The organism is Sphingomonas sp. LM7, from assembly GCF_002002925.1.
In the GTDB taxonomy this organism is placed as follows: Bacteria; Pseudomonadota; Alphaproteobacteria; order Sphingomonadales; family Sphingomonadaceae; genus Sphingomonas.
In genome coordinates this window covers 3882501-3993754 of the sequence record NZ_CP019511.1, presented here as the reverse complement: position 1 = coordinate 3993754, position 111254 = coordinate 3882501, and the positions used below count along the sequence as shown (strand labels likewise).

General features: G+C 66.1%; 114 protein-coding genes, 2 tRNA genes, 2 rRNA genes and 1 riboswitch (2 of these 119 cut by a window edge). Of the genes, 47 read left to right on the top strand and 71 right to left on the bottom strand.

All coding sequences use genetic code 11. The features are described from left to right. The 42 genes from BXU08_RS18595 to rpsL form a co-directional block, all read right to left on the bottom strand. Positions 1 to 118, bottom strand: partial view of an ArsC family reductase gene (locus BXU08_RS18595; protein WP_077511548.1) — the 5' portion only. 230 nt of this gene lie to the left of the window's left edge; only the first 118 of its 348 coding nucleotides appear in the window; the start codon lies at positions 116 to 118; its stop codon lies off the left edge, out of view. After that, the gene (locus BXU08_RS20410) at positions 115 to 543 is read right to left on the bottom strand and encodes a GNAT family acetyltransferase (protein WP_376787764.1); all 429 of its coding nucleotides are present in this window, start codon (positions 541 to 543) and stop codon (positions 115 to 117) included. Before BXU08_RS20410 ends, BXU08_RS18595 begins: the two co-directional genes overlap by 4 nt. Next, positions 528 to 1112, bottom strand: a complete 585-nt coding sequence (locus BXU08_RS20405) for a hypothetical protein (protein WP_253190440.1) — start codon at positions 1110 to 1112, stop codon at positions 528 to 530. Before BXU08_RS20405 ends, BXU08_RS20410 begins: the two co-directional genes overlap by 16 nt. A gap of 65 nt (positions 1113 to 1177) precedes the next feature. Further along, on the bottom strand, positions 1178 to 2734 hold the full coding sequence (gene guaA / locus BXU08_RS18585) for a glutamine-hydrolyzing GMP synthase (RefSeq protein WP_077511544.1): 1557 nt from the start codon (positions 2732 to 2734) through the stop codon (positions 1178 to 1180). Positions 2735 to 2857: 123 nt separating this feature from the next. Further along, positions 2858 to 3454: a hypothetical protein gene (locus BXU08_RS18580; RefSeq protein ID WP_077511542.1), complete on the bottom strand. Its 597-nt coding sequence runs from the start codon at positions 3452 to 3454 to the stop codon at positions 2858 to 2860. Further along, a complete protein-coding gene (locus tag BXU08_RS18575) occupies positions 3451 to 4656 on the bottom strand; it encodes a M48 family metallopeptidase (protein WP_077511540.1) in 1206 nt (401 codons plus the stop codon). The genes BXU08_RS18580 and BXU08_RS18575 overlap by 4 nt, the downstream gene beginning before the upstream one ends. Beyond that, positions 4653 to 5396 carry a hypothetical protein gene (locus BXU08_RS18570; RefSeq protein WP_077512622.1) on the bottom strand — a complete coding sequence of 248 codons (744 nt, stop codon included), beginning with the start codon at positions 5394 to 5396 and terminating at the stop codon, positions 4653 to 4655. The genes BXU08_RS18575 and BXU08_RS18570 overlap by 4 nt, the downstream gene beginning before the upstream one ends. Before the next feature lie 150 nt (positions 5397 to 5546). Then, positions 5547 to 7688, bottom strand: a complete 2142-nt coding sequence (locus tag BXU08_RS18565) for a prolyl oligopeptidase family protein (protein ID WP_077511538.1) — start codon at positions 7686 to 7688, stop codon at positions 5547 to 5549. Between the two features lie 79 nt (positions 7689 to 7767). Further along, positions 7768 to 8190, bottom strand: coding sequence for a 50S ribosomal protein L17 (gene rplQ, locus BXU08_RS18560; RefSeq protein ID WP_077511536.1), 423 nt, complete (start codon positions 8188 to 8190; stop codon positions 7768 to 7770). A 115-nt stretch (positions 8191 to 8305) separates the two neighbouring features. Next, the gene (locus BXU08_RS18555) at positions 8306 to 9376 is read right to left on the bottom strand and encodes a DNA-directed RNA polymerase subunit alpha (RefSeq protein ID WP_077511534.1); all 1071 of its coding nucleotides are present in this window, start codon (positions 9374 to 9376) and stop codon (positions 8306 to 8308) included. Between the two features lie 102 nt (positions 9377 to 9478). Continuing rightward, on the bottom strand, positions 9479 to 9868 hold the full coding sequence (rpsK, locus tag BXU08_RS18550; protein ID WP_077511532.1) for a 30S ribosomal protein S11: 390 nt from the start codon (positions 9866 to 9868) through the stop codon (positions 9479 to 9481). A gap of 14 nt (positions 9869 to 9882) precedes the next feature. After that, a complete protein-coding gene (rpsM, locus tag BXU08_RS18545; protein ID WP_077511530.1) occupies positions 9883 to 10251 on the bottom strand; it encodes a 30S ribosomal protein S13 in 369 nt (122 codons plus the stop codon). Between the two features lie 236 nt (positions 10252 to 10487). Continuing rightward, positions 10488 to 10709: a hypothetical protein gene (locus tag BXU08_RS18540; RefSeq protein ID WP_077511528.1), complete on the bottom strand. Its 222-nt coding sequence runs from the start codon at positions 10707 to 10709 to the stop codon at positions 10488 to 10490. A 61-nt stretch (positions 10710 to 10770) separates the two neighbouring features. Further along, positions 10771 to 11790: a polysaccharide deacetylase family protein gene (locus BXU08_RS18535; RefSeq protein WP_077511526.1), complete on the bottom strand. Its 1020-nt coding sequence runs from the start codon at positions 11788 to 11790 to the stop codon at positions 10771 to 10773. Between the two features lie 77 nt (positions 11791 to 11867). Next, a complete protein-coding gene (locus BXU08_RS18530; protein WP_077511524.1) occupies positions 11868 to 12521 on the bottom strand; it encodes an adenylate kinase in 654 nt (217 codons plus the stop codon). Between the two features lie 28 nt (positions 12522 to 12549). After that, the gene (secY, locus tag BXU08_RS18525) at positions 12550 to 13911 is read right to left on the bottom strand and encodes a preprotein translocase subunit SecY (RefSeq protein ID WP_077511522.1); all 1362 of its coding nucleotides are present in this window, start codon (positions 13909 to 13911) and stop codon (positions 12550 to 12552) included. A gap of 169 nt (positions 13912 to 14080) precedes the next feature. Further along, the gene (gene rplO, locus BXU08_RS18520; protein WP_077511520.1) at positions 14081 to 14623 is read right to left on the bottom strand and encodes a 50S ribosomal protein L15; all 543 of its coding nucleotides are present in this window, start codon (positions 14621 to 14623) and stop codon (positions 14081 to 14083) included. Positions 14624 to 14966: 343 nt separating this feature from the next. Next, positions 14967 to 15974, bottom strand: a complete 1008-nt coding sequence (locus tag BXU08_RS18515) for a PHB depolymerase family esterase (RefSeq protein ID WP_366926569.1) — start codon at positions 15972 to 15974, stop codon at positions 14967 to 14969. 376 nt (positions 15975 to 16350) lie between these two features. After that, complete coding sequence (gene rpmD, locus BXU08_RS18510) at positions 16351 to 16530, bottom strand: 50S ribosomal protein L30 (RefSeq protein WP_077511516.1); 180 nt, start codon at positions 16528 to 16530, stop codon at positions 16351 to 16353. 6 nt (positions 16531 to 16536) lie between these two features. Then, on the bottom strand, positions 16537 to 17310 hold the full coding sequence (gene rpsE / locus BXU08_RS18505; protein WP_077511515.1) for a 30S ribosomal protein S5: 774 nt from the start codon (positions 17308 to 17310) through the stop codon (positions 16537 to 16539). 2 nt (positions 17311 to 17312) lie between these two features. Next, on the bottom strand, positions 17313 to 17672 hold the full coding sequence (rplR, locus tag BXU08_RS18500) for a 50S ribosomal protein L18 (protein ID WP_171982622.1): 360 nt from the start codon (positions 17670 to 17672) through the stop codon (positions 17313 to 17315). Continuing rightward, the gene (gene rplF, locus BXU08_RS18495) at positions 17672 to 18205 is read right to left on the bottom strand and encodes a 50S ribosomal protein L6 (protein WP_077511511.1); all 534 of its coding nucleotides are present in this window, start codon (positions 18203 to 18205) and stop codon (positions 17672 to 17674) included. Before rplF ends, rplR begins: the two co-directional genes overlap by 1 nt. A gap of 1 nt (position 18206) precedes the next feature. Beyond that, entirely contained in the window at positions 18207 to 18602 is a 396-nt protein-coding gene (rpsH, locus tag BXU08_RS18490) for a 30S ribosomal protein S8 (RefSeq protein WP_077511509.1), read from the bottom strand. A 10-nt stretch (positions 18603 to 18612) separates the two neighbouring features. Beyond that, a complete protein-coding gene (rpsN, locus tag BXU08_RS18485; RefSeq protein ID WP_077511507.1) occupies positions 18613 to 18918 on the bottom strand; it encodes a 30S ribosomal protein S14 in 306 nt (101 codons plus the stop codon). A gap of 19 nt (positions 18919 to 18937) precedes the next feature. Beyond that, positions 18938 to 19522: a 50S ribosomal protein L5 gene (gene rplE, locus BXU08_RS18480; protein ID WP_077511505.1), complete on the bottom strand. Its 585-nt coding sequence runs from the start codon at positions 19520 to 19522 to the stop codon at positions 18938 to 18940. Next, positions 19515 to 19832, bottom strand: a complete 318-nt coding sequence (rplX, locus tag BXU08_RS18475) for a 50S ribosomal protein L24 (protein ID WP_077511503.1) — start codon at positions 19830 to 19832, stop codon at positions 19515 to 19517. The genes rplE and rplX overlap by 8 nt, the downstream gene beginning before the upstream one ends. Further along, positions 19832 to 20200 (bottom strand): 50S ribosomal protein L14, encoded by a 369-nt coding sequence (rplN, locus tag BXU08_RS18470; protein ID WP_077511501.1) that lies wholly within the window; start codon positions 20198 to 20200, stop codon positions 19832 to 19834. The genes rplX and rplN overlap by 1 nt, the downstream gene beginning before the upstream one ends. A 78-nt stretch (positions 20201 to 20278) precedes the next feature. Continuing rightward, on the bottom strand, positions 20279 to 20548 hold the full coding sequence (gene rpsQ / locus BXU08_RS18465; RefSeq protein ID WP_077511499.1) for a 30S ribosomal protein S17: 270 nt from the start codon (positions 20546 to 20548) through the stop codon (positions 20279 to 20281). 12 nt (positions 20549 to 20560) lie between these two features. Beyond that, the gene (gene rpmC, locus BXU08_RS18460) at positions 20561 to 20764 is read right to left on the bottom strand and encodes a 50S ribosomal protein L29 (RefSeq protein ID WP_077511497.1); all 204 of its coding nucleotides are present in this window, start codon (positions 20762 to 20764) and stop codon (positions 20561 to 20563) included. A gap of 4 nt (positions 20765 to 20768) precedes the next feature. After that, positions 20769 to 21200: a 50S ribosomal protein L16 gene (gene rplP / locus BXU08_RS18455; protein ID WP_029936455.1), complete on the bottom strand. Its 432-nt coding sequence runs from the start codon at positions 21198 to 21200 to the stop codon at positions 20769 to 20771. Between the two features lie 12 nt (positions 21201 to 21212). Continuing rightward, entirely contained in the window at positions 21213 to 21920 is a 708-nt protein-coding gene (gene rpsC, locus BXU08_RS18450; protein WP_077511495.1) for a 30S ribosomal protein S3, read from the bottom strand. After that, positions 21920 to 22297 carry a 50S ribosomal protein L22 gene (gene rplV, locus BXU08_RS18445; protein ID WP_077511493.1) on the bottom strand — a complete coding sequence of 126 codons (378 nt, stop codon included), beginning with the start codon at positions 22295 to 22297 and terminating at the stop codon, positions 21920 to 21922. The genes rpsC and rplV overlap by 1 nt, the downstream gene beginning before the upstream one ends. Next, a complete protein-coding gene (gene rpsS, locus BXU08_RS18440; protein ID WP_077511491.1) occupies positions 22297 to 22572 on the bottom strand; it encodes a 30S ribosomal protein S19 in 276 nt (91 codons plus the stop codon). Before rpsS ends, rplV begins: the two co-directional genes overlap by 1 nt. Positions 22573 to 22578: 6 nt before the next feature. Next, positions 22579 to 23430 carry a 50S ribosomal protein L2 gene (gene rplB / locus BXU08_RS18435; RefSeq protein WP_077511489.1) on the bottom strand — a complete coding sequence of 284 codons (852 nt, stop codon included), beginning with the start codon at positions 23428 to 23430 and terminating at the stop codon, positions 22579 to 22581. Next, positions 23430 to 23750 carry a 50S ribosomal protein L23 gene (locus tag BXU08_RS18430; protein WP_077511488.1) on the bottom strand — a complete coding sequence of 107 codons (321 nt, stop codon included), beginning with the start codon at positions 23748 to 23750 and terminating at the stop codon, positions 23430 to 23432. The genes rplB and BXU08_RS18430 overlap by 1 nt, the downstream gene beginning before the upstream one ends. Next, complete coding sequence (rplD, locus tag BXU08_RS18425) at positions 23743 to 24372, bottom strand: 50S ribosomal protein L4 (RefSeq protein ID WP_077511486.1); 630 nt, start codon at positions 24370 to 24372, stop codon at positions 23743 to 23745. The genes BXU08_RS18430 and rplD overlap by 8 nt, the downstream gene beginning before the upstream one ends. Positions 24373 to 24374: 2 nt before the next feature. Then, complete coding sequence (gene rplC, locus BXU08_RS18420; protein ID WP_077511484.1) at positions 24375 to 25235, bottom strand: 50S ribosomal protein L3; 861 nt, start codon at positions 25233 to 25235, stop codon at positions 24375 to 24377. A gap of 273 nt (positions 25236 to 25508) precedes the next feature. After that, positions 25509 to 25820, bottom strand: a complete 312-nt coding sequence (gene rpsJ, locus BXU08_RS18415) for a 30S ribosomal protein S10 (RefSeq protein ID WP_029936463.1) — start codon at positions 25818 to 25820, stop codon at positions 25509 to 25511. 156 nt (positions 25821 to 25976) lie between these two features. Continuing rightward, positions 25977 to 27170 carry an elongation factor Tu gene (tuf, locus tag BXU08_RS18410; protein WP_077511482.1) on the bottom strand — a complete coding sequence of 398 codons (1194 nt, stop codon included), beginning with the start codon at positions 27168 to 27170 and terminating at the stop codon, positions 25977 to 25979. 80 nt (positions 27171 to 27250) lie between these two features. Continuing rightward, positions 27251 to 29347, bottom strand: a complete 2097-nt coding sequence (gene fusA, locus BXU08_RS18405) for an elongation factor G (protein WP_077512620.1) — start codon at positions 29345 to 29347, stop codon at positions 27251 to 27253. Between the two features lie 189 nt (positions 29348 to 29536). After that, positions 29537 to 30007 (bottom strand): 30S ribosomal protein S7, encoded by a 471-nt coding sequence (rpsG, locus tag BXU08_RS18400; RefSeq protein WP_077511480.1) that lies wholly within the window; start codon positions 30005 to 30007, stop codon positions 29537 to 29539. A 52-nt stretch (positions 30008 to 30059) separates the two neighbouring features. Next, positions 30060 to 30431: a 30S ribosomal protein S12 gene (rpsL, locus tag BXU08_RS18395; protein ID WP_029936467.1), complete on the bottom strand. Its 372-nt coding sequence runs from the start codon at positions 30429 to 30431 to the stop codon at positions 30060 to 30062. A 257-nt stretch (positions 30432 to 30688) separates the two neighbouring features. Between rpsL and BXU08_RS18390 the strand changes: the two genes are divergently transcribed. After that, the gene (locus tag BXU08_RS18390; RefSeq protein ID WP_077511478.1) at positions 30689 to 31306 is read left to right on the top strand and encodes a hypothetical protein; all 618 of its coding nucleotides are present in this window, start codon (positions 30689 to 30691) and stop codon (positions 31304 to 31306) included. Positions 31307 to 31310: 4 nt separating this feature from the next. Beyond that, positions 31311 to 31742: a polymer-forming cytoskeletal protein gene (locus tag BXU08_RS18385; RefSeq protein WP_253190439.1), complete on the top strand. Its 432-nt coding sequence runs from the start codon at positions 31311 to 31313 to the stop codon at positions 31740 to 31742. Positions 31743 to 31805: 63 nt separating this feature from the next. Here BXU08_RS18385 and BXU08_RS18380 read toward each other — a convergent pair whose 3' ends face one another. Together BXU08_RS18380 and BXU08_RS18375 are read right to left on the bottom strand one after the other, a co-directional pair. After that, positions 31806 to 32396, bottom strand: coding sequence for a DUF4142 domain-containing protein (locus BXU08_RS18380; protein ID WP_077511476.1), 591 nt, complete (start codon positions 32394 to 32396; stop codon positions 31806 to 31808). 83 nt (positions 32397 to 32479) lie between these two features. Further along, on the bottom strand, positions 32480 to 33793 hold the full coding sequence (locus BXU08_RS18375; protein WP_077511474.1) for a methyl-accepting chemotaxis protein: 1314 nt from the start codon (positions 33791 to 33793) through the stop codon (positions 32480 to 32482). A gap of 105 nt (positions 33794 to 33898) precedes the next feature. Continuing rightward, a riboswitch (cobalamin riboswitch) is annotated at positions 33899 to 34087 on the top strand. Between the two features lie 116 nt (positions 34088 to 34203). On the opposite strand from BXU08_RS18375, the gene BXU08_RS18370 reads away from it, so the two are divergent. From BXU08_RS18370 to BXU08_RS18310, 13 genes are all read left to right on the top strand, one after another. Continuing rightward, complete coding sequence (locus tag BXU08_RS18370; protein WP_077511472.1) at positions 34204 to 36045, top strand: TonB-dependent siderophore receptor; 1842 nt, start codon at positions 34204 to 34206, stop codon at positions 36043 to 36045. 74 nt (positions 36046 to 36119) lie between these two features. Then, on the top strand, positions 36120 to 36869 hold the full coding sequence (locus BXU08_RS18365) for an ABC transporter substrate-binding protein (RefSeq protein ID WP_253190438.1): 750 nt from the start codon (positions 36120 to 36122) through the stop codon (positions 36867 to 36869). A gap of 106 nt (positions 36870 to 36975) precedes the next feature. Then, entirely contained in the window at positions 36976 to 37947 is a 972-nt protein-coding gene (locus tag BXU08_RS18360) for an iron ABC transporter permease (protein WP_077511468.1), read from the top strand. Then, positions 37938 to 38717, top strand: a complete 780-nt coding sequence (locus tag BXU08_RS18355; protein ID WP_077511466.1) for an ABC transporter ATP-binding protein — start codon at positions 37938 to 37940, stop codon at positions 38715 to 38717. Before BXU08_RS18360 ends, BXU08_RS18355 begins: the two co-directional genes overlap by 10 nt. A 266-nt stretch (positions 38718 to 38983) precedes the next feature. Then, positions 38984 to 40513 (top strand): CoA-acylating methylmalonate-semialdehyde dehydrogenase, encoded by a 1530-nt coding sequence (locus tag BXU08_RS18350; protein ID WP_077511464.1) that lies wholly within the window; start codon positions 38984 to 38986, stop codon positions 40511 to 40513. 62 nt (positions 40514 to 40575) lie between these two features. Next, positions 40576 to 41115, top strand: coding sequence for a hypothetical protein (locus BXU08_RS18345; protein WP_171982574.1), 540 nt, complete (start codon positions 40576 to 40578; stop codon positions 41113 to 41115). Then, a complete protein-coding gene (locus BXU08_RS18340; RefSeq protein ID WP_077511462.1) occupies positions 41112 to 42041 on the top strand; it encodes a polysaccharide deacetylase family protein in 930 nt (309 codons plus the stop codon). The genes BXU08_RS18345 and BXU08_RS18340 overlap by 4 nt, the downstream gene beginning before the upstream one ends. Further along, the gene (locus BXU08_RS18335; protein WP_077511460.1) at positions 42038 to 43183 is read left to right on the top strand and encodes an acyl-CoA dehydrogenase family protein; all 1146 of its coding nucleotides are present in this window, start codon (positions 42038 to 42040) and stop codon (positions 43181 to 43183) included. Before BXU08_RS18340 ends, BXU08_RS18335 begins: the two co-directional genes overlap by 4 nt. After that, positions 43180 to 44223 carry an enoyl-CoA hydratase/isomerase family protein gene (locus BXU08_RS18330; protein ID WP_077511458.1) on the top strand — a complete coding sequence of 348 codons (1044 nt, stop codon included), beginning with the start codon at positions 43180 to 43182 and terminating at the stop codon, positions 44221 to 44223. The genes BXU08_RS18335 and BXU08_RS18330 overlap by 4 nt, the downstream gene beginning before the upstream one ends. Before the next feature lie 10 nt (positions 44224 to 44233). Beyond that, positions 44234 to 45007, top strand: coding sequence for an enoyl-CoA hydratase (locus BXU08_RS18325; protein WP_077511455.1), 774 nt, complete (start codon positions 44234 to 44236; stop codon positions 45005 to 45007). Positions 45008 to 45226: 219 nt separating this feature from the next. Then, the gene (gene mmsB, locus BXU08_RS18320) at positions 45227 to 46105 is read left to right on the top strand and encodes a 3-hydroxyisobutyrate dehydrogenase (protein WP_077511454.1); all 879 of its coding nucleotides are present in this window, start codon (positions 45227 to 45229) and stop codon (positions 46103 to 46105) included. A gap of 270 nt (positions 46106 to 46375) precedes the next feature. Further along, positions 46376 to 46966: an outer membrane protein gene (locus BXU08_RS18315; protein WP_171982573.1), complete on the top strand. Its 591-nt coding sequence runs from the start codon at positions 46376 to 46378 to the stop codon at positions 46964 to 46966. 83 nt (positions 46967 to 47049) lie between these two features. Next, positions 47050 to 47973: a right-handed parallel beta-helix repeat-containing protein gene (locus BXU08_RS18310; protein ID WP_077511450.1), complete on the top strand. Its 924-nt coding sequence runs from the start codon at positions 47050 to 47052 to the stop codon at positions 47971 to 47973. A gap of 354 nt (positions 47974 to 48327) precedes the next feature. Here the strand turns inward: BXU08_RS18310 and BXU08_RS18305 are convergent, their stop codons facing one another. Then, the gene (locus BXU08_RS18305; RefSeq protein ID WP_077511448.1) at positions 48328 to 49959 is read right to left on the bottom strand and encodes an alkaline phosphatase family protein; all 1632 of its coding nucleotides are present in this window, start codon (positions 49957 to 49959) and stop codon (positions 48328 to 48330) included. A gap of 74 nt (positions 49960 to 50033) precedes the next feature. Between BXU08_RS18305 and BXU08_RS18300 the strand changes: the two genes are divergently transcribed. The 5 genes from BXU08_RS18300 (at position 50034) to BXU08_RS18280 (ending at position 56066) form a co-directional block, all read left to right on the top strand. Further along, positions 50034 to 52085 (top strand): protein-disulfide reductase DsbD, encoded by a 2052-nt coding sequence (locus BXU08_RS18300; RefSeq protein ID WP_077511446.1) that lies wholly within the window; start codon positions 50034 to 50036, stop codon positions 52083 to 52085. Positions 52086 to 52098: 13 nt separating this feature from the next. After that, complete coding sequence (locus BXU08_RS18295; protein ID WP_150125574.1) at positions 52099 to 52713, top strand: redoxin domain-containing protein; 615 nt, start codon at positions 52099 to 52101, stop codon at positions 52711 to 52713. A 146-nt stretch (positions 52714 to 52859) separates the two neighbouring features. Continuing rightward, positions 52860 to 54323: a circularly permuted type 2 ATP-grasp protein gene (locus tag BXU08_RS18290; RefSeq protein WP_171982572.1), complete on the top strand. Its 1464-nt coding sequence runs from the start codon at positions 52860 to 52862 to the stop codon at positions 54321 to 54323. A 10-nt stretch (positions 54324 to 54333) separates the two neighbouring features. Continuing rightward, positions 54334 to 55269 (top strand): alpha-E domain-containing protein, encoded by a 936-nt coding sequence (locus tag BXU08_RS18285; protein WP_171982621.1) that lies wholly within the window; start codon positions 54334 to 54336, stop codon positions 55267 to 55269. Then, entirely contained in the window at positions 55266 to 56066 is an 801-nt protein-coding gene (locus BXU08_RS18280; protein WP_077511440.1) for a transglutaminase family protein, read from the top strand. The genes BXU08_RS18285 and BXU08_RS18280 overlap by 4 nt, the downstream gene beginning before the upstream one ends. 19 nt (positions 56067 to 56085) lie before the next feature. Here BXU08_RS18280 and BXU08_RS18275 read toward each other — a convergent pair whose 3' ends face one another. Continuing rightward, the gene (locus BXU08_RS18275) at positions 56086 to 56871 is read right to left on the bottom strand and encodes an arginyltransferase (protein WP_077511438.1); all 786 of its coding nucleotides are present in this window, start codon (positions 56869 to 56871) and stop codon (positions 56086 to 56088) included. 324 nt (positions 56872 to 57195) lie between these two features. Then, complete coding sequence (locus tag BXU08_RS18270; RefSeq protein WP_077511436.1) at positions 57196 to 58440, bottom strand: threonine ammonia-lyase; 1245 nt, start codon at positions 58438 to 58440, stop codon at positions 57196 to 57198. A 60-nt stretch (positions 58441 to 58500) separates the two neighbouring features. On the opposite strand from BXU08_RS18270, the gene BXU08_RS18265 reads away from it, so the two are divergent. Further along, positions 58501 to 60162 carry an amidohydrolase gene (locus BXU08_RS18265; RefSeq protein WP_077511434.1) on the top strand — a complete coding sequence of 554 codons (1662 nt, stop codon included), beginning with the start codon at positions 58501 to 58503 and terminating at the stop codon, positions 60160 to 60162. 2 nt (positions 60163 to 60164) lie between these two features. Next, positions 60165 to 60848: an HPP family protein gene (locus tag BXU08_RS18260; protein ID WP_077511432.1), complete on the top strand. Its 684-nt coding sequence runs from the start codon at positions 60165 to 60167 to the stop codon at positions 60846 to 60848. A 21-nt stretch (positions 60849 to 60869) separates the two neighbouring features. Here BXU08_RS18260 and BXU08_RS18255 read toward each other — a convergent pair whose 3' ends face one another. The 6 genes from BXU08_RS18255 to BXU08_RS18230 form a co-directional block, all read right to left on the bottom strand. Further along, positions 60870 to 63350 carry a hypothetical protein gene (locus tag BXU08_RS18255; RefSeq protein ID WP_077511430.1) on the bottom strand — a complete coding sequence of 827 codons (2481 nt, stop codon included), beginning with the start codon at positions 63348 to 63350 and terminating at the stop codon, positions 60870 to 60872. Between the two features lie 193 nt (positions 63351 to 63543). Continuing rightward, positions 63544 to 64347 carry a hypothetical protein gene (locus tag BXU08_RS18250; protein WP_077511428.1) on the bottom strand — a complete coding sequence of 268 codons (804 nt, stop codon included), beginning with the start codon at positions 64345 to 64347 and terminating at the stop codon, positions 63544 to 63546. A gap of 69 nt (positions 64348 to 64416) precedes the next feature. Then, on the bottom strand, positions 64417 to 66828 hold the full coding sequence (locus BXU08_RS18245) for a TonB-dependent receptor (protein ID WP_253190437.1): 2412 nt from the start codon (positions 66826 to 66828) through the stop codon (positions 64417 to 64419). After that, positions 66812 to 67756, bottom strand: a complete 945-nt coding sequence (locus BXU08_RS18240; RefSeq protein WP_150125573.1) for a FecR family protein — start codon at positions 67754 to 67756, stop codon at positions 66812 to 66814. The genes BXU08_RS18245 and BXU08_RS18240 overlap by 17 nt, the downstream gene beginning before the upstream one ends. A 30-nt stretch (positions 67757 to 67786) precedes the next feature. Further along, entirely contained in the window at positions 67787 to 68299 is a 513-nt protein-coding gene (locus BXU08_RS18235) for an RNA polymerase sigma factor (RefSeq protein WP_077512610.1), read from the bottom strand. Between the two features lie 101 nt (positions 68300 to 68400). Then, complete coding sequence (locus tag BXU08_RS18230) at positions 68401 to 69000, bottom strand: M23 family metallopeptidase (RefSeq protein ID WP_253190436.1); 600 nt, start codon at positions 68998 to 69000, stop codon at positions 68401 to 68403. Positions 69001 to 69206: 206 nt separating this feature from the next. Between BXU08_RS18230 and BXU08_RS18225 the strand changes: the two genes are divergently transcribed. The 10 genes from BXU08_RS18225 (at position 69207) to BXU08_RS18180 (ending at position 80385) form a co-directional block, all read left to right on the top strand. Continuing rightward, positions 69207 to 70019, top strand: a complete 813-nt coding sequence (locus BXU08_RS18225; RefSeq protein ID WP_171982571.1) for an aldolase/citrate lyase family protein — start codon at positions 69207 to 69209, stop codon at positions 70017 to 70019. A gap of 6 nt (positions 70020 to 70025) precedes the next feature. Continuing rightward, a complete protein-coding gene (locus BXU08_RS18220) occupies positions 70026 to 70856 on the top strand; it encodes an inositol monophosphatase family protein (protein WP_077511422.1) in 831 nt (276 codons plus the stop codon). Beyond that, complete coding sequence (locus tag BXU08_RS18215; RefSeq protein WP_253190435.1) at positions 70853 to 72715, top strand: SLBB domain-containing protein; 1863 nt, start codon at positions 70853 to 70855, stop codon at positions 72713 to 72715. Before BXU08_RS18220 ends, BXU08_RS18215 begins: the two co-directional genes overlap by 4 nt. After that, on the top strand, positions 72712 to 73797 hold the full coding sequence (locus BXU08_RS18210; RefSeq protein ID WP_077511418.1) for a capsule biosynthesis protein: 1086 nt from the start codon (positions 72712 to 72714) through the stop codon (positions 73795 to 73797). Before BXU08_RS18215 ends, BXU08_RS18210 begins: the two co-directional genes overlap by 4 nt. After that, positions 73794 to 74774, top strand: a complete 981-nt coding sequence (locus BXU08_RS18205; protein ID WP_077511416.1) for a glycosyltransferase family 2 protein — start codon at positions 73794 to 73796, stop codon at positions 74772 to 74774. Before BXU08_RS18210 ends, BXU08_RS18205 begins: the two co-directional genes overlap by 4 nt. 218 nt (positions 74775 to 74992) lie before the next feature. Next, a complete protein-coding gene (locus tag BXU08_RS18200; protein WP_253190434.1) occupies positions 74993 to 76219 on the top strand; it encodes a hypothetical protein in 1227 nt (408 codons plus the stop codon). Beyond that, a complete protein-coding gene (locus tag BXU08_RS18195) occupies positions 76216 to 77226 on the top strand; it encodes an NAD(P)-dependent oxidoreductase (RefSeq protein WP_077511414.1) in 1011 nt (336 codons plus the stop codon). The genes BXU08_RS18200 and BXU08_RS18195 overlap by 4 nt, the downstream gene beginning before the upstream one ends. Then, entirely contained in the window at positions 77223 to 79043 is a 1821-nt protein-coding gene (locus BXU08_RS18190; protein ID WP_253190433.1) for a thiamine pyrophosphate-binding protein, read from the top strand. The genes BXU08_RS18195 and BXU08_RS18190 overlap by 4 nt, the downstream gene beginning before the upstream one ends. After that, positions 79040 to 79441: a GtrA family protein gene (locus BXU08_RS18185; protein WP_077511410.1), complete on the top strand. Its 402-nt coding sequence runs from the start codon at positions 79040 to 79042 to the stop codon at positions 79439 to 79441. Before BXU08_RS18190 ends, BXU08_RS18185 begins: the two co-directional genes overlap by 4 nt. Then, complete coding sequence (locus tag BXU08_RS18180) at positions 79438 to 80385, top strand: class I SAM-dependent methyltransferase (RefSeq protein ID WP_077511408.1); 948 nt, start codon at positions 79438 to 79440, stop codon at positions 80383 to 80385. Before BXU08_RS18185 ends, BXU08_RS18180 begins: the two co-directional genes overlap by 4 nt. On the opposite strand, the gene rfbG is transcribed toward BXU08_RS18180, so the two are convergent. Continuing rightward, positions 80340 to 81413 (bottom strand): CDP-glucose 4,6-dehydratase, encoded by a 1074-nt coding sequence (gene rfbG, locus BXU08_RS18175; RefSeq protein WP_077512604.1) that lies wholly within the window; start codon positions 81411 to 81413, stop codon positions 80340 to 80342. The genes BXU08_RS18180 and rfbG overlap by 46 nt on opposite strands. After that, a complete protein-coding gene (gene rfbF / locus BXU08_RS18170) occupies positions 81410 to 82183 on the bottom strand; it encodes a glucose-1-phosphate cytidylyltransferase (protein ID WP_077511406.1) in 774 nt (257 codons plus the stop codon). Before rfbF ends, rfbG begins: the two co-directional genes overlap by 4 nt. 91 nt (positions 82184 to 82274) lie before the next feature. On the opposite strand from rfbF, the gene BXU08_RS18165 reads away from it, so the two are divergent. Continuing rightward, positions 82275 to 83864, top strand: coding sequence for a glycosyltransferase family 39 protein (locus BXU08_RS18165; protein WP_171982570.1), 1590 nt, complete (start codon positions 82275 to 82277; stop codon positions 83862 to 83864). Here the strand turns inward: BXU08_RS18165 and BXU08_RS18160 are convergent. Together BXU08_RS18160 and BXU08_RS18155 are read right to left on the bottom strand one after the other, a co-directional pair. After that, entirely contained in the window at positions 83814 to 84914 is a 1101-nt protein-coding gene (locus BXU08_RS18160) for a phosphatase PAP2 family protein (RefSeq protein ID WP_077511402.1), read from the bottom strand. The genes BXU08_RS18165 and BXU08_RS18160 overlap by 51 nt on opposite strands. A 110-nt stretch (positions 84915 to 85024) precedes the next feature. After that, positions 85025 to 85732: a hypothetical protein gene (locus tag BXU08_RS18155; protein ID WP_216352885.1), complete on the bottom strand. Its 708-nt coding sequence runs from the start codon at positions 85730 to 85732 to the stop codon at positions 85025 to 85027. A 926-nt stretch (positions 85733 to 86658) separates the two neighbouring features. Here BXU08_RS18155 and BXU08_RS18150 point away from each other — a divergent pair. The 7 genes from BXU08_RS18150 to BXU08_RS18120 all read left to right on the top strand — a co-directional run bounded on the left by BXU08_RS18150 (position 86659) and on the right by BXU08_RS18120 (position 91395). Then, complete coding sequence (locus BXU08_RS18150) at positions 86659 to 87351, top strand: response regulator transcription factor (protein WP_253190432.1); 693 nt, start codon at positions 86659 to 86661, stop codon at positions 87349 to 87351. 82 nt (positions 87352 to 87433) lie between these two features. Next, a complete protein-coding gene (locus tag BXU08_RS18145) occupies positions 87434 to 87814 on the top strand; it encodes a response regulator transcription factor (RefSeq protein ID WP_253190431.1) in 381 nt (126 codons plus the stop codon). A gap of 479 nt (positions 87815 to 88293) precedes the next feature. After that, positions 88294 to 89058 carry an SDR family oxidoreductase gene (locus tag BXU08_RS18140; RefSeq protein ID WP_077511396.1) on the top strand — a complete coding sequence of 255 codons (765 nt, stop codon included), beginning with the start codon at positions 88294 to 88296 and terminating at the stop codon, positions 89056 to 89058. Between the two features lie 32 nt (positions 89059 to 89090). Further along, the gene (locus tag BXU08_RS18135) at positions 89091 to 89513 is read left to right on the top strand and encodes a hypothetical protein (RefSeq protein WP_171982569.1); all 423 of its coding nucleotides are present in this window, start codon (positions 89091 to 89093) and stop codon (positions 89511 to 89513) included. Next, entirely contained in the window at positions 89510 to 89974 is a 465-nt protein-coding gene (locus tag BXU08_RS18130; RefSeq protein WP_077511394.1) for a carboxymuconolactone decarboxylase family protein, read from the top strand. Before BXU08_RS18135 ends, BXU08_RS18130 begins: the two co-directional genes overlap by 4 nt. Before the next feature lie 65 nt (positions 89975 to 90039). Then, positions 90040 to 90627 (top strand): glutathione S-transferase N-terminal domain-containing protein, encoded by a 588-nt coding sequence (locus tag BXU08_RS18125; RefSeq protein ID WP_216352884.1) that lies wholly within the window; start codon positions 90040 to 90042, stop codon positions 90625 to 90627. A 156-nt stretch (positions 90628 to 90783) separates the two neighbouring features. After that, entirely contained in the window at positions 90784 to 91395 is a 612-nt protein-coding gene (locus BXU08_RS18120) for an SDR family oxidoreductase (RefSeq protein WP_216352883.1), read from the top strand. Between the two features lie 230 nt (positions 91396 to 91625). Here the strand turns inward: BXU08_RS18120 and BXU08_RS18115 are convergent. After that, positions 91626 to 91700 (bottom strand) — tRNA-Gln (locus BXU08_RS18115). A gap of 23 nt (positions 91701 to 91723) precedes the next feature. Beyond that, a complete protein-coding gene (locus tag BXU08_RS18110) occupies positions 91724 to 92821 on the bottom strand; it encodes a branched-chain amino acid aminotransferase (protein ID WP_077511392.1) in 1098 nt (365 codons plus the stop codon). 78 nt (positions 92822 to 92899) lie between these two features. Here BXU08_RS18110 and BXU08_RS18105 point away from each other — a divergent pair, with 78 nt between their 5' ends. Beyond that, positions 92900 to 93379, top strand: a complete 480-nt coding sequence (locus BXU08_RS18105; protein ID WP_077512598.1) for a helix-turn-helix domain-containing protein — start codon at positions 92900 to 92902, stop codon at positions 93377 to 93379. A gap of 45 nt (positions 93380 to 93424) precedes the next feature. Here the strand turns inward: BXU08_RS18105 and BXU08_RS18100 are convergent, their stop codons facing one another. From BXU08_RS18100 to BXU08_RS18075, 6 genes are all read right to left on the bottom strand, one after another. After that, positions 93425 to 94030, bottom strand: coding sequence for a hemerythrin domain-containing protein (locus tag BXU08_RS18100; protein WP_077512596.1), 606 nt, complete (start codon positions 94028 to 94030; stop codon positions 93425 to 93427). A 147-nt stretch (positions 94031 to 94177) separates the two neighbouring features. Beyond that, complete coding sequence (locus BXU08_RS18095; RefSeq protein ID WP_077511390.1) at positions 94178 to 94957, bottom strand: pyrroline-5-carboxylate reductase; 780 nt, start codon at positions 94955 to 94957, stop codon at positions 94178 to 94180. Then, complete coding sequence (locus BXU08_RS18090) at positions 94954 to 95457, bottom strand: YbjN domain-containing protein (RefSeq protein ID WP_077511388.1); 504 nt, start codon at positions 95455 to 95457, stop codon at positions 94954 to 94956. The genes BXU08_RS18095 and BXU08_RS18090 overlap by 4 nt, the downstream gene beginning before the upstream one ends. 121 nt (positions 95458 to 95578) lie before the next feature. Next, positions 95579 to 95878 carry an accessory factor UbiK family protein gene (locus tag BXU08_RS18085; RefSeq protein WP_077511386.1) on the bottom strand — a complete coding sequence of 100 codons (300 nt, stop codon included), beginning with the start codon at positions 95876 to 95878 and terminating at the stop codon, positions 95579 to 95581. A 24-nt stretch (positions 95879 to 95902) separates the two neighbouring features. Then, on the bottom strand, positions 95903 to 96460 hold the full coding sequence (locus BXU08_RS18080) for a TspO/MBR family protein (RefSeq protein WP_077511384.1): 558 nt from the start codon (positions 96458 to 96460) through the stop codon (positions 95903 to 95905). Between the two features lie 297 nt (positions 96461 to 96757). Beyond that, the gene (locus tag BXU08_RS18075; RefSeq protein ID WP_077511382.1) at positions 96758 to 97495 is read right to left on the bottom strand and encodes a TlyA family RNA methyltransferase; all 738 of its coding nucleotides are present in this window, start codon (positions 97493 to 97495) and stop codon (positions 96758 to 96760) included. A 135-nt stretch (positions 97496 to 97630) separates the two neighbouring features. Between BXU08_RS18075 and BXU08_RS18070 the strand changes: the two genes are divergently transcribed. The 6 genes from BXU08_RS18070 to BXU08_RS18045 all read left to right on the top strand — a co-directional run bounded on the left by BXU08_RS18070 (position 97631) and on the right by BXU08_RS18045 (position 100599). Beyond that, the gene (locus tag BXU08_RS18070; RefSeq protein ID WP_253190430.1) at positions 97631 to 98095 is read left to right on the top strand and encodes a lysozyme; all 465 of its coding nucleotides are present in this window, start codon (positions 97631 to 97633) and stop codon (positions 98093 to 98095) included. Positions 98096 to 98133: 38 nt separating this feature from the next. Continuing rightward, entirely contained in the window at positions 98134 to 98478 is a 345-nt protein-coding gene (locus BXU08_RS18065) for a DUF3140 domain-containing protein (protein ID WP_077511380.1), read from the top strand. Between the two features lie 54 nt (positions 98479 to 98532). After that, positions 98533 to 98922 (top strand): hypothetical protein, encoded by a 390-nt coding sequence (locus tag BXU08_RS18060; RefSeq protein WP_150125570.1) that lies wholly within the window; start codon positions 98533 to 98535, stop codon positions 98920 to 98922. Between the two features lie 73 nt (positions 98923 to 98995). Further along, positions 98996 to 99412: a glycine zipper 2TM domain-containing protein gene (locus BXU08_RS18055; RefSeq protein WP_077511378.1), complete on the top strand. Its 417-nt coding sequence runs from the start codon at positions 98996 to 98998 to the stop codon at positions 99410 to 99412. Between the two features lie 54 nt (positions 99413 to 99466). Continuing rightward, on the top strand, positions 99467 to 99892 hold the full coding sequence (locus BXU08_RS18050) for an OsmC family protein (protein WP_077511376.1): 426 nt from the start codon (positions 99467 to 99469) through the stop codon (positions 99890 to 99892). 113 nt (positions 99893 to 100005) lie between these two features. Further along, a complete protein-coding gene (locus BXU08_RS18045; RefSeq protein WP_077511374.1) occupies positions 100006 to 100599 on the top strand; it encodes an alpha/beta hydrolase in 594 nt (197 codons plus the stop codon). Between the two features lie 14 nt (positions 100600 to 100613). Here BXU08_RS18045 and BXU08_RS18040 read toward each other — a convergent pair whose 3' ends face one another. The 6 genes from BXU08_RS18040 to BXU08_RS18015 all read right to left on the bottom strand — a co-directional run. After that, on the bottom strand, positions 100614 to 101975 hold the full coding sequence (locus tag BXU08_RS18040) for an HlyD family type I secretion periplasmic adaptor subunit (protein ID WP_077511372.1): 1362 nt from the start codon (positions 101973 to 101975) through the stop codon (positions 100614 to 100616). Continuing rightward, a complete protein-coding gene (locus BXU08_RS18035) occupies positions 101972 to 103705 on the bottom strand; it encodes a type I secretion system permease/ATPase (RefSeq protein WP_077511370.1) in 1734 nt (577 codons plus the stop codon). Before BXU08_RS18035 ends, BXU08_RS18040 begins: the two co-directional genes overlap by 4 nt. A gap of 86 nt (positions 103706 to 103791) precedes the next feature. Continuing rightward, positions 103792 to 108420, bottom strand: coding sequence for an Ig-like domain-containing protein (locus BXU08_RS18030; RefSeq protein WP_077511368.1), 4629 nt, complete (start codon positions 108418 to 108420; stop codon positions 103792 to 103794). Positions 108421 to 108768: 348 nt separating this feature from the next. Next, positions 108769 to 108845 (bottom strand) — tRNA-Met (locus BXU08_RS18025). Between the two features lie 98 nt (positions 108846 to 108943). Next, positions 108944 to 109058, bottom strand: a 5S ribosomal RNA gene (gene rrf, locus BXU08_RS18020). A gap of 154 nt (positions 109059 to 109212) precedes the next feature. Continuing rightward, positions 109213 to 111254, bottom strand: a 23S ribosomal RNA gene (locus BXU08_RS18015) (it continues 753 nt past the right edge of the window).

The window sequence follows — 111254 nt, the reverse complement described above, 5'->3', positions numbered from 1 at the left end:
CGTCCGCGCCGGCGATCTTGTAGTCGTGAAAATCAAAGGTGACAGCGTTGGCGTCGAGCCACGCACGCGCCTTCTTGATCGTGTCGCAATTCTTGATGCCGTACATGGTGACGGTCATGCATCGTCCTTCAGGAAGCGGCCCAGCGTAACGACCTTTTGCCGCTCGAGCCCGAGTGCCCGGTAGAAGCCGAGCGCGGCGTGGTTGTCCTCGCGGACCATGAGCTGGATCTTGGGGGCGCCGCGGGCACGGAGCCAGTCCTCGGCGGCGGCCATGAGCGCGCGGCCGAGCCCCTCGCCGCGGCGGTCCGGCGCGACTGCGAGATAATAGACCCAGCCGCGATGACCGTCGAAGCCGACCATGATGCTGCCGCCAATACCGTCGGAACCCTGCGCGACCAGCACCGCCGAGCTTTCGCTATCGAGGGCCAGGGCGAAATCGGCGGCGGGGTCGTTCCACGGGCGCGTGAGTTCGCACATCCGCCATAGCGCGACCACCGCGGTCGCGTCGTCGGACGTTGCAGCCTCGATCAGCGGGCGATGCACGTCACGCCGGCCCAGAGATTGGTGACCTCGCCGCTGGGATCGCGCGCGCTGAGAAGGCCGGAGAGTCCGCCAGCGCGGAATTCGATGCCGATGGTGGAATCCTCGATCTCGACCTTGCTCGCGGATTCCAGCTGCGTGCGAGCCGAGCCGATGCCGAGCCCGGCCGCAGTGGCAAAGCGGCCGCCTTCGCGTCCGTCGAGATCCCAGCCGGCGAACTTGCCGCCCTGGAAATAGAGGCCGAGCCCTTCGCGAAAGCTGGCAAAGCCCAACGCGCCGGCGCCGCATTCCTGATTGTCGCCCTGCTCGATCGGATTGCCGATCACGCCCGCGATCATCTGTGTCGCCGCTTCGCGCGGCATGCCGAAGGGGACAAGGCGCGTCGCGCCGCCGGTGAGCGCCACGCTCAGGCCGTCGGGCGCGAGGTTGACCGCAGGTGCCGCCGCCGCGACCGCATTGGCGATATTCGCTTCGGGCGCCGGCTTGGGCACGATCAGCTCTTCGGCGTTGCCGTGGAGCACGATCGATTCGGCTGCGTTGGGTTCAGGCTCGGCGCCGCAGCCTGCCAGCATCACGGAAAGTACTAGCGCGGCCTGTATCGCACGGGGCCTTGCAGCGCAGAATGACGCGGAGCGCGTCATTCCCATTCGATCGTGCCGGGCGGCTTCGACGTATAGTCGTAGGTCACGCGGTTGATCCCGCGGACTTCGTTGACGATCCGCGTTGCGACGCGTGGCAGGAAATCGCCGGGGAACTGGAAGGCGACCGCAGTCATCCCGTCGGTCGATGTCACCGCGCGCAACGCCAGCACGTAATCATAGGTGCGATGGTCGCCCATCACGCCGACGGTACGCACCGGCAGCAGCACCGCGAACGCCTGCCAGATCGCGTCGTAGAGCCCCGCGTTGCGGATTTCCTCGAGATAGATCGCGTCGGCCTTGCGCAGGATGTCGCAGCGTTCCTTCGTGACTTCGCCGGGAATGCGGATCGCAAGGCCGGGTCCCGGGAACGGGTGACGGCCGACGAAGATGTCCGGCAGGCCCAGTTCGCGACCGAGCGCGCGAACCTCGTCCTTGAACAATTCGCGCAGCGGCTCGACAAGCTTCATGTTCATCCGCTCGGGCAGGCCACCGACATTGTGGTGGCTCTTGATCGTCACCGACGGCCCACCGGTGAAGCTGACGCTTTCGATCACGTCCGGATAGAGCGTGCCCTGCGCGAGGAAATCGGCGCCGCCGATCTTCTTCGCTTCCTCCTCGAACACTTCGATGAACGTCTTGCCGATGAACTTGCGCTTGGCCTCTGGATCGCTGACGCCGGCGAGGCCATTGAGGAACAGCGTCTCGGCGTTCACATGGACCAGCGGGATGTTGTAATGGCCGCGGAACAGGCTGACGACCTGATCGGCCTCCCCTGCGCGCAACAATCCGTGATCGACGAACACGCAAGTGAGCTGCTCGCCGATCGCCTCGTGGATCAGCACCGCGGCGACCGCCGAATCGACTCCGCCCGAAAGCCCGCAGATCACCCGGCCGGTGCCGACCTGTTCGCGGATCTCGGCGATCTTGGCGGCGCGGAACTCGGCCATCGTCCAATGGCCTTGGAGGCCGCAGACATGACGAACGAAATTGGCGAGCAACTTCGCGCCGTCGGGGGTGTGGACCACCTCCATGTGGAACTGGGTGGCGTAATAGCGGCGCGCATCGTCGGCGACGACGGCGAAGGGCGAGCCGGGGCTCACCGCAACGGGACGGAAGCCCGGGGCCAGATCGGTGACCTTGTCGCCGTGGCTCATCCACACCTGGTGGCTCTCGCCTTCGGCCCATAGCCCGTCGAACAGCACGCAGCTGTCCTGGATGTCGATGAAGGCGAGCCCGAACTCGCCCGAATCGCCAAGCTGCACGGTGCCGCCCAGCTGGTGCATCATCACTTGCTGGCCATAGCAGATGCCGAGGATCGGCAGCCCCGAATCGAAGATAACCTGCGGCACGCGCGGGCTGCCTTCGTCGAGCACCGAGGCGGGTGAGCCAGAGAGGATGATCCCCTTTGGCTGCATCCGCTCGAAAGCCTCGGCGGCGGAATTGAAGGGAGCGATCTCGCTATAGACTCCGGCTTCGCGCACGCGGCGCGCGATAAGCTGGGTCACCTGGCTCCCGAAATCGATGATCAGGATTGAATCGGCATGATGGTCCATGCCCAGCGCGCATAGCAGATGCGGCCGCCATGGGAAGGGCGTCGCGGCCGGTTATTGCGCGGGCGGCGCGGACGGCTCCGTAACGCCCCAACGGAGTGCGACGGCTGCGAAGACGAGGCGCGCCTACAGCGTTGCCGTGGCCACCAGCGCCCGAACATCGGCTATCGCCTTGTCGAAATAGTGCAGGCGCGGCGCATCGAAGCTGACCATGTAGAGCTTGCCGTCGACGATCGCGGCCGTCGCTTCGCCTTTCCGGGTGATCTGGTCCGCGTCAGTATAATCGTAGGTGAAGATCACCCCATCCTGGCCCAGGAACCTTGCCGGCGCCGTTGATGTGAGCTGGAAGGCACCGATCTTCTTGTACGTCCGGTACGTGCCCTCCAGCAGTTCGGGCAGCTCGACGAGCAGCGTCGACTTGCCGAATTTGGGCAGCGGGTCCTTCTTCTTGTGCCGCTCCTTGACGAGTGGCTTGCCCGCTTCGATCCCGGCATAGAAAGTGAGATCGTTGAGCTGCCCGCCGTCGAGCGTCCATGTCTCGGCATTCTTGCCGGGCTTGCCGCTCAGCCGGTTCCAGTCACACTGCGGCGTCACCGTCAGTCGGGAATCGGCGACGGTGACCGCCTCCCCCTTCTGGCGCAATTTGTGCGCACTTGCTGACGGGACCTGAAAGGTCACCGAGAGCAGCGCCATCAGCGCCGCCGCGACAATGGCATTCTTCATTGCATACTTCCCCCCGGAATCATCAGCCTGATCATCTTCGCGTCGGATGCATCCGGGCTGAGCTGCAGATATCGTTGGAGCGCGGCCTGTCCGTCGACTTGTCGTCCGCTCTTGATGAGCGCCAGGCCGAGCCCGCGATGCGCGGCAGGCAAGCCGTCCCGCATCGCGATCGCATTGGCATAGAATTGGATCGCATTGACGAAGTCGCGCTGGTTGCCTCGCGCGCGGTACAGTTCCGCACGCGCAAACCAGAGATCCGCCGTCCACCCGTCGCTCGCCAGGTTCTGAATCAGATAGTCGCTCGCGCCGAAGTCATTGAGCTTGATCTGGTCATCGAGAAGCAGCGGAAGCCAGGCGGCGAGCGCTTCGCGATACCGCGCCGTGCCGTCGTTACGGCTTGCGGCTTCGGGTGCAGCCAGCGCCGCCAGATAGTCCGCCCGCTCTCCCTGCGGCGGATGCGACGCAGTGAACGCCACCGCATTGAAGTTCGGTTTTCGGACGCCGCGCGCGGTAGCGGATGCCGCCAGCTCGCCCATGAGGTTCTGCCAGACGGCGGTTGCCGCCTGCGGCGGCAGGCTGCTCTGGTTCAGATAGCTGACACCGAGCAGGTCGGCCTCGCGCTCCTGATCGCGACCGTATCGGAACAGGCTTCCATAAACCGACCATCTCAGGTCTCGATAGGCGCGCAGGACGGTGTAGTTCCGCACCATGCTGGTCAGCAGCCCGCTCCAGGCAAGCAGATCCGACCCGCTTCGTCCGGCTTTGAACTTGGCCAATGAATGCCGCCGCTCGAAATGACCGAATTCATGGCCAAGCACCGCTCCCAATTCGGCTTCACTGCGCACGCGCAGCAGCAGTCCGCTAAAGATGCGCATCGTCCCGTTAGGTGACATGGTGGCGTTGAAGACGGGCTCGCGGATTACATACACCCGCACCGAGCCGCAGCGATCCAGGCCGACGGTCGCGCAGAGCACATCCCGAATATAGCCCGTCAGCTTCTCGTCGCGGATGACCAGAGGCGAGGCGGCAAGCGCGCGCTCGCTCTCGTCATCCTCTCTCCACATGCCGACCTCGTCGATGCCCTGCGGCTGATAGACCCCGGCATAGGGCGATAGGACGGCCGCCTTTTGCGCGGACGCCGGGACACCGCTCAGCGCGAGGACGGCGCTGGCAAGCAAACGGCTGGCGCCGCAGAGAGTCATTGCTCTTGCTTGATGGCGCTGCCGGGGAAATCCTCGAGAAGCTGGCGGACGCGCTTCTCGGAGCCCTCTTCCTCCCGGACGTCGCCACCCATCGCCCCATCGGCGTTGAGCCACAGCAAGTCGCCGGTCTTGAGATCGACCAGGCCGGCATAACCCGCATGCTCGCCCGACTTCACGGCGATGCCCGGCCCCAGCAGGGCAAGAACCTGGAGGATCTTGCGGCCGGTCGAGCCATAGGCGTCCCGATTGTAAATGAAGAGCGCATAGTCCGCATCCTGCGCGCCCGGCAGCGACGCTACCCCGGCGCCCAGCGACCAATCGAACACGTCGTTCTTGTTGTCGCGCTTCTTGGTGGGCAGCCGATTGCCGACGAAGAATTGGTATTCGATCACTGCTTGCGACACCGCGGCGAACAGCGACATATGCTCCTGCAGCCGCTGCGCTTCCTCGCCATAGGCTTCCGGAGCGACGATGACGGTGTTGCCGAGCCGGCTTTGCAAGCGCTCAAGCGAGACCTGGATATTTTTCGACGCCCGCTCGGTCCAATCGCCGTTGGGCTCGAACATGCCGCCCGTCGACTGCGCCCCGACGCTGACCGACGGCCGGAAGACGAGAATGCGCTTGCCGCTATTGGCGCTAAGTTCGAAGCCCTTCTTGAGCGCCGAACGCTCCTGGGCAGTCGCCGGCAGTGCAAGCAGCATCATGCCGATCGTAAAGACGATCCCCGATATAATCCTCATTTCCCATGCCCCCATTTTGGAGGCATCTTGCGGCACCTCCAACGGAGCAAGGATATCTATGGACTCGCAAGTATCGCAACCGGGTCATTCGCCGAATCCAGAACAACATGTTCCATATTGGACTAGATTCGGCGACCAAGACCTGGTGCGCTACTGCTTCTTTACCTGAAGCCCCGTCCATTTCGCCGCGAACGCATAGAGGTCCGCCGCTTCCTCGATGATCTTGTCGGTCGGCTTGCCCGAGCCGTGGCCGGCGCGAGTCTCGATCCGGGCGAGGTGCGGCTTGTCGCCGATATCGGCCGCCTGCAGCGCGGCGGTGTATTTGAAGCTGTGCCCCGGCACGACGCGATCGTCGGTGTCGGCGGTGGTCACCAGGATCGCCGGATAGGGCTTGCCGCCCTTCACATTGTGATACGGCGAATAGGCGTAGAGGCGCTTGAAGTCCTCGGCCTTGGACGGATAGCCATAGTCATCGACCCAGTAGCGTCCGGCGGTCCAGCGATCGAAGCGCAGCATGTCCATCACGCCCACTGCAGGGAGCGCTGCGGCGAACAGGTCCGGACGCTGGTTGACCACTGCGCCGACGAGCAGCCCGCCGTTCGATCCGCCCTGAATCGTCAGCTGGTCCTTGCCGGTGATGCCTTCCTTGATCAGGTATTCGCCCGCGCCGATGAAATCGTCGAACACGTTCTGCTTGTTGGCGAGGCGGCCGCCGTCGTGCCACGCCTTGCCGTACTCACCGCCGCCGCGGATGTTGGCGAGGACGAATACCCCTCCCTGCTCCATCCATGCGACGCGCGCTGCGGAGAAGCTGGGGGTGTAGGGCACGTTGAAGCCGCCATAGCCCCAAAGCAGGGTCGGCGCCGGGCCGGTGGTGGTCGCCTTGCGCACGACGAACATCGGCACCTTGGTCCCGTCCTTCGAAGCGAAGAAGCGCTGCTCGACCTTGTACTGCGACGGATCGAAGGCGACCTTGGGCTGCGCCCAGGGCGTCGCCTTTCCGGTTGCCACATCGTAGCGGAAGATCGTCGTCGGATAGTTGAAGCTGGTGAAGGCGAAGAAGGTCTCGGGATCGCCCAGCTCGCCGCCGAAGCCGCTTGCCGTGCCGATGCCCGGAAGCGCCACCTTGCCGTCGGCCTTGCCGTCCAGCGTGTAGCGGCGGACCTCGGTCTTGGCGTCGACCATATAGTTGAGGATCAGCCGGTCGCCGACGATCGAAGCGCCTGCCAGCGTCTCCTTCTGCTCGCCGACGATTTCTCGGGGCGTCAGCTTGGGATCGGCGATGTCGATCGAGACAATGCGGTCTCGCGGGGCGCCGGCATTGGTCGAGAAATAGAAGACGCTGCCCTTGTTGCCGATCGCCGACCAGTCGTTCTCGAGCTTGCCGATGATCTCTCGCGCCTGCCACTTGGGATCGGCGAGATCGACGATGTGGACGAGGTTCTTGTTGTCGGTGCCTTCGGACGTGCCGATGACGAGGTAGCGACCATCGTCGGTGATCCCGGCATAATGGCTCTGGCTCGGATGGGTCGGGGTTTCATAGACCAGTCGATCCGCGGACTGCGGCGTACCGAGCTTGTGGAAATAGACCTTGTGGTTCTCGTTCAATGCCTGGAACTTGGCGTCGGCGGGCGGCTCGGGGTAGCGCGAGTAGAAGAAGCCGCTGCCGTCCTTGGCCCAGGACAGCCCCATGGTGAACTTCGCCCAGCTGACTTCGTCGCCGGTTTCCTTGCCGGTGGCGGTGTCGATCACCTTGATCGTGCGCCAGTCGGTTCCGCCGTCCTGGATCGAGTATGCGAGCAGCCTGCCGTCCTCGGAAGGCAGCCATTCGGCGAGCGCAGTGGCGCCGTCCTTCGACCAGCCATTGGGATCGATCAGCACACGGCCCTCGCCCTGCAGCGTATCACGCACCCAAAGTACCGCCTGGTTCTGCAGGCCGGCGTTGTGCGCGTAGAAATAGCGGCCGCCCTTCTTCTGCGGCGCGCCGAAGCGCTCATAGTTGAACAGCGTTTTGATCCGGTCGGCGAAGAGCTGGCGCCCGGGGAGCGTGGCGAGATAGGCGTCGGTCACCTTGTTCTGCGCGGCGACCCAGTCGGCGACTTCCTTGTCATTGCGGACGTCGTTCTCGAGCCAGCGATAGGGATCGGCGACCTTCACTCCGAACTGTTCCTCAACGACATCGACGCGGCGCGTTTCAGGATAAGCGGGCTTGGTCACTTGGGTCTCCGGCGAAGTCTGGGCGAGAGCGGGGCTGGCGAAAAGCAAGGGAAGTGCAAGGAGTGCGCGGCGCATCAACGGCTCCGAAAATGAGAAGAGGCCGGACCCTAGGTAGGGCCGGCCTCGTTCTCAAGCTTCGAAATGTTGCTGCTTATCAGGCGGCGTCTTCGAAATCCTCGTCGCTCAGCACCGGGCCCGAATCCTGGCCCTTTGCCGAGACGTCGCGATCGACGAACTCGATGATCGCCATCGGCGAGGCGTCCGATGCGCGGATGCCGGCCTTGATGACGCGGGTGTAGCCGCCGTTGCGATCAGCGTAGCGCGCGGCCAGCACGTCGAACAGCTTGACCAGCTGCGCATCGTCGAGGAGCCGCGAATGCGCGAGACGGCGGTTCGAAAGACCACCCTTCTTGGCGAGCGTGATCAGCTTCTCGATGTACGGACGAAGCTCCTTCGCCTTGGCGACGGTCGTCGTGATCTGCTCGTGCTTGATGAGCGCGGCGCTCATGTTGCGGAAAAGAGCGAGACGATGGGCCGAGGTGCGCTGAAGCTTACGGCCGCCTACACGATGGCGCATGATATTTTCCTTCGTTCGTTAAGGGGCCGTTCGAGGTACCCCGTACCAGGCGGTGCTAAAAACGGGCCACCGCCCAAAACCCGTCAAGGTCACATTAGGGTCACACCATCCGGCGTTAGCCCATGATCTCCTGCTCGAGCTTCTTGGCCATCTCTTCGATGTTTTCGGGCGGCCAGCCGGGGATTTCCATGCCCAGGCGGAGACCCATGCTCGAAAGGACTTCCTTGATCTCGTTGAGCGACTTGCGGCCGAAGTTCGGCGTGCGCAGCATCTCGGCTTCGGTCTTCTGAACCAGATCGCCGATATAGATGATGTTGTCGTTCTTGAGGCAGTTGGCCGAGCGCACCGACAGTTCGAGCTCGTCGACCTTCTTGAGAAGGTAACGGTTGATCTGCGCGGTATCGCCCGAAGCGACGCCACCTTCTGCGGCCGCCGGAGCAGCCATGCCGATCGGCGCCGAGCGGGTAACCGCCGAATCGTCGAAGTGCACGAACAGCGAGAGCTGATCCTGGAGGATGCGCGCCGCATAAGCGAGGCCGTCTTCCGGGGTGATCGTGCCGTCGGTCTCAACGGTCAGCGTGAGCTTGTCATAATCGAGCTCCTGACCGACGCGGGTGTTCTCGACCTTGTACGAAACCTGGCGGACCGGGCTGTACAGCGCGTCGACCGGGATCAGGCCGATCGGCGCATCCGCCGGACGGTTCGACTGGGCGGGGACATAGCCCTTACCCGTGTCGGCAGTCAGCTCCATGTTGAGCGTCGCACCGTCGTCGAGATGGCAGATCACCAGCTCGGGGTTCATCACTTCGATGTCGCCCGAAACGGCGATGTCGCCGGCCTTCACTTCTGCGGGGCCGGTAGCCGAAAGCTGGAGCCGCTTCGGGCCTTCGCCCTGCATGCGGATAGCGATCTGCTTCACGTTGAGCACGATGTCCGTCACGTCCTCACGGACGCCGGCGAGGCTCGAGAATTCGTGAAGGACGTTCTCGATCTTGATCGACGTGACCGCGGCGCCCTGGAGCGACGAGAGCAAAACACGACGCAGCGCATTACCGAGCGTAAGGCCGAAACCGCGCTCGAGCGGCTCGGCCACGAAGGTCGACTTGCGCTTGGGATCGCCACCGGCCTTCTTTTCGAGGCCGTTGGGCTTCTTGAGTTCCTGCCAGTTCTTAGGGTTCACCGACACGGGCTTTCCTCATATTTGGGCAGGACGGGGCCATCCTGCCGGGTAACTGCTGCCCGGTCCGGACCCCGCCCTCGGGGCCCGTGAACCGGACAGGATTGCAAATCAGACGCGACGGCGCTTCGACGGGCGAACGCCGTTGTGCGGGATCGACGTCACGTCGCGGATCGACGTGATCTGGAAACCGACCGCCTGCAGCGCGCGAAGCGCCGACTCGCGGCCCGAACCCGGACCCTTGACTTCGACCTCAAGGGTGCGAACGCCGTGCTCGGCAGCCTTGCGGCCTGCGTCTTCGGCGGCGACCTGGGCAGCATAAGGCGTCGACTTGCGCGACCCCTTGAAGCCCATCATGCCGGCCGACGACCACGAGATCGCGTTGCCCTGGGCATCGGTGATCGTGATCATGGTGTTGTTGAAGGAAGCATTCACATGGGCGACGCCCGATGTGATGTTCTTGCGCTCACGACGCTTAATGCGCTGCGGTTCACGTGCCATTGCTCAGCGCTCCCTTACTTCTTCTTGCCGGCGATCGGCTTGGCCTTGCCCTTGCGGGTGCGCGCATTGGTATGCGTGCGCTGGCCACGGACCGGGAGGCCCTTGCGATGACGGAGGCCGCGATAGCAGGCCAGATCCATCAGGCGCTTGATGTTCATCGCCACCTGGCGACGGAGATCGCCTTCGACGGTATAGCTGGCGTCGATCGCTTCGCGAATCTGCAGCACTTCCTGGTCCGACAGGTCCTGCACGCGGCGCTCAGGCGCGATGCCCAGCTTTTCGGTGAGTTCCTTGGCCTTGGTAGCGCCAATGCCGTGAATATACTGCAACGCGATAACGACGCGCTTGTTGGTCGGGATGTTTACACCCGCAATACGTGCCATGGATTTATTCTCCCAGCTCCACGGAGTGCCGCATGGCAGCCTGCACCCCATCTCGTAGCGTTGATCCGAAAATGCAGTGGCGCAGCGTGCGCAAAGGAGCGCCGCCGTGCAACCGGTGTTTCGGAAGATGGGCGACATATGCAGCCGCACGGGCGCTGTCAAGCGCTGCGGGCCGGTTTCGCCGGAACCGGACGCATACACGAACGTTGCGCGCGCGCCAAGTCAGAGGTGACCTGTCAGCGCCTCGCGGCGCGTACCACGACTGCGGCGCCAAGCAGGATCGCCCCGACCATCCCGCCGATCGCCAGCAGGCCCGCCGGCGTCACCTCCACTTCGGCGGTAGTGGAGAAGCGTTCGCCGAACTGGAGGCGAGTCGCGGCGCGCTGGGGCGTGGTCAGCGGCCCCTGCCCTGCGGCGGCGATGGGTCCGGACGAGATGATGTCGGTGCGCGTGCTCATGCGGACTGCAATAGTCCAGGTCTCGCCGATATTCACCAATGCTGATTCGAGCCGGCGGCGCTCAGATCGCGCAGAGCAGCATGCTCGACGCAGCGGCGGCGCGGCGCGGAGCCTCGACTCGGAGGCCGCCGGCGAAGTCGCGCAGCGCCGAGAGATAATGCAGTGTGCCGTCCAGATAGGCGTCGAAGCCGTCCTGGCTTACCGATGGTCCGTCAACGAAGCGGCGCAGCGCATAGGGATCGCTGGCGGGGGCATTGAGCCCCTCGGTGACGACGGTTGCCGATCGCACGCCGCTGGCGGCGAGCACTGCCGGCGCGGCGGGATGCCAAGTGCCGCTGGGGTAGCAGAAGTGAGTCGCCGGCGGCGCGCCGGTCGCACGGGCGATGAAGGCGCGGTTCTCTTCCACTTCTTCGGCAAGCCGGCCGAGCGTGGCGGCGACGTCGATATGGCGATGGGTGTGGAGCTGGACGTCGAGGCCGCGGCGCTGGACATCGGCGAGTTCGTCGGGGCGCAGCAAATGGAACTGGCGGTGATCGAGCCACGCCTCGTCCACGCCGAGCGCGCGGCCGAGACTGCGTAGCGCATCGAGGCGGTCCTCGACTGGCAGCGCTTCGATCGAGCGGATCGTGGCTGCGCGAGGGATGTCGGTTCGGCACGAGGCGGCCAGCAGATAATCGACTGCGACGTTGATTACCGGCAAGTCGCGGCCCGAATACCAGGTTGTGGCATAGAGCGTCGCGGGCATCCGGTAGCGCTCGAGGATCGGCAGCATGTGGCTGTGCGTCGAGGCCCAGCCATCGTCGATGGTGATCGCGACCGATGCCCGCGGGAGATTCCCCGCGGCGAGCCGTTCGATTGCCTCGCCCAGCGGCAGCACCGGCTGGCCCGAACGATGCAGCCGGTCCATCCGCGCTTCGAACTGCCCAGGGGTCATGAACAGGCAATTGCCGAAGGGCGCGCCCGGGGTCAGCCACAGGCCGTGATAGCAGAGGATGCGCAGCTGCGGCGCGGTGGTCTCGCGGGCGAGCGCCGACAATCCGGTCAGCGATGCCAGCTTGAGCAGGGCCTGTTTGGGCGGCATGCGCACGCAAATCCAACGACGCCGGCACGCGCGCCGGCGGGTTGTTCTTGCAGATCAGGGGTTAAGCGAGGGTTTCTTCAGTCCTGGCCGTCGAGGATCGCGGCGATCTGGGCGCCGACCTGATCCATGTCGGCCATGCCGTCCACCCGGCGGACGAGGCCGCGGGCTTCGTAGAACGGCAGGATCGGCGCAGTCTTGGCGCGATATTCGGCCATGCGGGTGCGCACCGTCTCGGCATTGTCGTCGGGACGGCGCTTGAACGCGTGGCTACCGCAGACGTCGCAGGTCTCGGCGACCTTGGGCTGCTTGAAGCTGTCGTGATAGCCAGTGCCGCATTGGGCACAGGTGAAGCGCCCGGTGATGCGATCGACCAACGCCTCCTCATCGACCTGGAGCTCGATGACGTAATCGAGCTTGCGGCCGCGCGAGTCGAGCAGGCCATCGAGCGATTCGGCCTGCGCCGCGGTGCGCGGATAGCCGTCGAAGATCGCGCCATTCTCGGTATCGGCCATGTCGAGCCGCTCGCCGATGATGCCCGAGACGATTTCGTCGGAGACGAGCTCGCCCGCCTCCATCACGGCCTTGGCCTTCACGCCCGTGGGCGTACCGGCCTTGACCGCGGCGCGCAGCATGTCGCCCGTCGACAGCTGGACCATGCCGCGTTCCGCCTCGAGGCGGCTCGCCTGGGTGCCCTTGCCCGCACCCGGAGGGCCCAACAGGATGATGTTCACTCGGTTATCCCCGTCCCAAGCTGCGCGTTCAGCGCATGCGGCCCTTCAGCTTCGCCTTCTTGATCAGATCGCCATACTGGTGCGCCAGCAAATGCGACTGGATCTGCGTAACCGTGTCCATCGTTACGTTGACCACGATCAGAAGGCTAGTGCCGCCCATCAGGAACGTGGCGCCCAGCGACGACATCGCGAATTCGGGCACCAGGCAGATGAAGGTCAGATACGCCGCACCGAGCACGGTGATGCGCGTCAGCACATAATCGAAATAGGTCTCGGTGTTCTTGCCCGGGCGGATGCCGGGGATGAACCCGCCATGGCGCTTCAGGTTGTCGGCGGTCTCCTCGGGATTGAACACCACGGCGGTGTAGAAGAACGAGAAGAAGATGATGCCGGCGCCGTAGAGCCCCATGTAGAGCGGCGAGCCGTGGCGCAACCAGGTGTTGAGGTTGATCACGAAATCGCCCCACGCGCTCTCGCCCGCAGTCGCGGTGCCGGCGAACTGGGTGATCGTCAGCGGCAGCAGCAGCAGCGACGAGGCGAAGATCGGAGGGATCACGCCGGCGGTGTTGAGCTTGAGCGGCAGATGGCTGCGCTCCGCCTGCACCCCGCGCGCGGTCTGGCGCTTGGGATATTGGATCAGGATGCGGCGCTGGGCGCGCTCCATGAAGCAGATCAGCAGGACGAGCCCGACCACCGCGAGGAGGATCAGGATCAGGCGCAGCGGATCGATCGAGCCGGTGCGGCCCGATTCGAACAGCTGGACCAGCGTGCCGGGAAGCCCGGCGACGATGCCCGCCATGATGATCAGCGAAATGCCGTTGCCGACGCCGCGGCTGGTGATCTGCTCACCCAGCCACATCAGGAACAGCGTACCGCCGACGAGCGAGATCACTGCGCCGACGCGGAACAGCAGGCCCGGCTCGATCACGGCCTGCAGGCCCTGGCTCGCGCCGAAATTCTCGAGCCCGGTGGCGATGAACCAGCCCTGGATCGCTGTGAGGCCGACGGTGCCGTAGCGGGTATACTGGTTGAGGCGCTTGCGGCCGCTCTCGCCTTCCTTCTTGATCGCGGCGAGCTGCGGCGACAGCGACGTCGCGAGCTGAACGACGATCGAGGCAGTGATATAGGGCATCACGCCGAGCGCCACGACGCTCATGCGGTGCAGCGCGCCGCCGGTGAAGCTGTTGAAGAAATCAAGCACGCCGCCGCTGGTCTGCTGCGCGAGCAGATTGAGCTGAGTCGGGTCGACGCCGGGCAGCGGCACATAGCTGAGCAGCCGGAAGACGATCAGCGCGCCCAAGGTAAACCACAGGCGCTTCTTGAGTTCGGTCGCCTTGCCGAACTTCGACAGATTGATGCTGGAGGCGAGTTGATCGGCTGCGGATGCCATGTTCGTTTATCGTCCCGGAAACAAAAGCGGCGGATGAGCGTTCGCCGCCCCCCGCCGCTCATATAGGTTGTCCAGTCGTGAGGACAATCTTGTTCCCCGGCGCAGGCCGGGGCCCAGTTGCGAGCGGCCCGATACTGGACCCCGGCCTTCACCGGGGAACAGCATGGAATCAGCCCTGCTTGCCGCCGGCCTTCTTGGCGGCAATGACCTTCTGCACCGAGCGGTGCTTGGCCTTGTGCTTGTCGGCGGCGGGAACGATCTCGGGGATGCTCACCGAACCACCGGCCTTCTCGACGGCTTCCTTGGCGGTCTTCGACGCGCCGGCGACCGTGAAGTTGAGCTTCGCGGTCAGCTCACCCTTGGCGAGGAGGCGGACGCCGTCCTTGCCGCCACGAGTCAGGCCGGCGGCGTTGAGCTCGGCCTGCGTGATGTCGGTCGCAGTCAGCTTGCCCGAATCGATCGCCTTCTGGATCGCGCCGAGATTCACTTCGGCATAGTCCTTGGCGAAGATGTTGTTGAAGCCACGCTTCGGGATACGCATGTGGAGCGGCATCTGACCGCCCTCGAAGCCGTTGATCGAGACGCCTTCGCGGCTCTTCTGGCCCTTCTGGCCGCGGCCGGCGGTCTTGCCCTTGCCCGAACCGATGCCGCGTCCGACGCGGATCTTGGAGGGACGGGCGCCTGCGTTATCGCGGAGATCGTTCAGTTTCATGGTCGTGCACTCGCTTTCGCTTTTGTCGCGCTGATGGAAAGGAAGCGGGGCGCATAGCGGCGGGATGGGGATTTGTCACCCCTTATGTTGGCCCGACGAGCAGGAGCGTTCAGGCGTGACGCCGGGAATATCGTCAGCTCCCGACTGCAGGAGGGCGGCGCAGCACGCGCAGCCAGCCTCGTCCGGACGCTTAGTCTGCGCGGCCAGGCGACGCCGCTCCTTCCGGTTTGGGCGGACCGGCTCGGTTGCGATCTCTTCCATCTCTCTGGCCTCCGATGCGAAGGTGAAGTGCCCCTCGTATGGCTTGGCTCCAGTCAAACGACAGCTCTGCTTCGCTGTCGGTTCAGCGCATGAGTCCGGCTGCGCGCAGTGCGTCTTCGATAACGCGGCCCACGCCGCCGTCAGGAAGCCGCGGTGGTGCGTCTTTGCCACCGGTCGGAAGGCGTTCGGCACGCGCAGCGGCAGGCGGGCCGGCGGCCATTGCGAGATCGCTAGCCGCCCGAGAGGGCGCTGCCCTGATCAGCCCCCAGAAGCCGGCGATACGTCTCGTGGAGGAAACTCCCGCCTCGAGCATGTACGGCCCCGGGATGCCGCAGGCGTCGGGCCCCGAACTCGCCAACGGAGTGCCATGCCCCAGGCCGGCGATGCGATATTCCTCGATGACCTCGCGACCATCGGCGTCGCGCCAGGCGCGGCGCGTATATCCGGCACCGAGTTCGCTTTCGACGACGCCCTCCGGGGCCACGCCGTGCAGGCCGCGCCATTGCTCCACCACCAGATCGGCGTTGAGCGGGGCCACGGTCGCATCGCTGCTGCCGTGCCACACCGAGATAGTCGGCCATGGTCCCCGATGGTCCGAGGCGGCAGCGACCAGTTCTCCAAGCGCAGCAGCGCGCGGCCCCCCATGTGCGCGCATCCGATCGAACGCCTCCGGTACGGAAGCAGCGGTCCCGAACGGAAGTCCGGCAATGATCGCCCCACCCGCGAACACTTCGGGATAGGTGGCGAGCATCACCGAGGTCATCGCGCCTCCAGCGGACAATCCGGTCACATAGATGCGGGCGGCGTCGAGCCGATGCGCGTCGGCCATGGCCGCAATCATTTGCCGGATCGATAACGCCTCGCCCGAATTGCGCCGGGTGTCTTCGCGATTGAACCAATTGAAGCAAAGATTCGCGTTGTTGGCGCGCTGCTGCTCGGGGAACAGCACCGCAAAACCATATTCGTCGGAAAGCCGCGACCAACCCGAGCCGTGATCATAGCCGGCCGCATCCTGCGTGCAGCCATGCAGTACGACGACGAGCGGGGCGCCCGGTTCGAGGCGGGGAGGCACGTAGAAGCGCGCGCGCAAGGCGCCGGGGTTCGATCCGAAATCCCGAAGATCACTCAGGCGATCGAGCCGAGCCGTGTGCTGCACGGCATCGGGCCGGCCCTGCAGGGCTGCCAGTCGCTGGAGCGTGTCGCTGAGAGATCGCATTTAGCCTTGCTCCTGACCGGATACCCGCAAACAGACCCCAATTCAGAATTTGCTGCACTGCACAATGTCATGCGTGACCAGGCGCGGCGCAAGGCGCACGGTATAAAATCGTGCGTTACTCGAGTTCGAAAAGCGGTCGGCGTCGGGCCGGGCTTCGGGTGCCGGAGCAAAAAGGGCGCCCTGCCCCGCGCAAACGAAAAGGGGCGGTAGTCGCCTACCGCCCCCTGTTTCGTTCGAAATGCGTGAAGGCTCAGCCTTCGAGCACCTCGACCATGTGCTGCACCTTGCGGATCATCCCGCGGACTTCGGGGCTGTCCTGCAGCTCCGAAACCCGGTGCATCTTGTTGAGGCCCAGGCCGACCAGCGTCGCGCGCTGATCGCTGGTGCGGCGGATCGGCGAGCCGGTCTGCTTGATCTTGATGGTTGCCATGATCGATTACTCCGCGATCGCAGCTGCATCCGCCTCGGCGGTCTGCGAACCACCGCGGCCGATCAGGTCGGCGATCTTCTTGCCGCGACGCTGCGCAACGCTCTTGGGCGAGGTCTGCTCGCCGAGCGCTTCGAAGGTGGCGCGGATCATGTTGTAGGGGTTCGACGTGCCGACCGACTTGGTCACGACGTCTGCGACGCCCAGCGATTCGAAGATGGCGCGCATCGGGCCACCTGCGATGATGCCGGTGCCGGCCGGAGCCGTACGAACCGTCACGCGGCCTGCGCCGAAGTGACCGTTGCCGTCATGATGCAGCGTGCGGCCTTCCTTGAGCGGAACGCGGACCATTGCCTTCTTCGCAGCTGCCGTCGCCTTAGAAATGGCTTCGGGCACTTCGCGTGCCTTGCCATGACCGAAGCCGACCCGGCCCTTGCCGTCGCCGACGACGACCAGTGCCGCGAAGCCGAAGCGCTTGCCGCCCTTGACCGTCTTCGAGACGCGGTTGATGTGAACCAGCTTCTCGATCAGCTCTTCGCCACCGTCATCGGTAGCGCCGCGCGGACCGCCGCGATTGTCACGACCGCCACGGCCGCCGTCACGGCCGCCGCGATTGCCACCGCCGCCGCCGCCGCCCGGGCCGCCGCGACCACGGCCACCGCCGCCGCCGGGACCACCGCGACCGCGACCACCGCCGCCGCCCTGATAGCCGGTGCTCTCCTGCGCCGGGGCGCTGGCCTCGGCAGGAGCGCCGGTTGCTGGCGTGTTGTTCTCGTCAGCCATCTTTAGAACTCCAATCCGCTCTCACGAGCGGCATCCGCCAGCGCCTTGACGCGGCCATGATAGAGGAAGCCGCCGCGATCGAAGACGACCTGCGTCACGCCGGCGGCCTTGGCCGCCTCGGCAACGCGCTTGCCGACTTCCTGCGCCGCTGCGACGGTCGCGCCGGTCGTGCCGCGCACGTCCTTCTCGAGCGTCGAAGCCGAGGCGATCGTCTTGCCCTGGGCATCGTCGATCACCTGGGCATAGATGTGCTTGCCCGAACGATGGACCGAAAGCCGGGGACGGCCAGCGCCACGCGCACGAAGCGCGGTGCGATTGCGGCGGCGACGCTTTGCGAAAAGCGAGAGACCCTTGGTGCTGATCACTTCTTCTTCCCTTCCTTACGGAAGATGAACTCGCCGTCGTACTTGATGCCCTTGCCCTTATAGGGCTCGGGCTTCCGCCAACGGCGAATCTCGGCCGCAATCTGGCCGACCTTCTGCTTGTCGATTCCCGAGATCTCGACCGTGGTCTGGTCCGGGGTCTTGATCTCGATGCCTTCCGGCACGTCGATGTTCACGTCGTGCGAATAGCCGAGCTGGAGCTTGAGCACCTTGCCCTGCGAATTCGCGCGATAGCCGACGCCGGTGATCAGGAGCTTCTTGGTGAAGCCCTCGGTGACGCCGGTGACGAGGTTCTGCACGAGCGTGCGCTGCATGCCCCAAAAGGCACGCGCCGCCTTGGTCTCGTTCGCCGGCTTCACGAGGATGCCGTCGTTCTCGAGCGTGTAGCTGATCTCGTCGCGCAGGGTAAGCGAGAGAGTGCCCTTGGGGCCCTTCACGCTCAGAATGCGGTCGTCGATCGAGGCGGTGACGCCTGCCGGTACGCTGACCGGCTTCTTGCCGATGCGGCTCATATCAGAAGACCTCCGCGAGCACTTCGCCGCCGACATTCTGCTCGCGCGCTTCCGCGTCGGACAGAACGCCGCGAGGCGTCGAGACGATCGTGATGCCGAGGCCGTTGCGGATCCGGGGCAGTTCCTGCGAACCGGAATAGACGCGGCGGCCGGGCCTCGAGACGCGCGCGACGTGCTTGATCGCCGGCTGGCCTTCGAAATATTTCAGCTCGATGCGGATGCCGGCGGCAGGGCCCATCTGCTCCTCGCTATAGCCACGGATGTAGCCTTCGCGCTGGAGGACATCGAGAACGCGCGCACGCAGCTTCGACGCCGGGGTCAGGACAGAGTCCTTCTTGGCGCGCTGGCCGTTGCGGATGCGGGTGAGCATATCACCCAGGGGATCGGTCAAAGCCATCTCGTGGTCCTTACCAGCTCGACTTCGTGAGGCCGGGGATCAGGCCCTTGTTGGCCAGATCACGCAGCATGACGCGTGCGAGACGGAACTTGCGGTAATAGGCGCGCGGGCGGCCGGTGAGCTCGCAACGATTGCGAATGCGGGTGGGGTTACCATTCCGCGGCAGCTCGGCCATCTTCAGCCGCGCGATGAGGCGCTCGGTATCATCCAAGCTCTCGTCGTTCGCGGTCGCCTTCAGCTTCGCATACTTGCCGGCGTACTTTTTCACCAGCAGCTTGCGACGCTCATTCTTGTTGATGGAACTCAGTTTCGCCATGACTTAAGTTCTCTTTCCCTTACGCTGCCTGCTTCGCTTCGCCGTCCGCCTCGAGCGGGAACGGGAAGCCGAAGAGACGAAGAAGCTCGCGAGCCTCGTCGTCGGTCTTGGCGGTGGTGGTTACGATCACGTCCATGCCACGCACCTTGTCGATACGGTCATAGTTGATCTCGGGGAACACGAGCTGCTCCTTCAGGCCGCAGGCATAGTTGCCGCGTCCATCGAAGCTCTTCGGGTTCAGCCCACGGAAATCGCGAACGCGGGGAAGTGCGATCGTGATGAAACGGTCGAGGAACTCGTACATCCGCTCGCGGCGCAGAGTGACCTTGCAGCCGATCGGCATGCCTTCGCGCAGCTTGAACTGTGCAATCGACTTCTTCGCCTTGGCGACGACAGGCTTCTGGCCGGCGATGAGCTCCATCTCCGAAGCAGCCTGCTCGACCTTCTTCTTGTCCTGGGTGGCCTCGCCAACGCCCATGTTCAGCACGATCTTGTCGATCCGCGGAACTTCCATGACGTTCTTGTAGCCGAACTTCTCGGTCATCGCCTTGGCGATGCTCTCGTCGTACAGCTTGCGCAGGCGCGGGGTATATGACTCAGCCATTGATGACCTCCCCGGTCTTTACGGCGACGCGGACCTTCTTGCCGTCGCGGTCCTCGAAACGGACGCGGGTCGGCTTGCCGTCGGCGGTCACATGCGCGACCTTCGAGACATGCATCGGTGCTTCCGAACGCTTCAGGCCGCCCTGGGGATCGCCCTGGCTCGGCTTGACGTGGCGCACGGCGACATTGACGCCCGAAACGACGACCTTGCCGTCCTTGGGCAGCGACTTGACGACCTCACCGGTCCGTCCCTTGTCCTTGCCGGACAGGACGATGACCTGGTCGCCCTTCTTGATCTTGGCAGTGGCCATCACAGCACCTCGGGCGCGAGCGAAATGATCTTCATGAAGCCCTTCGAGCGCAGCTCGCGGACCACCGGCCCGAAGATACGAGTGCCGATCGGCTCCTCGTTCTTGTTGACCAGCACCGCGGCATTGCCGTCGAAGCGGATCACCGAGCCGTCGGCACGACGGACATCCTTTGCGGTGCGAACGATGACCGCGCGATGCACGTCACCCTTCTTCACCTTGCCGCGCGGTGCAGCTTCCTTGATGCTGACGACGATGACGTCGCCCACGCCGGCGAAGCGACGCTTCGACCCGCCCAGCACCTTGATGCACTGCACCCGCTTCGCGCCGCTGTTGTCAGCGACGTCGAGATTGGACTGCATCTGGATCATCGATCCGGTTCCTTCTCGTTTGGCCTGCCGGGACCAGAGGCCCGGTGGTTCCGATTAAAGACTTAGGCCCGAAGACCTTTAGGCTGCGTCGGCCTTGGCGGGAGTCGCGTGGGTGTTCACCCGCTCGACGACCTTCCAGGTCTTCAGCTTGGAGATCGGCGCAGTCTCTTCGATGCGCACGGTCTCGCCGGCCTTGTATTCGTTGCCCTCGTCATGGGCATGATACTTCTTCGAACGACGGATGATCTTGCCGTAGAGCGGGTGCTTGACCTTACGCTCCACGAGCACGACGACCGTCTTGTCGCCCTTGTCCGAGACAATGTTCCCGGTCAGCACGCGCTTCGGCATGGTCTCGTTTCCTTACTTCGCATCCGAGCGCGTACGCTCGGTCTGCAGCGTCTTGATGCGGGCGATGTCGCGACGGACTTCCTTGACCCGGCTCGGCTTTTCCAGCTGGCTGGTCGCGGCCTGGAAGCGCAGGTTGAATGCCTCGCGCTTCAGGTTGCCCAGCTCTTCGCCGAGCTGGTCGTCGGTCTTCGCACGAAGATCGGTAGGCTTGGTCATCTTATCAACCCTCCAGGTGCGAGGTGTCGCCGAGACGGGCAACGACCTTGACCTTGATCGGCAGTTTCATCGCAGCGCGGCTGAATGCCTCTGCCGCGAGCGGGCCGGGAACGCCGTCGAGCTCGAACAGGATGCGGCCGGGCTTGACGCGGGCTGCCCAATATTCCGGTGCGCCCTTGCCCGAGCCCATGCGGACTTCGGCCGGCTTCGACGAGACGGGAACGTCCGGGAAAATGCGGATCCACAAACGCCCCTGGCGCTTGATGTGACGCGTGATCGCGCGGCGAGCCGCCTCGATCTGGCGCGCGGTGATCCGCTCGGGCTCCATCGCCTTCAGGCCATAGGAACCGAAGTTCAGCGAAGTGCCACCCTTGGCATCGCCATGGATGCGGCCCTTGAACTGCTTGCGGTGCGCAAATTTCTTTGGTTGCAGCATGGTCTAATGTCCTTAGCGGCGATCGTCGCGCGCAGGGCGCACGCCGGTCGTCTGGGCTTCCATGTTGAGCCGGTCCTGCGCCATCGGATCATGGCCGAGGATCTCGCCCTTGAAGATCCACACCTTGACGCCGCACACGCCATAGGCGGTGTGCGCAGTGGCATCGGCATAGTCCATGTTGGCGCGCAGCGTGTGCAGCGGCACCCGGCCCTCGCGATAGCTCTCGTTGCGCGCGATCTCGGCACCGCCGAGACGGCCGCCGCAGGCGACGCGGATGCCGTCGGCACCCAGACGCATCGCCGACTGAACGGCGCGCTTCATGGCGCGGCGGAACGCGATGCGGCGCTCCAGCTGATCGGCGATGCCCTGGGCGACGAGCTTGGCGTCGACTTCAGGCTTGCGGATCTCGACGATGTTCAGCGACACGTCCGAGCTGGTCATCGCGCCGAGCGTCTTGCGCAGCTTCTCGATATCGGTGCCCTTCTTGCCGATGATCACGCCGGGGCGTGCGGCATAGATCGAGATGCGGCACAGCTTGGCCGGACGCTCGATCACCACCTTCGAGATCGCGGCCTGGGGCAGCGTCTTAATGATGTACTGGCGCATCTTGAGATCTTCGAGAAGCAGGCGGCCGTAATCGGCGCCCTCCGCGAACCAGCGGCTGTCCCAGGTACGGTTGATCTGCAGACGCAGGCCGATGGGGTTGCTCTTGTGACCCATTATGCTTCTTCCTGCTCGCGGACGACGATGCGAAGACGGCTGAACGGCTTCAGGATGCGGGTGGACTTGCCACGGCCGCGGGTCGCGAAGCGCTTCATCGTGATCGACTTGCCGACCGAAGCCTCGGCGACGACGAGCGCGTCGACATCGAGGTTGTGGTTGTTCTCGGCATTGGCGATCGCGGACGCGAGAACCTTGCGTGCGTCGACGGCCATCGCCTTGGTGGAGAACTGAAGGATGTTCAGCGCATCACCGACCTTGCGGCCGCGGATGAGACCAGCGACGAGGTTCAGCTTCTGGGCCGAACCGCGGATCTGCGTCGCAACTGCCAGCGCTTCCTTGTCGCCAACCTTGCGGGGTGCCTGAGGCTTGGACATTAGCGCTTACCCTTCTTGTCGGCGGCGTGGCCGGGGAAGAAGCGGGTCGGCGCGAACTCGCCGAGCTTCATGCCCACCATGTCCTCGTTGACCGACACCGGCACGAACTTGCGGCCGTTGTAGACGCTGAAGGTCAGGCCGACGAAGTCGGGCAGGATCGTCGAGCGGCGCGACCAGGTCTTGATCGGCGAACGCGCGTTGGTCTCCTGCGCGGTCTGCGCCTTCTTCAGGAGGTGGAGGTCCACGAACGGACCCTTCCAGACGGAACGAGCCATGAGCGGTTAGCCCTTCTTCTTGGCGTGACGCGAACGGATGATCATCTTGTCCGTCGCCTTGTTGTGGCGGGTGCGCGCACCCTTGGTCGGCTTGCCCCACGGGGTGACCGGGTGACGGCCGCCCGAGGTCCGGCCTTCACCACCGCCGTGCGGATGGTCGACCGGGTTCTTCGCGACACCGCGGGTCAGCGGGCGGATGCCCTTCCAACGGTTGCGGCCGGCCTTGCCGAGATTCTGGTTCTGGTTGTCGGGGTTCGAGACCGCGCCCACCGTCGCCATGCAATTGCCGTGGATGTAGCGCTGCTCGCCCGAGTTGAGGCGAACGATCACCATCCCGCGATCACGGCCGACGACCTGCACATAGGTGCCTGCCGAACGTGCGATCTGGCCGCCCTTGCCTGGCTTCATCTCCACGTTGTGGACGATGGTGCCGACCGGCATCGACGCGAGTTCCATGGCATTGCCCGGCTTCACGTCGGTCTTCTTGCCGGCGATCACCTTGTCGCCAACGGCGAGGCGCTGCGGCGCGATGATGTACGCTACGTTCGACTTGCCCTCGGGCGTGTCGCCATAGTTGACCAGCGCGATGAAGGCGGTGCGGTTGGGATCGTACTCGATCCGCTCGACGGTGCCCTCGATGTCCCACAGGCGACGCTTGAAATCGACGATGCGATAGCGCTGCTTGTGGCCGCCGGCGATGCCGCGCGAGGTCACGTGCCCCTTGTTGTTGCGACCGCCGGTCTTGGTCTTGCCCTCGGTGAGCGCCTTGACCGGACGACCCTTGTACAGAGCCGAACGGTCGATCAGGATCAGGCCGCGGACGCCAGGCGACGTCGGATTGTAATTCTTGAGTGCCATTACGAGTTGACCCCCGAGGTCACGTCGATCTGCTCACCGTCGGCGAGCGTCACGATTGCCTTCTTGATGTCGGAGCGCTTGTAGGGTGCACCCTTCCAGCGCTTGGTCTTGCCCTTCTGGACGATCGTGTTGACGCCGGTCACCTTGACATTCCAGAGCGCCTCGACGGCGGCCTTGATCTCAGGCTTGGTGGCGTCGCCGGCGACCTTGAACACAACCGCGTTGTGCTCAGAGACGAGCGTCGACTTCTCGGTGATGTGCGGCGCGACGATCACGTCATAATGACGGTTGTCGATCGCATCCTTCTGCTTCTTAGCCATTGAAGCGCGCCTCCAGCTTTTCCACGGCAGCGCGGGTCAGGACCAGCGTGTCGCTCTTCAGGATGTCGTAGACGTTGGCGCCCTGGGCCGGCAGCACGTTGACCGTGTGCAGGTTGCCGGCGGCCAGCGCGAAGCTGTTCTCGACGGCGTCGCCATCGATCACCAGCGTCTTCTTGCCGAAGTTCAGCGTCTCAAGGCTGCCGAGCAGCGTCTTGGTCTTGCTGTCGGCAACGCTCAGGCTGTCCATGACGATCAGCGAGCCGGCCTTGGCATGGCTGCTGAGAGCCATCTTCAGGCCGAGTGCGCGAATCTTCTTGTTCAGCGACGGGTTGAAGTCGCGGACGCGGGCGCCATGCGCCTTACCACCACCGATGAACACCGGCGCGCGGCGATCGCCGTGACGGGCGGTGCCGCCGCCCTTCTGGCGGCCAAACTTCTTGCCGGTACGGGCAACATCGGCGCGCTCACGCGTGCCACGAGCCGTCTCGCGACGCTTCTCGAGCTGCCAGGTGACGACGCGATGCAGGATGTCGGCGCGCGGATCGAGGCCGAAGACCTCGTCGTTGAGTTCGATATCCGCAGCCTTCGCCTTGGCGTCGAAGGATTGAACTTTGATCTTCACGCTCAGCCCTCCTGGCCGGTGGTGTCGCCGTCGGCGGCACCGCTGATCTCGGCATCGCTCTGACCGGCGCCCTGGGCGTCGGCAGCGGCAACGCCAGCTGCGACTTCATCGGCGCCCGGCAGCGGAGCGATCTCGTGGACCGCACCCTCTTCGACGGCAGCGATATGATGCTCTTCACCGGCATGCTGGGGATCACGGATCCCGGCCGGGAACGGCGCATCGGCATGACGGTCGACCTTGACGGCGTCCTTGACGAACAGCCAGCCGCCCTTTGAGCCAGGGACCGAGCCCTTGACGAAGATCAGGCCACGCTCGACGTCGGTGCCGACGATCTCGAGATTCTGCTGGGTGCGATACTTATCACCCATGTGACCGGCCATCTTCTTGTTCTTGAAGACCTTGCCCGGATCCTGGCGCTGACCGGTCGAACCGAGCGAACGGTGCGAAACCGAGACGCCGTGGGTGGCGCGCAGACCGCCGAAGCCCCAACGCTTCATGCCGCCCTGGAAGCCCTTACCCTGGGTCTTGCCCTGGATATCGACGAACTGGCCGGCGACATAATGCGCAGCCGAAATCTCGGCGCCCACTTCGAGCAGGCCGTCGGTATCAACGCGGAATTCATGAACCACCGCCTTGGGCTCGACTTCGGCCTTGCCGAAGTGGCCGCGCTGCGGCTTGGCGACATTCTTGCTCTTCGCCGTGCCGGCGCCGAGCTGGACGGCAGTGTAACCGTCACGACCTTCTTCGCGGATGGAGACGACCTGCAAGCCTTCGAGTGACAGGACGGTGACCGGCACGTGGCGGCCGTCGTCCTGGAACAGGCGGGTCATCCCCAATTTCTTCGCGATCACGCCAGTGCGCATGACCTGTTGCTCCTATACAGAGGCACCCTCGGGACCATTCCCTCGGGTGCGTGCCTCAACCCAAAATTCGATGCGAGCCCCCGTCTGGGCTGACCCCCGCCGGAGCGGGAGGACGGGGGACGCAGACCCGGGCAAGCCCGGCGGTATCCCTATCTCGTAGTTGAGTGCACCTTGGCGCTCTCGTGTTCCCTGCGTTGGATCGGGATCGATCCGGTCGAGGAACCAGCGAATCTCCTTAGGGAAGACTCGCGAATCTCGTCTGGAAGCGGCGCATTACGCCAGCTTGATCTCCACGTCAACGCCAGCGGCGAGGTCGAGCTTCATCAGTGCGTCGACCGTCTGCGGGGTCGGCTGCACGATGTCGAGCATGCGCTTGTAGGTGCGAACTTCGAACTGCTCGCGCGACTTCTTGTCGATGTGGGGACCACGGTTGACCGTGAACTTCTCGATCTTCGTCGGAAGCGGGATAGGACCACGGATCAGGGCGCCGGTGCGGCGCGCAGTGTCGGCGATGTCGCCGGTCGCCTGGTCGAGCACTCGGTGATCGAACGCCTTCAGGCGAATACGGATATTCTGCGTTTCCATGGTACCTGCCAATGCGAAAGAGCGGGCCTCGTACTCGAGGCTCTTGCTGTTAAACCCAAAACTGGAGGGCGGCCCTTACAGGGGCCCTCATAAAAAGGCAACCGCCCGGCGCTCTCTTTTTGGAGAGAGCGCCGGGCGGCTGTTTATCCTTAAGTCTTACTTGTCGATCTGCGCGACGACGCCTGCACCGACGGTGCGGCCGCCTTCACGGATCGTGAAGCGCTGACCAACGTCCATGGCGATCGGCGCGATGAGCTTGATGCCCAGTGCGACTTCGTCGCCCGGCATGACCATCTCGGTGCCTTCCGGCAGCTCGATCGTGCCGGTCACGTCCGTGGTACGGAAGTAGAACTGCGGACGATAGTTGGCGAAGAACGGCGTGTGACGGCCACCCTCGTCCTTCGACAGCACGTAGACCGACGACTGGAAGTCGGTGTGCGGCTTGATCGAACCCGGCTTGGCCAGAACCTGGCCACGCTCGACTTCTTCACGGCCCACGCCGCGGATCAGCGCGCCGATGTTGTCGCCTGCCTGGCCCTGATCGAGCAGCTTGCGGAACATCTCGACACCGGTGACGGTGGTCTTGCGCACGGTCTCCTGGATGCCGACGATCTCGACTTCCTCGCCAACCTTGACGATGCCGGTCTCGACGCGGCCGGTGACCACGGTGCCGCGGCCCGAGATCGAGAACACGTCCTCGATCGGCATCATGAACGGCTTGTCGAGCGGACGCTCCGGCTGCGGGATCGACTCGTCGACTGCTGCCATGAGAGCCAGGATCGCTTCCTTGCCGAGCTTGTCGTCCGAACCCGAAAGGGCTGCGGTCGCCGAACCACGGATGATCGGAATGTTGTCGCCGTCGAACTCGCGCTTGCTGAGCTCTTCGCGGATTTCCATCTCGACCAGCTCGAGGATTTCCTCGTCGTCGACCAGGTCGACCTTGTTGAGGAAGACGACCATCGTCGGCACGCCGACCTGACGCGCGAGCAGGATGTGCTCCTTGGTCTGCGGCATCGGGCCGTCGGTCGCGGCGACCACGAGGATCGCACCGTCCATCTGCGCAGCGCCGGTGATCATGTTCTTCACATAATCGGCGTGGCCCGGGCAATCGACGTGCGCGTAGTGGCGGGCGGCGGTCTCATACTCGACGTGTGCGGTCGAGATGGTGATGCCGCGCTCGCGCTCTTCCGGCGCCTTGTCGATGTTGGCGAAGTCGACTGCGACGCCGCCCGAGGTCTCGGCCAGCACCTTGGTAATCGCTGCGGTCAGCGAGGTCTTGCCATGGTCGACGTGACCGATGGTGCCGATGTTGAGGTGCGGCTTGTTCCGCTCGAATTTTGCCTTGGCCATTGCTTTCCTACCTTCTGGATTCTGATTCGCGGCCGGTAAGGGCGCCACGCGAACGCGGCCCCTTAACGACTCATTTTGGATTACGCCAGCTTCGCCTTCACTTCGTCGGCCACATTCGCGGGCACTTCGTCGTAATGCGAGAACTGCATGCTGTACTGCGCGCGGCCCTGGGTGAACGAGCGGAGCGCGTTCACATAGCCGAACATGTTCGCCAGCGGGACCATCGCGTCCACCGTCTGCGCGTTACCGCGCGTATCGGTGCCCTGGATCTGGCCACGGCGGCTGTTCATGTCGCCGATGACGTCGCCGAGATAATCCTCCGGCGTGACGACTTCGACCTTCATGATCGGCTCGAGCAGCTTGATGCCCGACTTCTGGGCCGCTTCGCGCATTGCGCCGCGGGCACAGATTTCGAACGCCAGTGCCGACGAGTCGACGTCATGGTAGGCGCCGTCATACAGCAGGATCTCGAAGTCGATGATCGGGAAGCCGACCAGCGAACCCGTGGCAGCCGTCTCGCGGAAGCCCTTTTCGATCGCGGGGATATATTCCTTGGGAATATTACCGCCCTTGATCTCGTCCTTGAAGATGATGCCCGAACCGCGCTCGCCCGGCGTGAGCTTGACCTTCACGCGGCCGAACTGACCGGTGCCGCCCGACTGCTTCTTGTGCGTGTAGTCGATATCGACCGGCTTGCCGAGATATTCGCGATACGCAACCTGCGGCGCGCCGACATTGGCCTCGACCTTGAATTCGCGCTTCATGCGATCGACCAGGATCTCGAGATGGAGCTCGCCCATGCCCTTGATGATGGTCTGGCCGCTCTCCGCGTCCGAAGTCACGCGGAACGACGGGTCCTCGCGCGCCAGGCGATTGAGGGCGACGCCCATCTTCTCCTGGTCGGCCTTGGTCTTGGGCTCCACCGACAGCTCGATCACCGGCTCGGGGAATTCCATCCGCTCGAGAATGATCGGCGCATTGATGGCGCACAGCGTGTCGCCGGTCGTGGTGTCCTTGAGGCCGGCCAGCGCGACGATGTCGCCGGCATAGGCCACCTGGATGTCCTCACGCTCGTTCGCATGCATCAGCAGCATGCGGCCGACCTTTTCCTTCTTGTCCTTGACCGAGTTGGTCACCTGCGACGCAGTCTCGAGCTTGCCCGAATAGATGCGCGCGAAGGTCAGCGTGCCGACGAACGGATCGTTCATGATCTTGAACGCCAGTGCCGAGAACGGAACGTCGTCCGACGACGGACGCTCGTCCGGGGTCTCACCGTCGAGCTTGAGGCCCTGGATGGCGGGAACGTCGAGCGGCGAAGGCAGATAGTCGACCACGGCGTCGAGCAGGGGCTGCACGCCCTTGTTCTTGAACGCCGAGCCGCACACCACCGGCACGAATGCCATGCTGAGCGTACCCTTGCGGATCAGCTTCTTGAGGTCGGCGACCGAGGGCTCATTGCCTTCGAGATACGCTTCCATCAGGTCGTCGTCCTGCTCGACGGCCATCTCGATCAGTTCGCTGCGATACTTGGCGGCCTTCTCGGCCATGTCCTCGGGAATGTCCTGATAGACGAACTTCGCGCCGAGGCTCTCTTCGAGCCAGATGATCGCGCGGTTCTCGACCAGGTCGACCAGGCCCTTGAAGCCGCCCTCGATGCCGATCGGCAGATACAGCACGGCCGGACGCGCGCCGAGGCGCTCGATGATCGAGTTCACGCAGAAATAGAAGTCGGCGCCGGTGCGGTCGAGCTTGTTGACGAAGCACATGCGCGGCACGCCGTACTTGTCGGCCTGACGCCACACGGTCTCGGACTGCGGCTCAACGCCGGCAACGCCGTCGAAGCATGCGACTGCACCGTCGAGCACGCGCAGCGAACGCTCGACTTCGATCGTGAAGTCGACGTGCCCGGGGGTGTCGATGATGTTGATCAGGTGCTCTTCGCCCTTGCCCTCTTCGGCGCGCCACTTGCACGTCGTAGCGGCGGACGTGATCGTGATCCCGCGCTCCTGCTCCTGCTCCATCCAGTCCATCGTCGCAGTGCCTTCGTGCACTTCGCCGATCTTGTAGGACTTGCCGGTGTAATAGAGGATGCGCTCGGTCGTCGTCGTCTTGCCGGCGTCGATGTGCGCCATGATGCCGATATTGCGATAACGCTCGAGCGGATGGCTGCGGGCCATGATGTTCACTCCTGTGCCGGACGCGCCGACGGGCTAGAAACTTTTGAGGGGTTTCCACCCTCACCCCGTTCGGGTCGAGCCTGTCGAGGCCCTGCCCTTGCTTCTCGCGAAGGTCAGCCCGTCGACTAGCTCAGGGCGAACGGTGATGGGTGGAGGCGCCGAAACGCTCCACCCATATAGTTACGAAATTTACCAGCGGTAGTGGCTGAAGGCGCGGTTCGCTTCGGCCATACGATGGGTATCTTCGCGCTTCTTCACCGCGTTGCCGCGGTTGTTGGCGGCATCCATCAGCTCGCCCGAAAGGCGTGCCGACATGGTGTGCTCGCTGCGATTGCGCGCCGAGGTGATCAGCCAGCGGATAGCAAGTGCCTGGGCACGCTCCGGACGGACCTCGACGGGAACCTGGTAGGTCGCACCGCCGACGCGGCGCGAACGGACCTCGATGCCCGGCTTGATGTTGTTGAGTGCTTCATGGAACACGCCGATCGGCTCGCGCTTGGCGCGCTGCTCGACGGTTTCGAGCGCCGTGTAGACGATGCCCTCGGCCACGGACTTCTTGCCGTCCAGCATGACCGAATTCATGAACTTGGTGAGAACCTCATCCCCGTACACGGGATCAGGCAGGATTTCCCGCTTTTCGGGACGACGACGACGAGCCATCTGATATCTTCCTTCTAAACTTCAGCCGTAAATGATCGCAAAAGCGACCGGCTTACTTCGGACGCTTGGCGCCGTACTTGGAACGCGACTGGCGGCGATCCTTCACACCCTGCGTATCGAGCACGCCGCGAAGGACGTGATAGCGAACGCCGGGAAGGTCGCGCACGCGGCCGCCGCGGATCAGGACCACCGAGTGCTCCTGAAGATTGTGGCCCTCGCCCGGAATGTAGCTGATGACTTCGCGCTGGTTGGTCAGGCGGACCTTCGCAACCTTGCGGAGTGCCGAGTTCGGCTTCTTCGGGGTCGTGGTGTAGACACGGGTGCAGACGCCGCGCTTCTGCGGGTTCTGCTCCATCGCAGGGACCTTGGACTTGGCCTTCTGCGGTTCGCGGCCCTTGCGGACCAGCTGGTTGATCGTTGGCATGAAGCCCTTCACCTTTGCGTTACCGGATGATCCGGCGGTTACTTTGCTGGAGCCCAGACTCTACAGAATACGAAAAGGCCCCGGGTGTCTTTGACCCCCCGGGCCATTGCGTCTCCAGCAACGTTCAGCTCTTTGTTCCCCGAGTCTTGCGCCCCATGGGGCCCTCGCGGAACGGTGGCGCCTATAGCTGCGCAGGCATAGGCGGTCAATGGGGCGCCCCGGGGATAACAGAGCGTCAACGCATCGGGCGCTAAGGCATGTCCAACATGCTGCACCCACCCGGACACGGCGCCGTCATCCGGCCGATTCCCGCTAGGCTAGCGCCTGCGCTTCTCGCCGTCGCGACGACGCTGCTGCTCGGCGCAGTCGGCACGCCGCACCCCGGCGCGTGGCAGCTGCTCGAATCGCTTGGCCGCGAGTCGCTGACCGGCCTGTTCTTCGCCGCCGGCGCCGGGCTGCTCGCCTGCCATCTCGCCCAGACCAGCGTCACGCCCTCCCCCACTTCCGCCGCCGCGTTTCCCGCCGCGCTGATTGCCGCGTCGCTACCCGGCCCGGGATCGCTGGCGCTGCTGATCCCGCTCGCGCTCGCGGCGCACCAAATTCACCAGACGCGCAGACTCCAACTGCTCGCCGCACTCGGGCTTGCCGGCGTGGTCGCCGGGATCGTTGCGGCAGCGCTGCACAGCCCCGCGATCGGCACCGTCGGCGCGCTGGCGATGCTGGCCGCCGCGACACTGATGATTCGCCACGCCACACGGCCCGCGGCCAACGACAATCTCCGCGACGAGCCGTTCGTCGCATTCTGGGGTCTGCCGGATGCCCCCACTCATGCTACGCATCCGGAACGGACTTCGAGTCCCGTATTGGGGGAGTGAGCCTGTGTTCAGCAGCAAGGGCCGCGAGGAGCGTTCGGCATCGGGCCAGGGCAATGGCCGGGGACGCGGCATGTTCTCGGTGATCGGTCCCGACATGGCAGTGACCGGCAACGTCCGGGCGACCGCCGACCTGCATATCGACGGCAGCATCGAAGGCGATGTCGAGTGCGGCAACCTCGTCCAGGGCCCGGAAAGCCGAATCGTCGGCGGCGTCACGGCGGACACGGCGCGGATCGCCGGCACGGTCGAAGGCAGCGTGCGCGTGCGGCACCTGACTGTCGAGCGCTCGGCCCGGATCCTCGGCGATGTCGAATATGAGGACATCACGATCGAGAATGGCGGCCATGTCGACGGCCGGCTCAAGCGCGTCGGCAACGACGCCGCTGCGACCGGGCCGCGTGCGGTGCCCGATGTCGCGCAGGAACAGGCGGCTTGAACTCCAAAGAAAAGAGGCGCCGCCCGATCGGACGACGCCTCTCTCGAGAGCCTGGAACGGGGGTTACAGGCTCTTGATCTTGGTCAGGTGCGCCTGGACCACTTTCTCGGCTTCCTTGGCGAATGCCTTGAGCTCGGCGACTTCGCCGCCCGCGGCATAGGCCTTGACTGCCGCCAGCGCCTTTTCGTGCGCCGCGACCTGCTGGGTCTTGTAGAGCGCGTCGAATGCCGCGTCGTCAGCTTGGCGCAGCGCTTCGAGATTGGCTTCCTGCTCGGTGTTGAGCGCCGGGTTGGGCGCGATCACCGGGCTCGCCTTGCCGGCGGCGGTTTTGAGCTTCTCGGTCGAAGCATTGTGGTGCTCGACCATCAGCTTGCCGAAATCCTTCAGCGTCTGGGCCTTGGCCTTGTCCTGCGCGATCTTGCCGGCCTCGACTTCGAAATAGTCGCTCGCGCCGACTTCATTGACGAATTTCTGCGCCGGCGACAGCGGCTCGCCGGTGGTCAGCGCATTGTCGGCCAGATTGGCGTCCGCCGGCACGACGACGCCGTTATCGGTAGTGACCGTGTTGGTTGTGGTCGTGGTGGTCTCGTTGCCGCCGCACGCCGAAAGCGCGAGCGCAGACGTGAATCCCAAGATCAAGTGAAGCTTTTTCATTCAGGGGTCCTCCTCGCGTGCCACAACGCCGCCCCGCGCCGCCCGTTCCACCTTCTCAATGAGATAGCGGAAGCGCCGGCAGGTCAGGCGCGGCGTAGCTCGGCGAGGAAGGCCTCCAGCTCCGTCGAGAGCGCACCCGCATCATGATGCAGCCGCGCGGCGAGCGCATGCATGTCCCCGGCGCTGTCCGAAGCCACGCGCGACGTGCCGCCGATCGCCTCGACATCGTTGCGGATCGCCGTGCTGGCACCCACTGCTTCCTCGACATTGCGCGCGATCGTGCGCGTGGCGCCTTCCTGCGCGACGATCGCCGCCTGGACGCCCGCGGCAAGGTCGACCATCGATGCGATCGCGTCCTCGACCTGGACATGGCCCAGCGTGACATCGTCGATGCCCCGGCGGATCTCGTCGACATGCGCGGCGATTCTGCCCGCGGCGACTCCGGTCTGGTTGGACAGCTGCTTCACTTCGTTGGCGACCACGGTGAAGCCCCGCCCCGCCTCGCCCGCGCGCGCTGCCTCGATCGTCGCGTTGAGCGCCAGCAGGTTCACTTGCCCGGCAATGTCGCTGATCAGCGCGATCACCGAATCGATCGTCTGCGCCGCGCGGTGCAGCTCGCGGGTGCGGGCACTGCCGGCGCGGACCAGCGCCGATACCTTGCCCGCCGCGGCTTCGGCGGCCTGGGTGCTGCTTTCGATATGCTCCAGCGAGCCCGCCAGCTCGCGCCCGCGCGCGGCGATCTCGCGCATATTGTCGCTGGTCTGCGACGCGGCCGAAGCAACTGCGACGGCGCGGTTGCCCACTTCGGCGGCGCGATCCGCGCTCGATGCGGCGCTGCGCTGCAGCTCCGCCGACAGCCCACCCAGTGCCTGCGCCAGCGTCGCGACTTCGCCTTCGAACCGCTCGCTGGCGCGCTCGATCCGCTCGGCGCGCGCGACGCGGGTGGCAGCACTGCTGCGCTCATATTCTGCCGCGAGATGGAGCAGGCGGCGATTGCCGATCACTGCCGCCAGCCGGCCGCCCCGCGTCAGGATCATCCCTTCGCTGCCGCTTGCCGCGCGATAGGCGTGGAGCAGCGCGCCGATATCGGTCGCGGCTTCGGCGACCGGGCAGGCGCGGACATGTCGCACGACGCCATGCCCGAAATAGGGATTGCGCAGCAGCGCGTGGCCGAACGGATTGAGCAGCAGGCGCCGCACGTCCTTCTCGAAGATCGCGCCGACCGGGCGGTGCGACGCATCGACCACCGGCATCAGCCGCAGGTCGGTGTCCGAGTTGAACAGATCGACTGCCTTGAACAGCGAATCCTCCAGCGTCAGCCAGGGCGGATCGGCTTCGGCATCGGTGAGCCAGCCCGGATTCGGGTCTGGCTGCGGAGCAAGTTGGGCGACCTTCATGGCCCCTGCCCTACGCCGTGCTGGTAAACGCGGACTTCACCGTTGGTTACACAACCGTGACAATTGGAATTTTTTCGCAGTTGCAGCGAGCGCACGCCCCGCGTAGAGGCCGCGGCCGTGACGGGTGTCCCCTGCGAGGGGGATGAAAAGGGAACTCGGTTCAAACCCGAGGCTGCCCCCGCAACTGTAACCGGCGAGCGTTAGCGTCATCATGCCACTGGAGTTTTTCCGGGAAGGCGGCGCGAATGCAGTGACCCGGGAGCCAGGAGACCTGCCAGTCACAGTCGATTCCTTTGCGCGGGCGGGGTGCACCGGGCGAACGAGGGCTATGCCCTTGCGTGAGCGACACCGTTTAACCGGGTCGCCGCGCCAGCTTTCGGCGAGACGACCCCTGACGAAGGTGTCTTACCGTGACCAAGTTCAAGCTGTTTCTCTATGCCTCGGCCGCATTGCTGCCGGCCGTGGCGCATGCCCAATCGGACGATGACCAGATCGTCGTCGTCGCATCGGGCGTCGAGCAGGAAGCCGAGACTACCGGCCGTTCGATCACCGTGCTCGACCGCGCGACGATCGAGACGCGCCAGACCGTCTCGCTGTCCGATCTGCTCGCCACCACCCCGGGCGTCACTTCGACGCGCAACGGCGGCCCCGGCGCGCTCACCGCAGTGCGCATTCGCGGCGCCGAGGATGCGCAAACGCTGGTGCTGATCGACGGCGTCCGCGCCAACGATCCCTCCTCGCCCAGCGCGGCGTTCGACTTCGGCAACTTGCTCACCAGCGCAGTCGAGCGTGTCGAGATCCTGCGCGGGCCCAACTCGGTGATCTGGGGCAGCCAGGCGCTGGGCGGCGTGGTGAATGTCGTGACGCAGGCGCCGGTGGACGGCATCGCGGCGCGCGCCAATGCCGAATATGGCTATGCCGATCAGATCTCTGCCAACGCCGCGATCGCAGCGGGCAATGATACGGTCCAGGGCGCGCTGACCGGCGGCTATTTCCGCACCGACGGCGTCTCGCAGGCCGCCTCGGGCACCGAAGCCGACGGCTATCGTCAATATAATGCCAGCGGCCGCCTTCGCGTCGAGTTCGCACCGGGCTTCGGCGCCGACCTGCGCGGCTATTACGCCAATTCGCGTCTCGAGATCGACGGCTTCCCTGCCCCGGCGTACAGCTTCGCCGACACCGACGAATATACCACCGGGCAGGAGCTGTATGGCTATGCCGGGCTGTTCGCTGATTTCGGTCCACTTTCGAACCGCGTCGCCTTCACCATCGCCGACATCAACCGCGACGGCTTCGATCCGTCGATCCCGGGCGACGGCCCCGCCTATCTCTATCGCGGCCGTAGCGAGCGCTACGAATATCGCGGCGACGCAAAGCTGGTCGACCAGCTCCGCGTGACCTTCGGTGCCGAGCGCGAGAATCTGCGCTTCTATGACGGCGCCGATACGTACCGCGCCGACATCACCAGCTTCTACGGGCAGGCGATCGTCACGCCGGTCGAAGCGGTGACGCTCACCGCGGGCATCCGCAACGACGATCACAGCCGCTTTGGCGGGCAGACGACCTGGGGCGTCAATGCCGCGGTCAAGCCGCTCGACAATACCCTGCTCCGCGCCAGCTATGGCGAGGGCTTCAAGGCGCCGACGCTCTATCAGCTGTTCGCGCCCTTCTACGGCACCGACACCCTCCAGCCCGAGACCGCCAAGAGCTGGGAAGCCGGCATCGAGCAGTCGGCGCTCGGCGGCGCGGCGAAGCTGGGCGTGACCTGGTTCCACCGCGACACCCGCAACCAGATCGACTTCGACCTGGTCAGCTTCACCTACGCCAATATCGCCCGCACCAGCGCCGAGGGCGTCGAAATCGAACTCGCGCTCAAGCCGGTCGAGGCGTTTACCGTCACCGCCAACTACACCTATACCGACGCCGAGAACCGTTCGGCGGGCTATGAAGGCAACCAGCTGGCGCGCCGTCCGCAGGACACCGCCAGTCTCTCGGCCGATTACCGCCTGCCGTTCGGGCTTTCGCTGGGAGGCACGGTGACGATCGTCGGGGACAGCTTCAACGATCAGGGCAACTTCACTCCGATCGATGGCTTCGCGCTCGGCAGCATCCGCGCCGAGATGCCGATCGGCGATCGCTTCGCAGTGTACGGCCGTGTCGAGAACGTCACCGACGAGCAGTACGAAGTCGTCTCTGGCTACGGCACCTATGGCCGCGCAGCCTATGCCGGCGTGCGGATCAAGCTCAACTGATGCGGGTTGCCGCGCTTCTCTGCCTCATGGCAGCCGGATGCGCGGCGCAGCCTTCGCCGCACGGAGGCGGGATCGTGTCGCTTAATCCGTGCGCCGATGCGATGCTGGTCGAACTGATCCCGCCCGACCGCATCGCCGCGATCAGCCATTATTCGCGTGACCCCGGCGCGTCCTCGATTTCGATGGAGGTCGCGCGCCGGTTCGCCGTCAACCATGGCACCGCCGAGGAAATCCTCGCGCTGCGACCCGATCTCGTCATCGCCGACAGCTTCACGTCGCCCTCGACCCGCGAAGCCTTCGCCCGGGCCGGCCTGAAGACACTCTATCTCGGCTGGGCGAGCACGATCGACCAAAGCAAGGCGCAGGTCCGCGAGATCGCCGCCGCAGTCGACGCCGTTCCCGCCGGCGAGGCGATGCTGTCGCGGATCGACAAGGCGGTGACTGATGCACAGACCGATCGCCCGCTCGTCCCTGCCCTGCTCTGGATCGGCGGCAATACCGTGTCCGGCGGCGGCACCCTGCTCGACGAGATGATGGTCAAGGCAGGCTTCAGCGACCATGCTGCGCATTATGGGCTCCAGAATACCGGCTATCTTCCGATCGAACATGTCGTGGTCGATCCCCCGCGGGTGATGCTCGTCCCTGACCAGTCCGGCCGCGACGCCGGCTCGCGCGCGGCGCAGATGCGCGGCTGGGCACTCGCCCGCGCGCGCGCCAAGGTCCACCATGCGCGGTTCGAGCGCAGCCTCGTCAATTGCGGCGGGCCGGTGATCGCAAAGGCGATGACGCGGCTGGCCGAAGTGCGGCGCGAGGCGGGCGAATGAGCCAGTCACCCTCACCCTTCCCACCCAGCCATGCCGGACAGGCCCCTTACTTCTCTCGGGAGAGGGACGGAGGCGCAAAGCACCGGAAGAGTGAAGGTGAGCGGTCATGAACCGACCTCTCCTCCTGATCCTCCTCACCACCCTCGTCACTCTGCTCTTCGCCGGCTCGCTGATGGCCGGCAAGATCTGGGTGCCCCCCGCCGCTTGGTTCTCGAACGACCCGCGCTGGTGGATCGTCGCCGAACTCCGCCTGCCCCGCGCGATCCTCGGCCTCGCGATCGGCGCTGCGCTCGGCCTCACCGGCGCGGTGCTCCAGGGCTATCTGCGCAACCCGCTCGCCGATCCGGCAGTGGTCGGCGTCTCCTCCTCCGCTGCGCTCGGCGCGGTGGCGGCGATCGTCATCTTCGCCGCCAGCGCACCGCTCGTCATCTTCGGCGCCGCGATGGTCGCTGCCTGCGGATCGATGCTGCTGCTCGCCGGGCTGGCATGGCGCGCCGACAGCCAGGTCGCCTTCATCCTCGCCGGCACCGTGCTCGCCAGCCTCGCCGGCGCGCTTACTGCCTTCCTGATCTCGATCGCGCCCAATCCCTATGCCACCGCCGAGATCATCGACTGGATCATGGGCGCGCTCACCGACCGCAGCTTCGCCGAGGTGCACCTCGCGCTGCCCTTCATCGTGACCGGATCGGCGCTGCTCCTGTTCACCGGCCGCGCGCTCGACGCCCTCACGCTCGGCGAAGCGGCGGCGCGCTCGCTCGGGGTGAAGCTCCAGCGCACCCAGATGCTGATCGTCCTCGGTGCAGGCCTCGCGGTCGGCGCCAGCGTCGCAGTGACCGGGGTGGTCGGCTTCGTCGGACTGATCGTCCCTCACCTTCTCCGCCCCCTCACCGGCGCCAAGCCCTCGGCGCTCTTGCTGCCCAGCGCACTCGGCGGCGCCGCGCTCGTCCTCGCCGCCGACAGCCTCGTTCGGCTCGGCCCGGGTGCGAGCGAAATCCGGCTGGGCGTGGCGATGGCGCTGCTCGGCACGCCGTTCTTCTTCCTGCTCCTGCTGAAAATGCGGCGGTCGGCATGGAGCTGAGCGTCAGCGACCTCGCCGTCAGCCTCGGCAACCGCCGCGTGCTGAACAACGTCACCGCCGCCTTCCAGCCGGGCCGCGTCACCGCCATCCTCGGTGCCAACGGCTCGGGCAAGTCGACCTTGGTCAAGACGCTCGCCGGCCTGCTCGACCCCGATGCCGGGCATGTCCGCCTGGGAACCCGCCAAATCGCCCGGATCGAGCCGCGCGAACGCGCCCGGCTGATCGGCTATTTGCCCCAGGACGCGACGGTCCATTGGAACCTGTCGGTGCGTGAATTGGTCGCACTCGGGCGCCTGCCGCACCGCTCGCCCTTCGCCGGCACCTCCGAGGCCGACGCGATGGCGATCGGCGCCGCGCTCGCCGCGACCGGCACGATGCCCCTCGCCGATCGCGGCACCGACCAGCTCTCCGGCGGCGAGCGCGCCCGCGTCCTGCTCGCCCGCGTCCTTGCCGGCGAACCGCAATGGCTGCTCGCCGACGAGCCGCTCGCCAGTCTCGACCCCGTCCACCAGCTCGGGCTGCTCGACCAGCTCCGCGCGCTCGCCGCGGACGGCATGGGGGTGGTGATAGTCCTCCACGATCTCGTCCAGGCTGCCCGCGCCGCCGATGACGTGCTGCTGCTCAAGCAAGGCGAAGTGGTCGCCTTCGGAACCGCGGCGGAAGCGCTGGCGCACCAGCCGCTGCGCGAAGCCTTCGGCGTCGAAGTGATGATCGTCCCCGACGAACAGGGCCGCCTCCTCCCCGTGCCGATCGGACGCACCAAGGTCTGAAGCGGTCCTTCCCGACATAAGTTCGTCACCCCGGACTTGTTCCGGGGTCCACCGCGCCACCAATGCTCTCCTTCGAGATGCAGGAGTTCCCTCGCCTGCGGCACCCCCCTCGTGACATTCTCGATGTTCAGCCCGCAGCACTGTGGACCCCGGCACAAGGCCGGGGTGACGCGATATAGTTGGGGCTGACAGCGCTTGAGACCTATGCCATTGCGCAATAAAATTACACGACGAGTCGGGCCATCGCGCCCGCCGCAGGAGAGTTTATGCGCACGATCGATCACCTCATCGCCGGGAATCCGGGTGCCGCCGCGGGCCGCCAGTCCGACGTATTCGATCCCAACACCGGTCAGGTCCAGGCGCGCGTGTCGCTCGGCACCCAGGCCGATCTCGACCGCGCCGTCGCCGCCGCCCAGGCCGCGCAACCGGCCTGGGCCGCGACCAATCCCCAGCGCCGCGCCCGCGTGATGTTCAAGTTCAAGGAGCTGGTCGAGGCGAACATCGACGCACTCGCGCACCTGCTCTCCTCCGAGCACGGCAAGGTCATCGCCGACTCCAAGGGCGACATCCAGCGCGGCCTCGAAGTCATCGAATTCGCCTGCGGTATCCCGCATGTCCTCAAGGGCGAATACACCCAGGGCGCCGGCCCCGGCATCGACGTCTATTCGATGCGCCAGCCGCTCGGCATCGGCGCGGGCATCACCCCGTTCAATTTCCCGGCGATGATCCCCTTGTGGATGTCGGGCGTCGCGATCGCCTGCGGCAACGCCTTCCTGCTCAAGCCCAGCGAGCGCGACCCGTCTGTCCCCGTCCGCCTCGCCGAGCTGATGCTCGAGGCCGGGCTACCCGAAGGCATCCTCCAGGTCGTCCATGGCGACAAGGAAATGGTCGACGCGATCCTCGACCACCCCGCGATCTCGGCAGTGAGCTTCGTCGGCTCCTCCGACATCGCGCATTATGTCTATCGCCGCGGCGTCGATGCCGGAAAGCGCGTCCAGGCGATGGGCGGCGCCAAGAACCACGGCATCGTCATGCCCGATGCCGATCTCGACCAAGTCGTCGCCGATCTCTCGGGCGCCGCGTTCGGCTCGGCCGGCGAGCGCTGCATGGCGCTGCCGGTGGTCGTCCCGGTCGGCGACAAGACCGCCGACGCACTCCGCGAAAAGCTGCTTCCTGCGATTCGTTCGCTGCGCGTGGGCGTCTCTACTGATAATGATGCGCATTACGGCCCCGTCGTGAACGCCGCACACAGGCAGCGCGTCGAGAACTGGATCCAGACCGGGGTCGACGAAGGCGCCGAGCTCGTCGTCGACGGCCGCGGCTTCCAGCTTCAGGGCCATGAAGAGGGTTTCTTCATCGGCCCGTCGCTGTTCGACCGCGTCACCACCGATATGCAGTCGTACAAGGAAGAGATTTTCGGCCCGGTTCTCCAGATCGTCCGCGCCCCCGATTTCGAGACCGCGCTGCGCCTGCCGAGCGAGCACCAATATGGCAACGGCGTCGCAATCTTCACGCGCAACGGCCATGCTGCGCGCGAATTCGCGGCGCGCGTCAATGTCGGCATGGTCGGCATCAACGTGCCGATCCCGGTGCCCGTCGCCTATCACAGCTTCGGCGGTTGGAAGCGAAGCGCGTTCGGCGACGTCAACCAGCACGGCATGGAAGGCGTCCGCTTCTGGACCAAGGTCAAGACCGTCACCCAGCGTTGGCCCGACGGTTCTGCGCTTCCCGGCGGCAGCGAGGACGGCGGCCCGTCTCGCATCCAGGACGCGTTCGTCATCCCGACGATGGGCTGAGCGGATCGACCCGCTATCGGCAGACGTTGGCCTAGCGACTCGAACGACTTGAAAGACCGAGCATGCGCAACATTGCGATGATCCCAGCCCTCACCCTCGCCGCCCTCTCGCTCGCGGGCTGCGGCGGCGATCGCGAGCCCGCGTCTTCGAACGACACGATCGCCATCCCGCGCAACGAGACCGTCACGCTGCCCGCCCCGCCCCAGGCCGCCGAGCCGAGTCCAACCGCTGTTCCGTCGCCGACCGCTTCGGCCTCGCCTTCATCCATGCCCGTTCCAGACGGCGGCACCGGCATCCCCGCCACGCTGCAGGGTCGCTGGGGCCTCGTCGCCGCCGATTGCACCTCGAAGCGCGGCGACGCCAAGGGGCTGCTGACGATCACCACCGGCACGCTGAGCTTCTATGAATCGCGCGGTACGCTGGGCAGGGTCGCGGAGCGCGATGCCAGCCGCATCGTCGCCGATTTCGCCATGTCGGGCGAGGGCCAGAGCTGGACTCGGCGCATGGTGCTCGACGGACAGGATGGCGGCAGCACGCTGATCCGCCGCGAGCAGGGCGCCGATGCGATGCCCGGCGCGCTGCGCTATCGGAAATGCGCATGATCCGAAGCATCGCCGCTGCGTTCGCGCTGATCCTGCTCACGCTCGCCCCGGCGGCGACCGCGCAGAAGCGCATCGCGCTCACCTTCGATGACGCGCCGCGCGGCGCCGGCGCCTTCCTCACCAGGCAGGAGCGTAGTACGCGGCTAATCGCGGCGCTGAAGAAAGCACGCGTCGAGCAGGCGGCGTTCTTCGTCAATCCGGGCAATATCCGCGAGCCCGGCGACGCGGCGATGGTCGATGCCTATGTCCGCGCCGGGCACGTCCTCGCCAACCACAGCTTCAGCCATCCGCACCTCAACCAGTCAGCGGTCGCGGATTATCTCGCCGACATCGATAAGGCCGAAGCCTGGCTCAAGCCGCGTCCCGGCCGCCGCCCCTGGTTCCGCTATCCGTTTCTCGATGAAGGCGGCAAGGACAAGGCCAAGCGCGACGCCGTCCGCGCCGGCCTCGCGTCCCGCGGCCTGACCAACGGCTATGTCACCGCCGAGGGCTCGGACTGGAACATCGAGCAGCTGACGATCGACGCGAAAAAGGCTGGCAAGACCATCGACATGGCCGCGCTGCGCGACCTCTATGTCGAGACCCACGTCCAGGCCGCCGACTTTGCCGATGCACTGATGGTCAAGACGATCGGCCGCTCGCCGCCGCACGTCATGCTGCTCCACGAGACGGACATCGCCGCGCTCTACATCGCCGATCTCGTCAAGGCGCTCCGGGCGGATGGCTGGCAGATCGTCACCGCCGATTTCGCCTACGCCGATCCGCTCAAGACCGCCGCCCCCGATGTCCCCAGCGCCAACGGCACGCTCACCGAGCTGCTCGCCTGGGAGAAGGGCCTCCCCGCCCCGCGCTGGTACGAACGCAATCAGATCCCCCTCGCCAACCGCCTCTTCGCCGAGCGCGTGTTGCATGAGAAAGCCCCATGACCAACCAATTCGACCTCACCGACGAGCAGCGCCAGATCCAGGAGATGGCGCGCCAGTTCACGGCCGATGCGATCACGCCGCACGCCGCGGAATGGGACGAGAAGCACATCTTCCCGCGCGAGACGATCAAGGCCGCGGCCGAGCTCGGCTTCGCCTCGATCTACGTCTCGGAGGAATCGGGCGGGATCGGACTCGGCCGGCTCGAGGCGGCGCTGATCATGGAGGCGATGGCCTATGGCTGTCCTTCGACCAGCGCGTTCATCTCGATCCACAACATGGCGAGCTGGATGATCGACACCTTCGGGTCGCGGACGATCAAGGACAAATACCTCCCGAGCCTGATCACGATGGAGCGGCTGGCGAGCTATTGCCTCACCGAGCCGTCATCGGGCTCCGACGCCGCCGCGCTCAAGACCCGCGCGGTGCTGGACGGCGGCCATTATATGGTCAACGGCTCGAAGCAGTTCATCTCGGGCGCCGGTGAGAACGAAGTCTACGTCACGATGGTCCGCACCGGCGAGGACGGCCCCAAGGGCATCTCCTGCCTCGTCATCGAGAAGGACATGCCCGGCGTCAGCTTCGGCGCCAACGAGCGCAAGCTCGGCTGGCATTCTCAGCCCACCCGCCAGGTTACCTTCGAGGATGTCCGCGTGCCGGTCGAGAACCGCGTCGGCGGCGAAGGCGAGGGCTTCCGTTTCGCGATGATGGGGCTGGACGGCGGGCGGCTCAACATTGGCGCCTGCTCGCTGGGCGGCGCGCAGCGCTGCCTCGACGAGGCGATCGCCTATACCAAGGAACGCCAGCAGTTCGGCAAGCCGATCGCCGACTTCCAGAACACCCAGTTCGTCCTCGCCGACATGGCGACCGAACTCGAGGCCGCACGCGCGCTCCTCTATCTAGCCGCCGCCAAGGTCACCGCCGGCGCGCCCGACAAGACTCGCTTCGCGGCCATGGCCAAGCGCCTCGCAACCGACACCGGCAGCAGCGTGGTCGACCGCGCGCTCCAGCTCCATGGCGGCTATGGCTATCTCCAGGACTATCCGATCGAACGCTTCTGGCGCGACCTGCGCGTCCATTCGATCCTCGAAGGCACCAACCAGGTCATGCGCATGATCATCGGCCGTGAGCTTACCCGCCAGTGACCCAGGACCTCCTCACTTTCACCGAAGGCCGCATCGGCCGCATGCGGCTCAACCGCCCCAAGGCGCTACACGCGCTCAACACCGAGATGTGCGCCACTATGCTAGAGGCGCTCGCCGCGTGGCGCGGCGATACCGATGTCGAGGCGGTGCTGATCGATCATGCCGACGGACGCGGCTTCTGCGCCGGCGGCGACATCCGGATGATCGCGACAAGCGGTGCCGGCGACGGCGAGGCTGCGCGCGCCTTTTTCCGCCTCGAATACCAGCTCAACCACGCGCTGTTTACCTATGCCAAGCCGGTCGTCGCGTTCATGGACGGCATCACCATGGGCGGCGGCGTCGGCATCTCTCAGCCCGCCAAGTTCAAGGTCGCGACCGAGAACACGAAGCTTGCCATGCCCGAGACCGGGATCGGCCTGTTTCCCGATGTCGGCGGCGGCTGGTATCTCTCGCGCCTGCCCGGGCATCTCGGCGAGTATATCGCGCTCACCGGCGCGCGGCTGACGGGCGCCGATTGCCTCGCGCTCGGCCTCGCCACGCACTACCTCCCCGCCGCAACGCTCGACCAGGCCAAGGCCGAGATTGCCGCTGACCCGCAGGCGATCGCCGCAACGCTCGACGCCCTCTCCGAAGCCCCCGGCGACGCCGCGATCCTCACGCAGCGCGACGATATCGACCGGCTGTTCGCCGCCGACACGCTCGAGGAGATCGTCGCCGCGCTCGCCGCCGATGGCGGGCTATGGGCCAGGGAGCAACTCGCGACGCTCGCGACCAAGTCCCCGCAGGCGATGAAGGTCTCGCTCCATCTTGTCCGTCAGGGCCGGCACATGCCGAGCTTCGAGGACGAGATGCGGCAGGAATTCGCGGTCGCGTCGCGCGTCGTCCAGCGCCCCGATTTCGCCGAGGGCGTCCGCGCGGTGATCGTCGACAAGGACAATGAACCACGCTGGCAGCCCGCCACGATCGAAGGCGTCACCGATCACGTCATCGACCAGATTTTCGCGCCCTTGCCCGACGACCAGTCCTGGGCACCGGCCTGAAGGAGCAGAAATGGCCTACGAAACGATCCTCGTCGAGCAGCGCGGCGCCGTCACGCTCGTCACGCTCAATCGCCCGCAGGCATTGAACGCGCTCAACAGCCAGATCCTCTCCGAACTGCTCGACGCCATGGCCGCGTTCGACAAGGATTCCGCGCAGGGCTGCGCAGTGATCACCGGCAGCGAAAAGGCGTTCGCCGCGGGCGCCGACATCAAGGAGATGCAGGCGCAGGGCTTTGCCGACATGTACGGCCACGACTTCTTCGCCGGCTGGGACGCGTTCACCCGCACCCGCAAGCCGATCATCGCCGCAGTCGCCGGCTATGCGCTGGGCGGCGGCTGCGAACTCGCGATGATGTGCGACTTCATTCTCGCCGCGGACTCGGCGAAGTTCGGCCAGCCCGAGATCAAGCTCGCGGTCTCCCCCGGCATGGGCGGCTCGCAGCGGCTCGCGCGCGCGGTCGGCAAGGCCAAGGCGATGGAGATGTGCCTAACCGGCCGGATGATCGACGCCGCCGAGGCCGAGCGCGCCGGGCTGGTCGCACGCATCGTTCCGGCGGCCGACCTAGTTGACGACGCAGTCAAGACCGCCGCGACGATCGCCGGCATGGCGCCGCTGGCAGTGCTGGCGAACAAGGAAATGGTCAACGCGGCGTTCGAGACCAATCTGGCGCAAGGCGTCCAGTTCGAACGCCGGCTATTCCATGCGTTGTTCGGCACCGCGGACCAGAAGGAAGGCATGACGGCCTTCGTCGAGAAACGTCCGGGCAACTGGACGGGTCGTTGAAGTGAAAGACGCACGGGCAGCTTTTTTCGGCCGGGTAGGCCGCTCGATGCGCAGGTCCGTGATCCTGTTCCTGGGGGTGTTGGCGGCCGTTACGGTGCTCAACTTGCACCAGGGACAGCCAGCCGCACCCTGGTGGTTCTACCTCGCCGCAATATTGATGAGCGGGGTGTTCTGGCTCGGTGCGACGCTATTCACCGCTCGGGGAAATTGGAGACCGTAATGGCACGCATCGCATTCATCGGGCTCGGCAACATGGGCGGCGGGATGGCCGCCAACCTCGCAAAAGCGGGCCACGACGTCCGCGCTTTCGATCTCTCGGCCGAGGCGCTCGACAAGGCGAAGAAGGCCGGCTGCCTCCCCGCCGAGGACGCCAATGCCGCGATAGAGGGCGCAGAGGCGGTGATCACGATGCTCCCCGCCGGCCGCCATGTCGAAGCCGTCTACACCGGCAACATCCTGCCGCACGCCGATGCCGGCGCGATCCTGATCGACTGCTCGACGATCGACGTCGCCACCGCGCGCCGCGTCGCCGAAGCCGCCGCCGCACACGGCCTCGCCGCAGTCGACGCCCCTGTCTCGGGCGGAATCGCCGCCGCCAATGCCGGGTCGCTCACCTTCATGGTCGGTGGCAGCGGAGCGGCGTTCGCCCGCGCGGAGCCCTTCCTGTCGGACATGGGCAAGGCCGTCATCCACGCTGGCGCCGGCGGCGCGGGCCAGGGCGCCAAGATCTGCAACAACATGATGCTCGGCGCGACGATGATCGCGACGTGCGAGAGCTTCGCGCTCGCCGAGAAGCTCGGGCTCGATTTGCAGAAGCTCTACGACATCGCCTCGGTCAGTTCGGGCCAGAGCTGGTCGATCACGAGCTACTGCCCGGTCCCCGGCGTCGGCCCGGAAACCCCGGCCGACCGCGACTATCAAGGCGGGTTCGCCGCCGCGCTGATGCTCAAGGACTTGAAGCTGGCCCTCGAAGCAGCCGCCAGCGTCGACGCTGAAACCCCGATGGCCGCGCGTGCCGAGGAGCTCTACGAGCAATTCGCCAATGGCGAAGGCGCGACGCTCGACTTCTCCGGCATCATCAAGATGCTGCGGGGGTAGGCCCGATTTCCCCTCCCTCTCAGGGAGGGGCTAGGGGTGGGTAAGAAAAGGTCGGGCTCGATGCCCGACCTTTTCTTTATTTCCGAGCCGCTCGATGGGCTCGCTACGCTCGCACCCACCCCCTGCCCCTCCCTTGCAGGGAGGGGAGTCGAAGGCCCGACACAAACCCGCGCACTCCCGCAACGAACCGAAATCCAGCCGAGACTCCTGCTCCCCAACTGGCTCCCAGCGCCCGGTCCCCCTTCGGGCGCGCCAGTACAGGAGTATTTCATGACCAGGCTTCACATCCTCCTCCTCACCGCGGCGATGTTCGCAGCCACCCCCGCCTTCGCGCAGGACGCCACTGATTTCACCGGCCCGCGCGCCGAAGCCAGCATCGGCCTCGACCAGCTGCGCTTCGATCTCGCCACCCTCGGCGGTGACGGCAAGGCCAAGCAGTCCGACCTCGGCTATGGCATCGCGCTCGGCTATGACGCGGCGATCGTGCCGAACCTGATCGCTGGTATTGAAGGCGGCGTGAACCTCTCCGACGTGCGCTTCGCCTCCGGCAACGCCACCGATGGCAGCGAGCTGCGCAAGCGTCGCGAGCTCACGCTTGCCGGCCGGATCGGCACTCCGATCACCCCCAATGCGTTGCTCTATGGCAAGGTCGGCTATGCCAATCTCCAGCTGCGCGAGGATCAGACCGTCGCCGGCGTTACCACCAGCGTGAAGGACGATCTCGACGGCGTGCTGGTCGGCGCCGGCGTCGAAGTGAAGCTCACCCCCAGCGCCTATTGGAAGAGCGAATATCGCTACACCGATTATGCCAGCGGCGTGACCTCGAACAAGGTCACCACCGGCGTCGGCATCCGGTTCTAGGGAACCGGAGGAGGAGCCGGTTGCCCGCCGGCTCCTCCGCACGGGTTAACCCGGTCTTTCCACCTGTCGCGCATAGTCGCGGCATGCGCGCTTCCATTCTACTCCTCGCCCTCGCCGCCCCTGCCGCCGCGCAGGAGCGACCTGCCCCGTTCGTCGTCGCCGAGACCGGTCAGGGCTATGCCTCGATCGACGAGGCAGTCACTGCGATCCGCGACGACGATGCGACGATCCTGATCGCGCCGGGCACCTATCGCCAATGCACTGTCCAGACGGGCGGCAAGATCACGTTCAAGGCGCGCCAGCCCGGCACGGTGATCTTCGAAAAGGAAGTCTGCGAGGAAAAAGCCGGCTTCGTGCTGCGCGGCCGCGGCTCGACGATCGATGGCATCGTCTTCCGCGGCTATGCGGTCTCCGACGGCAACGGCGCCGGCATCCGCCATGAGATGGGCGACCTGACGATCACCAACTCGATGTTCCTCGACAGCCAGGAAGGCATCCTCGGCGGCGGGCACGAGACCGTCCGCCGCGTGAGCATCGATCGCACCACTTTCTCCGGCCTCGGCCAGTGCGAGACCGAGAATTGCAGCCATGCGATCTATCTCGCGGTCGACGGCGACGTCTCGGTCACCCGCTCGCGCTTCGAGCGCGGCACCGGCGGGCATTACGTCAAGCTGCGCGCGCGCCGGGTCAGCATCACCGATTCGAGCTTCGACGACAGCGCCGGCAAGAAGACCAACTACATGATCGACCTGTCCGAAGGCGGCACCGGGCTGATCGCGCGCAACACCTTCGTCCAGGGCAAGAGCAAGGACAATCATTCGGGGCTGATCGTGGTGGCGGCCGAGGGCCGGACCTATCCGTCCGCCGGGCTGCGGGTGGAGGACAATACCGCCAGCATGGCGCCCGGCGCGCCGGCCAACCCGGCGTTCGTGGCGGATCTCAGCGGCTCGACGATCGAGCTGAGCAACAACCGGCTGAGCGGGATGCGGGCCTTCGAGCGGAGATAAGCTCCTTCTCCCCTTGTGGGAGAAGGAAGGCGCGCGCTGAAGGCGTGGGAGGATGAGGGGGACGTCTGATGAGTCACATTCCCCTCACCCAACCGCCGATTTAATCGGCTCCCTCCAGCATCAGGGTAAACAGCGCTCCGCGCTGTTTAGGTCATACCGGGGGCATGACCGACCCGATGCTCCCACTAGGGGAGAGGGAGAACCCCTCGCAATGTAGGATTTCCCGTGCGACGCTCTTTCCTTCGCTCTTTGAAACCGTCGAAAATCCTCACCCGCAAACGAACGATTGTTACAACTACACGCAACAAGATTGCTGGTTCACCGTAAAAACCGTAAAACTTGGCTCGCCAAATCCTAGTTGCAGGTGCTGCCCGTCCCCGAGTCGAGATCCAGGCACCGCCCGTCGATCTGCACTGGCACCGGCACATGGATCAGTCCGGCCAGGGTCGGTGCGATGTCCACCGTCTCGATCGACAGCGGCTGTTCGAACCCGGTCATGCCCTTGCGCCAGAACAGGATCGGCACGCGGCGGTCATAGTCCCAGAAGCTGCCATGCGTCGCGACATAGCCGGGTCCCGGGCTGGCGATCGGAGTTACCCGCGGCTTGAGCGCGACGACGAGATCGCCCGAACGCGACGGTTCATAGGACTGGCGGGCGCGCTCGAGCAGGCTCCACGTCTCAGGCGGTCCCTTGGGCGCCGGCGTCGCCGCGATCTGGCTGCGCGTAAGCACTGCCTGGACCTGGGGGTGCGCCGAATACAGCCGGATCGCCTCGGCCTGCACCGCGATGCGCTGCGCCTTGGTCAGCTTGGGATCGAAATAGACGTCGCCCGCCGTGCTGCCGACCAGGGTCGGCCCGGCGATCCCCAGCTTCGTTGCAACCTGCTTGCCGATCGCGGTCGCCGACAGCGCCGGATCGACACGCACGGCCATCGGCGCGGCGTGATCGCGGTTGCGCTCGGGCAGGTCATGGCCGCCATGATCGGCGGTCAGCGCCACGGCATAGTCAACGCCGCTCCGGTCGAGCACTGCGAACAGCTTGCCCAGCGCCTGGTCGAGCGCGGCCATCTGCAGGCACATCTCGCTGCCCTCGGTGCCCAGGCCATGGCCGACATAATCGGTCGCCGAAGCGCCGACGATCAGCAGGTCGGTATGCGCGCCCTGCCCCAGCTTCATGTCGGTGGCGAGCCCGGCACCGAGCGCGAGGATCGCCTCGTCGAATTCGGGCGATGCGCGGAAGCCGCGGATGTCGCCAGCGGCGCGCGCGAAGCGTCCGTCACCCACCGACATCGTCGTCGTCACCGGGATCGCGCGGCTGCGTGCCTGGCAGAAGAGCGTCAGCGCCATCGGCTCCTGCGCCTCGGCGATCCGCTCGGTCACCCCGGCGTTGACGCGGGTGACCATCGCCGGCTCGGCGCGCCCGGCATAGGAGACGAAGCTCTTGCCGCCCCACCACCAGAGCTCGTCAACCTTGTGCCCGCCCATCATCACCGCGGCGCGATCCTTGCCGGCGACCGAGACGACGCGGCTCTCGGGGTCGGCAAGCTTCATCCATTCGCCGAGCGTCGGCACCTTCAGATGCTTGTCCGAGACGGTGTATTCTTTCGAATTGCTGCCTGGGACGCTCTCATCCTCGGCGCAATAGACCGTCTTGTCCTCGCGCGGCGCGCTGAAGTCGGTCCAGTCGTTGGCGATGATCCCGGTGCGCGCCGGCCGTGCGCCGGTGAGGATCGTCGAATGCCCCGGGCAGGTCTCGGTCGCGGCGTGGCTCTGATAGCCCGACGGGAATACCGCGCCCGACAGCAGCCGCGCGAAACCCTCGCGGAACTGGCTGCGATATTCGGCGAATAGGTCTGCCGAGAATTGATCGACCGAGATCACCACCAGCAGCTTGGGCGGAGTCTGCGGCGCGGGTGCCGGCGCCTGCTGGGCGGCTGCGGGCGTGGCGGCGAGCAGCGCGAGCGCTGCGATGGGCACGAACTTCATTGCGGAGCAGACTCCAGTCGAGGGATTATACGCCCAGCTATTGTCGATCGGTCGATCCTGAGCAAGGACAGGACATGGTGTGGATTCGTTTCGTGCTGATGTCGCTCGCGACACTGTTTGTAGCGGCCCCTGCGTCGGCGCAGGACAAGGGCCCGCACGTCCGCATCGAGCTGGTCGCCGAGACCGATCGGCCCGCGCCGGGCAGCGAAGTCACCCTCGCCTTCGCCTCGACGCCGCAGAAGGGCTGGCACGCTTATTGGCAGAACCCCGGCGATGCCGGCCTGCCCGCCCGCGCCGAATGGACGCTGCCCGCCGGGGCGAGTGCAGGCCCGCTGCGCTATCCGGTGCCGCATCGGCTGATCATCGGCGGGCTGATGAACTATGTCTACGAGGCGCCGTTCGCCCAGTTCGTCACGCTCAAGCTGCCGCTCGGGGCCCAGCCCGGCACGGCGTTCCCGGTCAAGGTCAAGCTCGACTACCTGGTCTGCACCAACGAAATCTGCGTCCCCGAAAAGGCCGAGCTGGCGACCGCGCTGACGATCGGTGACGGCGCGGTCTCTACAGACCGCCGCGCTCGCTTCGATGCCTGGCGCGCCGCGCTGCCCCGCCCGCTCGGCTCACAGGCAACCTATCAGGTCGATGGCAATATCTTCCGGCTGGGCGTTCCCTTCCCCGCCGCCGCTACGGTCTCGGGCGAAGGCTATTTCTTCCCGGTCACCGATGGTGCGATCGACTATGCCGCGCCCCAGCGCGTAGTGCGTGACGGCGACCGGATCGTCGTCGAAACTCCCGCCAAGCGCAGCCTGCCGGCAATCGAAGGTGTGCTCGCCTTCGGCAGCCAGGGGTTCGCGCTGTCCGCTTCGCCCGGAACCGTTCCGCCGCCTTCCGCATCGGCCCTAGCGACCGCCGCCGCCGCCCCGTCGGAAGGCTGGATCGTCACTGCGCTGCTCGCATTCCTGGGTGCGGTGGTCGGCGGCGTGATCCTCAATATCATGCCCTGCGTCTTTCCGATTCTCAGCCTCAAGGCACTGAGCTTGGTCAAGGCGGGCGACGATAGCGGCAACCCGCGGGGCGAAGCCCTGGCCTATACCGCTGGCGTGGTGCTGACTTGCCTCGCGCTGGGCGGCGCGCTGCTCGCGCTGCGTGCCGGCGGCGCCGCAGTGGGCTGGGCGTTCCAGCTTCAGGACCCGCGGGTAATCCTTTTCCTGCTGCTGCTCGTCACCGGGATCTCGCTCAACCTCGCCGGGCTGTTCGAGCTTCCCACCCCGAGCTTCGTCAACCGCGCATCGTCGCGCGGCCATGGCGGATCGTTCATGACCGGGATGCTGGCGGCGTTCGTCGCGACGCCGTGCACGGGTCCGTTCATGGGCGCGGCACTGGGCGCGGCGCTGATCCTTCCCTGGCCGGCGGCGCTGGCGATCTTCGGCGGACTGGGCCTCGGCATCGCCTTGCCCTTCCTGTTGCTCGGCTTCATCCCCGCGCTTCGCCGGCGACTGCCAAAGCCCGGCGCGTGGATGGCGACGCTGCGCCACATCCTGTCGGTGCCGATGTTCCTGACCGCGCTCGCCCTCGCCTGGGTGCTCGGGCGGCAGGCAGGCGTGGACGGCATGGCGCTTGGCCTCGGCGCCGCACTGACCGCCTCGTTCGGCCTGTGGTGGACCGGCCGACGCCAAGCCCGCGGCGCGGCGCGCGCCTGGCTGCCTGCACTGCCGCTGCTGCTGCTCGCGCTCGCCGCCTTGGCGCTGGTCCGGCCGGCACCTGCCGGCGCCGAACGTCCGGCTATTGCCGGCGCCGAGGCATTCAGCGAGGCCCGGCTCGCGCAGCTCCGCGCCGACGGCCGCCCGGTCTTCGCATATTTCACTGCCGATTGGTGCGTGACCTGCAAGGTCAACGAGAAGGGCACGATCGAGACCGAAGCGGTCACCGAAGCCTTCGCGCAGCACAAGGTGGCGGTGCTCGTCGGCGACTGGACCAATGGCGATCCTGTGCTCGGCCGCTTCATCGAACGGCACAATCGTGCAGGCGTGCCGCTCTATTTGTGGTACAAGCCGGGCAGCGCAGAGCCCGAGGTCCTGCCCCAGGTGCTGACCCAGGCGATGCTGCGAAACCTGTCGAGCGGGGGCTGACGAGGAGATGCACATGCGCAAATTGGTCTGCACTGGAATCGCGCTGGCATGCGTGGCGGCTGTCGCCGTGCCGCTCGCCGCCGAACCCGGCATCGGCGCGGTGGCGCCGCATTTCCGCGCCTTCGACATGGCGGGCAAGATCGTCAATCTCTCCGACTATCGCGGCAAGACCGTGGTGCTCGAATGGAACAACCCCGGCTGCCCCTTCGTGAAGAAGCATTACGAGAGCGGCAACATGCAGAAAACCCAGGCGGCCGCCGTAGCGCAGGGCGCGGTGTGGCTGACGATCAATTCGGGCGCGGCGGGCAAGCAGGGGCATATGAGCGGGCCAGAGGCGCAGAAGTTCGTCGCCGGCCAGAGCGCCCGGCCGAGCGCCTATCTGCTCGATCCGCAGGGACTGATCGGCAAGGGCTATGGCGCGAAGACGACGCCGCAGATCTACATCATCGATGCCAAGGGCAGGCTGACCTATAACGGCGCGATCGACGACAAGCCGACCGCCAACAAGGCCGACATCGCCGGCGCGCGCAACCATGTGCTCGCCGCGCTGGGCGAGATGCGCGCGGGCAAGCCAGTGTCGGTGCCGGAATCGCGGCCCTATGGCTGTTCGGTGAAGTACCCAGACTAAGAAATCTCCGTCACCCTTCCCACCGCTTCGCGGCGGGCCCCTTCCCTCCCCCGATGGGGGGGGAGTCTAAATGACGCCCTCTTGTGCAACGCAACAAAGCGTTGCAGCATGGAACTTGCAGCGATCTGCTGCACTTGGGAGCGTTGATGGCAGCAGGGGCATTCGACGAGATCTGGGGGCATGGCGGGCCTGAGGCGCCGCGGCCCGAATTCGCTGCGCTATCGCAATGGGTGGCGGACACGCCGGCGTCCGAACTGCAGCGCCGCCAGCAATCCGCCGAGGCCGCATTCCGGCAATTGGGCATCACCTTCGCCGTCTATGGCGACAGCGATGCCGCCGAGCGGATCATCCCGTTCGACATCGTGCCGCGCGTTTTCCTCCATCACGAATGGGCGCGGCTGTGCGAGGGGCTGGTGCAGCGCACGCAAGCGCTCAATGCGTTCCTCGAGGATATTTACGGCGAGCGCCGTATCCTCAAGGAAGGGTTGATTCCACCCGAACTCGTTTATCGCAACGAGCAATACCGCCCCGAAGTCGCCGGCATCCGCCCGCCGCACGGGGTGTGGGCGCATATCTGCGGGATCGATCTCGTCCGCGTCGGCCCCGACGAATTCTATGTGCTCGAGGACAATGCCCGAACCCCCTCGGGCGTGTCGTACATGCTCGAAAACCGCGAGGCGATGCTGCGGCTGTGCCCCGAGCTGTTCCGCGATTTCCGCGTCGCGCCAGTGGACAGCTATCCCGACATGCTGCTGGAAACGATGCGGTCTGTGGCGCCGGGCAACAATCCCAAGCCCGTCTGCGTCGTGCTCACGCCCGGCCATTTCAACTCGGCCTATTATGAGCACAGCTTCCTCGCCGATTCGATGGGAATCGAGCTGGTCGAAGCGGCCGATCTGGTGGTCGACGACGACATCGTCTGGGTGCAGACTATCGCCGGTCGCGTGAAGGTCGACGTGATCTATCGCCGCATCGACGACGAGTATCTCGACCCGCTCACCTTCCGCCCCGATTCGATGCTGGGGGTGCCCGGGCTGATCGCTGCCTATCGCGCGGGCAATGTTGCGCTGATCAATGCGCCGGGCAATGGCATCGCCGACGACAAGGCGATCTACAGCTATATGCCCGAGATCGTGAAATTCTATTCGGGCGGCGAAGCCAAGCTGCCCAATGTCGAGACCTTCCGCTGCCGCGAGCCGCAGGCGCTGAAGTACGTGCTCGACAATCTGGAGCAGCTGGTGGTCAAGCTGGTCGACGGATCTGGCGGCTATGGCATGCTCGTCGGGCCGACTGCGACCAAGGCGCAGATTGCCGACTTCCGCGCCGCGCTGATCGCCGAGCCGCATCGCTACATCGCGCAGCCGACGCTGGCGCTGTCAACCGTGCCGACGATGGCCGATTCCGGGCTGGCCCCGCGCCATGTCGATTTCCGCCCCTTCGTCCTGACCGGCAGCGACGGGGTTCATGTCGTGCCCGGCGGGCTGACCCGCGTCGCGCTGCGCGAAGGATCGCTGGTGGTCAATTCCAGCCAGGGCGGCGGGACCAAGGACAGCTTCGTGCTGATGGACGATCGCGGGCCTTCGCAGTCCCAGTCGCAAGGGCAGGGCTAGCCGCATGTTGATGCTCTCCCGCACCGCGGCCGCGCTCTACTGGCTGGGCCGCTATGTCGAGCGTGCCGATTTCATCGCGCGGCTCGTCGAGGCGACCGTGCGGCTCGATGCGCTCTCCGCGCGGCCCGCGGGCGAAGCGGCATGGCAGAGTGCGCTCGCGGTCACTTATACCGACAAGGCCTTCGCCGCGACCGGGCAGAGCTTTACCCAGAGCCATGTCGCGCGTTTCCTGACGCTCGACACCAGCCATCCCGGCTCGATCATCCGCTGCCTCGAAATGGCGCGCCACAACGCCCGCGCGGTGCGCACCGCGCTCACCCGCGAGGCATGGACCGCGATCAACCGCGCCTGGTGGCTGTTCCAGAATCGGGCATCGACCGGGGGCGCCACCCAGACGCTCAACCTGGTCGAGCAGGTCAAGGGCGAGACCCGCGGCTTCGAGGGTTCGATCCACCGGATGATGCGCAACGAAGCGACCTGGCTGATCCAGCTTGGCGCCGCGATCGAGCGCGCCGACAACACCGCACGGCTGGTCGACGTCAAATATCATCTGCTCCTGCCTGAGGACGAAGCGGTGGGCGGCGTCGTCGATCGCGACCAATGGACGACGATCCTGCAGACCGTCTCGGCGGTGACTGCCTATCGCTGGCTGTACAGCGACGGGCTGCAGCCCGCCAACGTCATCGACCTGTTGATCAGCCGCTTCGAGCTGCCGCGTAGCCTCGCAGCCTGCGTCGAGGAAGCCGTCCAGCTGCTCAGCCAGCTCGCCAAGCGCACCGGCCTGCAGGGCGAGGCCGATCGTATGGCGCGCGCGCGCATGGCGCGGATGCAGAAGACGCGAACATCCGAAGTCATCGTCAGCGGCCTCCACGAATATCTCGAAGCATTTATCCGCGAGAACGCGATGCTCGACGCAGCCATCGCCCGGCAGTTCAGGTTCATATGAGAATCGCAGTCGAACATCGCACCCGCTATCGCTTCTCGAAGCCGCAGGCGCGGCTCGTGCAGATGCTGCGCCTGACGCCGTGCGACACGCGCGACCAGACGGTGGTAAGCTGGATGATCGGCGTCGATTGCGATGCCCGGATGCGTGATACCACCGACGGCTTCGGAAACGCCGTGACGATGCTCTATGCCGAGGGACCGATCGAGGCGATCGACATCACCGTCACCGGCGAAGTCCTGACCGGCGACGCCGACGGCCTTGTATACGGGTCGAGCGAGCCGCTGCCGCCGATCCTGTACCTGCGGAACACCGCCCGCACGACGCCCGGCGACGAGCTCCCGAGCTTCGCCGCCAACAGCATCGCCGGCAGCAGCGACATTCTCGACCGGATGCACCGGCTGAACGCCGCGCTCCACGCGCGCTTTCCCTGCGTGCCCGATGCCGCCGATACCGGCGTCACTGCGGCCGAGGCGTTCCTGCGCGGCAAGGCCACGTCGCGCGACGTGGCGCAGATGTTCATCACCGCCGCGCGCGCCCTCGACGTGCCGGCACGCTATGTCTCGGGCTATCACCGTGACGGCGACACCGCGCAATCGGCGCCGCACGCCTGGGCCGAAGCGCATGTCGAAGGGCTGGGCTGGGTCGCCTTCGATCCGACGACGGGGCTATCGCCGGACGATGGCTATATCCGAGTCGCAGTGGGCCTGGATGCGCTCGGCGCGGCGTCGATCGCCGGCACTCGGATCGGGCCCGGCGACGAGAAGCTCGACGTCGCGCTGCACGTAAGCGAGGAATAGAGCCGCTCCGAGGAGCGGCTCAGGCCAGTTCGGACACCCGCGCCGGGACCGGCATCGAGACTGCCATGTCCTCGTCGGTGAGCAGCGACCAGCCATTGGGGCCGAGCACTTCGATCGGGCGATAGCGCGTCTTGTACGCCATCCGCTCGCTGCCCTTCACCCAATAGCCCAGATACACATATGGCAGGCTCGCCGCGCGCGCGCGCATGATGTGGTCCATGATAATGAAGTTGCCGAGACCCGGTCGCTCTTCGCTATCCGCCTCGAAGAAACTGTAGATCATCGACAGGCCGTCGGCCTGCTGATCGGTGATGCACGCGCCGACCAGCCGGCCGCGCACGCCATCGACCGAAGGCTCGCGATATTCGATGACATAAGAACTGACCGGCGACTGCTCGACCATGTCGGCATAGTCGTTCTCGTCCATCGCTGCCATGCCGCCGCCCGGATGGCGCGACTTCAGATAGCGGTGGAGCAGTTCGAACTGCTCCTCGGTCGCCCAGGGCTTGCACGCGGTGACTTCGAGATCGGAATTACGCTTGAGCAGCTTGCGCTGGCTGGAATTGGGCTTGAACTCGTCGGCGACCACGCGGACCGAAACGCAGGCCGTGCAGCCCGCGCAGCTCGGGCGATAGGCGACCGACTGGCTGCGGCGAAAGCCGATCCGGCCGAGTGCGTCGTTGAGCTCGCCGGCGTGCTGGCCGGTCAGCTCGGTGAAGATCTTCCGCTCCTGCCGCCCCGGCAGATAGGGGCAAGGCGACGGGCTGGTCACGAAGAACCGCGGGAAACGGGAGAGTGCAGTCACCGTTCAAGCCTTTGCATCGGCCCGCTACCACCGGACCTGTTGCAAGGACTATGAAGCGGGAAACCGATGATGAAAAGCCGCTTTACCAAGAAAGAGAGTTAACGATTAGGGATTGGAGCAAGCGAAGGAAACCAAGGGCTTGCGCCGTTCCGCCCTGGCACGCCCGCAGCGAACGTTAACCATGCTGCGTTGCCCAGCATAGCTCGCCAGCACGCGCGGACCGTGCCGCGAAAATCAGTATATCGGTGTTGAAATCGCGCGTGAATCCCGCCGCGACTCGTCTTGCCGCGTCATAGATTCACTTCGTCACAGGTTAGCGGGCGCTCAGGCCAGTTCGACCTGGCTCACTTCATATTGCGCGCGGCGCAGCGCCGTCATCAGCCGGTCGAGATGGTCGCGGTCGCGCGTCTCGCATTCGATGTCAGTGATCAGGCCCTTGGCCGGCAGCGTCGTGAACACGCGCTGGTGATACACTTCGATGATGTTGACGCCCTGTTCGTGGAAGATGCGCGCGACGTGGAACAACGCCCCCGGGCGGTCCTGCAGCCGGATGCGCAGCCGCGCCAGCCGTCCCGAACGGGCGAGGTCGCGCAGCAGAACGTTGGCGAGCAGGCGCGTATCGATATTGCCACCGCACAGGATCGTGCCGACCGTCTTGCCGCGGAACCTCCCAGGTTCGGCCATCAGCGCCGCAAGTCCCGCGGCGCCAGCGCCCTCGACCACGGTTTTCTCGATCTGGAGCAGCAGGCTGACGGCCTCTTCCAGCCGGCGCTCGCTGACCAGGACGATGTCGTCGACCAGCGCCTCGACCATCTTCGACGTGATCCCGCCGGGCTCCTTGACGGCAATACCCTCGGCCAGCGTATCGCCCGCGCACGGCATCGCGGTGCCATGGATGCGGTTGTACATCGACGGATACAACTCGGCCTCGACGCCGACCACGTCGAGCATACGGCCTTCGGACTTGGCGACCACGGCGCTGCCCGAGATCAACCCGCCGCCGCCGATCGGAATGACCAGCGTGTCGATCTGCGGCACATCCTCGAGCATCTCGAGCGCCGCGGTGCCCTGCCCTGCAATCACGCGCGGATCGTCGAACGGGTGGACGAAGGTGAAGCCGCGCTCGGCTTCCAGCTCGCGCGAATGCGCGTAAGCGGCGTCGAAGGTCTCGCCATGGAGGATGACGTTGGCGCCATGGCCTTCGGTCTGGGTGATCTTCACCGTGGGCGTGTTGAGCGGCATCACGATCGTGCTGGGGATGCCGAGCCGCGTCGCGTGATAGGCGAGCCCCTGCGCATGATTGCCGGCCGACGCCGCGATCACGCCCTTGGCGCGCGCGGCATCGTCGAGCTGGAGCAGGGTGTTGAGCGCCCCGCGCTCCTTGTACGCCGCCGTGAACTGCAGGTTCTCGAACTTGAGATAGACCGTCGCGCCGGTCAGATCCGACAGCGTCTTACTCACCAGCGTCGGCGTCCGCACGACCGAGCCCATAATCCGCGAGGCAGCCGTGCGGACGTCTTCGATCGATACGGGAAGCGGCGCGTTCGCCGATGCTGCTTTGGTAGCCATGATGTGGCCGGCCTAGACCATCTGGCGCGGCGGGGGAACAGGCCCTATGCGCAATCGCCTATGCCAAAGCTGCACCTGCTCGCGCGCCTGCTGGCCCCGTTCCTCGCTCTGGCCGCGCCCGTCGCCGCCCGCGCCGACGCCCTGATCGACAACGTCAACGGAATGACGCTCGACGAGAAGGGACAGGTGGTCCGCTTCACCGGCCTGATGATGAACCGCGACGGCAAGATCACCTATGTGCTCAAGACCGGCGAGCGGCGCCCCAAAAAGGTCGATTGGAAGATCGACATGGGCGGCAAGACGATGGTGCCGGGCATGATCGACGGCCATGGCCATGTCATCGGCCTGGGCGCACAGCTCCTCCGCCTCGATCTCTCCGAAACCAATTCGCTCGACGAGGCACTGGCGAAGATCCGCAGCTATGCCGCGGCCAACCCGACCAAATGGATTCTCGGCGGCGGCTGGAATCAGGAGCGCTGGAAGCTCGGCCGCTTTCCCACTGCCGCAGAGCTCGACGCGGCAGTCGGCGACCGTCCGGTCTGGCTCGAGCGAGTCGATGGCCATGCCGGCTGGGCCAATAGCCGCGCGATATCTGCCGGCAACATTACCGCCGCGACCAAGGACCCCAATGGCGGCCGCATCGAGCGCGCCGCCGGGGGCAAGCCAGCGGGCGTGCTGGTGGACGCTGCGATGGACTTCGTAACCAAAGCGATCCCCGTCCCTACCCCGCGCGAACAGAATGCGGCCTTCCTCGCCGCGCAGGAGCGGCTGCTTTCGCTCGGCATCACCGCCGCGGCGGACATGGGCACGACGCAGCAGGACTGGCTGACTTATCGCCGGATGGGCGACCTCGGCCTGCTTAAAGTTCGTATCCTGAGCTATGCCAGCGGCGTCGATACCGCGCTGGCGGTCGCCGGCCAGGGCCCGACGCCATGGCTCTATGCCGACAAGCTGCGAATGGGCGGTATCAAGCTGTACGACGATGGCGCGCTTGGTTCGCGCGGCGCATGGCTCAAGGCCGACTATGCCGACGCGCCGGGCAACAAGGGTCTGCCCTTCCTCACCGACGACCAATTGCTCAACAACATGATCCGCGGCTCGATGGACGGCTTCCAGATTGCCGTCCACGCGATCGGCGACCGCGGCAACCAGCAGGTGCTCGACGCGATAGAAGTGCTGTCCGACACCTATAAGGGCGATCGCCGCTGGCGCATCGAGCATGCCCAGATCGTCGATCCCAAGGACCTGCCGCGCTTCGGCAAGTTCGGCACGATCGCGTCGATGCAGCCCGTGCACCAGACCAGCGACATGCACATGGCCGAAGCACGGCTGGGCGAAGCGCGGCTGGACGGCGCCTATGCCTGGCGCTCGATGCTGCAGAACGGTTCGCGGATCGCCTTCGGGTCGGACTTCCCGGTCGAGAGCCCCGATCCCTGGGCCGGCTGGGCCGTCAGCTTCACGCGGCAGGATGCGAATGGCCAGCCGTTTGGCGGGTGGCGCGCGCAAGAGGCAGTGACGCGCGAACAGGGCTGGGCCGGCTTCACCACCGGCGCAGCCTATGCCGGTTTTGCCGAGGACAAGATCGGGAGGATCGCGGTAGGCATGCGCGCCGACTTCCTGATCCTCGACCGCGATCCGCTGCTCGCCTCGCCCGGCGACCTGCGCGCCACCAAGGTGATCGAGACCTGGGTCGGCGGCGACCGGGCCTGGCAGCGCAAATAGGCATGCGCCTTCTGGACCGGCGTTTCGCGCTGCTCCTGGCAGGCGCGAACTGGCGCGAACGCAGCATCGCCGGTGCCGGTGCGGTGATCGGCATCGGTCTGTGCGCGGCGATCTCTACGCTGGTGATGCCCAGCCACGGCCTGCTGCTCGCGGCGCCGCTCGGCGCGTCGGCGGTGCTGCTGTTCGCGGTGCCCTCCAGCCCCCTCGCCCAGCCATGGCCGATCGTCGGCGGCAACGTCGTCGCGGCGCTGGTTGGCTTGGTGGTCGCGCATTTGCTCGGACATGGTGCGCTTGCCGCGGGTGTCGCGGTCGGCACGGCGATCCTGGCGATGTCGGTGCTGCGCTGCCTCCATCCCCCGGGCGGCGGCACCGTGCTGCTGCCGGTGCTGGCCCCCGCAGTGCTCGCGCAGGGCTATGGCTTCGCGCTGCTGCCGATCGGGCTCAACGCCATCGCGCTGACGGCGATCGGCATCGCCTTCCATCGCATCTCGGGCCACAGCTACCCGCACCGGCCGATGAAGATCGCCGATCGCCCGCGCCTGCTGATGGTAGACATCGACGCGGCATTGGAGGAATCGGGCGAGACCTTCGACGTCAGCCGCGAGGATCTCGAAGCCCTGCTCGACCGCGCCGAACGCCATGCCGAAGCACGCCGCCTGGCGACGGGACGGCGGCCGCGCACCTGAGGCGCACGACCGCCCAACCGCTTACCAGCCGAAGGTCATGCCGACCCGGCCGCCAGCCGACCCCTTGACCGTCGAGCCCGCAAACCCGCCGCTGACCCAGACATGGTCGCTGACCTTGGCAACCGCGGCGCCCGAATAGCCCTGCTCGCCGCGATAGGTGGACAAGTTGAACGACACTGCGACGTTCATGTCGCCGGGGATCGTCGTGCCGCCCAGCGCCATCGCCGCGGCGATGCCGCCATTGGCGCGGCGCATCCCAGTGTCGATCCGCCCCTCGGCCAGCGTCATGCGGTTCCCAAGCGTGCTGAGCTCGGTCAGGTCGACCACCGTCGTCGCTAGGTTGCCCGCGGCGTCACTGGTGACCAGGCTGAGCGCGCCTTGCTGCGCCGCGCGGCTCGCCGCTGAGTTGATCCCCGACATGGTATAGGTCGAACCGGTCGAACCCAGCGACACCTGTCCCGCGCGCGTGGCAACCGCGCCCTGGCCGATCGCGACGCTGCCCGCCGCGCCGGCATTGGCGCCATCGCCCATCGCTACCGCCGAGGCCCCGTTGGCGGTGCTCTGGTTACCCAGTGCGACTGCGCCCTGCCCGGTAGCGGTGTTGTTGCGGCCCATCGCGACTGCGCCCTGGCCGGTGGCAGTATTGGGATCGCCGATCGCCACCGCGCCGTTGCCGCTGGCGGCGTTGCCTGCGCCGATCGAAACCGATTGGCCCGCAACCGCGCGCGCGCCATCGCCGATCGCCACCGAAGATGGACCCGACGCCACCGAATTGGCGCCCATCGCGATCGACTGGGTGCCCGTCGCCTGCGGTCCCGGACCGGTCATGTTCGCGCGGAAATAGGCGCCGTTGGCGGATGCGGTGTTGGCGGCCGAGAGCGCAGTGTCGGCAGTGCCCTGCGCAGTCGCGGCGTTTGCGAGCGCGGTGTTGGCCGAGCCTTGCGCCGTTGCTGCATTGGCGACCGCCGTGTTTGCGGTCCCCTGCGCGCCAGTGGCGGCGAGTAGCGCCTGATCGGCAGTAGCGCCGCCGGCAGTCGCCGCCGCCAGGGCATTGTTCGCAGTCGACTGCGCGGTCGCGGCATTGGCGAGCGCAGTGTTGGCAGTCGCCCCAACGGCATTGAGCTGGGCGAGGTTGACCGCATCGGTCGCCACCGTGCCCGCAGCGACATTGGTGACTTGGCGCTCGGCGCCCACCGCGCCGACCGACACGCTATTCGCACGGTCCGCCACCGAACCGCTGCCCAACGCCACGGCATCGTTGACCGAAACCGACGCGCCGGTGCCGAGTGCAACGCTGTTCGCTCCCGCTGCCAACGCGTTCGCGCCGGCTGCGAAGCTGCGTGCGCCCGAAGCGGTGGTCACCACGTCACCGGGGGCACTGCCCTGGCTGCCGATCGCGACCGACTGGATGCCCGATGCCGTAGCGCTCAGGCCCAGCGCAACCGAACGCCCGCCCGTCGCCGCCGAAGTGAAGCCCAACGCAACGTCATATTGGTTGGCGCTGTAGGCGGCGAGGCCCACTGCGAGGCTGCCGAATGCATTGGCATTCGAGATATTGCCGAATGCAGTGCCCGATTGTGCGGCACGCGATCCCGCGCCGACCGTGGTCGAATTGAAGCCCAGCGCCTGTGCGGCGCTGCCCAGCGCGACCGAGTCGATATCCGCAGCGCTCGAATTGGCGCCCAGCGCGAGCGAATTGGCGCCGGCGCTGACCGCGCCGAAGCCCAATGCGACCGACGAGTCACCGGTCGATTGTGCCTGCGTGCCTAGCGCAGTGCTGTAGTCCGCACTCGCAGTCGCCGCGAGGCCGAATGCCGATGCGTTGTCTCCGGTGGCCGACGAAATGAAACCCACCGACAGCGACTGGTCGCCTGCTTCCGAGGCATAGCCGATGGCGATCGAGCCATAGTTGGTGCCCGCTGCGTTACGCCCCATGACGATGCTGTCGCCCAGGATCGAGGCGGCCCCGTCTCCCATCACGATCGAGAAGGCGCCGGTCGCATTGGCGCCGCGTCCGATCGCGACGGCCGACGTGTCATTGGCGACGGTGGACGCCCCGATGGTGATCGATTGATTGCCGAATGCCTGCGCAACAAGGCCGAGAGAAAGAGATTCGGTGCCAGCGGCACGTGCGCCGAAGCCCAATGCAGTCGAGCTCGAACCCGTCGCTTCGGCAACCGCGCCGATCGCCACGGATGTGCCCGAGGTCGCATCCGCCGAGTAGCCGATCGCCACCGAACCGAACACCGCGGTGTTGCCAGGCCCTTGCGTAGTGGACTGATTGCCGATCGCGACGTTCGAATCGCCGTTGACGGTGGCGTTTCCGCAAATGGCATTGTCGTCCGATCCGGGCTGGAGCGTGCCGACGGGATTGTTGCCGGCATCGCGGCACTGGACGTTCTGAGCCTGTGCCTCGCCGGTGGCGAGCACCAGCGCGATCGCGCCCATCGAGACAGTGGCAAATCCGCGAATTGCGGCACGGGTGTTGCGGTTGGCGGTCATGATATTTCCCCTCTTCGTTGCTCTACGACGGTGCGGGAAATGGCCGGGCGGCGGACGCCGGGGCGCCCCTGCACGGCATGTCGAAGGCCGCTAGCGGCCGCCGCCCATCCCCGTTGTCGAAAGGAAGGACGGGAACCGCGGCACAGACCGGACAGAAGGCGTGAATTATTTTCGTGACGCGTTCGCCGCTACGTCACTCGGCGTTCCACCAGCCGTCCTCCTGCGGCGTCCACCAGCGGGCCGCCTCGGCGATGCGCAAAGCATAGTCTGGACGGCCATCAATGATCAGCGGCAGTCCCGTCGATGCGACCAGCGCCGACAGTTCGGCGCCGTCAAACGCCGGCGGCACGCGCCCCTGCGCGCGGCAGGCGAGCCGCCACAGCTCGAGCTCCTGTCCCCAGAAATAGATCGTCGCCGCGCCGATATTGTCCTGCATCCGCCGCAGATCGTCCCATTTGCGCGGGGTGACGAACCTGGCCCAAATGTCCGCCTGCAGGCTGTCGACGCGTTCGCCGGGCCGCCAGCGCAGCGCATCGTCCCGAACGACTTCGATCTTCGCGCGCGCCACGGCCGGCAGCTGATCGAACACGCCGAGCGCCGCGACCAGCGCGATGACGTCGGCGTCGCGCTCGACCACCGTCACGCGTTCCACCGCCGGGTTGCACGCGACATTGGCGGCGCACCAGCCCATGCCGAGGCCGAGCACAACGGTATGGCCGTGTGCCGCGGCGATGCCGATTTCCTGGCTCTCGATCTCCATCGGCACGATCGACATCCATGCCGCCGCGTTTCCGGCGAACGGCCCCATCAGCATCACAGCGCCTGTGGTCCGGTAGCCCCGCCCCCAATAGCCGCGCGCAGCGGTCGCGGGGAGCATGCGCAGCGACCATTCACCCCATTGTCCCTCGCGAAAGCGGGGCAGCCATAGCGAGGTCTCGAAATCGCCGAGCATCGTGCGCGGATCGATGCCCTCATCGCCTGCGATCAAGTCGTTCAAGCGCCCACCCCGCATGTCGGAACGGAGCGCATCGTGACGACGACGCCGAGCCTTGTCGCCAGGAAACCGCTAGAAACTGAGGTCGAAGCCCAGCCGAACGCTGCGCGGCCGCAACGGCGTGGTCTGGTCGCGGTCGCGGATCAGGAAAGGCGAGCCGAGCGCGAAGCGGTTGCCACGCGAGTCGAGCAGATTGGTGATCGACAGGCTAATCCCGCGCCGGGCCTCGCCGACGCGGACTTCGATGCCGGTATCGACATAGTCGCCCTGCAATCGCCCGAGCAGCGGCCCGATGCCGAGCGTCGATTTGCCGACATAGCGCGCATAGCCGTTGGCAGTGAGTTCGAGACCGTCGCGCAGCGTGTGGGTATAGGCGGCGCCGATCCTGCCGGTCGCATCGGCGACGTTGGGGAGGCGCTCGACTTCCGCCGCCGCCACCGCGTCTTCCACCGGCAGGGTGACGAAGGCGCGTTCGGTGACTTTGCTGTTGTTGAGGTACAGCGCCGCATCCAGCTCCAGCCCGGCGACCGGACGCCAGCGCGAGACCATGCCGATCGACAGGACGCGCCCATCGCCGGCATTGGCGGTGGTGGGGAAGCCGAAGCCATCGACCAGGTCGGCCTGGATGTCGGTCCAGCGCGTCGCCGATACGCTGAGCGCCAGATCGAGCACCGGGCTGCGATAGCGGGCACCAGCCTCGGCAGTCGATACGCGGTCGCCGGCGAAGCGCTGGATGAACTCGCGGCGCACGGCGATGCCGCCGGGTCGGAAGCCCTGCTGGAACCGCGCGAACAAGGTCAGCCGGTCCGCGGCGCGATAGGCAGCCGCGACGGAGGGGAGGAAGCGCGTCTCGGACCGCGATGCCCGCGCACCTGGATCGATCCGGAAGGCGACCGCTTCGGCAATGTCCTCCGAGCTGCCCGAAAGGCTGGCGTGCGTCAGGCGCCCGCCAAGCGTGAGCGTGAAGCGATCGACCGGCTCGACTGTTGCCTCGCCATAGATCGTCGCCTCTTCGACTCCATTATTGACGCCGGTCAGCGGTGTGCGGAACGGCGCTACGTCCATGCGCCGGTTGGTCTGCGTGCGATTGTGCAACAGGCTCGCAGCGAGCAGCCAGCCGGTGCCGTTCTCGCCGCGGCGGGCAAGGCGCAGTTCGCCGGTTATCATCGAGATGCGGTTGGCCTGCGAATACGCGGCGGCGGCGGCGCTTGCCGTGGGCCGGACTGCGGGATCGTTCGAGTCGGTGAGTTCGGTGCCTTCGAACCGCTCGAACACATATTGCCCGGCATAGCCGAGCGACGAAGTCAGTTCGAGCGATCCCCAATTCTTGCGGGCGACCAGGTCGACGAGCCAGTAGTCGTTGCGGAACGGCTGGGCGATCCCGCTTGCTCGGTCGAGCTCGCCGATGCTGCGCTCCGCATATTGGCTGTCGTCGCCATCGATCCGCTGGCCGACGGCATTGAGATCGACTGTCCAGTCATCCCCCGGATCGATCCGCAGCCCGGCGCGCCCGCCGAAGGTGCGGACCCGGTTCACATCCTCAAGCCCGCGCGCGACGTCATCGATATAGCCGCCCTCGACCGATCCGAAGGCGAGCATCCGAAGCCCGATCACGTCTTGTTTGATCGGCAGGTTGAGGATCGCGCCGCCATCCACACCCGGCTTGCCGTGCTGGACCGCGAGCACCCCGCCCCAGGCCGATCCCTCGAAATTCGCGAGATCGGGCGAGCGCGGCACGACGCGCACCACCCCGCCCAGCGATCCGGCGCCGTACAGCGTGCCCTGCGGCCCCTCCAGCACTTCGACGCTCTTGACGTCGTAGAGCCGTAAATTCGGGTCCGGCGCGCTATAGGTGATGCGGCTGTTCCCCCAATATTGCCCGACGGTCGATTGGGTCGGGCCGACGAAGCTCGAATCGGCGATACCGCGGATGAACAGCTTGTTCCGTCCCGGGCCGAGATGCGTTGAGGCGACGCTGGCGATCCGCGCCTCGATCGCTTCGGTGCCGCGCAGGCTCTCCGCCGCACTGAGTTCCGATCCATCGACGATCTGAACGCCGCCCGGATACGAACCAAGCGGAATGTCGCGCTTGGTCGCGGTAACCACGATTTCCTCGGGCGGCGGCGCACGCTCGGGCTGGACGACCGGCGGAGATGGACGCGGGCGACGGACGACGGCGGGCTTGGTGAAGCGCTCGACCAGATAGGTCGCCGGCGCGACGCGGCGGGCGCGGATGTCGGTGCCAAGCAGCATCCGCTCGAGCGCCTGCGATGCAGTGAAACGCCCGCGCACCGGCCGGATCTGCAGCCCCGCCAGCCTGGACTCGCGAAAGCCGATGCTGGCGCCGGTCTGCCGGCTCAACTGCTTGATCGCGGTATCGAGGCGCGATGCGCCAAGGTTGATTTCGGCCGCTCGCTCCTGCGCAATCGCGGGAGACGTCACCAATATGGATGCGAGGATGAGCGGGCTAGCGGGGCGGACCATGCGTGGGGGACATCGTCCATCCTTCCCCGTCGGCAACGAACCGCACGCCGAGCAGCGGTCCCGCGCGGGCCAGAACCTCGTCGGGCGTACCGCGCAGCACCAGCGTTCCGCCGCCCACCGTCACGCGTTCGGCGCCGGCCGCGGGCCGGACCGTCCGGCCAATGCTGCGGCTCAGGTCGCGGGCCACCTGACCGAGCGAGGCATTGTCATACTGCAATTCGCCCGACGCCCAGCTGCCGATCGCCTGTGGGTTCGCCTTGCCGACCACAGGGGTGGCGCCCTTGCCCGCGCGCTTGAGCGTGTCGCCCGGCGCAAGCCGCACTTCGCCGGGACCGGGCTCGTAGATCACCGCGCCCTCGGCCACCGCGACTTCCAGCATGTCGCGGTCCTGCACGACGTTGAACACCGTGCCCGCATCGACCAGCCGGGTTCCGCCGGACAGCACGACGAAGGGGTCGCTGGCATCGTGCCGCACGTCGAACCGCGCTTCGCCCTGCTCCAGCACCACGTGCCGCGGGGTGTCGGGATCGATCGTCACGCGCGTTGCGCCGTTCAGCGCCAGCCGTGATCCGTCTGCGAGGTCGATCGTGCGATGCTCGCCGGGCGCAGTCGCGATCTGCTGCGCGGGCGCATCGCGATCCAGCACCGACCAGCCGCCGACCGCGGCGATGGCTGCCGCCGCGACCGCACCGGCAGGAAGCCACCAGTTGCGGCGCGGCTGCGGCACGGCGACCACTTCGGCAGGGGCTGCAGCGTACAATTCTTCCGCCCAGTCCGCATCGTCCAGCGCCGCCTCATAGGCTTCGAGATGCGCGGGATCGCGCTCCAGCCACGCAGTATAGCCGTCCCAGTCGTCGAACGCCGGATTCTGGACGCGAATCGCCCAGAGCCGGCCCGCCTCCCGAAGTTCCAGATCCTGTTCGCTCATCGCCATGTCCCTATGACGGAGCCCGCGCGATCATTCCGCATCGAATTTCGCCCTGAGCTGCCCAAGCGCGCGATATGCCTTTTGCAAATCCTTCTCGACAGAGCTCAGGCTGACCCCCAACTCATGCGCGATCGCCACCTGTCCCACTCCGTCGAGCCGGCAGCGGCGGAACACGGTTTCCACCCGCGGCCCCAGGGCCGCGAGCGCGGCCTGAACCTCGCGCAGCCGTTCGCGCGCGATCAGCGAGCGCTCGCCCAGCGCCGACTCCTCGCCCGGCAGCGTTTCGTGCCAGTCATGATGCCGGCGGTCGCGGCTCACGCTCGAGCGGCGGCGGTCGCGGACGAGATTTTCGGCGGCGCGGAACAGATAGGATAGCGGATCGGCGATCGGCTGCGCCGGAGCCGCCGCGACGCGCTGCCACAAATCGTGCAGTGCATCCTCGGCATCATCGGCCATGCCGCGCGCCGCGAGGAAGCGAAGCAGCCGGCTGCGCTCGTTGAGAATGACCTGCTGCAGCCCGCTGATCTCGTCGGCCGGACTCATCGCGCGCGGCACCGGGCGCACCGGAGCGCTTGCCCGCCCCGGCCTGCGATGTTGGGGATACGAAAGCCGACCTGCTGCTGCAAACGAGATTCCATGGCGGTTCAGAAAGCGCGTCCCTGCTGTCCATCGGCGCGCGCCTTGGCGAAGGCCGAGATATGGGGGGCGTCGGACGCGATCCAAGCCTTTGCGACAGTCGGCGACGTCGCCGTGCCCAGATAAGGCAGCGGATCGACTGCGGTTCCGGCGACGCGTACTTCGAAATGGAGGTGGCTGCCGGTCGAGCGCCCGGTCGATCCCATCAGCGCGACCGGCTGGCCCTGCTCGACGCGCGTACCCGGCCGCACCAGGATCCGCGAGAGATGAGCGTAGCGCGTATCGACCGCGCCATCATGCGCGATCTCGACCATCCCGCCATAGCTGCCCGCGTTACCGGCGAAGCGAACCACGCCGGGCGCCGATGCCAGCACCGGCGTGCCGAGCCGGCCCGGAATGTCGATGCCGTAATGCATCGCCGACGTCCGGCGGAACGGATCGCCACGGCGTCCGAAATGCGAGGAGAGCCGGGGCAGCGCCGCGCGGATCCCGGACGATGCAGGCGCCTCCGGCTCGATCGGCGGTTCCTTCATCGGCGCGGGATCGGCGGGTGCGGGGCGGAACGCTGCGTCGCGGCCGCCGGGGAGCTCAGGGGTGATGCCCGGCACCACTGGCCCAAGGTCCGGGGAGGACGAGAGCAGTAGGACCAAATGGAGGGGTAACAGGCCGGGCATCATTGTTTCGACGGAGCCGATCGCAGCGACCCGTAAGCTCGAAAGCAAAAAAATTCCGACTCCCGAATTTGTGCGGGAACCCTCGCCAAGCTCCGTCTCACTTCCCGCCAGTACATGCTTTTTCAGCCAGGGAGGCGAGGATGAATTCCACGGAACGCCGCATGCTCGACATGCTCAAAAAGGGTCGCGACCGCTACGGCGTCGTCGCGGTCAAGGCGGAGTTCGAAGCCGAGGGCACTCGCCCCGACGAATTTCTCCGCCTGCTCGAGCTCGCGCACCGTGCCGATCTCAAGGTCGCGCTCAAGATCGGCGGCTGCGAGGCGGTATCGGACCTGCTCGCCTCGAAGCTCTACGGCGTCGATCACGTCATCGCCCCGATGATCGAGACGCCCTACGCGCTGACCAAGTTCGTCGAGGCGCGGACCAAGACTTATGGCGAGAACCCGCAAGGCTCGCAGTTCCTGTTCAATCTCGAGACCGAGGCGACGCTGCGCAATCTCGACGCGATGCTGCCGATCGCCAAGGCGAAGCTCGACGGTATCGTGTTCGGCCGGGTCGATTTCACCCTTTCGCGCGGGCTGCCGCGCAAGGCGATCAACGACCGCCAGATCACCGACGCCGTGCTCCGCGTCGCGCAGGCCTGCGCGGCCAACGACCTGACCCTGGTCGTCGGCGGCTCGGTCGCAGTCGAGGCGGGCGCGGCGCTCCGCGAGATCCGCAGCGTGCGGCTCGACCGGTTCGAGACGCGAAAAGTGATCTTCGACGGCTCGGCAGCGGAATCGCCACTGTTCGAGGCGGGAATCGCCAACGCCGTGGCGTTCGAGCTCGCTTGGCTGGAGAACAAGCGTGATTATTACCGCGCCATCGCCGACGAGGATTTGTCGCGCATCCGGATGATCCAGGAGCGCAGCACCGGCGCCACGGTCAACCGGCTGGCGAGCGTGGCTGCCTGAGCCGGCATGCCGTTACACGAAGAGGTCTCCGCGCTGTTGCGCACCGTCGCCGATACGGTGGTGGTGCCCCGGTTCCGCACGCTCGCGGCGCATGAAGTCGCGATCAAGACGGCGGGCGAGATCGTTACCGTCGTCGATCGCGAGTCAGAGCTTCGCCTGCATGCCGGGCTGGCGAAACTCGGGCTCGGCGCGCGGATCCTGGGCGAGGAAGCCGCCGAGATGGACCCGGCGTTGCTCGACGGGGTCGGCGAAGGACTGGTCTGGCTGATCGACCCGCTCGACGGCACTGCGAACTTCGCGGCGGGCCGTCAACCGTTCGGCATGATGATTGCGCTCGTCGAAGATGGCGATCCGATTGCCGGATGGATGCTCGATCCGTTGAGCGGGCGGCTGTGTCATGCGGCACGCGGCTTCGGCGCGACGATCAACGGCGCGCGCGTCCGCTCCCGGCCGACCGACACGGCGCGGCCTCGCGCAGCGCTTGGCACCCATTTTCTCGTCTCGGATCGGCGTGTGCGTGCCCACGCCCACGCCGATCTGCATCTCGATGTCGTCCCCGTCCCGCGCTGCGCCGCCGAGAGCTATCCGCGGCTCGTGCTCGGGGAGGACGATGTGGCCTTGTTCCAGCGCATCCTGCCCTGGGATCATGCCGCAGGCGCCTTGTTCCTCACCGAAGCGGGAGGCCACATCACCCATTGGGACGGAGCGCCATATCGCGTCGGCGGCCGCAGCACCGGCGTCCTCGCCGCTGCGAGCGACGCGCTGTGGGAACAGGCGGCCAATGTCCTGCTTGGCCCCGCCGCCGGCCTAGTCGAACTGGAATGCCTGACCTCATGATTGCCCGATCCACGCTTCTCGCCGGCTGTATTCTCGCCGTGCTGCCCATGTCCGCGACGGCGCAGCTCGCCCCGCCGGTTTCCTCTGGGCAGCCGCAAACCGACCCGCTCGCCCGCCGCGCCGCCGCGGCGCAGGTCGCGGTCCCGCCGACCGAAGCCGCGCCGTACCAGCCGACGGTGATCGAAGTGCCGGCCATCGACCCGCGCGGTTCGGCCGAGCGACCACAGGACGCGCCCGGCAAGCCCGCCCCGCCGACGCGTCCTAGCGAGTTCGAGACCTTCGTCTCTGCCGCGGCTGGCACCCCCCTGCACCGCTTCGGGGCCGACCTGCTCGTTCCGGGCGCGCGCGACTTCGCCGCCGGTCCCAGCGCCACCGTGCCACCCGATTATCGGCTCAATCCCGGAGACGAATTGCTCCTGGGCCTTACCGGTTCGGTTCAGGCGTCCAGCGTCCGGCTGACGGTCGACAGCGAGGGACGCATCTTCGTTCCCCGCATTGGCGCGATCTCTGTGGGTGGCGTTCGCTATGGCGACGTCCACGACGTCATCGCGCGCCGGGTCTCGCGGCAATATCGCGGCTTCCAGCTCGAAGTCTCTGTCGGCCGACTGCACGGCGTCACGGTCTATGTCACCGGCTTCGCGGCAGCGCCCGGCTCGTACACCGTCGGCAGCCTCTCTACCCTGGTCAACGCGGTGCTCGCCTCGGGCGGCCCCGCGGCGGGCGGCAGCTTCCGCTCGATCCAGCTGCGCCGCGGCGGCAAGCTCGTCTCGGACTTCGATCTCTACGATTTGCTGCTCAAGGGCGACCGCAGCGGCGACGCCGTGCTCCAGAATGGCGACGTCCTCTATATCGCGCCGGCCGGCGAGCAGGTCGCCGTGATCGGCAGCGTCAACCGCGAGGCGATCTTCGAAGTCGCGCCGGGCGAGACCGTCAGCGACGCGGTCCGCTATGCCGGCGGCGTAAACACCGTGGCCGACGCCAGCCGGCTGATGGTATTCGATTCGCTCGGCCGCGAGGGCAAGGGCTGGGAGGAACTCAGCGCCGCCGAAGCGGGGCTCCGCAAAGCGCGCCGCGGCGACATCGTCCGCGTACTCTCGCAGGTCGGCATCGCGCGTCCACTCGCGCAGCAATCGGTACTGGTTACGATCAGCGGCGAAGTCGCCAAGCCCGGCCGCTATTATTTCCAGCCCGGCACGCGCCTCGCCGATGTCGTCGCGCAGGCCGGCGGTCTGACCGGCCAGGCATTCCCCTATGCCAGCGTGATCACCCGCGAGAGCGTCAAGGCGCAGCAGCAACAGAGCTTCGAACGCGCCGTCGAGGACGCAGAGTTGCTGCTCACCACGCAGCCGGTGACCTCGGCCAACCGCGCGGAGCTCGTCCAGCCCGCCAACCTCGCTTTAGTCCGCTCGATCGTCGACCAGCTCCGCGAGCGCCGCCCCAATGGCCGCCTCGTCTTCGACTTGCCGGTCACTGCGCAGGCGCTCCCCGGCGCGCTGATCCTCGAGAACAACGACACGATCTACGTGCCGCCGCGTCCGGTGACCGTCGGCGTATTCGGCGCGGTGCCGACCCCGGCCTCGTTCGCCTATCGCGACGGTGCGACGATCGGCGACTTCGTCCGCTCGGCGGGCGGCGTGCAGAAGCTCGGCGACAAGAAGGAAATCTTCGTCGTCCGCGCCAACGGCACCGTTCTTGCCGACGGCAAGCGCGTGCTGCGTGCGACTGCGCTGCCCGGCGATCTCGTCTACGTGCCCATCGACGCCAATCGCGGCGAGTTCTGGGCGCGGCTGCGCGACATCACCTCCAGCCTGTTCGGCGGCGTGATCGGCGCGGCGTCGATCGTGAACCTCACGCAATGAGGCTCGTCACCCATCCGCGCACCCGGCGCATCGGCTATGCCGCCCTCGCCGCCGTCCTCGCGTTGCTCTGCGTCTTCCCGCAGCCCTATGTCGCCCGCGCCAAGCTCGTCCCGCAGGACAATAACAGCATCGGCCTCGGCTCGATGATGAACGCACTAGGGGGCCAGCTCCAGGGCTTCGCCGCCTTGTTCGGCGGCGCCAAGCAGCCGGTCGACATGTACCTCGCGATTTCGCGCGGCACCGAAGTCACCGACGCAGTCATCGCGAAGCTCAAGCTGGCGGGGCCAGACGCCTATGCCAGCCAGCACAAGGCGCGCGTCACGCTGACCAACAAGGTCGACATCCACTCGCTCACCGGCGGCATCGTCGAAGTCGAGACGCGCATGCACGACGGCGCCCGGGCCGAGGCGATCACCCGCGCCTACGTCCTGGCGATCAGCGACCGGATCATCGCGCTCGGCCGCGACCGCGTCCGCCGCAAGCGCGACGTCGTCCAGCAGCGCTTCAAGGAAGCCGCCGGCCGCGTGGTGGCCAGCGAGACCGCACTCAACGACTTCCGCCGCCGCAACCGGCTCGCCGAGCCCGAGGCCCAGCTCGGTTCGGCGCTGTCGCTGCGCGCCGGGCTCGAGGCGCAGCTCCAGGCCAAGCTGGTCGAGCTTCAGACGCTCCAGCGCTTTCAGGGCGAGGAGAATCCACAGCTCCAAGCCGTCCAGTCCGAAGTCGGTTCGCTGCGCGGCCAGATCGCTAGGACCGCGAGCCCGAGCGCCGGCGTCGCCGGCCCCAACGTCGCTGGCATGTCCGAAGTCTCCGGCGAGTATCTCAACCTCTATCGCGACTATCGCTTCGCCCAGGCGCTGTACGAAGTCTACGCGCGCTCTTCTGAGGAAGTCGCAGTCGAGACGCTCGCCGCCGAAACCGCGTCCGACGTCCAACTGATCGAAGCGCCACGGTTGGATTCCGACCGGAAGTTCAACGTCCCCGCCGTGGCGCTGCTCGCCTTGCTGATCGCGCTGGCGCTGTTCACCGAAATCTACGCGCCGGCGACCGGCATCGACCTGCGCTTGCGCAAGAGCGCGCCATGAAACCAGAGCTGTCCCCGGAGCTCTCGATCGTCATTCCCTGTTTCAACGAACAGGAGAATGTCCGCGCGATCTGCGCCGCGGTCACCGCAGAAGCAGCGCAGCATGTCCGCTCGCACGAGATCCTGCTGATCGACAACAACTCGACCGACGCGACGCGCGATCTGATGCGCGCGCTCTGCGCCGAGGATCCGCGCATCCGCGCGATCTTCAACAACCGCAACTACGGCCAGATGCGCTCGCCGACCTATGGCATCTACCAGGCCGAGGGGGCGGCGGTGATCGGCATGTGCGCCGACTTTCAGGACCCGCCGGCGATGATCGGCGCGTTCGTTGCGCAATGGCGCGCGGGCGCACAGGTGGTGCTCGGCCAGCGGCGTTCAGAGCGCACCTCGCCGCTGCTGAGTGCTGCCCGCGGGCTCGGCTACGCCTTTCTCCGCCGCTATGGCGACTACCCGGTGATCCCCGGCGCGACCGGCTTCGGCCTGTTCGACCGCGAAGTAGTCGACACACTCGCCGCGTGGAACGAGCCCGAGCCCTTCTTCCGCGGCATGCTCGTCGAAAGCGGCTTCCGCCTCGCCATCCTCCCCTTCGACCGGCCCGAGCGCGCCGCAGGCACCAGCAAGAACGACGCCGCAGCGCTCTTCTCGTTCGCGCTGTCGGGGCTCGCCGGCTCGGCCAAGTCGCTGCTGCGTATGCCGATCCTGCTCTCCTTCCTCGTCGCCGGAATCGCGCTGCTGCTCGGTGCGGCAACGGCGGTCGCGGCTTTCTTTGGCGGCCCGGCGCTGGCGCTGCTCGGTTTCGCCACCGGCTTCGCGATGTTCGCGGTGCTGCTGCTCTTCCTCGGCCTGATCGGCGAACAGGTCCGCATGCTCGCCGAGCGCACCCGCAACGTGCCGCTGGTGATCGAAGCCGAGCGGATCAACTTCCCCCCCGACCGCCGCCACCCCGCCGCGCGCACGCTCATCCGGCGGCCGTGAAGCGCCCAATCAAACTCCCCTCCCTGAAAGGGAGGGGCCGGGGGTGGGTGCGCGCGTCTGCGCGCCCGAAAGACTCAGAACGCGCCGCAGAAGGCGCCGGCCGGGGCATCGAGCCCCGCCCGCCGCAAACCCACCCCCAGCCCCTCCCTTCCAGGGAGGGGAGTTCGAGAGGCGCGCGGCTCATCGAACTCCTCCTCGCACTGGCCGTCGTCGCCAGCGTGATCGCCACCGCGCTCGCCTTCCAGAAGACCGGCTATCTCCCCCAGCCCTTCGTGTTCGACACCAACGACACCTTCATGGACTGGTTCAACACCGCGTATTGGGCCAACCGCCCCGGCGCCTACGACGTGTGGCGCAGCATCTATCCGCCGCTCTCCTTCGTCTTCCTCGATCTGTTCAGCCTGCCCGGCTGCTATCTCCAGTCGCCCTTTCACGCGCGCGATTGCGACTGGCTCGGCAACACGACGATCACCGCCTTCTACGTCCTCGACGTCGTCCTCGTCTGGCTGAGCTTCCGCCGCGCCGATCCGCGCACCGCGCCGATGCGCACGATTGCGTTCGGGCTCGGCCTGCCGTTGCTGTTCACCCTGGAACGCGGCAACCTCATCCTCGTCGCGCTGCCTGCCTTCATCCTCGCGCACGGCCCGCTGGTCACGCGCGGCCCGTGGCGCTGGCTTGGTGCCGCGGCGACGATCAACTTCAAGCCCTATCTCCTGCTCCCGGTGCTCGCCCACGCCGTCAAGCGCGATTGGCGCAGCCTCGAGCTCGCCGGGATCGCGACGATCTTCCTCTACCTGATCACGCTGGCAATCGTCGGCGCCGGGACCCCGATGGAGCTGGCCGCCAACACCGCCAACTGGGTCGTCTTCCAGAGCGGCCAGGTGTGGAACGAGATCCATTATTCGACCAGCTACGCGCCGTTCCTGCTGATCCGCAATTCGCAGATCCCGGTGCTCCAGTTCGTCCCCTCGCGCACCGTCGAGACCATCGAATTCCTCGTCCCCCTCGTCATTCGCGCCAGCCAGTGCATCGCGCTGCTCGCGCTCGCCGGCGCCTGGCTCCAGCCCAGGGCGCTGTCGCACGCGCGGATCGCAATGCTGCTGCTCGCCGCCTATCTCGTCACCCAGTCGCCCGGCGGCTACACCCAGACCTTCCTGCTTTTCCTCGTCCTGCTCGAGCCGTGGAAGGGCGTGGGCCCGATCCTGGCGATCGTCTGCGCCTATCTGCTCTGCCTCGTCGCCGACTGGCCGCTGTCGACCGTGCTCGAACTCGCGACCAACTCCTGGCTGAGCGGCCGCCCGGTGACGCCGAACTTCGGGCTGGCGATCGGCCATTTCGTCCGCCCCGGCCTCGTCGCGCTGATCCTCTGGGCACTCGCGCTCGACAGCCTGGTCCGCGTGGTCCGCGCGCACCGCCTCCACCGCCCGACGCTGGGGTTCGCATGATCTTCGAAGCGGATATGGCGGCGATCAACGCCGCGCTCGCCCCGCTCTGGCCGCGCCTAGCCGGCGCGCGCGTCTTCATGACCGGCGGCACCGGCTTCATCGGACGCTGGATGCTCGAAGCCCTGGCCCGCTCGGGCGTCGACGCCCAGGTCACCCTGCTCAGCCGCGACCCCGATGCCTTCGCCGCCCGCGCGCCGCACCTCGCCGCACGCTTCGAGCTGGTCGCCGGCGACGTCACCAGCTTCCTCGCTCCCGCAGGCAACTACACCCACGTTATCCACGCCGCGACCGATGCCAGCGCCGCGCTCAACGCCAATGATCCGCGCCGCATGTTCGACACGATCGTCGAGGGCACGCGCCGCGCGCTCAATGTCGCCAAGGACGACAAGGCGCGCTTCGTCTTCCTCAGCTCGGGCGCGGTCTATGGCGTGCAGCCGTGGGACGTGACGCATGTCGCCGAGGACTGGCGCGGCGGCCCCGATCCCTGCGATCCGCTCTCCGCCTATGGCGAAGGCAAGCGCGCCGCCGAGATGCTCTGCGCGATCTATGCGCAGCAATTCGGGCTCGATGTGGTCAACGCCCGCATCTTCGCGCTGCTTGGGCCCCTGCTCTCGCTCGACATCCATTTCGCCGCGGGCAATTTCATCCGCGATGCGATGGCGGGCAAGCCGATCCGCATCATCGGTTCGGGCGAAGCGGTGCGCTCCTATCTCTACGCCGCCGATCTCACGATCTGGCTGTGGACGCTGCTGATCGCCGGCAAGCCCGGCACGGTGGTCAATATGGGCTCGGAGGAAGCGGTGTCGATCGCCGACCTCGCCCGCCGCACGGCATCGCTGCTCGGCGGTCCCGGAGTCGAGATCCTCGGGCGTCCCGATCCCGGCTGGAACGCCGGCCGCTACGTCCCCTCTACTGCGCGCGTCCGCGCCGAACTCGGCGTCGCGCCGACGATCAGCCTCGACGACGCGATCCTGCGCACCGCGCGCGCCAACGGATGGAAACCATGACCCAAGTAAAGCTCGCCCATTGGGTGGCGGATACCCTTGCCGCGCGCGGCATCGATCATGTCTTCATGCTTACCGGCGGCGGCGCGATGCACCTCAACCACGCGCTCGGCACGCATCCCAGGCTCGCCACCACCTTCACCCATCACGAGCAGGCGCTCTCGATGGCGGCCGAGGCCTATTACCGGCTGACCAACCGGCTCGCGGTGGTCAACGTCACCTCGGGCCCGGGCGGCACCAATGCGATCACCGGCGTCTATGGCGCCTATGTCGACTCGATCGGCATGCTGGTGATCTCGGGCCAGGTGAAGAACGAAACCACCGTCCGCGCTACCGGCCTGCCGCTGCGCCAGTTCGGCGACCAGGAACTCGATATCGAGCCGATCGTCCGCCCGATCACGAAGTACGCGACGATGGTCACCGACCCGCTGACCATTCGCTATCATCTCGAAAAGGCGCTGTACCTCGCCACTTCGGGCCGCCCCGGCCCGGTCTGGCTCGACATCCCGCTCGACGTCCAGGCCGCCAAGATCGACCCCGCCCAGCTCGCCGGCTTCGATCCCGCCGAGCTCGACGAGCCGTGGAAGGCCACCGACCTCGACGCCACCGCTCGCGCGATCCTCGAAAAGCTCGCCGCTGCCGAGCGCCCGGTGGTCTTCGCCGGCAGCGGCGTGCGGCTGAGCGGGGCACATGCCGATTTCCTCGCGCTGATCGACAAGCTCGGCGTCCCCGTCGTCACCGGCTGGAACGCGCACGACGTGCTGTGGAACGCGCATCCGCTCTATGCCGGGCGCCCCGGCACCGTGGGCGATCGCGGCGGCAACATGGTCACCCAGAGCGCCGATCTCCTGCTCGTCCTCGGCAGCCGGCTCAACATCCGCCAGGTCAGCTACAACTGGAAGACCTTCGCACGCGAAGCCTACAAGATCTGGGTCGACATCGATCCGGTCGAGCTGCGCAAGCCGACCGTGACGCCCGACATGCCGGTGGTCGCCGACCTCGCCGATCTGATCCCGGCGCTGCTCGAAGCGCCCTATGCAGGCCCCACCGCCGCGCACGCCGAATGGCTCGAATGGTCGCGCGAGCGCGTCTGGAACTTCCCCGCGGTACTCCCCGAATATCGCAACCACGGCCCCAGCGTGCACCCCTATGTCGCGATGGAAGCGCTGTTCGATCGGCTCGACGAGGACGATGTCATCGTCACCGGCAACGGCAGCGCCTGCGTGGTCAGCTTCCAGGTCGCCGAGATCAAGCGCGGCCAGCGCCTCTGGACCAATTCGGGCTGCGCGACGATGGGCTACGACCTGCCCGCGGCGATCGGCGTGTGCGCCGCGACCGGCGGCAAGCAGCGCGTCATCGCCATCGCTGGCGACGGCAGCATCATGATGAACCTGCAGGAAATGCAGACCATCGCCGGCAATGGCCTGCCGGTGAAGGTCTTCCTGATTAACAACAGCGGCTATGTCTCGATCTTCCAGACCCAGCGCAACTTCTTCAACGGCGAGGAGGTTGGCGGCGGGCCCAAGAGCAATGTCACCTTCCCCGATTTCGGAAAGGTCGCCGCTGCGTTCGGCTTCGCCTATTTCCGCGCGGAATCGCATGAGGAACTCGGAGTTGCGATCGAGGCAGCGCTCGCTGCCGATGGCCCCGTAGTCTGCGAGATCTTCGTCGACGAACATGTCGCCTTCGCCCCCAAGCTCGGCGCCAAGGCGCACCCCGATGGCCGGATAACCTCTCCGCCGCTCGAAGACCTGTCGCCCTTCCTCCCTCGCGAAGTGCTGCGCGAAAATATGCGTATCGCCCTGCTGGAGGAAGAATGATCCGCGCGCATCGCCCCGTCCGATTCCTGCTCGCCGGCGCCGCCAACACGGCGTTTGGGCTGGCGATCTATCCGCTGCTGCTGTGGAGCGTGCCAGCGTTCCACACCCATTATCTGATCGCACTGGGGCTCGCGCAGGCAATCAGCCTGTGCTTCGCCTTTGCCACCTACAAGCTCGGCGTGTTCCGCACCCGTGGCAATGTCGCGCGCGAGTTCGGCACCTTCTCAAGCTTCTATCTGTTCAACTACGCCGCCAATTGGGCAGCGCTGCCGCTGCTCGTCGAATTGGGCGGCGTCCCGCCCATCGTCGCGCAGCTCGGCTTCACCGCATTGCTGATCCTCGGCAGCTGGTTCTGGCACAGCCGCGTCACTTTCCGGTCCGCAGGCGGGCTCGCATGACCGAATTTCTCTACCGCGCCTGCCCGGCGTGCAACGCGACCGACACCACCGAGGAGGTGCACAGCCCGGTCCGCGCCGAGACGATGACCGTCGATGCGCTTCGCCCCTATTGGTCGGGGCTGTTCAGCGAGAAGCGCTTCTTCACCTATCATCGCTGCATCGGCTGCGGCCTGCTCTACAATCCCGCCTTCTTCGATGGCGCGCGGCTGGGCGAGCTCTATTCGAGCATGGCGCCGAACATGGAGATGATCTCCAACGACGCGATCGCTGCGACCCAGAAGGGCTATTTCGACGCCGTCCAAGGCAAACTTGACGGCGGCTATCTCGAGATCGGCCCCGACACCGGCCATATCGTGCGCGAGGCGGCGACGCGCGGCGCGTTCGACCATTTCTGGCTGTTCGAGCCCAATCGCGCGATCCACGATACCCTGCGCGCCTCCGCCCAGGGCAGCCTGGCGAGCCTGCTCACCGACATGGACGATCTTTCGCCAGTCCCCGATCGGTCGATCGGTCTGGCAGTGATGGTGCATGTTCTCGATCACTTGCTCGATCCGCTGGCGACGCTTAGGCAAATTCGCGCCAAGCTGCATCCTGGCGGCACGCTGCTGATCGTCACCCATAACGAGAAGTCGCTGCTGCGCACGCTGATGGGCACGCGCTGGCCGCCCTTCTGCCTTCAGCACCCGGAACTCTACAATCCCGCGACGATCACCGCACTGCTCGGCCGCGCGGGCTATGCCGGCGTGCGGGTGGAGCGGAGCCGCAATTATTTCCCGCTGCCGTTCCTCGCGCGCCAGGCGCTGTGGATGATCGGCCTCACGCCCAACCGCCTGCTGCTACCCGATGTCTCGCTGGGCCTGCGGTTGGGCAATATGCTGACGCTGGCGACCGTCCCGGCTCAGGCCGCGACCGGCACCGAACCCTGGCTCGAAGCCGCCGAATAGGCCGCGATCTGGGCGAGGGTGACGGCACGCGCATCCTCGCCCCGTCCGATCGCCTTGTGCCACGCGACGATCCAGTCGAGCGCCTGTTCGAGGTTCAGCGCGGGGCGCCATCCGAGCGCCGCCCGCGCCTTCGAGCAATCGAGCCGGAGCAGTCCCGCCTCGTGCACCCGAGCGCTATGGTCCGCATGCGGGCGCGGCGCATCGCCCCACGCCGCACGCATCCGCTCGACGATCCACGAGACCGGCTGGGTGTCGTCGTCGGCAGGTCCGAAATTCCACGCGTCGGCGAACTGGTGTTCCCCGGCCACCAACCGCTCGGCGATCTGGAGATATCCGCCGAGCGCTTCGAGCACATGCTGCCAAGGCCGCACGGAATCGGGAGACCGGATCAGCGGCGCGACGCCCGCTTCGAACGCACGGATCAGGTCTGGAACCAGCCGGTCCTCCGCCCAGTCGCCGCCGCCGATGACGTTGCCGGCGCGCACCGTGGCGAGAGCCGGACCATCGGCGAAGAACGAGCTGCGATACGCAGCCGCAACCAGCTCGGCGCAGCCCTTGCTGCTGCTGTACGGGTCGCGCCCGCCCATCGGATCGTTCTCGCGATAGGGCCAAACCCATTCGCGGTTCTCGTAGCATTTGTCGCTGGTGACGCAGACGATCGCCTTGACGTCGGGCGCACGACGCGCGGCCTCGAGCAGATGCACCGTACCCATCACGTTCGTGGCATAGGTCTCGACCGGCTCGCGGTATGACAGGCGCACCAGCGGTTGCGCTGCGAGATGGAAGATCACCTCCGGCCGCGACGCCTCGACTACCGCGCGCACTGCGGTCAGGTCGCGGACATCGCCTTCGTGGTGCGCTATCAGGTCGCCGATCCGCGCCGCATCGAACAGGCTCGGTTCGCTCGGCGGTGCCAGCGCGAAGCCGGTGACTTCGGCGCCGAGTGCGTGGAGCCACAAGCTCAGCCAGCTGCCCTTGAACCCGGTATCGCCGGTGACGAGGACACGGCGGCCACGCCAGCTGTTCACCAGCGCTTCCACGGCGCCTTGCCGGCCTTCCACAATTCGTCGAGGTAGATCTTGTCGCGCAGCGTATCCATCGGCTGCCAGAAGCCGTGGTGCCGGTATCCCATCAACTCGCCGCCGCGCGCGAGCCGTTCGAGCGGGCCGGATTCCCACACCGTCTCCGGCCCGTCGACTAGGTCGAGCACCGAGGGATCGGCGACGAAGAACCCGCCATTGATCTGGCCGCCATCGCCCGCAGGTTTCTCCTTGAAATCGACGACCTTGCCGTCATCGAATTCGAGTGCGCCGAAACGCCCCGGCGGTGACACCGACGTGATCGTCGCGCGCTGGCCATGCTCCTTGTGGAAGCGCACCAGCTCGCCGACGTCGATGTCCGCGACGCCGTCGCCATAGGTGAAGCAGAAGGGCTCGTCGGGATCGAGATAGGGCCGGATCGCCGCCAGCCGCCCGCCGGTCATCGTCGTCGCGCCGGTGTCCACCAGCGTGATCCGCCACGGCTCGCTGCGGGCGTGGTGCACTTCCATGCCGTTGCCGCCGCGCAGGTCGATCGTCACATCGGAGGCGTGGAGGAAATAGTTCGCGAAGAACTCCTTGATCACATAGCCCTTATAGCCAAGGCACACGACGAAGTCGTTGAAACCACTCGACGAATAGATCTTCATGATATGCCACAGGATCGGCATGCCGCCGATCTCGACCATCGGCTTCGGCCGCACCGACGTCTCTTCGCCGAGCCGGGTGCCCAGACCGCCGGCCAGGATTACGGTTCGCATCGTCACTCCACGTCATCACTTCAGCACGATGACGCAGCCCTCCCCCCCAGCCCGTAAGCCGGACCGCGATTCCTGGATCGAATATGGCCTGTTGCTCCTGATCCTGTTGGTCGCCGCGGGGCTGCGGATCCGCGGGATCGGCTTTGGCCTGCCCGCGCTCAACGACCCCGACGAGCCGCTGTTCATGATGACCGCAGTCGAGATGCTGCAGAACCACAGCCTCAATCCCGGCTGGTTCGGCCATCCCGGCACGATCACGCTCTATTGCATCGCGCTGGTCAGCCTCGCCGTTGGCGGGATCGGCGTCGCGACCGGGCAATATGCCGATGCCGACGCGTTCGTCAGCGCAGTCTATGCCGATCCGGCGATCCTGTTCGTGCCCGTCCGGCTATGCATCGCGGCCTGCGGCGTCGCCTGCGTCGACCTTACCTGGCGATTGGGAAAGCGGATCGGCGGTCCACGCGTGGGGCTGCTCGCCGCCGCCTTCCTCGCGGTCAATGCCGTGCATATCGACTATTCGCAGGTCATCCGCACCGACATCCAGGCCAGCGTCTTCATGCTGCTGTGCCTGTCGTCGGCGATCGCGATCGTCGAGCACGGCCGACTGCGCGACTATCTGCTGGCGGGCATGTTCGTCGGCCTTGGCTGCGCGACCAAATGGCCGGCGGCGACGATCGCGCTGAGCCCCATTGCCGCGGGCATCTGGCGCATCGCCCAGGGCCACCGCGACGCGCGCAAGCTGCTGGCATTTGCTGCGGCCGCGCTGGGTGCGCTGGTGCTGGCGTCGCCCTTTCTATTATTCGACTATCCCACCGTCCTCCACGACCTCGCCGGCGAAGCCCGGCCGATCCATCCCGGCGCCACGGGAGGCGGGCTGATCGCCAACCTTGCCTGGTATGTCGGCCATCCATTATACTTTTCGTTCGGCGTGGCGGGGGTCGCTCTGGCCGCGATCGGCACCGTCCTGATCGCGCGGCGCAACCGTACCGCCGCCATCGCCGTCCTGCCCGGCGTGGCCGCCTTCGCGGTGCTGATCTGCCTCCAGGCGCTACGGTGGGAGCGCTGGCTGATCCCGCTCCTGCCCTTCGCCGCGATCGCCCTGGGCTATGCGGTGCACGCCCTGAGCGACGCCCTGCGCTGGCGCACAGGTCGCGCGCTGCCGATCCTCGAACCGCTAGTCGCACTGCTGCTGATCGTGCCGATGCTCCAGGCCGCGCAGCACCGCGCGACCGAGCGCGCAAACGATACCCGCCAGATTGCCTCCGCCTGGATCCGTGCGCATGCCCCGCCCGACAGCGCGATCCTGGTCGAGCATGCCGCAATCGATCTCGTCGCTGGCCCGTGGAAACTATTGTTCCCGCTCGGCAGCGCCGGATGCCTCGACGCGCGCAAGCTGCTCGCCCGCAATATCCGCTATGCCGAGGCGGAAACTTTTCGCTCGGGACGCCCGGTCGTCGATCTCGGCAATGTCGATTTGGCCGGGCTCGCCGGCTGCCGCGCCCGCTATGCGGTGCTGAGCCATTACGACCGATATCGCGATGCCGGCGCCGACTATGCCCCGGAATGGCAGCGTTATGCGGCGCTCACCCGCGACGGCATGCTGCGCCAGGTCATTGCCCCGGCGGAAGGGCTACGCGGTGGCCCGACCCTCTATATCTTCGAGTTCTCCGGCGCCCGCTGACTGCACCACGCGCGGCGCCAGCAGCGCGCCGACGACGACATCGGAGGCGAACCATATCGCCAGCATCGCCACGATGCTGATCAGTCCGTCGACCGCATAATGCCAGCCAAGGTGGACCGACCCCACCCAGATCAGCGCCGCGAAGAGCGTCAGCCCGCCGCCCAGCCAGCGGTTGATGCGAAAGCCGCCGATCGCGAACAGCGCTGCCATCGCGACATGCATCGAAGGGGCAGCGGAAATGCCGCCCGCCGGCGCGTATCCGCCATTCCGATAGGCATCGAGCAGCATCGACTGGAATTCGATCGCGGCGATCGGCCAGCCGCCTTCCCGGGCGGCCTGCGCTTGGTGCTGGAGTTGCGCATCGAACAGTGCGAACCCGGCATCGGGCGCGACCAGCGCATTATAATAGCAAGGCCCCGCCGAGCCGAGCAGCCAGGCGCCGACACCGCCGATCAGGATCCAGGCCGCCAGCCAGCAGCCGACGAGCCGCACGCGATCGGGCTCGGTCCGACCGGCGACGATCGCCAGCATCGGAAAGACGAACATCATCGGCATCCACAGCGTGTAGAGCTTGTCGAGAAACTGGGTGACTCCAACCGAGGGCATCAGCGCATGCGAAACACGCCACGGATCCGCGCCGAGGAACAGCGTCTGATCGATCGCACGCAGCACCGGATCGAGCGGGAAGCCGCGCGCGGGCAAGATCAGTTGCTTGAACATGCCGAAGACCGGGATGGTGAGTCCGACGAGAAGCGCGGCCAGCAGCACGACCATGACGCCCGTACGGTCGAAGCGTCTGGCAGATGACCTGCGACGCTGCATGTAGAGAGTGGTGAGGCACAGCAGCACGCCCAGGAACAGCGAGGCCGCCATGAACCGTGTCGCGATACCGGCGACGGCATCCAGGCGCGTGCCGGTCGCCACCGCCAGGCCCGCTGCCGCGACAATCACGATCAGGAGCAATCCGGCAACGGCCAGCATCTCGAGGCGTCGCTGGGTCGCGTCGCCTCGAAGCACATGACTGATCCCGACGTGCCAGGCCGTCTTCATAGTCTACCCCTCTGCGAGAAGTGCTAGGCGTCAAATCCTGATTATGTATTACTACGGAGGCCACGCCGTTTCGTTTGCGCAAGAACCGGCTTTGCACCTGGCTCAGCGAGTTAGGCGATTGCAAGCGGATCGCTGGCCGGGAAGCTTTCGTCGAGCGCCTCGTCCAGCGCGCGGTCGATATATGCGTTCCGATCCTCGGCTGGTGACCGGCCCGCCAGCCACAAAGCAAGATTGCGGATATAGCGCCGGACCGAACGCTGTGCCTCGGGCGAACGCGCGAGGCCGTCGCCCGGCGCCTCGCTGACAAAGCTCGGGCAGCCGGCCTCCGGATCCCAGTTATAGTCGGCGAAATGGTGGAAGGTGGATTGGGCCACCGCCGGCCCGCCATCGGCGGAGGACTCGAACGCGACGATGAGATTGAAGCGCTTGCCGCTCGCCTTGCTGGTCCCCGTCGCGATCGTCCGGGCCGAGGAATCGCCTGCCGGCGCCCCGACGGCGCCTTCATGCGGATGCGCGGGCAGATAGCGCAGCAGGCCTTCGGGCGCGGACTGGTCCTGGAGAAGCGGGTGCGCGGGTTCGACGACCTTGATCTCCTGGAAATCGCCGTTCGCGCCCGAATGATAGTTGGGCCACAGGATATCCGGCGTCTCGCGATCATCGGCGACTCGGCGCGACGCGTCCGGCTCGGCATTCCTGCTGTGGAAGAAGTGCGCGTTGCCGACGCCACCCAGCGTACATACCGAGCGCCGAGGTCCATATGATCGCGCGTCACCAGCAGGCCGCGACCCCCTTCGCGGAAGCGGCTGATCGCGGCGCAATCCTCCGGGTCCAGCCCTTCGCCTGTATCGACTGCGAACAGCCAGAGTTCGTCGAAGTCGGATCGGTCGATCGTCGACAGGATCGGGTCCGGCGCGCCCGGCGCGGTGCGATCCCGCGCGGTCACGTCGAACAACGCCGCTCCATCCGCGTCCACGAGCCCGGCCAGATAGCTGCGCAGCTTCGAAAAGCGCCCGATATTCCAGTCGTCGGCGATCGGAGGGATAGTCGTCTGCAGTAGGATACGGATTGGCCGGTCCATCGTGTCTTCCTCCATAGGTGTCGCAGAGCCGGACAGGTTGGACGCTCGACTGCCATTTCGTTAGCCGCAAGGTGAAATCGGAAAAACCCTTGCGTTCGTCATCCCTGCCACGTCCGATTGACACGGCTCCACAAGCTGCCCCGACGCGCCCTGTTGGGGAGAGGCACATCGTCCAAGCTACGGTGTATGTGCCACTGTGGACGGCGCGTCGGCTATCTGTACGAAGGTAGGGGGTCACGCATGCCGTCGGCGAAGGCCCGTGCGCCTAACGGCCGGGAGCGCCAGCGACGCGATCATGTGCGCCGTTCCCGTTCGGGTTCGATGATCGCCTCCTCCGCACGGGGCACGCCGAGCACCAAGCCGCCACCCCCGAACGGGGGATCGGAACATTCCCGGTCAGGAGACTGCCGGGAGCCGCCCGTGCGGCTAGAGACCGACCTGTGCCCAATCTGATCTCCCGCTATCCGGACGGCGCCACCCGTGGCGCCTTGCTGGCCGGTCGATGCGCACCGGTTCGGCCGCCGGGTCATCCGGCTCGAGCCCCGGATCAAGGAGGGGCATCCATCCTAACCCGGTTCGGGAGTCCGCGCCGGCTTGCACCATGAGACCCTGTGCTCTCGCAACTAAAGCCGCGCGGAGGCCGAACCAATGACCGAGGGATCGCTATTGACCCGTGAAGCCCCGCCAAGGCCGGTGCCCGATATCGCCGCGCATTTCGCCGCGTCGATCGCGCATGAACGCCCCCTCGTGCTGGTCGTCGACGACGATGCGGCCATTCGCGACGCGCTCACCGAGTTGATGGAATCGGTCGGGCTGGAGGCAGTCGGCTTCGCCTCTCCCCGCGAGCTGATGGAGACCGCGCTTCCCGACCGGTGCTGCTGCCTCGTGCTCGACGTGCGCATGCCCGGCTGGAGCGGGCTCGATCTTCAGCAGCATCTCGCCGCGAGCGGACACGCCAGGCCGATCGTCTTCATCACCGGGCATGGCGACATTCCGATGACCGTCCAGGCGATGAAGGCCGGCGCCGTCGATTTCCTGACCAAACCGTTCCGCGACCAGTCGCTGCTCGACGCAGTGACGATCGGAATCGAGCGCGACCTGGCCCAGCGCGCCGAAGCGCGGATCGTGCAGTGCCAGGCCGATCGCCACGCCACGCTGACCGCGCGCGAGCGGCAGGTGCTGCAGATGGTGGCACAGGGGCGGCTCAACAAGCAGATCGCCTTCGCGCTTGGCATCAGCGAAGTCACAGTCAAGCTTCACCGCAGCAGCGTCATGAAGAAGATGCAGGCGGCGTCGATCGGCGAACTCATCCACGCCTGGAACACGCTTCCGGCCGCGCTCCGCGAACGGGCGACCTAGACCATGGTGTGGTTACGAACCTCCATGAATTCAGCGACATCCGGGTATGGCCAGGCCGGCCGTGTCAGCGAGGACTCTCCGCTTGCCCGTACCCGTGATCGCGATCGTGGATGATGACGAGGCCGTGCGCGAGGCGCTTTGCGACCTCCTCGAGGTCGAAGGCCTGTCGGCACGGGCATTCGACGGCGCGGCGGCGCTGCTCTCCGATACCGCCCTCGATAGCTTCGATTGCCTCGTCACCGATGTCAGGATGCCCGAGATCGACGGGATCGAGCTGCAGCGCCGGCTGCGCGCCCGTGGCGCCACGCTGCCGATACTATTCATCACCTCCACGACCGACGAACCCAGCCGCACCCAGGCGATGCTGGGCGGGGCCGCCGCCTGGTTCACCAAACCCGTGGCGGACGACGCGCTGCTGCGCGCGCTGTACCAGGCGCTGGACGGCCGTGGCGGTGCGCCGTGAATTCGCAGGACGCGGCCAGACCGGCGCTGGTGGCGCCGCAAGGCTGCGCATTTTGCGAACCAAAGGTCACACCAGGGTCACACTGTCGCGCATGTCCAGCGGCGGCGAGGCCATGCGGAAATCCCGAAGCTTCAGCCAACGCGAGTGTGCGCTCCGGCCGGGATCGACGCTGTCAAAGAGCGAGGGCAAGCGTCCCCGAGCGTCGATCCCGCGGGCGAAATCCTACATTTCAAGCGGTTTGCCGGGCCGCAGATCGACGTCCTCACCCACGGGAACGGCAATCGCATGCGCCCCACCAAATCCGGTCGGCGCGCTTCGGAGCATGCCAGACCCTGCCCAAAAGGTAAGGGTCGCCTGACCTTTGGCGAGGCCGGCACATGCCTTGGCACGATGGAGATGCCGGGCCCGATCCGCGATCTTGCTCGCGTTCCGGAGCCGTAACCGCCCCGGAAGGCGTCATTGCAAAACAGGGTGAAGACATGCGGATCACAGTGATTGGCGGAACCGGACTGATCGGCTCGAAGATAGTCGCATCGCTGGCCCGTGACGGCCATGACGTATTCTCGGCGGCGCCGAACACCGGCGTCGATACGCTTACCGGCAAGGGCCTTGGCGAAGCGATCGACGGCGCCGAGGTGGTGATAGACGTCTCCAACTCGCCTTCCCTCGACGGCGCAGCCGCGCTGGACTTCTTTCAGACCGCAGGGCGGACCATCGCCGCGGCCGAGAAGGCCGCCGGCGTCCGCCATCACCTGGCGCTTTCGGTGGTCGGCACTGAGCGGCTGCAGGAAAGCGGCTATTTCCGCGCCAAGCTCGCGCAGGAGAAGTTGATCCGGGAATCGGGGATCCCGTTCAGTGTGGTTCATGCGACGCAGTTCTTCGAATTCCTTCGCGGCATTGCCGCCTCGGCAGCCGATGGCGACAGCGTCCGGCTTTCGAACGCGCGTTTCCAGCCGATGGCTGCACAGGATGTCGCGGCGGCGATGGTCGATGCGGCGCTCGCCGAGCCTACCCACGGCACGATCGAAGTCGCGGGCCCCGAGGCCTTCCACATCGACGCGCTGGTCGCGCGGGTGCTCGCCTATGACAAGGACCCGCGCAAGGTGATCGCGGATCCGGAGGCGCCGTATTTCGGAATCCGGCTGGACGATGCCGCGCTGATGCCCGGGCCGAACGCGCGGCTCGGCACCACGCGCTTCGACTGGTGGCTCGCCAACGTGCCGCCGCCCCCGCCGCGGAAATGAACCGCGCCACCATATATCCGAAGGACCCGATTATGCTCCGGAATATCTGCATCCCGCTCGCGGCCATTCTCGGCCTGGGCGCGCTGGCCAACGGCATTTTCATGCTCGCCTCGCCTACCGGCTGGTATTTCGCCGTGCCGGGCGTGACGACCACCGGACCGTTCAACCAGCACTTCATACGCGACATCGGCATCATCTTCCTGTTCCTCGGCGCCGCCTTCCTGACCGGCGCGATACGGCGGGAGTTCCGCATCGTGTTGTGGGGTGCCGCGACGCTCTGGCTCGGCTGTCATGCGCTTTTCCATTTCTGGGAAGTCGCGGTCGGCATCTGTGGCACCTCGGCACTGCTGCGCGATTTCCCCGCCGTCACCTTCCCCGCGCTTCTCGGCGCGGCGCTGACTTTCTGGGCAGTCGCCGACGCCCGTTTCCGTTCCACTCAAGGAGAAACGAAATGACCCCCCGCATGAATATCTTCCAGGTCGCGCCCGAAGGTTCGAAGGCGATGCTCGCCGTCGAGGCCGCCATCAACCAGAGCGGGCTCGAACACAGCCTGGCGGAGCTGGTCCGGCTGCGCGCCTCCCAGATCAACGGCTGCGCCTTCTGCATCCACATGCACGTCAAGGATGCGCTCAAGAACGGCGAGAGCGACATACGCATCCATTTGCTCGACGGCTGGCGCGATTCCCCGCTGTTCACCGATCGCGAACGCGCCGCGCTCAACTGGACCGAAGCGCTGACCCGGATCGCCAAGACCCATGCGCCCGACGCCGATTATGCGCTGCTTCAGAGCCAGTTCGATGAAAACGAGATCGCCCATCTCACGCTGCTGATCGGCGCGATAAACCTCTGGAACCGCGTGCAGATCGGCCTTCGCGCCGTTCATCCGGTCGACGCATCGGTCGCCGCGGTAGCCTGACCTTCGTGGGGATGCGGGACGCCGGCAAACATGCGCGTCCCGCATCCCCCGCGCAGAGGAGTGAAATGATGAAGCTATATTATGCGCCGGGCGCCTGCAGTCTCGCGGTCCGCATCTCGCTGCACGAGGCAGAACTCGATGCCGAATTCGAACGCGTCGACATCAGGACCAAACGGACCGAACACGGCGACGATTACACCGTGATCAATCCCAAGGGCTATGTACCGCTGCTCGTCTTCGACGACGGCGATACCGTGACCGAAAACACCGCGGTTCTCGACTGGATCGCGGGTCGCGAGCCGCGGCTCGCACCCGATGGACCGCTCGGCCGCACGCGGCTGATCGAGATACTGTCCTGGCTCTCGACCGAGCTGCACATCGCCTTCAAGCCGCTTTGGCACAACGCCACCGAGGTGGAGAAGGCCGCAGCATCCAGCGTCGTCGCGGCGCGGCTTGCGCTGATCGCAGACACCATGCGCCACCCCTATCTGTTCGGCGCGGCCTTCACGGTGGCCGACGCCTATCTGTTCGCGATGCTGCGCTGGGCCAGGGCATTCGAGGTGCGGATTCCGCCGGTGCTGCTCGACTATTTCGCGCGGGTCTCCGAGCGCCAAACCGTAGGACGGGCGCTCGCCGAGGAGGGCCTGTCGTGAAGATCGTGGTGATCGGCGGGAGCGGCCGGATCGGCGAGAAGCTGGTCCGGAATCTGCGCCAGGAGGATTGCCGGGTCTTCGAAGCCTCGCCCAGCCACGGCGTGGACACAGTGACCGGCGTCGGGCTCGCGGAGGCGCTGGCGGAAGCGGAGGGTCGTGGACGTCTCGAATGCGCCCTCTCTCGACGGTCCGGCGGCGCTGCGCTTCTTCGAGACTTCGGGCCACAATCTGCTGTCCGCGGCACGTGCAGCCGGGGTCCGCCACCATATCGCGCTATCCATCGTCGGCGTCGACGGGTTGCTTGCGAGCGCGTATTTCCGCGCCAAGAAGATCCAGGAAACGCTGATCGAGGCATCGGGGACACCCTTCACCATCCTGCGCTCGACGCAGTTCTTCGAATTCATCAGCGCCGCGGTCCAGGACGGCACCGCGCACGAGATTCCGATATCGCCCGCCCTCGTCCAGCCGATCGCCGGCGACGACGTCGCCGACATGCTGGCCGACGCGGTGTTCAGCGATCCGTTCAATGCCGCGCTCGAAATCGCCGGCCCGGAACAGTTTCGTCTCGACGAAATCGCAGGCAAGATTGCGACGGCGTACGAAGACGGACGCCGCGTCGTCGCCGACATCGACGCCCGCTATTTCGGCGCCGTGCTCGGCAAGCGATCGCTGCTGCCCGGCCCCGACGCCCGCATCTCCGCGCTCCGCTTCGACGACTGGGTTCGTGACAGTCTGCAGCCGGGCTGGGCGAAGACCTTGGCCAGCTGAGCGTCCGCACCGCTACCCGCTGCGCAGCGTCCGGTCACTGCGTCGGCGCAGGCCGAGCCCTCCGCGTCTTGGAAGCAAACGCCGCCCTGCATGACCCGGCGGGCGCGAAAGACGCCGGTTGTGGTTAGGGCATCGCATGCCGTGGGGCTCTCGCATCCCGATCGGGCGGCGCGCTGATCGAAGACGCTGCATCGCGAAAAGATGCAATGCCGGCAATTCGAAACGAGGTCTGGCTGGGGCGGCAGGATTCGAACCTGCGAATGGCGGCATCAAAAGCCGCTGCCTTACCACTTGGCGACGCCCCAACGGGAAGCGGGCTTATACGGCCTTAGAAGACGCGTTCAACCCAGCCGTGCGGATCGGATGCGGTTCCGCGCTGAATCGATACAAGTTGCTGGCGGAGCTTCTCGGTGAGCAGGCCCGGACCGCCATTGCCGATCGAGAAATCGAAGCCGTGGCCCTGCACCCGGCCGATCGGGGTGACCACCGCGGCGGTGCCGCAGGCAAAGGCTTCGCGTAGCCGGCCAGTGGCGGCGTCGGCCTTCCATTCGTCGAGGCTGTAGCGCTCTTCGCGAACCGTGATGCCGGCGTCGCGTGCCAGGGCAAGCAGCGATTCGCGCGTGATCCCGGGAAGGATCGTGCCGGTGAGCGGCGGAGTCTGGATCGATCCGTCGTCGAACACGAAGAACACGTTCATGCCCCCCAGTTCCTCGACATAGCGATTCTCCGCGGCGTCGAGGAAGACGACCTGGTCGCAGTCATGGCCGATCGCTTCGGCCTGGGCCACAAGGCTGGCAGCATAATTGCCGCCACACTTGGCCGCACCGGTCCCGCCGGGCGCTGCGCGGGTATAATGTTCGGAGACCCACAAGGTGACCGACGGCGCGCCGCCCTTGAAATAGGCGCCGGCCGGCGACGCGATCACCATGTAGAGATATTCCTGTGCGGGGCGAACGCCCAGGAAGGTCTCGCTGGCGAACATGAAGGGGCGCAGATAGAGCGACGCGCCCTCGCCTTCGGGGATCCAGTCGCGGTCGACGCGGACCAGTTCGCGGATCGAGGACAGGAACAACGCCTCGGGCACCGGGGGCATCGCCATGCGCCGTGCCGACTCGGCGAAACGGCGGGCATTGGCATCGGCGCGGAACAGCGTCGCGCCGCCATCGGGCATGCGATAGGCCTTGAGGCCTTCGAAAATCTCCTGCGCATAATGAAGCACGGCACAGGCGGGATCGAGCTGGATCGGGCCGCGCGGCTGGATGCGCGCATCGTGCCAGCCCTTGTCGGCGTGATAGCGGATCACCGCCATGTGATCGGTGAAGATCTTGCCGAAACCGGGATTGGCGAGGAGCGCGGCACGATCGGCCACGGCGACCGGGCTCGTATGGGCTTCGAACTCGAAATCCAGGATCGTCGCGTCTTGCATTGCACCCTTCCAATGAGTCGCCGGCCATCGACCGGATCGGCTTGCGGAGGACTAGGGCGCAAGGCTAGAATGGTCAACATGGCTGCCCCAATTCCTGCCTCGCCGCTGTTCCTGCGCGAGCCCGAAATCCGCCGCGGTATCGAGCTGCTCTATTTCGGTTACGCCAATCTCACGCGCTCGATCGACGCGGGGCTCGCCAAGCAGGGGCTGGGCCGGGCGCATCATCGCGCGCTCTATTTCATCGCGCGCCAGCCCGACCTGACGGTGAGCGAATTGCTTGCGATCCTGGGGATCACCAAACAGTCGCTGGGCCGCGTGCTCGGGGAGCTGGCCGACCGCGGCATGGTCGAGACGCGGACCGGCGATCGCGACCGGCGGCAGCGGCTGTTGCGGCTGACGCCCGCCGGCGCCGCGCTCGAAGCCGAGCTGTTCGATGCGTTGCGCGAAAAGATGTCTACTGCCTATTCGAGCGCAGGCCAGGGTGCGGTCGGCGGGTTCTGGGCAGTGCTCGAAGGGCTGATGCCGGAGAGCGAGCGGAACAGCGTTTCGGGGCGGTAGTCCGCACTCGCGTTCGCGAGGGAGGGTTGCCCCTCCCTCTGCCGGTCAGGCGACCTTGAAGCCTTCCTTGTTCATCGTCAGCGTCAGCGCCTTGTTGCGTTCGTCGGAGAGCTGGCTGCGCAGCATCGGGAAGAGGTGCATCTCCTCTTCCTGCATATGCTCCTCGATCTCCGCGCGGAACTCGCGGACCTTGGCGATCCATTGCGGCGAGGCGTTGGGCGTGTTCTCCAGCTCGTAGAGATACTGCTTCACATAGCCATGCTCCTTGGTGAGGGCATCGGCGGCCTCGCGCTGGCCGATTTCGCGGAGCGCGGGATAGATCACATTCTCTTCCTCGACCGCGTGCTTGAGCAGCGCGTGCTTCAGATGCGAGAGCAGCATCGAGCGCTTGATAGTATTATTCTCGTCGGTCGCCTCGATCGCGTCGAACACCTTGAGCGTCGCCTGGTGCTCGAGGACCAGAGCCTCGTCCCAATTGCCGGCGAGGGCCGTCGGCGCCTGCACGGCAGCCTTGCGGCCGAACATGGCGAGGATCCCGAGCGCAGCGCCGCCCGCAACCGCGCCGGCGACCATGCCGAAATTGCTGCCGCCCTTCGCAGTCGAACCCGTGAACCGTCCGTTCTTGCCGCGCGTTGCCGTGGTCGTCGCCATTTCCGCCTCCATGATGTTGAGTCGAGGAAATAACAAACCGCGCAGGCACGCGTTCCTTGTTGGATTAGAACAACTTGACTTCGCCTTTCTCTGGCGCTTCGCGATCTTTCGTTACGCGGGGCGATAAAAAAGTTGCGTGAGGTGCAGTTACTTGCGCGCTTCGGCGGCCATCTCGGCAGTGCGTTTCGCCGAGGCGGCGAGCGTCTCGCGCAGCAGGGCCTTGAGCGCATCGTCCTTGTCGAGCACGTTCATGCCCTGACGCGTCGAGCCGCCCGGGCTGGCCACGCGATCGGCGAGGACCGAGGGCGGCGCATCGGCCTGTGCGGCGAGCAGGCCGGAGCCCTCCACCGTCGCGACCGCGAGCCGCTGCGCCTGTTCGGGCGAGAAGCCGAGCGTCGTGCCCGCTTCGGCAAGCGCGTCGATAAAGCGATAGACGAAGGCAGGCCCGCACCCCGAAAGCACGGTGCCGTTGTCGAAAAGCGTCTCGTCTTCGATCCACTCGACCAGCCCCAGCGGCGCCATCAGCGCGTCGATGCCGGGCACCTGCGTGCCGTGGAGCGCGACGACACCCTTGCCCAGCGCGACGGGAAGGTTGGGCATCGCACGGACCACCGGATGGCCGGGAAAGCGCGCTTCGAGCGTCGCGACATCGGCCCCTGCGAGGATCGAGATCAGCGCATAGTCGCCGGCCGGCAGCGGCGGAATCTCGCCGATCTGCTGCGGCTTCATGCCAAGCTGGAGGAAGTCGGGCGCCGGCTCGTCGGGAAAGGCCCGTCCCTGCCGGACGCCCTCGGGCAGTTCGCGATCGTGGCGATTGACGACGAAGACATTCCCGGCCGCAACCACGCCGCTGGCGATCCATTGCCGGAGCATCGCCCCGGCCATGTTGCCGCAACCGACCAGCCAGAGGCGCAATGCCCCGCTCATGCCTCGCCCTGAGTCTCGATCAGCGCGGCGGCGATCGCCTCGGCCGGGCTCTTGCCGCCCCACAGCACGAACTGGAACACCGGATAGAAGCGCTCGCATTCATCGATCGCGCTTTCGACCAGCAATTCGGCCTGGTTGAGCGTCAGCGTCGGCTCGCCCGCGCCGTCGATCATGGCGGCGTGGCGGAAGAGCAGGATGCCGCTTGCCGACCACAATTCGAAATGGCCGATCCACAGCTGTTCGTTGACCAGCCCGATTGTCTCATAGACCGCGGCGCGGCGCTCTTCCGAGACGCGGATGTCCGGGAAGGCCAGGAACTGCAGGACGCCATCGTCCTCGCGCCAGATCGCGCGCAGCTCATATTCGGTCCAGCTGCCCTTGAACTTGGCGACGATCTCGTCGTCCTCGCGCTCGAAGGTCCAGCTATGCGCCGCGAAGTAATTCTCGAGCATGTCGATCGGCGCGGCGTCGTCGCGGTCGAATTCGGCCTCGTCCAACATCCTTACCTCCGCACGCCGGGATTGGCTGGCGGGAATCCTGCCAATCGCGTCCCGGGGGCACAAGCGCGCGGTTCGCAACCCTGTCGAAAAGCTGTGGACAAGCAGTCGGTAACCGGTGCGGTCAAATCTCTGCCTTTGGCGGCTTGGGCGCCTTGGCGGGCCTGGCCGCAGCCGGCCCGCCGAGCTGGGCCTCGAGCGCGGCGAGGCGCGCCTTGAGCGCGTCGTTCTCGTCACGTGAGGCCACGGCCATCGCCTTCACCGCTTCGAACTCGTCGCGTGCGACGAAGTCGAGCCCGCCGATCCATTCGCGCGCGCGCTCGCGCGCCGAGGCTTCGGTCTCGCGCGCCATGCCGGCGACGGTGCCTGCCGCGCCGTTCACGAACTTGACGAAATCGTCGAACAGGCGGTTGTCGGTCTGCATCTCGAACTTCCCTAAATACGAACTTCAGCGGATCTCAATTTGGTCAACCGTCCGCGAAGGTACAAGGGTCTCGGCGTTCGGATTGAGCGCATCGATCTGATACAGCAGCACGAAGGCGAAGCAGAGCCAGGCGAGATAGGGCAGCAGCAGCATCCCCGCCACCGTCCGCACGCGCCAGAAGAACAAGACCGTCAGCAGCACCAGGATGACCAGCGCGCCGATCATCATCAGCGCGGTATCGACCTGATGGAGCCCGAAGAACACCGGAGTCCAGGCGAGGTTGATCGCCAGCTGGACCACGAAGATCAGCAGCGCGATCGCCCGCCCGCGCGATCCGCGCGCATTGATCACCAATGCCAGCGCGAAGCCCATCATCGCATAGAGGATTGTCCAGGCGACGCCGAACGCCCAGCCCGGCGGCATGATTTCGGGCTTCACGAGCTGGACGAACCACGGATTCTCGTCGCCGCTCGGGGCAAGCCTTCCCGATGCGAAACCCAGCAGCAGCATGAGTGGGACCGTGACCATGGCCCAACGAAAATACGCGAGCCGCAACTGACCCCTGGACGCGATCTCTCTCAACCCGGTTTCCTCCTCTTCGGCGTGTGAACACACACCGTCCCCGGAACGATCCCCTAATCCAAAGTCTGCGCAGCCGCAAAGATGCGATGCATTGTTGCGGCACGGCGGACTGTAGCGAAACGGATCGTCCGGAAGCGGAGGATTGCGGGATGGATGCTGTCGCTGAAGCCATGCACCGGACCCGTGTCCACTTCGCTGAACCAAACACGGCTATCGATACGCTTTCGTCATTCCGCCCTTGAGTGGCGGTCACAAATGGAGGGCGACCGCAACCCGATCGCCAGCCGCAATTCCGGATTAGGAGCCCCGCTCGGCACCGATCAGGAATTCGACATTGCCCTCCGGCCCGGTGATCGGGCTCCGGGTGATGCCGAGCACCTGCCAGCCCTGCGCGGCGACCCAGTCGGCGACTTCGCGGCAGACGCGGTCGTGCACTTCCGGGTCGCGGACCACGCCGCCTTTGCCGACTTCGCCGCGCCCCGCCTCGAATTGCGGCTTGATCAGTGCCGCCAGCCGCGCCGCGGGCCTGGCGAAACGGAACGGCGTTTCGAGCACCTTGGCCAGGCCGATGAAGCTCGCATCGCAGACGATGATGTCGATAGGCTCGGGGATATGTGCGTCGGTAAGGATACGCGCGCTGGTCTGTTCAAGAACGACCACGCGCGGGTCCTGGCGGAGTTTCCAGGCGAGCTGGTTGGTGCCGCTGTCCACGGCATAGACGCGCGCCGCGCCGCGGGTGAGCAGCACATCGGTGAAGCCGCCGGTCGACGAGCCGACGTCGATCGCGACGGCACCGGTAACGTCCCAACCGAAATGGTCGAGCGCGTGCGACAGCTTGATCCCGCCGCGCGACACCCAGGGATGATCGCGGCCGCGCACGTCGAGCACGGTCTCCTCGGCCAATTGCTGGCCCGGCTTGTCGACCTTGCGGTCGCCCGCGAAGACGAGACCCGCCATGATCAGCGCCTGCGCGCGGGTGCGGCTCTCGGCCAGCCCGCGATCGACGAGCATCTGATCGGCGCGCTGCTTGGCCATGCGCGCCTTTAACCGCCCTGCCCGCCACGCTGCAACCACTCCGGATACAAAGCGGATGCAAAGAAGATAGCGAATGCTTGCGCAGTGTTTCAGAAATTACTTCATGCTATCCCGCATGGGTTTTCGGGGGAGGATATGATGACACCAAGTTCTGCATGCCTATCGCTGGTCAAGGAATTCGAAGGCTGCGCGAAGCAGCAGGCAAACGGCAGCTTTGCCGCCTATCCCGATCCCGGATCGGGCGGCGATCCCTGGACGATCGGCTGGGGGACGACCGGCCCGGACGTGAAGCCAGGCGTAGTCTGGACGCAGCAGCAATGTGATGATCGCCTCACAACCGACATCACCAGCTTCGCTGCCAAGGTCTCGGGTGTGATCGGCAGCGCGACTACCAGTCAGCACCAGTTCGATGCGATGGTCAGCTTCGCCTACAATGTCGGGATCGGCAATCTGTCGAGCAGCACCTTGCTCAAGATGCACAAGGCCGGGGACTTTACCGGCGCGCAGGGCCAGTTCGGGCGCTGGAACAAGGCTGCGGGCAACGTCATGGCCGGATTGACTCGGCGCCGCGCCGCCGAGGCCGCGCTCTACGGAAGCTGAAGCGGAACGTTTCGCGCGTTGCGGGACTTGAGACCGCAATGGCGAAACAGGATGACCATGCGCAGGTCTATGCGCGCTTCCATGAAGCAGTGAACATGGCGCCGGCCGAGATAGAGGCTTGGCTCGACACCGAGGAGAGCCGCGCCGTCGGCTTCAAGCGCGACGGCGGCGAGAGCGTCGGCCATGCCTCGGGCCGGCGGATCGTGCAGATCCTGCGCACGCACAAGGCCGATCTGGACGGCGGCGACTATGTCCATATGCGCAAGGTCGCCGGCTTCGTGCGCCGGCATCTCGCGCAGGGGCCGCATCAGGAACACAAGATCCCCGGCTCGCGCTGGCGCTATTCGCTGATGAACTGGGGGCATGATCCGCTGAAGGATTGAGCCGAGGAACACCGGTCCGACCCGCCCGTTGAAGCGGCAAACCGGAGAAACCAGATGGCAAATACCAAGACCAAGACCCCCGCACGTCCCCGCCGGCGCACGGCTGCCCAGACGGCCGCCACGGGCAGCAAGACCAAGTCGGTAGCGTTGGGCACGCTGTCGATCGGCGCGATCGTCGGCGCAGTCGCTGCGGCCGCCTTCGCCGTGCTCAAGCTGGGCAAGAACGCCCGCGGCAGCGCCGAGCATGTGCCGACCGATCTGCTGGGGGATACGCGTCCCGCGCCGGAAGACCGCGCACCCGAGGCGTTCCGCCCCGATCCCACCGCGCCGATCCCCGCGGGCGAGCGCGACGCCTTCCGCCCGGCGCTGGCCGGTGCGTCGGCACCGACTTTGGTCAAGGGCCAGGCGCGCGAGAACGAGCGGCTCGACGCCACGCCGTCCTGAGTTGGGCTGCGGGCGCAACTTTCCGCTGCGCCACGCATTCCCCTGCCATCACCACATTCACGGGAGAACAGACATGCGCGCCATCCTGTTGGGATTGCTGGCCGCCACCGCGGTCGCCGGCTGTACCGATACCGGCTATGGGCCTCGCTCGGCGAGCAGCGACGGCTATCGCAACTATGACTGGAACCGGCCCGACCCGTCGTACGGCGGCTATAACGCCGACCGCTATTACCGCGACGACCGCCGCTATCGCGAACGCCGCGTGTCGCGTGACGAACGCGTCTATCGCGGCCAGGACGGGCGCTATTATTGCCGCCGTTCGGACGGGACGACCGGTCTGATCGTCGGCGGCGTCGCCGGCGGCATCCTGGGCAACCTCATTGCACCGGGCGGTTCGGAGACGCTGGGCACGGTGCTCGGCGCCGCGGCAGGCGCAGTGGCGGGACGCGCAGTGGATCGCGGATCGAACGACGACGTTCGCTGCCGTTGACTTGAGACGACGCGGCGGCATGCTGTCGCCGCGTCCTATCCACCAGGGGGAATCATGACGACTCGCACTGCGACTGCGCGCTACGAAGGTTTCGGCAAGGACGGCAAGGGCCGGCTCGACAGCCCGTCGGGCGTGCTCGATGCGACGCCCTACAGCTTCAACACCCGCTTCGGCGACGAGAAGGGCACCAATCCCGAGGAACTGATCGCGGCGGCGCATGCCGGCTGCTTCACCATGGCGCTGAGCTTTGCGCTCGCCAAGGCCGGGTTCAGCGAAGGCAGCCTGGAGACCACCGCGGCGGTCAAGCTCGAGCAGGACGGCGACGGTTTCACGATCACCCATTCGGACCTGACGCTCAAGGCGGAAGTGCCCGGCATCTCGCCGGAGCAGTTCGAGGCGCTGGCCGCGGGCGCCAAGGCAAACTGTCCGGTATCCAAGCTGCTCAAGGCCGAGATCAGCCTGACTCACACGCTTGCGTGACGGCGGTGGCATGAGCGCGTTTCAGGCCGAATCCCCACTGCGTTGATGGAGAATCCGCTGGCGGGGAAATCCGCAGCGGTATAGATTGGTGCGTTGGCTGAAGGAGTGGATCCATGGCGTCTGCGCTGGCTCTTCCCGCGAATCTCACGCTCGTTGAAATCTCGGCGGCTGCGTCGGCACCGTGGCGCGATCTGTTCGCCGGGCCGGCACAGGCGCACATCCCCTATCGCGCGGGTACGATTGCCGAGCGCAACCTGCTCGGCGTCCGGCTGGACGAAGCGGTGACGCGGGCCGAAGGTGCGGTGTTGCTGGTCGCGGAAGGCGCAAGCTGCTTCGCGACGGCGTGGTGGGCACGGCTGTCGCCGGCGCCTTATGTCTCGCGAGTCGCCGGTGCGCTGTTCTTCGATCCGATCGAGGAAGAGGGCGAGAGCGTCGAGAGCCTGCTCGACACCTTCGCCTCGCCGCGCACCCGCCTGCCCTTCCCGTCGATCGTGCTGGGGCGTGAGGACAAGCGCTCGCTGCTGGCGTCGCGCGTCCGTGCGCTGGCGGACGGCTGGGGCAGCGGCGTGATCGCCGGCTCGCGCAGCGACGCCTCGGCGCCGTTGCGGCGCACCCGCAGCGTGATCGAGCGGTTCACCGCCGGCGTCGTTGCGCGCGAAGTGCGGACCGGGCGCGCGCTGATCGGGCGGCTGCGGCCGATCGACTGAGCTCTACGCTGGGCTCAATGCTCGCGGAACGAGGACCAGAAGCTGCCGAGCAGCGGCTCCAGTGCATATTCCAGCGCCGTGCGCTTGCGCAGCGGGATCAGGACCTGAACCGGCATTCCGGCGCGTAGTGCGAAGTCGTTTCCGCGGACGTCCTGGATCAGCCGCAGCTGATCGCGCGGCACGGTGATCTCGCCGGTGAAATAGCTCATCCCGCTCTTCTCGTCGGTGAAGCTGTCCGCGGACAGGCGGGTGAGCCTGCCCTCCAGATCGGGCAGGCTGCGCTCATGCAGACCGGAGAATTTGACCAGGGTGCGCTGACCGACCGCAAGATCGTCGGCATCCTCGGGCGCTATGCGGGCCTGGATCAGCAGCGGAGTCTGTTCGGGGACGATGTCCATCAGCTTCTGCCCCGGCGCTACCACGCCGCCGGGAGTGAACACCGACAGCCCGACCACCGCGCCGGTGGCCGATGCGCGGATCGCGGTGCGTTCCAGCTGGTCGCGCGCCGCGGTCCATCGCGGCAGGACGTCGCCCAGCCGGGTCTCGACATCGCGCAGGTCGGCGACGGTGCGCTCGCGGAAGCTGCGTTCGGCTTCGAGCACCTGGATCTCGCTTTCGCGCGCGGCGCCGCGGGTCTGGGCGACGCTGGCACTATACTGGCCGCGCTGGCCCTTGAGCTCTGCGCGGGCACGTTCAAGCTCGCGCATCCGCGTCTGCGAGACGAATCCCTTCTCGGCAACAGGACGCAGTGCCGTAATCTGATCCTCAATCAACCGAAGCTGCTCCGCAGCGGACGCCGTCTGCTCGCCATAGCCGCGGCCTTGTTCACCCGACTGGGCGACACGCTGGCCGAGTGCACCGCGCTGCGCGGAGAGCACTGCAGTGCGCGCCTGGAGTTCGGCCTGCTGCGCGCGCATCGCGCTGTCGGCCTCGGCGCGATCCTCGGGCGAGAGCGACACGAACTCGCGCGGCTGAGCGATCTGGCTGCGGCCGAGCTGCTCGGCCTCGAGCCGCGCGCGCTGGGTGAGTAGCCGGATGGCCTGCGAGGCGAGCGCGCGCTCCTGTGCCTGGACCTCGGCCGCGGCGAGCTGCATCACCAGTTGCCCGCGCTCGACGCGCTCGCCTTCGCGGACATAGATCTTGCCCACCACGCCACCATCGCGGTGCTGGACCGACTGGCGCTGCCCCGAAACGACCAGCGTCCCAGGCGCATAGGCGGCGGCATCGAGCCGCGCGAACATTGCCCAGCCGAGGAACACGACGAAGAACAAGGCGGCAATGATCATGCCGGTGCGGATGTCGTGGCGCGGATCGGCGCCTGCGGGCTCTGCTGCGAGCGCCACACCCGTCGGCTGAAGGAGGATCGGTGCGTTCATCCGCTTGCCTTCGCGGTGGGGGACGGGACGCGCCGCAAATTGGGCGGTGCGATCTTGGGAAGTACTTCGTCGCGAGGGCCGTAGATTTCCGCGCGGCCATCGCGCAGCACCAGCATCTTGTCGACCACCGGCAGTATGCCGAGCTTGTGCGAGACGATCAGGATGGTGCGCCCCTCTTCCTTGAGCACCGCCAGCGCGGCGGCCAGCGCGGCATCGCCTTCGCTGTCGAGATGGGCGTTGGGCTCGTCAAGTATCAAGATGCGCGGATCGCCATAGACTGCGCGAGCGAGCGCGATGCGCTGCGCCTGCCCGGCCGAGACGCCACGTCCGCCAAGCTTGAGCACATGGTCATAGCCGCTCGGCAGGCGCCGGATCAGCGGATCGGCGCCGACCTTCCCCGCGGCGGCGACGACGGCGGTATCGACGGTGGCGCGATCCTCGCCCAGTTCGCCGGCGAAGCGCGCGATATTCTCCGCAACCGTTCCGGCGAACAGCGCCGAATCCTGCGGCAGATAGCCGATATGGCGGGCAAGCTGCTCGGGATCCCAATCACGCGTGTCGGCGCCGTCGAGGCGGATCGTGCCGCGATCGGGCGGCAGCGCCCCGGCGATGGTGCGCGCAAGCGTCGATTTCCCGGCCCCGCTGGGGCCGACGATCGCCACAACTTCGCCGGGTTCGATACGCAGCGATACCGCACTGAGGATCGCGCCGTCGCGCGCATCGTTGAGCACGGTCACGCCTTCCAGCACGATTGCGCCCTGCGGCGGCGGCAGGCGAGTCGGCTCAGGCTGGGCAACGCTGCCTTCGAGCAGCGTGTTGAGGCTGGCGTAGCTCTGCTGCGCCTGCACAATCGTCTTCCAGGTGCCGATCAGCTGCTCGATCGGCGCGAGCGCGCGCGCGATCAGGAAGGACGCCGCGAAGATTGCGCCACCCGAAATGAGGTTATCGACGGCCAGCAACGCGCCGAGCCCCAGCGCGAGCGACTGAAGCGCAAGCCGGGTGAATTTGGTGGCGGTGAGATAGCTGCCCGCGGCGAAGCTCGCCTCGGTCTGCGCGGCGAGCATCGCCTCGCGCTGACGCAACTGACGCGCGACCATCGCGCGGCGCATACCGAGCGCGCGGATACTGTCGCTCGACGAAAGCAGCGCGTCCTGATTGGCATAGGACGCGCTGGCGATCATCTGAGCGCGATCGAGCCGGCTGCGCGTTGCGCGTTCATTGGCCCAGGCGATCAGCGGTAGGATCACGCAGCCGGCGATCGCTAGCGCGCCGATCCAGGGATGCACCATGAAGCAGACCAGGATGTAGAGCGGCACCCAGGGCGCATCGAAAAGCGCGAGGATGCCGGGCCCGGTCAACGTGCCGCGCATCACGTCGAACTCGCGCAGCGCCTGGCGCGCGATGGGCAAGTCGGGCCGTCCCAATGTCGCGTCGAGGATCAGCGGGGCGAGCGTGGCATCGAGCTGGACGCCGGCGCGCACCAGCAGCCGCGAGCGGACGCGATCGAGCAGCGACAGCGTCGCCAGTGCGAACAGCAGCACCATCGTCAGGAAGGCGAGCGTCTGCACGCCGTGCGTCGGCACGACCCGGTCATAGACTTGCAGCATGTACAAAGTAGGGACGATGTAGAGCAGGTTGATCAGGGCGCTGAATGCTGCAGCGGACACGAAATGGCGCCGGCACAGCGCAAGCGCGGCGCGCAGCGCACCGAGAGGACGTTCAACGCGCATCAAATTGGCCCATGACAAGCAATACCCCGCGACCGGTACGGTCACGGGGTACGACTTTGATACTGATCTTCAGCTTAGGCAAATGGTCAGAATCCGTGGGCCAGCAACGGCTCGTTGAATGCCCGGCCCGCGCTCACGGCGAAGCTCGACGCATCGATGACCCCTTCGAGGCTTCCGTCCAGGCCCGGCTGGTGCGCCGAATAATAATCCGGCGCGGCATATTTGACCTGGCTGGCGTTGCCGACCCCGAGCAGCGTGGCGCTGCCGACGCTGAACGTGAGGACCAGATCGTTGAGCCCGTCGCCGTTGACGTCCTGCACCCGCGTGCGCGTCACGGCGATGCCGTCGTCGAGGATGATCCGGTCTTCGGCGGTGTCGAAGTCGTAGACCGTGTCGTCGCCGAAGGTCGCGCCGAAGTGGAAGGTGTCGGCGCCCGCCCCACCCCACAGCTTGTCATAGCCATAGCTGCCGAACAGCCCGTCCTTGCCGTTGCCGCCCATCAGCGTGTCATCGCCGAGATTCCCGAACAGCACGTCGTTGCCGTCGCCGCCGTCGATCCTGTCGTTGCCGAGACCACCCGACAGCCAGTCATGGCCGCCCAGGCCGTTCAGCGTATCGTTGCCGAGCCCGCCGCCCCACAGGCGATCCTCGCCCGCAGTGCCGTTGATCGTCTCGCTATTGTAGGTGCCGTTACGCGTCACGCCATCGGCGATGCCGGTGACCGTAACGCTGACCGTCGCGGTGCTCGTCAGGCCGTTGGCGTCGGTGACGGTGTAGGTGAAGATATCGACTTGCTTGGCGCCCGGCGCCAGCGCGTCGAACGCGTCATTGTCGGCGACGTATTTCAGCGTCTTGGTGGTGGCATCGAACACCACGCTTCCCAGCGTACCGCTGGTGTCGACTGCGGTGATCTTCAGCGTCTGGGTCTGACCGGCATCGGGATCGCTGTCGTTGGCGAGCAGCGTTGTCCACAGGTTCGCAGTGGTCGCGTCCTCATTGACTGCGACCGAATTCGCAGTCGCGACCGGGGCTTCGTTGACGTCGGTCACCTTGATGACGAAGCCCTGCTGGACGCTGAGTCCGCCGCTGTCGGTAACCTTGGCGACGACATTATACGATGCGATCGCTTCGAAGTTGAGCGGCGCGGTGGTGGTGATCACGCCGGTTGCCGCGTTTATGACGAAAAGGCCGCCGGCATTATCGACCAGCGAATAGCTGAGCGTGTCGTTGGCGGTGTCGGTCGCCGAGACCGTGCCGACCACGCTGCCCGCGGACAGGTTCTCGGCGACGCTGGCGTTGCTAAGCACGACATCCTTCGGCGCGGCGCCGAGCCGGAGCAGCGCGACCTGCGAATCGTGATCGGTGGCGCGGCTGCCGCTGAACTCGGCGTTGAGATGCACCGCATCATATTGCGCGCCGGTCACCAGCCCGCCGGTCACCAGGATATTGTCGATCAGTTGGGCATTGCCGTTGAACATGTAGCTGTAGCGCTCCTCCTCGGGGAGGAGCGTGGCGAGGTTGGTGAACACTCCGCCCTGGCTCGGATCGGTGAGCTGGGTCTGAGCATTCTCGAAATAGAAGCCGTTCCAGTCGCCGAGCAGCGCGATGTTGAGCGAGGGATCGTCGGCGAGATGCGCCTGCACCCATGCCTTCACCCCCGCCGCCTGCGCAGTACGGGCCGAATCGCCTGCGTCGTTCGCCGGCTGGTTGTCGCCCCAAAGCGGATCACTACCGAGGCGCGACGTGAAGTGGACGTTGATCGCCGTGATCGTCTGCCCGGCAAAGGCGAACTGCGCGACCAGCGGCTTGCGCGTGCCGTTATACGCTGCCCCGTCGATCAGCGCAGCGCTGCCTTCGATATAGGACACGCGGTCAATATTGTAGAAATAGCCGTTGCGAATGTTGCCGCCGCCTTCGCCGCCGGTCGATCCCGCAGTTGTCGGCGCGATCTCGACATAGGCATAGCGCTTGCCCGACGTGGCGTAGATCGCGTCGATCAAGCCCTGCGCAGTAACGGTGCCCGACAGGTTCGAGCCCGAACCGGCGCCGTCGGCGTCTTGGATTTCCTGCGCGGCGATGATGTCGGGCGCGCCGAGATGGTAGACTATGTCGTTGGCCAGTACGTCGAACTTGTTGTCCGAGCTGTCGAGATTTTCGAGGTTGTAGGTCGCGATCGACAGGTTGTTGGCGTCGCCGCGCAGCGCGGTCTCCTCGCGCACCAGCGTCTCGTCCTTGGTGACGGTCACAGCCTCAGTGACGATCACTTCGTAATTGTCGAAAGCATAATTGACCACGCCGGTGACGCTGCTCAGCTGGTCGCCGATCGTATAGCCCGGAGTGAAGCCGGCGAAGATACCGCTGTCGTCGTCGATCTGGATCTTCTCGGGATTATAGTCGGGCACGCCCTGGCTGCCCGGCGAGATCGTGATGCCACCGCGATCATTGACCCCGGTCGCGCCTTCGCCACGCGAGGCGACCACGTCGGTCTCGCCGAACTCGCTGGTGTTCGACACCACTTGCGGGGCGTCGATCGTGACGCGCATGCCCTCCAGCGATTCCCAGAAGTCGATGCCGTCGGTGGCGGGATCATAGCTGGTGAGGCCGTCATTATCGATCGCCTCGGCCGGGGGCAGCAGACCGCCCGAGCCGATCAGGATCGCAGCGGGGAGCGCGTTGCCATGGCTCTCGACAGTAACTGTCGGCGAAACGATCTCGGTGAGGCTGAGGCTGGCGGTGCTGCCGGCAAATTCGGCGACCGAGCCGCGTACCGAGATGCCGTCGCCCACCAGCACGCCGGGGGCGGTATTGGTAAAGACGAACACTGCGTCGGAAGTGCGCGCGTCACCGTCACCGACTGCCGACTGGAGGTAGAAACCATTGGTATCGACTGCAGTGACGATGCCGGTGGTGACCACCGTCTGGTTGACATAGGCCGAGACATGGCCCGCGCCCTGGATCTGGCCGATCGTCAGCGCAATGGGATCGTCATTGGTGATCGTGCCGGTCGCGGCGCCATCGTTGATGACGACGTCGCCGGTGGTCGCGCCGAGCGTGACCGACAGCGTTTCGTTGGGCTCGCCCACCGTGTCGCCCTTCACTGGCACGATGATCTGCTTGGAGAATTCGCCGGGGGCGAAGCTGATCGTGCCGGCGAGGACCGCGCCGGGCGCGAGGTCATCCGCCGTCGCGGTGCCGTCGAGATTGATGCTGTATTGGACGGAGGCGGCGAGCGCGCTGCCGCCGGCGCGGTTGACGGTGAAGACGAGGTTGGACGTGCCGCTGTCGCCCTCGACAACCTTGGCATCGCCCATGCGGATATAGCTGGTGCCGGTGGTCGGCAGGAAGGTCTGGCCTTCGTTGAGCGTGCCGAAGCTGTCGTCCGAAGCAGGCGCCCAGCTGAAATCTGCAGCGCTCGAGCCGCTGCCCTTGAGCTGGAGCGAGAAGCCCAGTGGCGAGGCCGAATCCTCGGCAACCCCGATATCGGTGCTGGTCAGTCCGCCGGCAGCGGTGCCGGCGGCTGCCGTGAAGACGCCTTCCCACGAAATCAGTTGGACCACGCTGCCGTCGGGCGCAATCAGCGCGACGCCGTCCGAGACACCGTTCTGCAGACCGTCGCGCGGATAGCTGAACGACACGGTGCCGAAGCCAGTGCCCTCGTCGTCGATTACGCCCGACAGATTGGTCGCGCTGCCATAAGTGGGTGCGGAATCCGGGGTGTTGCTGCCGTTGTAGAGGACCAGCTTGTAGCCGCTGAGATCGGTGCCCGCGACACCGGCGATCTCGATCGCTTCGCCGGCATCGGTGCCGGCATTGTCGTAGTGGATCTCGTTGATGAAGACATTGGCAACGGGCGCGGGCGGCGCGGCATCGTCATTGGTGATCGTGCCGGTCGCGCTCGCATCGCCCAGCGCTACGCCGCCCTGCGGGTTGCTCAGCGTCACGGTGAAGCTCTCATCGCCTTCGAAGGCGGTGTCGCCCTGCACCGGCAGGCGGATTTCCGCACCGGTCGCGCCGTCGGCGAAGCTCACCGTCCCGGTGGCAGTGAAGGCGGCGAAATCGCCTGCATCGGCGCTGCCGAAATTGACCGTCCAGGCCGCCGAGACCGCGCCGGCGCTGCCATCGGCACGCGTGACCGTAAAGACGATATCGTGCGCGCCGCTATTGCCTTCCACAATGGTCGCGTCGGCGATGGCGAGCGTGCCCGGCTGGGGCGGTGCTACGCCGCCAAAGGCCTGACCGGCATTGACGCCACCGGGCGTGTCGTCGGGGATCAGCGCCCAGCTGAAATCCGCCGCCGTGGTACCGCTCCCGACAAGACCGACCGAGGTGCCGCTGGCCGAGCCAGATTCGCTGACGCCGATGCTGGTGCTGGTCATCCCCGCGGCCGGACCGTTATTGGCGACCATCGTGCCTTCATAGCTGAGGAACTGGACGACGACGCCGTTCGGATCGACCAGCGCGATGCCGTCGGGGGCGCCGTTCTGGATGCCGTCGGTCGGATAGGTGATGCGGACGGTGCCGAAGCCGTTCTGCTGGTTCGGGATCGTGCCGCTCAGCGCGTCGGTGTCGTAGCTGTTCCCGTTCGCGCCATTGTACAGAACGATCTTCCAGCCCGTGAGATCGGTGCCAGCGGCGCCTGCGATCTCGACGAACTCGCCGGTGTCGGCGCCGGCATTGTCATAGTGGAATTCGTTGATGAACACGTTGACGGCCATGATCGATCCTCTGTTTGTCAGCGATCACGAGGGCCGGACTGGCACCCGCGACGAAGGCAGCGCGATACGGGAGACTCTGGAACTGGCGCTTGGCTAAGCGGCGATCATGACAGCAACGTTGCGCCGCTCAATGGACTTGTGCCGGGTTCGGACATTTCGTGCGATTATCTGTGGATAATCTGCGCGTTGCCTTTGCGCCGGAGGGGAACGGGGATCGGTTTGCGTCCGAAAGCAGGACAGTTTCGCGGCCTCCGACGACGGAGGTGCGACTTCGCCCGCGATTCCTGGGGCGCTGCGTTTTAGACGCAGAAAAGCCCGCGAGGGGTTAGCCAGGCGGGCTTTTGTGTTTGGTTGCGGGAGCAGGATTTGAACCTGCGACCTTCAGGTTATGAGCCTGACGAGCTACCGGGCTGCTCCATCCCGCGGCAATTGATTTGCCAGTCGAGCGCCGGAGCGCTTGTGCGATCTGACGTTGTGAATGGGTTTTTCGAGAATTTGGATTTGCGCGCACACGGGCTTCAATGCCTGGCGACGACCTACTCTTCCATCGCTTGAGCGATAGTACCATCGGCGCAGTCTGGTTTCACGGCCGAGTTCGGGATGGGATCGGGTGGTTCACAGACGCCATAGCCACCAGGCAATGGAGCCCGTGTGGGATGTCCAAGGACATCCTGAGCGCAAATTCGGGTTCAAATCGATACCGTGCACCGGTGTAATTGCGAGCTGTAGATGATCATCCGATCAAGCGACGAACGCTGGAGGTTATCCAGAGCTGTCATTGATGGTGAGACTCTCAAGCGCGAATAGGACAATTAGTATCGGTTAGCTCCATGCGTTACCGCACTTCCACATCCGATCTATCAAGGTCGTGGTCTTCGACCGTCCTAAGAAATCTTATCTCGAGGGAGGCTTCCCGCTTAGATGCTTTCAGCGGTTATCCCGTCCATACATAGCTACCCTGCTGCGCCGTTGGCACGACGACAGGTACACCAGAGGTATGTTCAACCCGGTCCTCTCGTACTAGGGTCAACTCCTCTCAAATTTCGACGCCCACGGCAGATAGGGACCAAACTGTCTCGCGACGTTCTGAACCCAGCTCACGTACCACTTTAATTGGCGAACAGCCAAACCCTTGGGACCTGCTCCAGCCCCAGGATGTGATGAGCCGACATCGAGGTGCCAAACAACCCCGTCGATATGAGCTCTTGGGGGTTATCAGCCTGTTATCCCCGGCGTACCTTTTATCCGTTGAGCGATGGCCCTTCCACGAGGGACCACCGGATCACTATGACCGACTTTCGTCTCTGCTCGACTTGTCAGTCTCGCAGTCAGGCTGGCTTATGCCATTGCACTCTAACAGCCGGTTTCCAACCGGCCTGAGCCAACCTTCGCGCGCCTCCGTTACTCTTTAGGAGGCGACCGCCCCAGTCAAACTACCCGCCACAGAGGGTCCCAGCACCGGATAACGGTGCGTGGTTAGACATCAGAAACAAACAGGGTGGTATTTCACATTGTGGCTCCACACGGGCTGGCGCCCATGCTTCAAAGCCTCCCACCTATTCTACACAGTTTCTTCCTAATGCCACTCTGAAGCTGCAGTAAAGGTGCACGGGGTCTTTCCGTCTAACCGCGGGTACTCCGCATCTTCACGGAGAATTCAATTTCGCTGAGCATGTCCTGGAGACAGTGGGGAAGTCGTTACGCCATTCGTGCAGGTCGGAACTTACCCGACAAGGAATTTCGCTACCTTAGGACCGTTATAGTTACGGCCGCCGTTTACCTGGGCTTCATTTCGGAGCTTGCACCCCTCCACTTAACCTTCAGGCACCGGGCAGGCGTCAGACCCTATACGTCGTCTTGAAGCCGACTTAGCAGAGCCCTGTGTTTTTGCTAAACAGTCGCTACCCCCTGGCCTGTGCCCCCTCAAAAAGCTTGCGCTCAGTGAGGGCCTCCTTCTTCCGAAGGTACGGAGGCAATTTGCCGAGTTCCTTCAGGACACTTCTCTCAAGCGCCTTGGTATACTCTACCTGACCACCTGTGTCGGTTTCGGGTACGGTCTATACGGTGGGGCTATTTCCCGGGACCTCTTCGAAGCACGATCAATCCGATAAGATCGTACAACACACGAGATCCGTCACACACCACCAGGCCCACGAATATTAACGTGGTTCCCATCGACTACCCCCTTCGGGCTCGTCTTAGGGGCCGGCTCACCCTGCGCGGATTAGCCTTGCGCAGGAACCCTTGGTCTTTCGGCGAGAGGGCATCTCACCCTCTTTATCGCTACTCATGTCTGCATTCGCACTTCCGATACCTCCACGACCCATTACCAGATCGCTTCAACGGCTTACGGAACGCTCCGCTACCGCGTGATCGTAAACGATCACACCCTAAGCTTCGGTGCGTGTCTTGAGCCCCGTTACATCTTCGCCGCAGGAACCCTTATTTAGACCAGTGAGCTGTTACGCTTTCTTTAAAGGATGGCTGCTTCTAAGCCAACCTCCTGGTTGTTTTGGGATTCCCACATGCTTTCCCACTTAGACACGACTTGGGGACCTTAGCTGTAGGTCAGGGCTGTTTCCCTTTTGACGACGGACCTTAGCACCCGCCGTCTGTCTCCCGCACTGTACTCGTAGGTATTCGGAGTTTGGTTAGGTTTGGTAGATCTCGCGACCCCCTAGCCCATCCAGTGCTCTACCCCCTACGGTAATCATGCGAGGCACTACCTCAATAGTTTTCGCGGAGAACCAGCTATTTCCCGGCTTGATTGGCCTTTCACCCCTAAACACAACTCATCCGGTAACTTTTCAACGTTAATCGGTTCGGACCTCCAG

Excerpts from the sequence above, each read along its gene's own strand:
- BXU08_RS20405 (WP_253190440.1), bottom strand. The coding sequence starts at position 1,112 with ATGCTGGCAGGCTGCGGCGCCGAGCCTGAACCCAACGCAGCCGAATCG.
- guaA (WP_077511544.1), bottom strand. The coding sequence starts at position 2,734 with ATGGACCATCATGCCGATTCAATCCTGATCATCGATTTCGGGAGCCAG.
- BXU08_RS18580 (WP_077511542.1), bottom strand. The coding sequence starts at position 3,454 with ATGAAGAATGCCATTGTCGCGGCGGCGCTGATGGCGCTGCTCTCGGTG.
- BXU08_RS18575 (WP_077511540.1), bottom strand. The coding sequence starts at position 4,656 with ATGACTCTCTGCGGCGCCAGCCGTTTGCTTGCCAGCGCCGTCCTCGCG.
- BXU08_RS18570 (WP_077512622.1), bottom strand. The coding sequence starts at position 5,396 with ATGAGGATTATATCGGGGATCGTCTTTACGATCGGCATGATGCTGCTT.
- BXU08_RS18565 (WP_077511538.1), bottom strand. The coding sequence starts at position 7,688 with ATGCGCCGCGCACTCCTTGCACTTCCCTTGCTTTTCGCCAGCCCCGCT.
- rplQ (WP_077511536.1), bottom strand. The coding sequence starts at position 8,190 with ATGCGCCATCGTGTAGGCGGCCGTAAGCTTCAGCGCACCTCGGCCCAT.
- rpsK (WP_077511532.1), bottom strand. The coding sequence starts at position 9,868 with ATGGCACGTGAACCGCAGCGCATTAAGCGTCGTGAGCGCAAGAACATC.
- rpsM (WP_077511530.1), bottom strand. The coding sequence starts at position 10,251 with ATGGCACGTATTGCGGGTGTAAACATCCCGACCAACAAGCGCGTCGTT.
- BXU08_RS18540 (WP_077511528.1), bottom strand. The coding sequence starts at position 10,709 with ATGAGCACGCGCACCGACATCATCTCGTCCGGACCCATCGCCGCCGCA.
- BXU08_RS18535 (WP_077511526.1), bottom strand. The coding sequence starts at position 11,790 with ATGCCGCCCAAACAGGCCCTGCTCAAGCTGGCATCGCTGACCGGATTG.
- secY (WP_077511522.1), bottom strand. The coding sequence starts at position 13,911 with ATGGCATCCGCAGCCGATCAACTCGCCTCCAGCATCAATCTGTCGAAG.
- rplO (WP_077511520.1), bottom strand. The coding sequence starts at position 14,623 with ATGAAACTGAACGATCTCCGCGATAACGCAGGCGCCCGTCCCTCCAAG.
- rpmD (WP_077511516.1), bottom strand. The coding sequence starts at position 16,530 with ATGGCAACCATCAAGATCAAGCAGACCGGCTCGCCGATCCGCCGCACC.
- rpsE (WP_077511515.1), bottom strand. The coding sequence starts at position 17,310 with ATGGCTGACGAGAACAACACGCCAGCAACCGGCGCTCCTGCCGAGGCC.
- rplF (WP_077511511.1), bottom strand. The coding sequence starts at position 18,205 with ATGAGCCGCATCGGCAAGAAGCCGGTCAGCGTACCGGCAGGCGTCACC.
- rpsH (WP_077511509.1), bottom strand. The coding sequence starts at position 18,602 with ATGGCTTTGACCGATCCCCTGGGTGATATGCTCACCCGCATCCGCAAC.
- rpsN (WP_077511507.1), bottom strand. The coding sequence starts at position 18,918 with ATGGCGAAACTGAGTTCCATCAACAAGAATGAGCGTCGCAAGCTGCTG.
- rplE (WP_077511505.1), bottom strand. The coding sequence starts at position 19,522 with ATGGCTGAGTCATATACCCCGCGCCTGCGCAAGCTGTACGACGAGAGC.
- rplX (WP_077511503.1), bottom strand. The coding sequence starts at position 19,832 with ATGGCCACTGCCAAGATCAAGAAGGGCGACCAGGTCATCGTCCTGTCC.
- rplN (WP_077511501.1), bottom strand. The coding sequence starts at position 20,200 with ATGATCCAGATGCAGTCCAATCTCGACGTCGCTGACAACAGCGGCGCG.
- rpsQ (WP_077511499.1), bottom strand. The coding sequence starts at position 20,548 with ATGCCGAAGCGCGTGCTGACCGGGAACATTGTCTCGGACAAGGGCGAC.
- rpmC (WP_077511497.1), bottom strand. The coding sequence starts at position 20,764 with ATGACCAAGCCTACCGATCTTCGTGCGAAGACCGACGACCAGCTCGGC.
- rplP (WP_029936455.1), bottom strand. The coding sequence starts at position 21,200 with ATGCTGCAACCAAAGAAATTTGCGCACCGCAAGCAGTTCAAGGGCCGC.
- rpsC (WP_077511495.1), bottom strand. The coding sequence starts at position 21,920 with ATGGGTCACAAGAGCAACCCCATCGGCCTGCGTCTGCAGATCAACCGT.
- rplV (WP_077511493.1), bottom strand. The coding sequence starts at position 22,297 with ATGTCCAAGCCTCAGGCACCCCGCAAGGTTGGCGACAAGGAAGCGCTG.
- rpsS (WP_077511491.1), bottom strand. The coding sequence starts at position 22,572 with ATGGCTCGTTCCGTCTGGAAGGGTCCGTTCGTGGACCTCCACCTCCTG.
- rplB (WP_077511489.1), bottom strand. The coding sequence starts at position 23,430 with ATGGCACTCAAGAATTACAATCCGACGTCGCCTGGCGTCCGCGGCCTG.
- BXU08_RS18430 (WP_077511488.1), bottom strand. The coding sequence starts at position 23,750 with ATGGCTAAGAAGCAGAAGGATGCGATCGACAACCGTCATTATGACGTG.
- rplC (WP_077511484.1), bottom strand. The coding sequence starts at position 25,235 with ATGCGCACTGGCGTGATCGCGAAGAAATTGGGGATGACCCGCCTGTTC.
- rpsJ (WP_029936463.1), bottom strand. The coding sequence starts at position 25,820 with ATGGAAACGCAGAATATCCGTATTCGCCTGAAGGCGTTCGATCACCGA.
- tuf (WP_077511482.1), bottom strand. The coding sequence starts at position 27,170 with ATGGCCAAGGCAAAATTCGAGCGGAACAAGCCGCACCTCAACATCGGC.
- fusA (WP_077512620.1), bottom strand. The coding sequence starts at position 29,347 with ATGGCCCGCAGCCATCCGCTCGAGCGTTATCGCAATATCGGCATCATG.
- rpsG (WP_077511480.1), bottom strand. The coding sequence starts at position 30,007 with ATGGCTCGTCGTCGTCGTCCCGAAAAGCGGGAAATCCTGCCTGATCCC.
- rpsL (WP_029936467.1), bottom strand. The coding sequence starts at position 30,431 with ATGCCAACGATCAACCAGCTGGTCCGCAAGGGCCGCGAACCGCAGAAG.
- BXU08_RS18390 (WP_077511478.1), top strand. The coding sequence starts at position 30,689 with ATGTCCAACATGCTGCACCCACCCGGACACGGCGCCGTCATCCGGCCG.
- BXU08_RS18380 (WP_077511476.1), bottom strand. The coding sequence starts at position 32,396 with ATGAAAAAGCTTCACTTGATCTTGGGATTCACGTCTGCGCTCGCGCTT.
- BXU08_RS18375 (WP_077511474.1), bottom strand. The coding sequence starts at position 33,793 with ATGAAGGTCGCCCAACTTGCTCCGCAGCCAGACCCGAATCCGGGCTGG.
- BXU08_RS18360 (WP_077511468.1), top strand. The coding sequence starts at position 36,976 with ATGAACCGACCTCTCCTCCTGATCCTCCTCACCACCCTCGTCACTCTG.
- BXU08_RS18355 (WP_077511466.1), top strand. The coding sequence starts at position 37,938 with ATGGAGCTGAGCGTCAGCGACCTCGCCGTCAGCCTCGGCAACCGCCGC.
- BXU08_RS18350 (WP_077511464.1), top strand. The coding sequence starts at position 38,984 with ATGCGCACGATCGATCACCTCATCGCCGGGAATCCGGGTGCCGCCGCG.
- BXU08_RS18345 (WP_171982574.1), top strand. The coding sequence starts at position 40,576 with ATGCGCAACATTGCGATGATCCCAGCCCTCACCCTCGCCGCCCTCTCG.
- BXU08_RS18340 (WP_077511462.1), top strand. The coding sequence starts at position 41,112 with ATGATCCGAAGCATCGCCGCTGCGTTCGCGCTGATCCTGCTCACGCTC.
- BXU08_RS18335 (WP_077511460.1), top strand. The coding sequence starts at position 42,038 with ATGACCAACCAATTCGACCTCACCGACGAGCAGCGCCAGATCCAGGAG.
- BXU08_RS18325 (WP_077511455.1), top strand. The coding sequence starts at position 44,234 with ATGGCCTACGAAACGATCCTCGTCGAGCAGCGCGGCGCCGTCACGCTC.
- mmsB (WP_077511454.1), top strand. The coding sequence starts at position 45,227 with ATGGCACGCATCGCATTCATCGGGCTCGGCAACATGGGCGGCGGGATG.
- BXU08_RS18315 (WP_171982573.1), top strand. The coding sequence starts at position 46,376 with ATGACCAGGCTTCACATCCTCCTCCTCACCGCGGCGATGTTCGCAGCC.
- BXU08_RS18310 (WP_077511450.1), top strand. The coding sequence starts at position 47,050 with ATGCGCGCTTCCATTCTACTCCTCGCCCTCGCCGCCCCTGCCGCCGCG.
- BXU08_RS18305 (WP_077511448.1), bottom strand. The coding sequence starts at position 49,959 with ATGAAGTTCGTGCCCATCGCAGCGCTCGCGCTGCTCGCCGCCACGCCC.
- BXU08_RS18300 (WP_077511446.1), top strand. The coding sequence starts at position 50,034 with ATGGTGTGGATTCGTTTCGTGCTGATGTCGCTCGCGACACTGTTTGTA.
- BXU08_RS18295 (WP_150125574.1), top strand. The coding sequence starts at position 52,099 with ATGCGCAAATTGGTCTGCACTGGAATCGCGCTGGCATGCGTGGCGGCT.
- BXU08_RS18290 (WP_171982572.1), top strand. The coding sequence starts at position 52,860 with ATGGCAGCAGGGGCATTCGACGAGATCTGGGGGCATGGCGGGCCTGAG.
- BXU08_RS18285 (WP_171982621.1), top strand. The coding sequence starts at position 54,334 with ATGCTCTCCCGCACCGCGGCCGCGCTCTACTGGCTGGGCCGCTATGTC.
- BXU08_RS18280 (WP_077511440.1), top strand. The coding sequence starts at position 55,266 with ATGAGAATCGCAGTCGAACATCGCACCCGCTATCGCTTCTCGAAGCCG.
- BXU08_RS18270 (WP_077511436.1), bottom strand. The coding sequence starts at position 58,440 with ATGGCTACCAAAGCAGCATCGGCGAACGCGCCGCTTCCCGTATCGATC.
- BXU08_RS18265 (WP_077511434.1), top strand. The coding sequence starts at position 58,501 with ATGCCAAAGCTGCACCTGCTCGCGCGCCTGCTGGCCCCGTTCCTCGCT.
- BXU08_RS18260 (WP_077511432.1), top strand. The coding sequence starts at position 60,165 with ATGCGCCTTCTGGACCGGCGTTTCGCGCTGCTCCTGGCAGGCGCGAAC.
- BXU08_RS18255 (WP_077511430.1), bottom strand. The coding sequence starts at position 63,350 with ATGACCGCCAACCGCAACACCCGTGCCGCAATTCGCGGATTTGCCACT.
- BXU08_RS18245 (WP_253190437.1), bottom strand. The coding sequence starts at position 66,828 with ATGGTCCGCCCCGCTAGCCCGCTCATCCTCGCATCCATATTGGTGACG.
- BXU08_RS18240 (WP_150125573.1), bottom strand. The coding sequence starts at position 67,756 with ATGAGCGAACAGGATCTGGAACTTCGGGAGGCGGGCCGGCTCTGGGCG.
- BXU08_RS18235 (WP_077512610.1), bottom strand. The coding sequence starts at position 68,299 with ATGAGTCCGGCCGACGAGATCAGCGGGCTGCAGCAGGTCATTCTCAAC.
- BXU08_RS18225 (WP_171982571.1), top strand. The coding sequence starts at position 69,207 with ATGAATTCCACGGAACGCCGCATGCTCGACATGCTCAAAAAGGGTCGC.
- BXU08_RS18220 (WP_077511422.1), top strand. The coding sequence starts at position 70,026 with ATGCCGTTACACGAAGAGGTCTCCGCGCTGTTGCGCACCGTCGCCGAT.
- BXU08_RS18215 (WP_253190435.1), top strand. The coding sequence starts at position 70,853 with ATGATTGCCCGATCCACGCTTCTCGCCGGCTGTATTCTCGCCGTGCTG.
- BXU08_RS18210 (WP_077511418.1), top strand. The coding sequence starts at position 72,712 with ATGAGGCTCGTCACCCATCCGCGCACCCGGCGCATCGGCTATGCCGCC.
- BXU08_RS18205 (WP_077511416.1), top strand. The coding sequence starts at position 73,794 with ATGAAACCAGAGCTGTCCCCGGAGCTCTCGATCGTCATTCCCTGTTTC.
- BXU08_RS18195 (WP_077511414.1), top strand. The coding sequence starts at position 76,216 with ATGATCTTCGAAGCGGATATGGCGGCGATCAACGCCGCGCTCGCCCCG.
- BXU08_RS18190 (WP_253190433.1), top strand. The coding sequence starts at position 77,223 with ATGACCCAAGTAAAGCTCGCCCATTGGGTGGCGGATACCCTTGCCGCG.
- BXU08_RS18185 (WP_077511410.1), top strand. The coding sequence starts at position 79,040 with ATGATCCGCGCGCATCGCCCCGTCCGATTCCTGCTCGCCGGCGCCGCC.
- BXU08_RS18180 (WP_077511408.1), top strand. The coding sequence starts at position 79,438 with ATGACCGAATTTCTCTACCGCGCCTGCCCGGCGTGCAACGCGACCGAC.
- rfbF (WP_077511406.1), bottom strand. The coding sequence starts at position 82,183 with ATGCGAACCGTAATCCTGGCCGGCGGTCTGGGCACCCGGCTCGGCGAA.
- BXU08_RS18160 (WP_077511402.1), bottom strand. The coding sequence starts at position 84,914 with ATGAAGACGGCCTGGCACGTCGGGATCAGTCATGTGCTTCGAGGCGAC.
- BXU08_RS18140 (WP_077511396.1), top strand. The coding sequence starts at position 88,294 with ATGCGGATCACAGTGATTGGCGGAACCGGACTGATCGGCTCGAAGATA.
- BXU08_RS18135 (WP_171982569.1), top strand. The coding sequence starts at position 89,091 with ATGCTCCGGAATATCTGCATCCCGCTCGCGGCCATTCTCGGCCTGGGC.
- BXU08_RS18130 (WP_077511394.1), top strand. The coding sequence starts at position 89,510 with ATGACCCCCCGCATGAATATCTTCCAGGTCGCGCCCGAAGGTTCGAAG.
- BXU08_RS18125 (WP_216352884.1), top strand. The coding sequence starts at position 90,040 with ATGATGAAGCTATATTATGCGCCGGGCGCCTGCAGTCTCGCGGTCCGC.
- BXU08_RS18110 (WP_077511392.1), bottom strand. The coding sequence starts at position 92,821 with ATGCAAGACGCGACGATCCTGGATTTCGAGTTCGAAGCCCATACGAGC.
- BXU08_RS18105 (WP_077512598.1), top strand. The coding sequence starts at position 92,900 with ATGGCTGCCCCAATTCCTGCCTCGCCGCTGTTCCTGCGCGAGCCCGAA.
- BXU08_RS18100 (WP_077512596.1), bottom strand. The coding sequence starts at position 94,030 with ATGGCGACGACCACGGCAACGCGCGGCAAGAACGGACGGTTCACGGGT.
- BXU08_RS18095 (WP_077511390.1), bottom strand. The coding sequence starts at position 94,957 with ATGAGCGGGGCATTGCGCCTCTGGCTGGTCGGTTGCGGCAACATGGCC.
- BXU08_RS18090 (WP_077511388.1), bottom strand. The coding sequence starts at position 95,457 with ATGTTGGACGAGGCCGAATTCGACCGCGACGACGCCGCGCCGATCGAC.
- BXU08_RS18085 (WP_077511386.1), bottom strand. The coding sequence starts at position 95,878 with ATGCAGACCGACAACCGCCTGTTCGACGATTTCGTCAAGTTCGTGAAC.
- BXU08_RS18075 (WP_077511382.1), bottom strand. The coding sequence starts at position 97,495 with ATGGCCAAGCAGCGCGCCGATCAGATGCTCGTCGATCGCGGGCTGGCC.
- BXU08_RS18070 (WP_253190430.1), top strand. The coding sequence starts at position 97,631 with ATGATGACACCAAGTTCTGCATGCCTATCGCTGGTCAAGGAATTCGAA.
- BXU08_RS18065 (WP_077511380.1), top strand. The coding sequence starts at position 98,134 with ATGGCGAAACAGGATGACCATGCGCAGGTCTATGCGCGCTTCCATGAA.
- BXU08_RS18060 (WP_150125570.1), top strand. The coding sequence starts at position 98,533 with ATGGCAAATACCAAGACCAAGACCCCCGCACGTCCCCGCCGGCGCACG.
- BXU08_RS18055 (WP_077511378.1), top strand. The coding sequence starts at position 98,996 with ATGCGCGCCATCCTGTTGGGATTGCTGGCCGCCACCGCGGTCGCCGGC.
- BXU08_RS18050 (WP_077511376.1), top strand. The coding sequence starts at position 99,467 with ATGACGACTCGCACTGCGACTGCGCGCTACGAAGGTTTCGGCAAGGAC.
- BXU08_RS18045 (WP_077511374.1), top strand. The coding sequence starts at position 100,006 with ATGGCGTCTGCGCTGGCTCTTCCCGCGAATCTCACGCTCGTTGAAATC.
- BXU08_RS18040 (WP_077511372.1), bottom strand. The coding sequence starts at position 101,975 with ATGAACGCACCGATCCTCCTTCAGCCGACGGGTGTGGCGCTCGCAGCA.
- BXU08_RS18035 (WP_077511370.1), bottom strand. The coding sequence starts at position 103,705 with ATGCGCGTTGAACGTCCTCTCGGTGCGCTGCGCGCCGCGCTTGCGCTG.
- BXU08_RS18030 (WP_077511368.1), bottom strand. The coding sequence starts at position 108,420 with ATGGCCGTCAACGTGTTCATCAACGAATTCCACTATGACAATGCCGGC.